Origin of the sequence: Paenibacillus sp. G2S3 (assembly GCF_030123105.1) — a bacterium.
Lineage (GTDB): Bacteria > Bacillota > Bacilli > Paenibacillales > Paenibacillaceae > Paenibacillus_AQ.
In genome coordinates, this window is sequence record NZ_CP126095.1 from 5,075,088 (window position 1) to 5,190,430 (window position 115,343).

Annotated in this window: 99 protein-coding genes and 1 other RNA gene (2 of these 100 cut by a window edge); 12 read left to right on the top strand and 88 right to left on the bottom strand. The window is 45.0% G+C overall.

Annotation, left to right across the window (positions count from 1 at the left end; all coding sequences use genetic code 11):
* The 25 genes from ftsZ to QNH28_RS22480 form a co-directional block, all read right to left on the bottom strand.
* Positions 1 to 1,108, bottom strand: the 5' portion of a protein-coding gene (gene ftsZ, locus QNH28_RS22360; protein ID WP_283908602.1) for a cell division protein FtsZ. Its footprint begins 14 nt before the window's first position; the window shows 1,108 of its 1,122 coding nt (coding positions 1–1,108); its start codon is at positions 1,106 to 1,108; the stop codon falls past the left edge of the window.
* Positions 1,109 to 1,169: 61 nt separating this feature from the next.
* On the bottom strand, positions 1,170 to 2,432 hold the full coding sequence (ftsA, locus tag QNH28_RS22365) for a cell division protein FtsA (RefSeq protein WP_283908603.1): 1,263 nt from the start codon (positions 2,430 to 2,432) through the stop codon (positions 1,170 to 1,172).
* A gap of 345 nt (positions 2,433 to 2,777) precedes the next feature.
* Positions 2,778 to 3,548, bottom strand: a complete 771-nt coding sequence (locus QNH28_RS22370) for a cell division protein FtsQ/DivIB (protein ID WP_283908604.1) — start codon at positions 3,546 to 3,548, stop codon at positions 2,778 to 2,780.
* Positions 3,549 to 3,611: 63 nt separating this feature from the next.
* Positions 3,612 to 4,895: a UDP-N-acetylglucosamine 1-carboxyvinyltransferase gene (gene murA / locus QNH28_RS22375; protein ID WP_283908605.1), complete on the bottom strand. Its 1,284-nt coding sequence runs from the start codon at positions 4,893 to 4,895 to the stop codon at positions 3,612 to 3,614.
* 208 nt (positions 4,896 to 5,103) lie between these two features.
* On the bottom strand, positions 5,104 to 6,216 hold the full coding sequence (murG, locus tag QNH28_RS22380; protein ID WP_283908606.1) for an undecaprenyldiphospho-muramoylpentapeptide beta-N-acetylglucosaminyltransferase: 1,113 nt from the start codon (positions 6,214 to 6,216) through the stop codon (positions 5,104 to 5,106).
* A 5-nt stretch (positions 6,217 to 6,221) separates the two neighbouring features.
* A complete protein-coding gene (spoVE, locus tag QNH28_RS22385; RefSeq protein ID WP_042130238.1) occupies positions 6,222 to 7,319 on the bottom strand; it encodes a stage V sporulation protein E in 1,098 nt (365 codons plus the stop codon).
* A gap of 54 nt (positions 7,320 to 7,373) precedes the next feature.
* Positions 7,374 to 8,795 (bottom strand): UDP-N-acetylmuramoyl-L-alanine--D-glutamate ligase, encoded by a 1,422-nt coding sequence (gene murD, locus QNH28_RS22390; RefSeq protein WP_283908607.1) that lies wholly within the window; start codon positions 8,793 to 8,795, stop codon positions 7,374 to 7,376.
* A 3-nt stretch (positions 8,796 to 8,798) separates the two neighbouring features.
* Positions 8,799 to 9,764 (bottom strand): phospho-N-acetylmuramoyl-pentapeptide-transferase, encoded by a 966-nt coding sequence (mraY, locus tag QNH28_RS22395; RefSeq protein ID WP_042130241.1) that lies wholly within the window; start codon positions 9,762 to 9,764, stop codon positions 8,799 to 8,801.
* A 21-nt stretch (positions 9,765 to 9,785) separates the two neighbouring features.
* On the bottom strand, positions 9,786 to 11,192 hold the full coding sequence (locus QNH28_RS22400) for a UDP-N-acetylmuramoyl-tripeptide--D-alanyl-D-alanine ligase (RefSeq protein WP_283908608.1): 1,407 nt from the start codon (positions 11,190 to 11,192) through the stop codon (positions 9,786 to 9,788).
* Complete coding sequence (locus tag QNH28_RS22405; RefSeq protein WP_283908609.1) at positions 11,189 to 12,676, bottom strand: UDP-N-acetylmuramoyl-L-alanyl-D-glutamate--2,6-diaminopimelate ligase; 1,488 nt, start codon at positions 12,674 to 12,676, stop codon at positions 11,189 to 11,191. Before QNH28_RS22405 ends, QNH28_RS22400 begins: the two co-directional genes overlap by 4 nt.
* Before the next feature lie 55 nt (positions 12,677 to 12,731).
* Entirely contained in the window at positions 12,732 to 14,657 is a 1,926-nt protein-coding gene (locus tag QNH28_RS22410; RefSeq protein ID WP_283908610.1) for a stage V sporulation protein D, read from the bottom strand.
* A gap of 80 nt (positions 14,658 to 14,737) precedes the next feature.
* A complete protein-coding gene (locus QNH28_RS22415; protein WP_283908611.1) occupies positions 14,738 to 16,903 on the bottom strand; it encodes a penicillin-binding transpeptidase domain-containing protein in 2,166 nt (721 codons plus the stop codon).
* Positions 16,904 to 17,014: 111 nt separating this feature from the next.
* The gene (locus QNH28_RS22420; RefSeq protein ID WP_283908612.1) at positions 17,015 to 17,407 is read right to left on the bottom strand and encodes a septum formation initiator family protein; all 393 of its coding nucleotides are present in this window, start codon (positions 17,405 to 17,407) and stop codon (positions 17,015 to 17,017) included.
* Between the two features lie 23 nt (positions 17,408 to 17,430).
* Positions 17,431 to 18,384 carry a 16S rRNA (cytosine(1402)-N(4))-methyltransferase RsmH gene (gene rsmH, locus QNH28_RS22425; RefSeq protein WP_042190866.1) on the bottom strand — a complete coding sequence of 318 codons (954 nt, stop codon included), beginning with the start codon at positions 18,382 to 18,384 and terminating at the stop codon, positions 17,431 to 17,433.
* A 36-nt stretch (positions 18,385 to 18,420) separates the two neighbouring features.
* The gene (mraZ, locus tag QNH28_RS22430) at positions 18,421 to 18,858 is read right to left on the bottom strand and encodes a division/cell wall cluster transcriptional repressor MraZ (RefSeq protein ID WP_036683674.1); all 438 of its coding nucleotides are present in this window, start codon (positions 18,856 to 18,858) and stop codon (positions 18,421 to 18,423) included.
* A 362-nt stretch (positions 18,859 to 19,220) separates the two neighbouring features.
* On the bottom strand, positions 19,221 to 20,492 hold the full coding sequence (locus QNH28_RS22435) for an adenosylhomocysteinase (RefSeq protein ID WP_188114736.1): 1,272 nt from the start codon (positions 20,490 to 20,492) through the stop codon (positions 19,221 to 19,223).
* A gap of 122 nt (positions 20,493 to 20,614) precedes the next feature.
* Positions 20,615 to 22,246 (bottom strand): bacillithiol biosynthesis cysteine-adding enzyme BshC, encoded by a 1,632-nt coding sequence (gene bshC / locus QNH28_RS22440; RefSeq protein WP_283908613.1) that lies wholly within the window; start codon positions 22,244 to 22,246, stop codon positions 20,615 to 20,617.
* A gap of 231 nt (positions 22,247 to 22,477) precedes the next feature.
* Entirely contained in the window at positions 22,478 to 23,398 is a 921-nt protein-coding gene (locus QNH28_RS22445) for an ABC transporter ATP-binding protein (protein WP_283908614.1), read from the bottom strand.
* Positions 23,395 to 24,390, bottom strand: a complete 996-nt coding sequence (locus QNH28_RS22450) for an ABC transporter ATP-binding protein (RefSeq protein ID WP_042130263.1) — start codon at positions 24,388 to 24,390, stop codon at positions 23,395 to 23,397. Before QNH28_RS22450 ends, QNH28_RS22445 begins: the two co-directional genes overlap by 4 nt.
* A gap of 12 nt (positions 24,391 to 24,402) precedes the next feature.
* Positions 24,403 to 25,341, bottom strand: coding sequence for an ABC transporter permease (locus QNH28_RS22455; protein WP_283908615.1), 939 nt, complete (start codon positions 25,339 to 25,341; stop codon positions 24,403 to 24,405).
* Between the two features lie 3 nt (positions 25,342 to 25,344).
* Positions 25,345 to 26,277 carry an ABC transporter permease gene (locus QNH28_RS22460; RefSeq protein WP_042130265.1) on the bottom strand — a complete coding sequence of 311 codons (933 nt, stop codon included), beginning with the start codon at positions 26,275 to 26,277 and terminating at the stop codon, positions 25,345 to 25,347.
* A gap of 222 nt (positions 26,278 to 26,499) precedes the next feature.
* Positions 26,500 to 28,209 carry a peptide ABC transporter substrate-binding protein gene (locus QNH28_RS22465; RefSeq protein ID WP_283908616.1) on the bottom strand — a complete coding sequence of 570 codons (1,710 nt, stop codon included), beginning with the start codon at positions 28,207 to 28,209 and terminating at the stop codon, positions 26,500 to 26,502.
* A 151-nt stretch (positions 28,210 to 28,360) separates the two neighbouring features.
* Complete coding sequence (locus QNH28_RS22470; protein ID WP_283908617.1) at positions 28,361 to 28,747, bottom strand: DUF3397 domain-containing protein; 387 nt, start codon at positions 28,745 to 28,747, stop codon at positions 28,361 to 28,363.
* A gap of 21 nt (positions 28,748 to 28,768) precedes the next feature.
* The gene (locus QNH28_RS22475; RefSeq protein ID WP_283908618.1) at positions 28,769 to 29,731 is read right to left on the bottom strand and encodes a ketopantoate reductase family protein; all 963 of its coding nucleotides are present in this window, start codon (positions 29,729 to 29,731) and stop codon (positions 28,769 to 28,771) included.
* A 162-nt stretch (positions 29,732 to 29,893) separates the two neighbouring features.
* On the bottom strand, positions 29,894 to 30,544 hold the full coding sequence (locus QNH28_RS22480; protein WP_042130271.1) for an RsfA family transcriptional regulator: 651 nt from the start codon (positions 30,542 to 30,544) through the stop codon (positions 29,894 to 29,896).
* A 345-nt stretch (positions 30,545 to 30,889) separates the two neighbouring features.
* Here QNH28_RS22480 and QNH28_RS22485 point away from each other — a divergent pair, with 345 nt between their 5' ends.
* Entirely contained in the window at positions 30,890 to 31,126 is a 237-nt protein-coding gene (locus QNH28_RS22485; protein ID WP_042130273.1) for a DUF2626 family protein, read from the top strand.
* Positions 31,127 to 31,449: 323 nt separating this feature from the next.
* Positions 31,450 to 32,577 carry a coiled-coil domain-containing protein gene (locus QNH28_RS22490; RefSeq protein WP_283908619.1) on the top strand — a complete coding sequence of 376 codons (1,128 nt, stop codon included), beginning with the start codon at positions 31,450 to 31,452 and terminating at the stop codon, positions 32,575 to 32,577.
* Here QNH28_RS22490 and QNH28_RS22495 read toward each other — a convergent pair.
* Positions 32,569 to 33,795 (bottom strand): extracellular solute-binding protein, encoded by a 1,227-nt coding sequence (locus QNH28_RS22495; protein WP_283908620.1) that lies wholly within the window; start codon positions 33,793 to 33,795, stop codon positions 32,569 to 32,571. The two genes, QNH28_RS22490 and QNH28_RS22495, sit on opposite strands and share 9 nt — an antisense overlap.
* Before the next feature lie 576 nt (positions 33,796 to 34,371).
* Positions 34,372 to 35,703, bottom strand: coding sequence for a PhoH family protein (locus QNH28_RS22500; RefSeq protein WP_283908621.1), 1,332 nt, complete (start codon positions 35,701 to 35,703; stop codon positions 34,372 to 34,374).
* Positions 35,704 to 35,808: 105 nt separating this feature from the next.
* Between QNH28_RS22500 and QNH28_RS22505 the strand changes: the two genes are divergently transcribed.
* Entirely contained in the window at positions 35,809 to 36,381 is a 573-nt protein-coding gene (locus QNH28_RS22505; protein ID WP_283908622.1) for a YhcN/YlaJ family sporulation lipoprotein, read from the top strand.
* 127 nt (positions 36,382 to 36,508) lie between these two features.
* Here QNH28_RS22505 and QNH28_RS22510 read toward each other — a convergent pair whose 3' ends face one another.
* The 6 genes from QNH28_RS22510 to QNH28_RS22535 all read right to left on the bottom strand — a co-directional run bounded on the left by QNH28_RS22510 (position 36,509) and on the right by QNH28_RS22535 (position 42,071).
* Complete coding sequence (locus QNH28_RS22510) at positions 36,509 to 36,961, bottom strand: PNPOx family protein (RefSeq protein ID WP_283908623.1); 453 nt, start codon at positions 36,959 to 36,961, stop codon at positions 36,509 to 36,511.
* 101 nt (positions 36,962 to 37,062) lie between these two features.
* Positions 37,063 to 38,163 (bottom strand): LCP family protein, encoded by a 1,101-nt coding sequence (locus QNH28_RS22515; protein WP_283908624.1) that lies wholly within the window; start codon positions 38,161 to 38,163, stop codon positions 37,063 to 37,065.
* 83 nt (positions 38,164 to 38,246) lie between these two features.
* Positions 38,247 to 38,543 (bottom strand): YlaH-like family protein, encoded by a 297-nt coding sequence (locus QNH28_RS22520; RefSeq protein ID WP_042190898.1) that lies wholly within the window; start codon positions 38,541 to 38,543, stop codon positions 38,247 to 38,249.
* Between the two features lie 125 nt (positions 38,544 to 38,668).
* Positions 38,669 to 40,510 (bottom strand): translational GTPase TypA, encoded by a 1,842-nt coding sequence (typA, locus tag QNH28_RS22525; protein ID WP_042190900.1) that lies wholly within the window; start codon positions 40,508 to 40,510, stop codon positions 38,669 to 38,671.
* 206 nt (positions 40,511 to 40,716) lie between these two features.
* Complete coding sequence (locus QNH28_RS22530) at positions 40,717 to 41,226, bottom strand: hypothetical protein (RefSeq protein WP_283908625.1); 510 nt, start codon at positions 41,224 to 41,226, stop codon at positions 40,717 to 40,719.
* Positions 41,227 to 41,411: 185 nt separating this feature from the next.
* Positions 41,412 to 42,071 (bottom strand): TerC family protein, encoded by a 660-nt coding sequence (locus tag QNH28_RS22535; RefSeq protein ID WP_283908626.1) that lies wholly within the window; start codon positions 42,069 to 42,071, stop codon positions 41,412 to 41,414.
* 173 nt (positions 42,072 to 42,244) lie between these two features.
* Here QNH28_RS22535 and QNH28_RS22540 point away from each other — a divergent pair, with 173 nt between their 5' ends.
* Positions 42,245 to 42,937 (top strand): TerC family protein, encoded by a 693-nt coding sequence (locus tag QNH28_RS22540; RefSeq protein WP_283908627.1) that lies wholly within the window; start codon positions 42,245 to 42,247, stop codon positions 42,935 to 42,937.
* Positions 42,938 to 42,972: 35 nt separating this feature from the next.
* Here QNH28_RS22540 and thiI read toward each other — a convergent pair whose 3' ends face one another.
* From thiI to QNH28_RS22570, 6 genes are all read right to left on the bottom strand, one after another.
* On the bottom strand, positions 42,973 to 44,259 hold the full coding sequence (gene thiI, locus QNH28_RS22545) for a tRNA uracil 4-sulfurtransferase ThiI (RefSeq protein ID WP_283908628.1): 1,287 nt from the start codon (positions 44,257 to 44,259) through the stop codon (positions 42,973 to 42,975).
* 3 nt (positions 44,260 to 44,262) lie between these two features.
* On the bottom strand, positions 44,263 to 45,414 hold the full coding sequence (locus QNH28_RS22550) for a cysteine desulfurase family protein (RefSeq protein WP_283908629.1): 1,152 nt from the start codon (positions 45,412 to 45,414) through the stop codon (positions 44,263 to 44,265).
* A gap of 135 nt (positions 45,415 to 45,549) precedes the next feature.
* Positions 45,550 to 46,260, bottom strand: coding sequence for a lytic transglycosylase domain-containing protein (locus QNH28_RS22555; protein WP_283908630.1), 711 nt, complete (start codon positions 46,258 to 46,260; stop codon positions 45,550 to 45,552).
* Between the two features lie 184 nt (positions 46,261 to 46,444).
* Positions 46,445 to 46,858 (bottom strand): hypothetical protein, encoded by a 414-nt coding sequence (locus tag QNH28_RS22560; RefSeq protein ID WP_283908631.1) that lies wholly within the window; start codon positions 46,856 to 46,858, stop codon positions 46,445 to 46,447.
* A gap of 12 nt (positions 46,859 to 46,870) precedes the next feature.
* Entirely contained in the window at positions 46,871 to 47,092 is a 222-nt protein-coding gene (locus QNH28_RS22565; protein ID WP_076117472.1) for a DUF1540 domain-containing protein, read from the bottom strand.
* Positions 47,093 to 47,236: 144 nt separating this feature from the next.
* Entirely contained in the window at positions 47,237 to 47,734 is a 498-nt protein-coding gene (locus QNH28_RS22570; protein ID WP_042190914.1) for a YpuI family protein, read from the bottom strand.
* 309 nt (positions 47,735 to 48,043) lie between these two features.
* Here QNH28_RS22570 and QNH28_RS22575 point away from each other — a divergent pair, with 309 nt between their 5' ends.
* On the top strand, positions 48,044 to 49,981 hold the full coding sequence (locus tag QNH28_RS22575) for a S8 family peptidase (protein ID WP_283908632.1): 1,938 nt from the start codon (positions 48,044 to 48,046) through the stop codon (positions 49,979 to 49,981).
* A gap of 5 nt (positions 49,982 to 49,986) precedes the next feature.
* Here QNH28_RS22575 and pdxR read toward each other — a convergent pair whose 3' ends face one another.
* On the bottom strand, positions 49,987 to 51,426 hold the full coding sequence (gene pdxR / locus QNH28_RS22580) for a MocR-like pyridoxine biosynthesis transcription factor PdxR (RefSeq protein ID WP_283908633.1): 1,440 nt from the start codon (positions 51,424 to 51,426) through the stop codon (positions 49,987 to 49,989).
* 93 nt (positions 51,427 to 51,519) lie between these two features.
* On the opposite strand from pdxR, the gene QNH28_RS22585 reads away from it, so the two are divergent.
* On the top strand, positions 51,520 to 52,740 hold the full coding sequence (locus tag QNH28_RS22585; RefSeq protein WP_283908634.1) for an aminotransferase-like domain-containing protein: 1,221 nt from the start codon (positions 51,520 to 51,522) through the stop codon (positions 52,738 to 52,740).
* A gap of 523 nt (positions 52,741 to 53,263) precedes the next feature.
* Here the strand turns inward: QNH28_RS22585 and rnpB are convergent.
* The 32 genes from rnpB to QNH28_RS22745 form a co-directional block, all read right to left on the bottom strand.
* An RNA gene (gene rnpB / locus QNH28_RS22590) (RNase P RNA component class A) lies at positions 53,264 to 53,679 on the bottom strand.
* 64 nt (positions 53,680 to 53,743) lie between these two features.
* Positions 53,744 to 54,859: a Nif3-like dinuclear metal center hexameric protein gene (locus QNH28_RS22595; protein WP_283908635.1), complete on the bottom strand. Its 1,116-nt coding sequence runs from the start codon at positions 54,857 to 54,859 to the stop codon at positions 53,744 to 53,746.
* Positions 54,835 to 55,605 (bottom strand): tRNA (adenine(22)-N(1))-methyltransferase, encoded by a 771-nt coding sequence (locus QNH28_RS22600; RefSeq protein WP_283912240.1) that lies wholly within the window; start codon positions 55,603 to 55,605, stop codon positions 54,835 to 54,837. The genes QNH28_RS22595 and QNH28_RS22600 overlap by 25 nt, the downstream gene beginning before the upstream one ends.
* A gap of 5 nt (positions 55,606 to 55,610) precedes the next feature.
* Positions 55,611 to 56,435 (bottom strand): hypothetical protein, encoded by an 825-nt coding sequence (locus QNH28_RS22605; protein ID WP_283908636.1) that lies wholly within the window; start codon positions 56,433 to 56,435, stop codon positions 55,611 to 55,613.
* Positions 56,436 to 56,542: 107 nt separating this feature from the next.
* Positions 56,543 to 57,676, bottom strand: a complete 1,134-nt coding sequence (gene rpoD, locus QNH28_RS22610; RefSeq protein WP_042130309.1) for an RNA polymerase sigma factor RpoD — start codon at positions 57,674 to 57,676, stop codon at positions 56,543 to 56,545.
* A 40-nt stretch (positions 57,677 to 57,716) separates the two neighbouring features.
* Positions 57,717 to 59,537 (bottom strand): DNA primase, encoded by a 1,821-nt coding sequence (dnaG, locus tag QNH28_RS22615; protein WP_283908637.1) that lies wholly within the window; start codon positions 59,535 to 59,537, stop codon positions 57,717 to 57,719.
* A 39-nt stretch (positions 59,538 to 59,576) separates the two neighbouring features.
* The gene (locus tag QNH28_RS22620) at positions 59,577 to 60,053 is read right to left on the bottom strand and encodes a YaiI/YqxD family protein (protein WP_283908638.1); all 477 of its coding nucleotides are present in this window, start codon (positions 60,051 to 60,053) and stop codon (positions 59,577 to 59,579) included.
* 197 nt (positions 60,054 to 60,250) lie between these two features.
* Complete coding sequence (glyS, locus tag QNH28_RS22625; protein WP_283908639.1) at positions 60,251 to 62,326, bottom strand: glycine--tRNA ligase subunit beta; 2,076 nt, start codon at positions 62,324 to 62,326, stop codon at positions 60,251 to 60,253.
* Positions 62,319 to 63,206: a glycine--tRNA ligase subunit alpha gene (glyQ, locus tag QNH28_RS22630; RefSeq protein WP_283908640.1), complete on the bottom strand. Its 888-nt coding sequence runs from the start codon at positions 63,204 to 63,206 to the stop codon at positions 62,319 to 62,321. Before glyQ ends, glyS begins: the two co-directional genes overlap by 8 nt.
* Before the next feature lie 425 nt (positions 63,207 to 63,631).
* The gene (gene recO / locus QNH28_RS22635) at positions 63,632 to 64,387 is read right to left on the bottom strand and encodes a DNA repair protein RecO (RefSeq protein WP_094870321.1); all 756 of its coding nucleotides are present in this window, start codon (positions 64,385 to 64,387) and stop codon (positions 63,632 to 63,634) included.
* 36 nt (positions 64,388 to 64,423) lie between these two features.
* Positions 64,424 to 64,567: a YqzL family protein gene (locus QNH28_RS22640; RefSeq protein WP_283908641.1), complete on the bottom strand. Its 144-nt coding sequence runs from the start codon at positions 64,565 to 64,567 to the stop codon at positions 64,424 to 64,426.
* 112 nt (positions 64,568 to 64,679) lie between these two features.
* A complete protein-coding gene (gene era, locus QNH28_RS22645) occupies positions 64,680 to 65,573 on the bottom strand; it encodes a GTPase Era (RefSeq protein ID WP_283908642.1) in 894 nt (297 codons plus the stop codon).
* A gap of 633 nt (positions 65,574 to 66,206) precedes the next feature.
* On the bottom strand, positions 66,207 to 66,626 hold the full coding sequence (locus QNH28_RS22650) for a cytidine deaminase (RefSeq protein ID WP_042130321.1): 420 nt from the start codon (positions 66,624 to 66,626) through the stop codon (positions 66,207 to 66,209).
* Between the two features lie 205 nt (positions 66,627 to 66,831).
* Positions 66,832 to 67,227, bottom strand: a complete 396-nt coding sequence (locus QNH28_RS22655) for a diacylglycerol kinase family protein (RefSeq protein WP_283908643.1) — start codon at positions 67,225 to 67,227, stop codon at positions 66,832 to 66,834.
* A complete protein-coding gene (ybeY, locus tag QNH28_RS22660) occupies positions 67,227 to 67,724 on the bottom strand; it encodes an rRNA maturation RNase YbeY (RefSeq protein ID WP_283908644.1) in 498 nt (165 codons plus the stop codon). The genes QNH28_RS22655 and ybeY overlap by 1 nt, the downstream gene beginning before the upstream one ends.
* A complete protein-coding gene (locus QNH28_RS22665) occupies positions 67,721 to 69,976 on the bottom strand; it encodes an HD family phosphohydrolase (RefSeq protein WP_283908645.1) in 2,256 nt (751 codons plus the stop codon). Before QNH28_RS22665 ends, ybeY begins: the two co-directional genes overlap by 4 nt.
* 14 nt (positions 69,977 to 69,990) lie before the next feature.
* Positions 69,991 to 70,962, bottom strand: coding sequence for a PhoH family protein (locus QNH28_RS22670; RefSeq protein WP_042190944.1), 972 nt, complete (start codon positions 70,960 to 70,962; stop codon positions 69,991 to 69,993).
* Between the two features lie 15 nt (positions 70,963 to 70,977).
* The gene (gene yqfD / locus QNH28_RS22675; protein ID WP_283908646.1) at positions 70,978 to 72,159 is read right to left on the bottom strand and encodes a sporulation protein YqfD; all 1,182 of its coding nucleotides are present in this window, start codon (positions 72,157 to 72,159) and stop codon (positions 70,978 to 70,980) included.
* Positions 72,156 to 72,449 (bottom strand): sporulation protein YqfC, encoded by a 294-nt coding sequence (gene yqfC / locus QNH28_RS22680; protein ID WP_283908647.1) that lies wholly within the window; start codon positions 72,447 to 72,449, stop codon positions 72,156 to 72,158. The genes yqfD and yqfC overlap by 4 nt, the downstream gene beginning before the upstream one ends.
* 174 nt (positions 72,450 to 72,623) lie before the next feature.
* Complete coding sequence (locus tag QNH28_RS22685) at positions 72,624 to 73,175, bottom strand: YqfB family membrane protein (protein WP_283908648.1); 552 nt, start codon at positions 73,173 to 73,175, stop codon at positions 72,624 to 72,626.
* Between the two features lie 18 nt (positions 73,176 to 73,193).
* Complete coding sequence (gene floA / locus QNH28_RS22690) at positions 73,194 to 74,195, bottom strand: flotillin-like protein FloA (RefSeq protein ID WP_283908649.1); 1,002 nt, start codon at positions 74,193 to 74,195, stop codon at positions 73,194 to 73,196.
* Between the two features lie 63 nt (positions 74,196 to 74,258).
* Positions 74,259 to 75,623, bottom strand: coding sequence for an NfeD family protein (locus QNH28_RS22695; protein WP_481858402.1), 1,365 nt, complete (start codon positions 75,621 to 75,623; stop codon positions 74,259 to 74,261).
* 139 nt (positions 75,624 to 75,762) lie between these two features.
* On the bottom strand, positions 75,763 to 76,206 hold the full coding sequence (locus QNH28_RS22700) for a GatB/YqeY domain-containing protein (protein WP_042190953.1): 444 nt from the start codon (positions 76,204 to 76,206) through the stop codon (positions 75,763 to 75,765).
* 15 nt (positions 76,207 to 76,221) lie between these two features.
* Complete coding sequence (gene rpsU / locus QNH28_RS22705) at positions 76,222 to 76,395, bottom strand: 30S ribosomal protein S21 (RefSeq protein WP_036657994.1); 174 nt, start codon at positions 76,393 to 76,395, stop codon at positions 76,222 to 76,224.
* 139 nt (positions 76,396 to 76,534) lie between these two features.
* Positions 76,535 to 76,894, bottom strand: a complete 360-nt coding sequence (locus QNH28_RS22710) for a histidine triad nucleotide-binding protein (RefSeq protein WP_042130338.1) — start codon at positions 76,892 to 76,894, stop codon at positions 76,535 to 76,537.
* 368 nt (positions 76,895 to 77,262) lie between these two features.
* A complete protein-coding gene (locus tag QNH28_RS22715) occupies positions 77,263 to 79,485 on the bottom strand; it encodes an SbcC/MukB-like Walker B domain-containing protein (protein WP_283908651.1) in 2,223 nt (740 codons plus the stop codon).
* 37 nt (positions 79,486 to 79,522) lie between these two features.
* On the bottom strand, positions 79,523 to 80,677 hold the full coding sequence (locus QNH28_RS22720; RefSeq protein WP_481858336.1) for an AAA family ATPase: 1,155 nt from the start codon (positions 80,675 to 80,677) through the stop codon (positions 79,523 to 79,525).
* Position 80,678: 1 nt separating this feature from the next.
* Positions 80,679 to 81,860, bottom strand: coding sequence for an exonuclease SbcCD subunit D (locus tag QNH28_RS22725; RefSeq protein ID WP_283908652.1), 1,182 nt, complete (start codon positions 81,858 to 81,860; stop codon positions 80,679 to 80,681).
* Between the two features lie 41 nt (positions 81,861 to 81,901).
* Positions 81,902 to 86,029: a UvrD-helicase domain-containing protein gene (locus tag QNH28_RS22730; protein WP_283912241.1), complete on the bottom strand. Its 4,128-nt coding sequence runs from the start codon at positions 86,027 to 86,029 to the stop codon at positions 81,902 to 81,904.
* Between the two features lie 2 nt (positions 86,030 to 86,031).
* The gene (gene addB, locus QNH28_RS22735; protein ID WP_283908653.1) at positions 86,032 to 89,544 is read right to left on the bottom strand and encodes a helicase-exonuclease AddAB subunit AddB; all 3,513 of its coding nucleotides are present in this window, start codon (positions 89,542 to 89,544) and stop codon (positions 86,032 to 86,034) included.
* A gap of 1,081 nt (positions 89,545 to 90,625) precedes the next feature.
* Positions 90,626 to 91,030, bottom strand: coding sequence for a GNAT family N-acetyltransferase (locus QNH28_RS22740; protein WP_283908654.1), 405 nt, complete (start codon positions 91,028 to 91,030; stop codon positions 90,626 to 90,628).
* Positions 91,031 to 91,399: 369 nt separating this feature from the next.
* A complete protein-coding gene (locus QNH28_RS22745) occupies positions 91,400 to 92,194 on the bottom strand; it encodes a MerR family transcriptional regulator (protein WP_283908655.1) in 795 nt (264 codons plus the stop codon).
* Between the two features lie 555 nt (positions 92,195 to 92,749).
* On the opposite strand from QNH28_RS22745, the gene QNH28_RS22750 reads away from it, so the two are divergent.
* Together QNH28_RS22750 and QNH28_RS22755 are read left to right on the top strand one after the other, a co-directional pair.
* Positions 92,750 to 93,424, top strand: a complete 675-nt coding sequence (locus tag QNH28_RS22750; RefSeq protein ID WP_283908656.1) for a DUF4097 family beta strand repeat-containing protein — start codon at positions 92,750 to 92,752, stop codon at positions 93,422 to 93,424.
* Positions 93,425 to 93,796: 372 nt separating this feature from the next.
* Positions 93,797 to 94,153 carry a hypothetical protein gene (locus QNH28_RS22755; RefSeq protein WP_283908657.1) on the top strand — a complete coding sequence of 119 codons (357 nt, stop codon included), beginning with the start codon at positions 93,797 to 93,799 and terminating at the stop codon, positions 94,151 to 94,153.
* Between the two features lie 743 nt (positions 94,154 to 94,896).
* Here the strand turns inward: QNH28_RS22755 and QNH28_RS22760 are convergent.
* Complete coding sequence (locus tag QNH28_RS22760; RefSeq protein ID WP_283908658.1) at positions 94,897 to 96,321, bottom strand: class I SAM-dependent rRNA methyltransferase; 1,425 nt, start codon at positions 96,319 to 96,321, stop codon at positions 94,897 to 94,899.
* Positions 96,322 to 96,420: 99 nt separating this feature from the next.
* Between QNH28_RS22760 and QNH28_RS22765 the strand changes: the two genes are divergently transcribed.
* Positions 96,421 to 97,410, top strand: coding sequence for a Na/Pi cotransporter family protein (locus tag QNH28_RS22765; RefSeq protein ID WP_283908659.1), 990 nt, complete (start codon positions 96,421 to 96,423; stop codon positions 97,408 to 97,410).
* A 52-nt stretch (positions 97,411 to 97,462) separates the two neighbouring features.
* Here the strand turns inward: QNH28_RS22765 and QNH28_RS22770 are convergent, their stop codons facing one another.
* From QNH28_RS22770 to QNH28_RS22785, 4 genes are all read right to left on the bottom strand, one after another.
* The gene (locus QNH28_RS22770) at positions 97,463 to 98,293 is read right to left on the bottom strand and encodes an energy-coupling factor transporter transmembrane component T family protein (RefSeq protein ID WP_283908660.1); all 831 of its coding nucleotides are present in this window, start codon (positions 98,291 to 98,293) and stop codon (positions 97,463 to 97,465) included.
* Positions 98,290 to 99,996 carry an ABC transporter ATP-binding protein gene (locus tag QNH28_RS22775; protein ID WP_283908661.1) on the bottom strand — a complete coding sequence of 569 codons (1,707 nt, stop codon included), beginning with the start codon at positions 99,994 to 99,996 and terminating at the stop codon, positions 98,290 to 98,292. The genes QNH28_RS22770 and QNH28_RS22775 overlap by 4 nt, the downstream gene beginning before the upstream one ends.
* Positions 99,997 to 100,106: 110 nt before the next feature.
* Positions 100,107 to 100,667 carry an ECF-type riboflavin transporter substrate-binding protein gene (locus QNH28_RS22780; protein WP_042190972.1) on the bottom strand — a complete coding sequence of 187 codons (561 nt, stop codon included), beginning with the start codon at positions 100,665 to 100,667 and terminating at the stop codon, positions 100,107 to 100,109.
* Between the two features lie 161 nt (positions 100,668 to 100,828).
* On the bottom strand, positions 100,829 to 103,039 hold the full coding sequence (locus tag QNH28_RS22785; RefSeq protein ID WP_283908662.1) for an Ig-like domain-containing protein: 2,211 nt from the start codon (positions 103,037 to 103,039) through the stop codon (positions 100,829 to 100,831).
* Between the two features lie 227 nt (positions 103,040 to 103,266).
* Here QNH28_RS22785 and QNH28_RS22790 point away from each other — a divergent pair, with 227 nt between their 5' ends.
* Positions 103,267 to 104,001, top strand: a complete 735-nt coding sequence (locus tag QNH28_RS22790; protein WP_283908663.1) for an AzlC family ABC transporter permease — start codon at positions 103,267 to 103,269, stop codon at positions 103,999 to 104,001.
* Positions 103,992 to 104,318, top strand: coding sequence for an AzlD domain-containing protein (locus QNH28_RS22795; protein ID WP_283908664.1), 327 nt, complete (start codon positions 103,992 to 103,994; stop codon positions 104,316 to 104,318). Before QNH28_RS22790 ends, QNH28_RS22795 begins: the two co-directional genes overlap by 10 nt.
* Before the next feature lie 415 nt (positions 104,319 to 104,733).
* On the opposite strand, the gene mtaB is transcribed toward QNH28_RS22795, so the two are convergent.
* From mtaB to QNH28_RS22850, 11 genes are all read right to left on the bottom strand, one after another.
* Complete coding sequence (gene mtaB, locus QNH28_RS22800; RefSeq protein ID WP_283908665.1) at positions 104,734 to 106,077, bottom strand: tRNA (N(6)-L-threonylcarbamoyladenosine(37)-C(2))-methylthiotransferase MtaB; 1,344 nt, start codon at positions 106,075 to 106,077, stop codon at positions 104,734 to 104,736.
* A 3-nt stretch (positions 106,078 to 106,080) separates the two neighbouring features.
* Positions 106,081 to 106,845, bottom strand: coding sequence for an RsmE family RNA methyltransferase (locus QNH28_RS22805; protein WP_283908666.1), 765 nt, complete (start codon positions 106,843 to 106,845; stop codon positions 106,081 to 106,083).
* A 277-nt stretch (positions 106,846 to 107,122) separates the two neighbouring features.
* Positions 107,123 to 107,806: a site-2 protease family protein gene (locus tag QNH28_RS22810; protein WP_283908667.1), complete on the bottom strand. Its 684-nt coding sequence runs from the start codon at positions 107,804 to 107,806 to the stop codon at positions 107,123 to 107,125.
* A gap of 2 nt (positions 107,807 to 107,808) precedes the next feature.
* Entirely contained in the window at positions 107,809 to 108,864 is a 1,056-nt protein-coding gene (prmA, locus tag QNH28_RS22815; protein WP_283908668.1) for a 50S ribosomal protein L11 methyltransferase, read from the bottom strand.
* A 183-nt stretch (positions 108,865 to 109,047) separates the two neighbouring features.
* Complete coding sequence (locus QNH28_RS22820) at positions 109,048 to 109,632, bottom strand: DNA-3-methyladenine glycosylase I (RefSeq protein WP_283908669.1); 585 nt, start codon at positions 109,630 to 109,632, stop codon at positions 109,048 to 109,050.
* A 136-nt stretch (positions 109,633 to 109,768) separates the two neighbouring features.
* Positions 109,769 to 111,451: a DUF4179 domain-containing protein gene (locus tag QNH28_RS22825; protein WP_283908670.1), complete on the bottom strand. Its 1,683-nt coding sequence runs from the start codon at positions 111,449 to 111,451 to the stop codon at positions 109,769 to 109,771.
* Positions 111,411 to 111,971 carry an RNA polymerase sigma factor gene (locus QNH28_RS22830; protein ID WP_283908671.1) on the bottom strand — a complete coding sequence of 187 codons (561 nt, stop codon included), beginning with the start codon at positions 111,969 to 111,971 and terminating at the stop codon, positions 111,411 to 111,413. Before QNH28_RS22830 ends, QNH28_RS22825 begins: the two co-directional genes overlap by 41 nt.
* Before the next feature lie 201 nt (positions 111,972 to 112,172).
* Positions 112,173 to 113,084 (bottom strand): methyl-accepting chemotaxis protein, encoded by a 912-nt coding sequence (locus QNH28_RS22835; protein WP_283908672.1) that lies wholly within the window; start codon positions 113,082 to 113,084, stop codon positions 112,173 to 112,175.
* A 159-nt stretch (positions 113,085 to 113,243) separates the two neighbouring features.
* Positions 113,244 to 113,618: a hypothetical protein gene (locus QNH28_RS22840; RefSeq protein ID WP_283908673.1), complete on the bottom strand. Its 375-nt coding sequence runs from the start codon at positions 113,616 to 113,618 to the stop codon at positions 113,244 to 113,246.
* A 93-nt stretch (positions 113,619 to 113,711) separates the two neighbouring features.
* Entirely contained in the window at positions 113,712 to 113,927 is a 216-nt protein-coding gene (locus QNH28_RS29665) for a YfhD family protein (RefSeq protein ID WP_279306845.1), read from the bottom strand.
* A gap of 3 nt (positions 113,928 to 113,930) precedes the next feature.
* Positions 113,931 to 114,290 (bottom strand): hypothetical protein, encoded by a 360-nt coding sequence (locus QNH28_RS22850; protein ID WP_283908674.1) that lies wholly within the window; start codon positions 114,288 to 114,290, stop codon positions 113,931 to 113,933.
* Between the two features lie 284 nt (positions 114,291 to 114,574).
* Between QNH28_RS22850 and QNH28_RS22855 the strand changes: the two genes are divergently transcribed.
* Positions 114,575 to 115,343, top strand: the beginning of a protein-coding gene (locus tag QNH28_RS22855; RefSeq protein ID WP_283908675.1) for a S8 family serine peptidase. The gene runs 3,809 nt beyond the window's last position; 769 of the gene's 4,578 nt are visible here — the first part of the coding sequence; its start codon is at positions 114,575 to 114,577; its stop codon lies beyond the right edge, outside the window.

A 115,343-nucleotide genomic window follows, 5' to 3' on the forward strand; every position in this document is an offset into this window, starting at 1 on the left:
CCCGATTACGATTACGCAGGAACGTCGGAATATCGAGCTGGTCAGAAGTATTCTGATTGCCGAATGGACGTAAATTAGCTGAACTCTTATCCGGTGCTGCCGCAGGCTCGTTATTCGTCGAGACCGGACGACGTCCTGGAGTTTCAGGCGATGGTTTATGTTCAAAGCCAGTAGCAATTACTGTTACTTTGATATCATCCTTCAGGCCTTCATCAATAATCGCACCAAAGATCATATTCACTTCAGGATCAGAGGCGGATGTAACGATCTCAGCCGCTTCATTGACTTCGTATAGGGAGAGGTTAGATCCTCCCGTAATGTTCATGATTACGCCGCGGGCGCCTTCAATAGACGTTTCCAAGAGTGGGCTCATGATGGCTTTACGTGCTGCTTCAGATGCACGGTTCTCACCATTTGCAATACCAATACCCATAAGCGCTGAACCGCGCTCTGTCATGATCGTCTTTACATCCGCAAAGTCAAGGTTAATCAGACCAGGAACCTTAATTAGGTCAGAGATACCTTGAACAGCCTGCCGGAGAACATTATCTGCTTCACGGAAAGCTTCCAACATCGGTGTTTTCTTATCAACGATCTCAAGCAAACGGTCATTTGGAATGACGATTAGCGTGTCGACTTTTTCTTTCAAAGCTTCGATTCCAAGCATTGCCTGGTTATAACGTTTTCTTCCTTCAAAAGTGAACGGGCGAGTAACTACACCCACAGTCAAGGCTCCACACTCTCTAGCAATTTCAGCTATAACTGGTGCTGCACCTGTTCCTGTACCGCCACCCATCCCTGCAGTAACAAACACCATATCTGCGCCCTTAAGGGTATTAGAGATCAAGTCACGGGATTCTTCCGCTGCCTTCTTACCGACTTCAGGATTAGCTCCTGCACCCAACCCGCGGGTAAGCTTGTCCCCGATTTGCAGCTTGTGCTCCGATTTGGCCATATGCAACGCTTGGGCGTCTGTATTAACCGTAATAAATTCTACACCCTGAACGCCATTTTCAATCATTCGGTTGACAGCATTACTACCTCCGCCGCCCACGCCGATGACTTTTATTTGCGCCAAGCTCTCCATTTCAAAATCAAATTCTAACATATTGTTCCATCTCCCCCTCAATGTGCTTGGATGGCCGGTCCAAGTATATCTGGACTTACACTTATATAAACTCGCTGAACATGTTCTTTAGACGCTCGACAAATCCGGTCTTCTGAACCGTTTCCTGATTTGGAGAAGCGTTCTGCTTACTCCGGTTGACCGTCTTTTTGTTGCTGCTTCCACCACTGCTTCTTCCACGGAAGCTACGGACAACATTATGCAGGATACCAACGCCTCCGGTAAACCCAGGGTCCCGTACACCGATATAATCTGGTACAGCGATGCGTACAGATGCGGCCAGCTCAGTCTGAGCCGCTTTTAATACGCCAGGCATCGAGACAGTTCCACCCGTTAGTATATAACCTCCAGGTAGTTCACTGTAACCAAGCCGTTTCACTTCCTGCTTAATCAGATGGAATATTTCTTGTACCCGTGGTTCGATAATTGCCGCTAAATCCTCTTGGTTAAATTCCTTCTCCACGTTACTGCCAATACGCAGTACTTTGAAGACAACGTCAGAGGCTGCATCATCAATCCACGCACAACCATACTTCAGCTTCACTTTCTCCGCTTGATCAGTAAGTGTACGTAGTCCGTATGCAATGTCATTAGTTACAAATTCTCCTCCGATCGGAATCGTGGAGGTTGCACAAAGGGAACTTTCTTCGTATATGGCTATCGTTGTCGACCCGGCACCGATATCAACCAGAACAGATCCCATCGATTTCTCGTCCTTGGATAGCGCCAATCCACCAGCACCAAGAGACATCAGCACAAGATCCTTCACTTTCAGCCCTGATTTCTCAACACAGCGTAGTAGATTATGTATTGGCGTCTTAGCACCCGTAACGATGGTTGCGTCCACTTCTAGACGAACACCAATCATCCCGCGCGGGTCCTGAATACCTTCGAGACCATCGACGATAAATTGTTTAGGTACAACATCAATCACTTCACGCTCCGGAGGCATAGCAATGACTTCCGCAGCTTTAATAACGCGATCGATATCATCCTCACCGATTTCACGATCCTCATTCTGAACGGCCACGACACCGTGGCTGGATTGCAGGCCAATATGATTACCGGAAATGCCTACATAAACCTCTGATATTTGAATACCCACCATCTGCTCTGCATGATCTATAGCACTTTTGATCGATTGCACAGTTTGGTCGATATCTACAATCGCGCCTTTACGTATTCCTTCCGAATCAGCAGATCCAACGCCAATAATATTAAAGGTTCCATTGGTAACTTCCCCAATTATTGCCCGAACTTTGGATGTACCGATGTCCAAACTAACAATGATGTCATTGTTGCTCAAGTCCTATGGCACCTCCTGTTATAATCGAAATAATTTGCATAATCTTATCCCGGTCCCGGGAAACTTCTCTGTACATATTCAACATACCTAACCCTTTCCCTCTTTTTTCTACAAATTTTTTGAACGGAATAATATTCCAACATCCCCAAATGTGAATAGTTAATCATAATTTTTTATAAGAATGATGATTATCACAAGAAATATAAGCCTTTTCTGGTTATAACTAACCATATATAGGATTATATTTCAAAAAAATCGAAGAAAAAAGAGGGATATAGCTTCTTGCCCGTAAATCCGATTGTAGCATTTTTTCAACTCTATTAGTAGGGACTATTGACCTCTACTCTACTCTTGCACATCTTTTTGCTCTTCGCTCTTTTGCTCATCACTTTCGACCTGAAAAGGAACATACGAATCGGCTTCGAGCATCGTGATAAGTCCAGGCTCCTTAGTCTCTGTTACCTGATTCAAATAGGCAACCTTGCTCTTCAATAATGAGATGGATGTAACCACCTCGAAACGAGATCTAGTATAGAGCTTGATACGGTCTGGAAATGACAAGGTTGGTGAGGGAACAATCTCAGAGATATCACTTGTCAATTCATTAGAAATACTTCCAAGCGTTTGACATAGGATAGCCTTATTAGGATCAGCTGGATCCCAATTGGTTAATATAGGTTTCTCTACAGCAATACCAGTCTCATTAACAGACACCGCTGCTCCACTCGACAGAATCGCCTTCAAGGCACCACCCTGTTCCAGTTCATAAGCCACCGCAGGGAATTCTTCAATTTTCACTGTGATTACCCCGGGAAAATCCTTCTTCACGGTCACGCTCTTAACCGTCTTAAGCTCCAACAGAGATTGTTCCACAGACTTCGTAGAAACGGCAAAGAATTGTCCGCCTATATGAATTCCACTTTGCGAGAGTAATTCTTCACTAGTAGAATACTTGCTTCCCTGAAAATCTATCACTGTAATGTGACTAACAGACGATCTGAAAAAAATCACAGCAAGAAGCGCAGTGAACAATAACAGCAAGATCGCCGTAATTTTACGGCTCATTTTTTTCTTAGGCTTGTCCTCTTTAAGAAGAGGTAATCGGGTTGTTGTCATTCTCTTATCTCCGTAATAAGGCCCTGTCTCCTTCTTTGGTAGAGCTGAAGGAGACAGGGAGCTTTAATTGGCCAAATCAAGTGGATCCGGTACGGGTACCTTGCGGCTTATACGCGCGCCAAGCTTCTGAAACAGCATCTCTATTCCATCATACCCACGGTCAATGTGGTGTGCTTGCTCAACGACTGTAGTCCCTTGTGCAGCGAGTCCAGCAATAACCAGTGCCGCACCAGCCCGCAAGTCAGTAGCTTCCACAGTAGCACCATACAATCTCTGAACGCCGCGAATAAACGCACGATTCAAATCGATAGAAATATCAGCGCCCATCCGGGCCATTTCTTCAACATGCTTGAATCGTCCCTCAAACACCGTCTCCTTGATTACACTGAAGCCATCAGCGAGAGACAACAGCACCATGACCTGAGATTGCAGATCCGTTGGGAAAGAAGGATAAGGAGAAGTCACAATTCTCTCAACAGCACGAGGACGCCCCATACAACTGATATTAATTATATCATTGCACACTGTGATTTGAACACCAGCCCGCTTGAGCACATGAATAAGCGAAGTCAGATGCCCCGCGTTAGCATGTGTCAAAGTCACATTCCCTCGTGTAGCTGCCGCAGCAATCATTACGGTTCCAGCTACAATCCGATCAGGTATCACCTCGTACGTACAGGGATGTAGGTTTTTCACCCCTTGAATCGTGATGGTGTCCGTACCTGCACCGATAATCTGAGCACCCATACTATTCAAAAATTGCTGAAGGTCCTGTATCTCCGGCTCTCTCGCTGCCCCCGATATCGTTGTTGTTCCCTCTGCCTTTGCGGCAGCCATCATAATATTCTCCGTTGCTCCTACACTTGGATAGTCGAGATGAATATCACTCCCGATAAGTTTAGAACCCCGACAGAATATTCTTCCGTTGCTCTCCTCGATCTCCGCCCCTAACGCCTTAAGTCCCTGTAGATGAAGATCGATTTTACGCTCTCCGATCGCACAGCCCCCAGGCTGATAGATCGTTACCTCTCCAAATCTGGATAACAGCGGTCCCATTAGAAAAATGGAAGATCTCATTTGCCGCATTAAATCCTCAGGAATATGAGATGTTTCCACGGCAGACGTATCTATCGTCACCGTATCCTCTTGATGCACGCACCTGCAGCCCAGCCGATCTAGGATGTCTAGCATAGTCTCGATGTCCAGCAGCTTCGGCACATTATGCAGTGAGTGAACTCCTTCGGCCAGCAGGCTTGCCGCTAGAATCGGCAGCGCCGCATTTTTTGCTCCATGGATACGAATGGTGCCTGACAGGGGACTTCCACCCTCAATCACCAATTTGTCCAATGTATCACCTCCGAGATTACCGCTCACCCACCACAAACACTTCCGTTACAAGCTCATATGAAATGTACAAGAATATCCTGCACTACATCTCAGGTTAGGAAGTGTCCTGGGTGATTGTCACGATTATAGGATTATCCTATGTTCGTTCCTCCAAGTGTGTGACAGAGAGCTGCCAATAAGGAAAACCCATATAGAAAACGATGATATCTTAAGACTTCTTAGCCGCAAGTCTTCGGAGCTCGCTTGTAATTACTGCGGCAGAATCTCTTTTGCCGAGTCGCTTGGAAGCCTCAGACATCTGCTGACGTACTGCTTCAGTTCCGATGATTTTTTGAACCGCCTCATAAAGAGCCGTGCCGTTTAAATCTTTCTCAAGCAGTACCACAGCAGCGCCTTCACGTTCCAACTGTCTTGCATTCGCCTCCTGATGGTTATTCGTCACATTAGGAGATGGAATGAGTACAGAGGGAATACCCAGCGCTGTAATCTCAGCGAGAAAGGATGCTCCCGCCCGGTTTACGATCAAGGAGGTACAAGCCAACACCTCTGGCATATTATGAACATAAGGAAGGACATGCAACCAGTTTGGTAAGCTACCCAGCTTTTGACGCAATTCCGCCCGAGTCTCTTCGAAATAGGGTTCACCTGTAACATATACATAATGAACACCATTACCCTTACCCACTTTTGGAGCCATTTCAATCATGGCTCTATTAATAGCCTTAGCTCCCTGGCTGCCGCCAACCACCAAAACAACAGTACTGCCATCCGAAATACCCAGCGATGCGAATCCACGTTGTGGACTTGCTGTAGTAACTGTTGTAGCTCGTGGATTACCAGTATAGATCACATTTTTGCTACCCGGAAAAGAGGATTCTGTACCTTCAAAGCTTACGGCAACTGTACTCGCATAACGACTCAGAAAGCGATTCGTTAGACCTGGTATAGCATTTTGTTCATGGATCAAAGTAGGAATGCCCAAACGGGATGCAGCATAAACGACTGGACCACACACATAACCGCCTGTTCCAATCACAACATCTGGCTTGAATTCTCTTAACATTTCTTTGGAAGCCTTAACACCCTTCAAGAAACGCATTACGGTCTTGACGTTGTCTATGGATAGCTTGCGCCGAAAACCAGTGATGTCGATAGATTTGAAAGGGATATTTTCTTGGGGAACAAGCTTGCTCTCTAAGCCGCGCGTTCCACCAATATACAGGAAGGTAGATTTGCTATCTTCCAACTCCATTTGCCTAGCGACAGCGACCGCAGGATAAATATGTCCACCCGTGCCTCCGCCGCTTAATACGATACGCATCTCTTTCACCTCGCAAAACGGGATAAGTTCAATAGAATGCCAAGGGATGTCAGCATCAGTGTAAGTGAAGATCCGCCATAGCTAATCAGAGGAAGCGTGATGCCCGTTACAGGCATTAGACCGATAACAACACCAATATTAATAATGACTTGTACAGCCACCATACAGACGATGCCAACGGCCAGATAGCTTCCAAAACGGTCAGGCAGACTCATCGCCACCTTCATCCCGCGCCAGATTAATATAAGAAATAGGATCAACACAGCCAAACCACCGATAAACCCCAGCTCCTCGGCCAATATAGAAAAAATAAAATCTGTTTGTGGCTCAGGTACATAACTGTACTTCTGCCGACTCATACCTAATCCAAGACCACCGAGCCCCCCAGGACCGATCGCATATAGCGACTGAATAATCTGGTAGCCTGCACCAAGGGGATCGGACCAAGGATCAAGAAAAGCGGTAATCCGCTGCAACCGGTAAGGCGCTGCTGCAATCAAAGCAACAAACCCTGCCGCTCCAGCTACTCCAAGTGAAAGTAAATGCTTCATTCTTGCCCCTGCTGTGAAGACCATCATCAAGGCTGCACCAAACATGACGGTGCCTGTACCCAAATCCGGCTGAAGCATGATCAGCGCGAAGGCTGACCCAATGAGCGCAAGTGGTGGGAGCAAGCCGCGTGTGAAGGAAGTGATGTCGTATTCCTCTTTTCCTAGCCAATTGGCTAAGAATAGAATCATCCCCATCTTCATGAATTCGGAAGGCTGAATCCCGAAGGAGCTAATTCCTAGCCAGCTGCGCGCTCCCCCGCGTACTACACCAATACCAGGGATAAGCACAATAACAAGTAAGAAAAAGCAGATCAGAAGCGCAGGCTTAGCCAGCTTTTTCAGCACCCTGTAATCGGTATTCGCCGTAACGAACATTGCGACTAGTCCTAGTCCTGCAAACAAAAGCTGTCTTTTTACAAAGTAAAACGAATCTCCATAATTGCGGAAGCCCAATACGGACCCGGCGCTGTATACCATCACCATGCCGATCACCAGCAAAGATAGAATAGGAATCAGCAACCAAATATCGGGAGCATGACGAGTTTTGTTCATCAGGAGCACACCTCTTGCATCCGTAGTAGGGATGGGGCTTATCCACCCCCCTACTTAAAGGTTATGCACCGCCTCTTTAAAAATACGCCCGCGCTCTTCATAGGATGTAAACATATCCCAACTTGCACAGGCAGGAGACAAGAGAACGATATCTCCTTCTTCCGCCAGAGCGGAGGCTTCCTGCACAGCTTGTTCAAGCACGGCGGCGGCACTCTCCCCATTATCGACGGAGATAATCTGCTTTAATCCTGCCAGCTGCGCTACATTCATTAGCTTGTCCTTAGTTTCCCCTAACGCCACTAGCGCTTTAACACGACCGCTCAGGATAGGCAACAGCTCCAAATAATCGGAGCCACGGTCTAATCCGCCAGCGATCAGCACTACGGGGCGCTGGAAGGACGTTAATGCCATAATCGTCGCTTTGGAGTTGGTTGCTTTGGAGTTATTATAATATGTGGCTCCAGCCTTATCAGCTACATACTCCAGCCGGTGCTCCACACCGCGAAACGAAGCAAGCACTTCACCCAATAAAGAAGGGTCTGCTCCGGCAGCAATGGCAATTCCACATGCAGCCATTGCATTTTCCAGATTGAAACGTCCCGGAAGGCCAATGGAATCTACATCAGCAATGATGGTTTCTTGGACTGCAGATTCACGATAGATAATGTGGCGCTTCAGATCGTCGTCTTGACCCGTAATATAGGATGGGCTAACAAACACACCATAAGTGAGCTCCTCAGACATAGAAAACGGAAGAATAGAAGCCTTCATATACGGCACAAGTTCCCGGCAGAAAGGATCGTCCCAGTTCAGCACAGCCGTATCCGTGGCTACTTGATTGGCGAACAGCTTTGCTTTGGAATCGACATAATCCTTCATGCTCCCATGATAATCTAGATGGGTCTCCGCAATATTCAACAAACAACCTACTTTAGGGCGGAAAGTCTCCGTACCTTTGAGTTGGAAGCTGCTGAGTTCGACCACCATCCAGTTATCCTTTGTAGCTTCTTGCGCAGCCTCACAAAGAGGCGTGCCAATATTACCTGCAACAATCGGATTCATGCCTGCAGCATCTAGCATTCGGCCTACCCAGGTCGTCGTTGTCGTCTTGCCGTTAGACCCCGTGATACCAATCATCGGCGCTGCACAAAGACGGTAAGCAACTTCTACCTCTGTAACTACTTCAATGCCAAGCTCAAGAGCCTTTTGCACAGGAGGCGCGGAATAAGGAATACCAGGGTTCTTAATGACCAGACTTACACCTTCATGAATCAGTCCATCCGGATGTCCACCGCATATAACACAAATTCCCAAAGATTCCAATTCGGAAGCTTCGGGACTTTGATCTCTTTCCTTTTTATCGTTGACCGTAACTACTGCGCCTCGATCATGCATCACTTTAGCAACCTGGACACCGCTTTTTGCGAGCCCAAGAACCACAACTTCTTCACCACGGTACATATCTGGATGTTTCATTTGCTACAACCCCTTGCTAATAAATAGTCCAACAGCGGCTAATACCAAGCTTACCGCCCAGAACGAAATTACCACTCGCCATTCCGACCAGCCACCAAGTTCAAAATGATGGTGAATCGGGCTCATTCTGAATACACGTTTGCCACGGGTTTTGAAAGAAACCACCTGTATCACGACAGATAACATCTCCACCACAAACACACCGCCAATGATAAGAAACAGCAGTTCGCTCTTTGTGACAATAGCAATTGCACCTATCGCACCGCCAATACCAAATGAACCGGTATCTCCCATGAACACCTTAGCAGGATGGGCATTAAAGACCAGAAATCCAAGAACGGCCCCGATCATTGCCGCTGCACACACTCCAGCTGCAATTGAGGTTGCCTGCATCGCTACAACAGCATAAGCCGCCAAAGCAATCGCACTTACACCAGACAGCAAACCATCTACTCCATCGGTAAAGTTAACGGCATTCGTTACTGCCATCATCATAATAATAATGAATGGATAGTAGAAAAAGCCGCCCCAGTCGAAGCTAAAATCAGTACCTGGAACGCTGATACTTGTGCTATGTCCAGCAGAAATCAGCAGACCGCACATCACAGCTCCTACCAACAGCTGCCCGAACAATTTTTGACGCGCTGTAAGGCCCAAAGAACGCTTGAATACGATTTTGATATAATCATCCAAAAATCCGATCAGTCCAAAACCAAGCGTAGCCACTAGTAGTACGTAAAAATCGTTATTCACTACGGAAAATTTCAGATAAGCCAATGTAAAAGCCACGATGATCACGATACCGCCCATTGTCGGCGTTCCCGCTTTCTTCAAATGGGATTGCGGTCCGTCATCTCGCACCTGCTGTCCGAATTTCATCCTGCGCAGTAGCGGAATGAAGAGCGGAGCGGCAATGACCGCAAGGATAAAGGAAACAGCAATAGTCAATAACAATAGTTGATAATCCATGGGTGCACCCCCTCCATTTATTTAGGTCTCTTTAATCTCTTTATTAAGGCTCTGAAGCACTTCTTCAAGCCTCATCCCTCTAGATCCTTTGAACAGTACAATATCCTTGGAACTGCATTGCTCGATAAGGACGGCTGTTAATTCTGACTTATCCGTAAAAGCCAGCACACGCTCGTTTCCGAATCTTTCTTTTGCGGCCTCTGCAATATGGACTGACAATGGACCATAGGTATATACAAAATCAGTCACTGCGGGATCTAGGTAGTAGCCTATTTCTTTATGAAACTCTATTTCATCCGGCCCAAGTTCCAGCATGTCCCCCAGTACTGCGATTTTTTTGCCACTGCATTTCATAGTTTGAAGCACATCAATGGCCGCCTTCATAGAAGTCGGACTGGCATTATAAGCATCATTCAAAAGAGTAAGCCCAGAAGAAGTCCGAATCACTTCAATCCGCATGCCCGTCAACTTAAGCTTACTTAACCCATTCTCAACATTTTGTTCTGTAATCCCAAAATGGCGAGCAACCGCTAGTGCAGCCAACGCGTTAACAACGTTATGCTGGCCTGGCAGCGGTAATGTAAAAGCATGTTCCTTATGAAGGTTAGACGTAAACGTCATACCACCACTATGGGACATCATCCCTGTCGGATAATCATCATTATCCCCGTTCAGACCAAAACGGAAGGATACCATCCCCTCCGGAGCCTCAAAAGCGGACTCTTGCATTACCTCAGTCAGCAGCGGTTCATCACCGTTAAAAATTAGCAGTCCACCTGGCTTCAGCCCTTCGACTATTTCCAGCTTGGCACGAGCGATTTCTTTGCGGGATCCCAGTTGCAGTAAATGCGACTCTCCTACATTTGTAATGACTGCAACATCTGGTGCAGCCAAAGAAGCCAGCAGAGCAATTTCTCCCCGCGAGCTCATTCCCATTTCAAGAACAGCGATCTCTGTATCTTCGGTCATGGATAGAATCGTGAGCGGAAGACCAATATGATTATTGAAGTTTCCCTCTGTCTTATGCACCCTGTACTGCATTTCAAGCAAGGCCATAATGATATCCTTTGTCGTTGTTTTTCCGTTGCTGCCCGTAACAGCGACAACCTTCGGAGCAACCTCATTCAAATACGCAGCGGACAGCTTCTGAAGCGCCTCTAGCGTATCTTCAACAATAATCACTCCGCCACCCTCAGGCGCTGGACCTTTATCACGCTGCCATAAGGTCCCAGCAGCACCTGCTTCAAGAGAGGCAGCAGCATAATGATGACCATCAAATTTGTCTCCACATAGAGGAACAAACAAACAGTCAGGCGTTATCTTACGGGAGTCGGTAACGACTCCCGTAATGGTTGTATTCACAGCTTCAGCAGCAGTAAGTTCTCCTGCACACATCACAGCAATTTGTCCCAGTGTTCTTGTAATCAATAGCTTCGACCCCTTATAACTTCTTTAGCGACGATGCGGTCATCGAAATCGTGAACCACTCCGCCAATCAGTTGATAGGTCTCATGACCTTTCCCCGCAATCAATACTACATCGCCAGAGCTTGCCATTTCAATAGCCTTCCCAATCGCTTCTCGGCGATCAACAATCATATGATACCGGTCAGAGGTAACTCCATCCTCTACTAGTCCTGCTTCTATATCCTTCAGAATTAGCTCAGGGTCCTCCGTCCGAGGGTTGTCAGAGGTTACGAATACCATGTCGCAATATTTTGCAGCTATCTTACCCATTAAAGGACGTTTCGTACGGTCTCTGTCTCCTCCGCAGCCAAACACAGTAAGCACTTTACCTGTAGCAAATTCGCAGACCGTTCTTAATACATTTTCCAGCCCGTCTGGTGTGTGAGCATAGTCAACGATAACGGCATATTCTTGCCCCTCATCCACGGATTCCACTCTTCCAGCTACCCCATCAATTGCCTCAAGACTAGTCTTGATATCTGACAATGACACATCTTCCAACAGCGCAGCCGTAATCGCCGCAAGTGCATTATAAACGTTAAACTTACCAACCATGCGAAGCGAAATGTCTGTCTCACCCTTAAACGTATCCACATGGAAAAAAGTTCCTTTTGCAGTGATCGATATTTGCGAAGCTCGGACATTAGCGTTGTTATCAATGCCATATGTAATCACTTCCGCCGCAGTTTGGGCTGCAAAATAATGGCTGGCTTCATCATCGGCATTAAGCACCGCATATTTACGTTCTTCTTTCCAAGGAGAAATCACATTTCCTAGTCTAGAGAAGAAAAGACCTTTAACCGCCCGATACTCCTCCATTGTATGATGATAATCCAGATGATCCTGGGTTAAGTTCGTAAATATTGCCGTACGGAAGTCCGCACCCTTCACACGTCCTTGCTGAAGCGCGTGGGAGGAGACTTCCATTACGCAACATTCCACACCTTTGGAGGCCATATCATGAAGCGAGCGCTGCAGATCTAGCGATTCTGGAGTGGTCCCTGACATAGGGTAGCTTTTGCCGTCATAGCGCATTTGAATGGTCCCAATCAAACCCGTCTTCATATTCTGGTCTTGCATAATCCTTTCAATCAGATAAGTTGTTGTTGTCTTGCCATTGGTACCCGTAACCCCGATCATTCTCATTCGGCTACTAGGTGAGCCAAAGAATGCATTCGACATGACAGACATCGCAAACCGGCAGTCATCCACAACGATCTGTGGGATATCAAGCTCTAGTTTACGCTCACATACGATAGCCGCTGCTCCAGAGGCTACGGCTTGCGGCGCAAATTTGTGTCCGTCTACGGTGTGACCCGGTAAACAGATAAACAGATCACCCGGACTTACACGGCGGGAATCCGTCTGAAGATCAGTAATCTCCACCTCCCCATCCCCATATAGACGCGAAGTAGCAAGACAAGCAGATAATTCATTAACTTTCATAGTAATCCCTCACTCTACATTTTCGGATACGAACTTAAACCTTATACCTTACTCATTATTCACTAGAAGCTCCCATATAAATCCTGATGGTCGAACCTTGCGCTACCCTGGACCCAGCTTTCGGAGCTTGGTTGATAACTGTAGTGCCAGTTCCTGAACGGGCAAGATTAAAATTCATATTTAAATCCTCATAAATATCCTGTACCGTTGCTCCCGTAAGATCTGGAACCGTCACAATCGGTGTTTCGCCATACTTATAGGTTTTAGGAAGTTGGTCACTTCGCTCCGGCACTTTCAAATAGTGCAAGGAGTCCTCCATAATATTTTTCACGATTGGAGCTGCTACTACACCCCCAAACTGAATGCCCTTCGGATTGTCGACCGCTACATAAACTACAATTTGCGGATCATCTGCAGGGGCAAAAGCAACAAAGGATACAATATGCTCCGTCGGGGAATAACGTCCGTTGATGACTTTCTGTGCAGTACCTGTCTTACCACCTACACGGTAGCCGTCTATAAAAGCAGGACGACCTGTGCCTTTGGCAACTACGCTCTCAAGTGCTGCCCGCACCTTCTTGGATGTTTCCTCCGAGATGACCTCCCGAACAAGTTCAGGCTTTACCTCTGATACAGTCTCTCCCGTGTCCGGATTCACCCATGCCTTAGATACATGCGGTTTATAAAGCTTACCGCCATTGATAGCGGCAGACACCGCAGCAATTTGTTGAATAGGTGTAACAGAGACACCTTGACCGAAGGCCGTAGTTGCTAACTCTACCGGACCCACCTGTGATAGTTTGAAAAGGATACCGTTAGATTCTCCATTCAAATCAATCCCTGTCTTTGTACCGAAACCAAAATTACGAATATATTCAAATAAAGTTTCCTTACCTAGCCGCTGTCCAAGAGCTACAAAGCCAGGATTACAAGAATTCTCTACAACCTGCAAAAAAGTCTGACTGCCATGTCCGCCCTTTTTCCAGCAGCGCAGTCTTGCACCACCTACCTCGGTGTAACCCGGATCAAAAAAATGATCGTTCTGCAGATCGACTTTTCCTTCCTGCAGGGCAGCAGCCAATGTAATGATTTTGAACGTAGAACCTGGCTCATAGGTCATCCAGATTGGCAAGTTCCGGTTATAAATCTGCGGATCATATTCCTTGTACTGCCCCGGTTCATAGCCCGGTCTGCTAGCCATAGCCAGTATCTCACCATTCTTCGGATTCATGGCTACGGCCCAGCTTCCTTGCGCCTGATATTTCACCATCGCCTGATCTAGCTCACGTTCCATAATAGACTGTATCTGTTTATCAATGGTCAATCGTAGATTAAGTCCATCCTGAGGGGCAGAATACTTCTCCGATGATCCAGGCATGAGTCTTCCACCTGCGTCAGACAAATACGAAATATTGCCTGCTATACCTTTAAGCAAATTATCGTATATGTTCTCGACTCCGGTAATTCCTTGGTTATCAATACCTGTAAAGCCTAGTATATGCGCGGCAAGATCGCCGTAAGGATAATATCTTTTGCTATCCTCAGCGACAACGATGCCCGGCAACTGCAAATCACGGATGCTCGCGGCAAGTTCCATCGTAATTTTGCGGCCGCCGGGCTGTAGTTTCACCGACATAGATTTTTTAGTCAGCAAGCTCATCAGCTTCTCCTCGGTCATCCCAAGTAAAGGCGCCAATTGCTGCGCTGTCTTTTGCTTCTCCTTCACCTGCACAGGCACCGCATAGACCGTAGGCGTGCTGATATTATAGGCCAGCGGTATTCCTTCACGATCCAAAATTTCACCGCGCTTGGCGGTAAAAGGAATATTGCGGCGCAAGGAATCTTCTACCTTGTCACTTAATTCCTCGCCTTGGGATAATTGCACATAGCCAAGACGCACGACCAGCGAACCGAATAACACTGCTAGTCCCAGCAGCGTCCACAGCATTCTCCGCCGTGTTACAACCTTCGAAACCTTCATTCCGTTCTCCCCCGCTTTCACCAATAGACATGACCTCTTATCTTCATGACTATTCGGGACAAACAGGGGTTAGAACAAGCCTATGGCCCACTCTCCGATTCTGAACCCTCATCAGCAGGCGAAGTTTCAGGAACATCTTCACTATTATCATTTAATGGTTTCAGCTTCAAAGTAACCAATGTCTTGCCATTCTTTGTTCCTTCAATCTGCTCGGAGACATATCCTTCGCCTTCTACCGCAATCTCCACTTTTAGAAGTGTTAGAACCTCAAGGGAATCACGCAGCGACTCTCCCTTTAAATTTGGAATGGTAGGCTTGTCCCCTTGCTTGCTTAATAGGTATATACGCTGTCCTTGAGTAAGCTTCGTTCCAGCCTCTGGATATTGGGTTTCCACAGATGCTTCTGCACCGACCACTTCAAAATCAAAACCTTGATCCAGAAGCGTCTCTCTTGCTTCCTTCATCGTTTTGCCCGTCAGATCAGGTGTGGTTCGGAGCACAGGCGCTTCAGATTCAACTGTTTTTTTACTATCCTTATCGCTAGTTTCAGTCGCTAACTTTGGAACTCCCATGTATTGCAGAGACTGAGATACGATTTCTTTAAATACTGGAGCTGCGGCTTTACCGCCGCCAACCTCAACGTTCGGTTCATCAATAATAACAATAACAGCGATCTTTGGATCATTCACAGGCGCATAACCAATAAAGGAGACCAGAACTTTGGACTTCACGTAGTCCTTACCTTCAACCTTGATAGCCGTTCCTGTCTTACCTGCCACACGGTAACCTTCAATGTGAGCGTTGCGTCCTGTCCCTTTGACTTGGTCAGCAACTACCTGCTCCAAATATTCCCCGGTTTTCTTGGCACTTGCCTCATCAATCACCTGACGCACTACACTAGGCTGAGTAACCTTAGTGTCTCCGGTGTTTGGGTCTGTAACCTCTTTTACCACATATGGAGTCATCAGTTTCCCACCATTGGCGATAGCAGATACAGCAACCAATTGTTGAAGTGGGGTAACTAGCACTTTACCATGCCCATATGCGAGTGTAGCAATTTCGATAGGACGTCCAAGGTTAGGGTTAACGACCCCACTGGCTTCCCCTGGCAAATCGATTCCTGTCTTCCCATTAAAACCAAAATCATCAATATACTGTAAAAGTCTATCTTGTCCGAGCATTTCATAAAGCTTTACAAAGAGAACGTTACTAGACCGCTTCACACCTTCCAGGAAGCTGATTTGCCCCCAACCGGCACGATTAATATCATGTAATGCCTTACTGTAACCCTTAATTCTGATCGATCCTGACAGAAATGTAGCTACGGGATCAAAAAGCTTCTCTTCTACAGCTGCAGCAAGCGTAACAATTTTGAAGGTCGAACCAGGCTCATAAGTTGATTTGATAGCATGATTGTAGAAACCTGCTGCATCAGCACCTGTATCCATATATTTATTAGGATCAAAGGTAGGCATATTCGCCATCCCCAAAATCTCCATCGTATTCGGATCAGCGGCAATGACACTCATACTTTTCGGCTTATATTGCGCATATGCCTTTTCCATGGCAGCTTGTATATATTGCTGGATCGTACTGTCGATTGTAAGCTTGAAATTACTGCCATTTACTACAGGTTTATAAGTATCTTGAGAATCAGGCAGCTTAACCCCTTGACCGTCACTTTGATAAAGCAGCTTGCCATCAGCACCCTTAAGCTGTTCATCTAGGGACTTTTCCAGACCCATAATCGCCTTGCCGTCTCGATCTGTATAGCCTAATATGTGCGCAGCAAGCGAACCCTTAGGATAATATCGTTTCTGCTCCCTAACAAGACCAATCCCGGTCTCTTGAATTTTATGTTCTTTACCTAGTGCTACATAAAATTCTTTCACCTTGTCGGCAAGGTCCTGATCGATCTTCCAGCCTTCGTTACGAATTTCACGATTTTTGAGGTATTTTCCATCCTCGCCTTTAGCTTCAACCAGCTTCCGCAGCTCATCTTCCGGCTTGCCTAGTAGCTCATGCAATCCCTTGACAACCTCATCACCAATACCCTTTTCAGCAATGACTGCCGGGTTTACAACCACAGTATAAGCAGGGACATCACTAGCGAGCACACTCCCATTACGGTCAGAAATCGTTCCTCGCTCTGCTTTGATAGTCGAAGTGTGCGCCCAAAGTGTAGCAGCCTTTTCTTGCCATTCTGAGCCCTCCATCACTTGAATCCAGAACACTCTAGCTAACAAAACAAGAAAAAAGAGGGTAATACACCCTCCTATAAACAGCGTGCGAAGTTTTATTCTCTTTACCATAAGCGAACCTCACAATTTTTTTATTGCGATCTTGCCAATCGCTCACTAATTATCGCCTTCTGTTGATACCGGATTCGCCGGAATAAAGATGGTAGCATTTTCATCCGGTGCTACGTAACCAAGATCCTTTGCCTTTTGGGCAACCTTCTGCTCCAAATTCTGCTTCTCCATCTCATACGTGGAAATTTGCTTTTTAGCAGTCGCTATATCCTTATCTAATTTCTGGGCCTGCAAGTTCAAATCATAAATATGAACGTAACGTGAAATCAGGGTGATAGCCACCAAAACGCATACTCCTAGCGTCAGCATATACAAAAGTTTCTCTTGCAGCGGAAGTACTCTTCGTTTGGTAACTACTTTTGTCTTCTCGCGGTAAAGGGGGTTTACCTCTTCTTTTCTTTTGGGCTGAACTGCTAAATTGCCGCGGGTATAGGCCATCTCTGACTCTCCTTTATCGTCAATTACAATTTTTCTGCAATGCGCAGCTTAGCTGAACGCGCTCGAGTATTGAGCTCAAGCTCTTCTTCAGAAGGCACAAGCGGTTTGCGGTTGATTAACTTAAGCGTGCCTTTCGCGCCGCATACGCAAAACGGAAAGTCAGGCGGGCATGTACATCTGCTTAAATAGCTGCTTAGAATTTGCTTGCAAATTCGGTCCTCGAGTGAATGAAAAGTGATAACGGATACTCTACCTTCTGGTGCAAGGCAACGTACTGCGCTATGTAATCCTTCTTCAAAAGCACCCAACTCGTCGTTTACAGCAATCCGTAAACCTTGAAAGCTACGTTTAGCGGGATGTCCTCCCGTTCGTCGTGCAGCCGCCGGAATACCTTCCTTGATTAGCTCAGCTAATTCTCCTGTGGTCTCCACAGGACTTTCTTCTCTTCTGTCTACAATTTTCTTAGCGATTCTCCGCGAGAACTTCTCTTCTCCATATTGGAAAAGCACACGGGCAATCTCCTGCTCGGACCACGTATTCACAATATCAGCAGCCGTTAAAAGCGCTGTTTGATCCATCCGCATGTCCAGCGGAGCATCATGATTGTAACTAAATCCGCGCTCTCCCTCATCAAACTGGGGAGAGGATACGCCAAGATCAAAGAGGACTCCATCCACTTGGGGAATGCCATCTTTTTGTGGTACAAAGGGCACATCCTTAAGTACACTCTCCAGATCACGGAAATTGGTCTTAATGAGTACAACCTTGTCTCCGTATTCGGCTAGTCTTTCTTTTGCGTTCTCCAAAGCCCAATCATCTTGATCCAAACAGATTAATCGGCCTTCGCCGCTAAGCTTGGAAGCAATTAGTGCGCTGTGGCCTGCTCCACCGAGAGTGCAATCTACATAGATTCCGTCTTTTTTGATGTGCAGCCCTTCTGTCGCTTCTTCTTTAAGCACCGTGATGTGGTGAAACAAGCTGCATCCCTCCAGGACAGTATTCGATATTATGTTTTATAAATCAAAATTGAAATCCACCAATTTTTCGGCAATTTCGTTGAACGATTCCTCGGACTGTTCGAAGTACTGCTCCCATAGCTCTTTGTTCCAGATTTCCACCCGGTTCGAAACGCCCAGAATAACACAGTCTTTGTCCAGTTTGGCATACTGCCTTAAATTAGCCGGCAGATTTACCCTTCCCTGCTTATCCCATACACATTCTGTTGCGCCTGAGAAAAAAAAGCGACTGAATGCGCGGGCATCTGATTTCATCAGTGAAAGGCTTTTTAGCTTTTGTTCCATGATTGCCCATTCTTCCATGGGATAAACAAATAAACAGGAGTCTAGACCACGGGTCGTCACAAAGGAGGTTCCAAGCAATTCACGGAGTTTAGCCGGAATAATAATTCGGCCTTTATCGTCAATGCTGTGTTGATACTCTCCCATGAACATCCTTTTTCCCACCCCTAATCCCCGAATCCCCACTTTACCCCACTTTTCACCACTTAAGCATAATAGATTCGCCATTAAAAATCAAAAACCTTTTTCTGGTCAAAGGAAATTTTTGCTAAATCAATGGATCGTTACCCAAAAACCACTTTTCCACAGAAAAAAGCCATACAATCGGAATCTTGTCCGCTGCATGGCTTTTCAAGCATAAACGCCTTCGGCGTCTTTGTAAGTACGCTAAGCGTTTATGCGAGAAATATAAGGATAATGTATAGCGTGAAACTTATACTCTCTTATATTTTACAAAAGGTGCTTCAGTTCAAGGTACACTTGGTTAATATAATTTATTGTTGTGTGTTCCGTAATTAATCGTTCAGATTCCAGCTGTCCAAATAATCCACTTGTGCTGGAGTCAGACTATCGATGTTAATGCCCAGACTTTGCAGCTTGTAGCGTGCTACCTGCTCATCCAGCTCATAGGGAACATTCTCAACTTTTACGCCAATGCTCTTATAATTATCATTTACATATTTCAACGACAACGCTTGTAGCGCAAAGGTAGTATCCATAATTTCGGCAGGGTGTCCATCCGCAGCACCTAGATTTACAAGTCTGCCTTCTGCAAGCAGATATAGCTTACGGCCGTCGCGAAGCTGGTACTCTTCAATATTTTTGCGAACAGTACGCTGGGATACGGATCTTTCAGACAATTCAGGCTTATTCACTTCAACGTCGAAATGGCCTGCGTTGCACATGATTGCTCCATCTTTCATTACATCATAATGTTCCCCACGAATGACATAACGGTTACCCGTTACTGTAACGAAGAAATCGCCGACCTTAGCAGCTTCCAGCATAGGCATAACTTCGAAACCGTCCATATGAGCTTCAACGGCTTTAATAGCATCCACTTCTGTGACAACCACTTTTGCGCCCAACCCTTTGGCCCGCATAGCAACACCTTTACCGCACCAGCCGTATCCGACAACAACTACGGTTTTGCCCGCAACGATCAGGTTAGTTGTACGAATAATGCCATCCCATGCAGATTGGCCTGTGCCATAACGGTTATCAAACAAATATTTGCAATATGCATCATTTACTGCGACCATTGGGAACTTCAGTACACCTTGCTTTTGAAGAGCTTTTAGACGAATGATGCCGGTTGTTGTTTCTTCAGCACCTCCACGAATATTCTCCATCAGATCAGGACGCTCCGAATGCAGCAATGTAGCAAAATCCCCACCATCATCAATGATCAAATCCGGTTTACTTTCCAGCGCCTTGATGTTAAGGGCTTTGAACTCTTCAGGTGACGGGTTGTATTTAGCGAAGACGGTGATTCCATCCTCCACAAGCGCCGCACATACATCATCCTGTGTTGAAAGTGGATTCGATCCAGTAATGGTTACTTCTGCACCGCCTGCTTTGACAACCTTCGCCAGATAAGCGGTTTTAGCTTCCAAATGAAGCGTAATTGAAACTTTTAGACCTTTGAAAGGCTGTTCAGCTTCGAACTGCTCACGAATGCGGTTCAATACCGGCATATGTTGACGAACCCAGTCGATTTTCAAATGTCCTTCTGGTGCGAGTGACATGTCAGCCACGATACTATTTTGTTTAGATGAACTCATAATGAAACCTCCTAAAAGTTTTATGGAGCAATACTTCTATGTTTTACTTCGCAATAAAACTAGCTTCGTAAGCATAATCCAAGTTTTGTGAGCGTTACTACATTGTTTTATGGAGCAATACTTCTCTACATATAAATGATGCGATGCGTTCCACTATAATCCGGTTCAATAGCCATCAGCTCATCTAACCATGGAAGTCCGTAGCGGTTCAAGTAATACATGATATTGTACACTCTTTCTTGCAGTTTACCCAGTGGCATTAACGACAGCTCGATTCGCTCCCATTGACGAATTGCAGCTTCATTCTGTTTTGCCATTGCGTCTTGGGCTTTCGCTTGTAAAAAAGTGATCTGATCTAAAATCTTATCTTTATTGTTATTCCCCAGTTTAAGCAGACCTGCCTGAATGGTTCCAAGCTGCTCAATCAGCGGCTCGTACATGGCGGAGAAAGTAGCTTTGGTTTCTTCAAAACGTTGTTCAATCCCCAGCTCATCCTGTGCAGCCAACCAATCATGTCTTTTACGATCTAGTCCCTGTCTTACATCCTCAAAGCTTAATTGATATTTATCCATATGCTTATGAAGCGTACCTTCTACCACTGTGAAAGACATTCTTGGGATGATCAAAGGCATTTGTCCCCCGACCACCTCAAACGCACGATGCGGAATAGCCCAATAAGCAATCTCACCTTGACCTAGCACCGTTGCTAGAACCGGCAACATATAATCCTGCATAAGCGGGCGTGTCAGCACGTTGTTGCTGAATCGTTCCGGATGTGCCTTCACTTCCTCTAGTAATTCATCATGGGTGAACGATACCTGGCCCTTGCGATCGGCAAAAATTCCATCTTTCTTATGAAGCAATAACCGTACACCTTCATGTATATAAAAGAGGTTGGCATTTCCTGCCGTAACGTCAGCTTGAAGCTCATACCCAGCGTTCACGATATCAGAAGCAGAATTCATATACGCTGTTTCCAGTGCATCATTCTGCATAATTAGCGAAGTAAAAAATGGCTCTTCTAATTTACGTAGGTTAGGATCCGCAGAATCAAGGAGGATCAGACCGAATTTACCAAATAAAGAACCCATCAGCTTAGCAAAAGCATCCGTCATACTATCTGCTCTAAACGAAGAAGATCGAATAAATTCCATGATTTGCGGTTTGAAGTCACTATCTTGAAGCAGTCCATCCAGCTGTTCCACCACTTGCTGCCAGCTTTCTTCTTCTACACGAATATTACTCACCGAGGAGCGCTTCTCCTCTGATTTCTCTATCTTAATCTTTGTAATCTCCTGCGTACGATTTAATACATACGTATGATTCACTTCATCCCAGTCATGATCCTCACCAGCGATCCAGAATAATGGGACTACTGGCCGGCCGAGCTGTTCAGCTGCTTCTTTTGCCGCCATAATGGTTGTCATTGCTTTATATACTACAAGTAGTGGTCCTGTAAATAATCCGCTTTGCTGTCCACCAGTAACCACTAACGTTCCCGGCTGTTCTAAAAGGGCCAGTGAAGACATCACCGCATCATGTGAATTATGCTTTTCATTATATTGTCGTAGACATGCAGCAACTTGTGTCCGGTCGGCACGGAGACCCTCACTACGATCCAGCCATTCTGCCCGAATGCTTCTACACTCTATACTTCGGAAATCCCCACCGTACAAATGACTAACCTTCTCAAAATTTTCTATATAGTCGCGCGCGAGTGCAGATCCACCCGGCAGCGGTTCCTTAACAATATTCATTTGCTAGTGCCTCCAGTTCTACTGAGCAGTTATATGTAAATCCAAGTTCGTAAACTCTCTATGATTGTATCCAAAGTCAGGGGCCGCGTCAAAAGAATTACATCCCTGCAAAAAAGCAATGCAAGAGCAGCCGTATTATCTTCTTATCCTATAAAATGATTATTAAATATCCCCACTACATACAAGAGGCGAGAGCATAACGCTCCCGCCTGTCTAATTCTCGCTATGGATTTAAGCAAATTTTTTGCTTACCCAGTGGCCTTTTGATACTTCAACTAATTCAAAGTCACTATCATTGCTCTTTTCGTTAGCAGAATAAATAGGGCTACCAAGCTCATCATGCAAGTGAATACGTTTCTTGTTCACTTCAATTTCCGGATCCGGAATTGGAATAGCTGACAAGAGAGATTTGGTATACGGGTGGATAGGATTTGCATAAAGCTCTTCACTTTCCGCCAATTCTACCATTTTACCCAAGTACATAACTGCTACGCGATCACTGATATGTTTAACCATGGACAGATCATGCGCGATGAAAAGATAAGTCAAGCCCAGACGATCTTGCAATTCTTTAAGCAAGTTAACAACCTGTGCCTGAATGGATACGTCAAGCGCGGAAATCGGCTCATCACAAACGATGAACTTAGGATTTACCGCTAACGAACGGGCAATCCCAATACGTTGGCGTTGTCCACCAGAGAATTCATGCGGATAACGAGTAGCGTGATCATGGTTAAGACCAACCATATCAAGCAGCTCTTCGATCCGTTTTTTACGCTCTGCACGGCTACCAGCCATTCCGTGAATGTCCAGCGCCTCGCCGATAATATCAGAAACCGTAAAACGCGGGTTAAGCGATGCGTACGGATCTTGGAAAATCATCTGCATGTCACGACGCATAGCTTTCATTTTGTTAGAAGACAATTTATAAATATCTGTACCATTATATTTCACACTTCCGGCAGTTGGCTCATACAAGCGAAGAATTGTACGTCCAGCAGTAGTCTTACCACAACCGGATTCTCCTACCATTCCAAGCGTCTCGCCCTCACGGATCGTGAAGTTAATATTATCAACAGCCTTAAGAACCTTGCCTTTACCTACATTAAAATATTTCTTAAGACCTTCTACCTCTATTAGGTTCTTACTCAAGAGTACTGCACCTCCTTGGCCATCGAATGCAGATTCCAGCAACGCGCCATATGCGTTTCGCTGAATTCTGTGGCGCCGGGATCGATTTGTTCGCAAACATGCATTGCTTCATTGCAACGCGCGGTGAACGGACAGCCGATCGGCGGCTTGATCAGATCTGGCGGTGTGCCGATGATCGGGATAAGCGGCTCGCCCTTCTTTTGGTCCAGACGCGGCATCGAGCGCAGCAGACCTTTGGTATATGGATGCTGTGGATTCTTAAAGATTTCCCATCTTGTTCCGGTCTCCACAACTTCACCTGCATACATTACGATAACCCGATCACACATACCGGCAACTACACCAAGATCATGGGTAATCAGAATGATGGAGGTACCTAGTTTTTGCTGCATCTCTCTCATAACTTCCATGATCTGCGCCTGAATGGTTACGTCAAGAGCCGTAGTAGGCTCGTCCGCTATGAGCAAAGCCGGACGGCAGGCTAGCGCGATTGCAATCATTACACGCTGGCGCATACCGCCTGAAAATTCGTGGGGATATTGGTTAAAGCGAGCCTCAGCATTTTTGATACCAACTAAATTGAGCATCTCAATACCTTGCTTTTTCGCTTCGGCCGCTGACATTTTCTGATGTTTAATCAAAACTTCAGTGATCTGTTTGCCCACTTTGATGGTTGGGTTCAAAGATGTCATCGGGTCTTGAAAAATCATGCCAATATCTTTACCGCGAATGGATTCCATTTCTTTCATGCTTTTGTCTAGCAGATTTTGTCCTTGAAAAATAATTTCTCCCTTTTTCACTTTAGAGGGTGGAGAAGGGATCAAACGCATAATTGATTGAGCAGTTACACTCTTACCGCTGCCGGACTCGCCGACGATGGCAACCGTTTCACCTTTGCCAATTTCAAAATTCATACCACGGACAGCTTGTACCTCTCCGCCTTTAACAAAAAATGAAACATGCAAATCTTTGACTTGTAAAATAGGCTCCATCCTTAATCCCTCCTATTTCTTCAGCTTAGGATCAAGCGCGTCACGAAGACCATCACCGAAAATATTGAAAGAAAGCATGGTTAAACTGATCAGAATGGCAGGGAACAGGAAGCGCCATGGATAGTACAACCAACCGGTGAGTGAATCGTTAATCATAGATCCAAGTGAAGCGATAGGAGCTTGTACACCAAGACCCAAGAAGCTTAGGAAAGCCTCAGCGAAAATTGCATTTGGTACAGAAAGTGTAATGGTTACGATAATCGGGCCAACTGCGTTCGGCAGAAGATGCTTGAACAACAGTCTTGCAGAACCTGCACCCATGGAACGGGAAGCCAATACAAACTCGCGATTTTTGAGCTGCATAATTTCTCCGCGTACAATCCATGACATCGTAATCCAGCCCGTTATGGTTAAGGCCAGGATGATTGTGCCAAGACTTGGTTCAAGCACAACCAAAAGCAAAATTACAACTAGCAAATAAGGAATGGAATACAAAATTTCAGAGAATTTATTCATGATATTATCTACACGGCCGCCGAAAAAGCCCATAATACCTCCGTAGATAACACCGATGAACAAGTCGATGGCTGCCGCAGCTAAACCAACGATCAAGGAGATCCGTGCGCCGTACCAAGTACGAACGAAAATATCACGTCCAAGATCATCCGTTCCAAACCAGTGATCGGAGGAAGGGGGCTTATTGGTGCTCATCAAGTCATTGGAATAATAGTTATATTTCGAGAAAAAAGGAGCGAAGATCGCTGCAAGCACGATCAAACCTAGAATACCAAGCGCAGTCATCGCCATTTTATTTTGACGCAACCGTTGCCAAGAATCTTTCCAAGCAGAGAGACTCTCACGCTGGATAACCTCAGCTTCTTTTTCATCTACACCGACTTTTTGAAAGTCTTCCGGTTTTAGATTCTTTAGCAAGTTATTATCAGTAGCCACTCATTAGCCCTCCTTTCCTCCGCTTAATTTCATACGTGGGTCAATCAATACATAAGCAATATCAGTAATGAAACGGGCTACCATGAGTAGTACACCATAGAAAATGGTGATCCCCATTATGACGGTATAGTCACGGACACCAATCGCTTCCACGAACTGTTTACCAATACCCCCAACACCAAAGATCTGCTCGATAACAACCGAACCAGTTACGATGTTAGCTGTCATAGGTCCCATGTAAGTAACAACAGGCAGGATACCATTACGAAGTACATGGCGGCTCAGAATAGCCATCCAGCTTAATCCCTTAGCCTTAGCCGTTTTGATGTAATCTGCATTCAGAACCTCAAGCATACTTGAACGGGTCAAGCGAGCTATAAATGCTATTGGCTGTGCCGAGAGCGCTGCTACAGGTAGGAAATAATAGATTGGTCCTTTAAAGCCTGAAACCGGTACCCAACCCAATTTGAAAGCGAACACATACTGTAATAATGACGCGACTACAAAGCTCGGAACCGCAATCCCCAGAACTGCCAACACCATCGCGGCGCTGTCAAGAAACTTTCTGTGATAGAGTGCCGCTAACATGCCGAGAAGAACCCCAACAATAACCGCCACAACAATTGCGACGAGTCCCAGCTTCAGCGACGCTGAAAAGGTTTGACTGATCAAATGCGATACGTCTTGATTCAGGCGTTTCATCGATACACCCAAATCACCTTGGACAATATCACCTAAATACTTAAAATACTGATGAGAGAGCGGCTTGTCCAGACCATATTGCTCCATCAAACGTGCTTTAATTTCTGGCGGTACTTTTTTCTCAGAAGTAAACGGATCCCCTGGAATAGCTTTCATCAAGAAAAAAGTTGCTGAAATCAGTACAAATAATGAAACCAACATATAGAAGAATTTATTTGCGACATAACGAACCATCCCCATCACACCTCCTCCGACAAATTTTTTGAGAGCATTATATTGATTTTATGAAAAAAACGGATTTTTGTCCATTTTCTAAATATGTTATAAATAACAATAAATAACAAATAGACTGGAATACAAAAAAAAGGGATATATATGGAGTTCCACATATATATCCCGAAGTATTGTGTTACTTCAGTCAACTAACTATTCTGTTTAAATTACATGAGCTAAATCTTAGTGCTCAAGCAAGTATCCACGAGTCAAGTCAATTGCACCACTGAAGTCAAGAGTAACACCTTTGAGGTACTCTTTAGTCAGGGAGTTGTTAGTGTAGTAGTACAATGGAATCAAAACTTGATCTTGCTCGATGAGCAATTTCTCAGCTGCTGCAAAATTGTCTTGACGTACTTTCAAGTCAGAAGTTGCTTTAGCTTCGGAGATCAATTTGTCGTACTCAGGGTTAGCGTAACCCGTATCATTGTTACCGCCACCTGTTACCCACATATCAAGGAAAGTCATTGGATCATTGTAATCCGCAGTCCAACCAGCACGTGCAACTTGGTAGTTCAGGTTTTGACGGTTTTCAATAAATACAGCCCACTCTTGGTTAACGGTTTGTACGTCGATACCAAGATTGTTTTTCCACATATCAGCAATCGCCAAAGCGATTTTCTTGTGACCTTCACTTGTGTTGTAAGTCAAAGAGAATGTAGGCAGTTTATCCATACCTTCTTCTTTCAGACCTTCAGCAAGCAAAGTTTTAGCTTGTTCTAGATCTTCAGTGAAGTAACTATCTTTAACTGCTGTACGGTATTCACCATCAGCACCAGCGATACCCGGAGGTACATAACCGAATGCTGGGAATTGTCCACCTTGTACTACATTGTCAATCAAAGCTTGACGGTTAATGGACATTGCAAGAGCTTTACGGATTTTAGCGTTTGTGAAAGGTTTTTCAGTAATATTGAATTCGTAGTAGTATACGGAAGCAATACCTTTACGGTTGAATTCTTTAGGAAGTTCTTTTTGCACGATTGGAATTTGTTCTGATGGAATTTCACCAGTTGGTCCGCCTGCACGATCGTATTCACCGTTTTTGTAACTCAACAGTTCAGTTGCACCACTGTTTACAAGGGAGAAGTCGATTTTGCTAAGTTTAATGGAATCTTTATCCCAATATTTATCATTTTTAGTTACAACAAGAGTTTGTCCAGTAGTCCACTCAGTAAGAGTGAAAGCACCGTTAACGATCATAGTATCTTTGTTTGTAGCCCATTTAGGATTACCCTCAATAGATTTGTGTACAGGGTAATAAGTATAGAAGGAAAGCAATCCAAGGAAGTAAGGAGTTGGCGCTTCAAGAGTAACTTCTAGAGTTTTCTCATCAACCGCTTTGATTCCAACTTGACTGAAATCGGTAATTTCCTTGTTGAAAAACTTTTCAGCATTTTTGATGTAATACAATTGATAAGCGTAAGGCGCTGCAGATGCAGCAGCAGGATCGAGCACGCGTTTCCAAGCGCGAACGAAGTCTTCTGATGTTACAGGATCGCCGTTGCTCCATTGAGAGTCACGCAGTTTGAAGGTATATACCAGACCGTCAGCGGAAATATCCCAGCTTTCAGCAACACCTGGTTCAGCCTGACCTGATTCTGCATTCATGCGAGTCAAACCTTCGTACATTGTTGTCAGGACAGTGTGTGCTTGGCTATCTTGTGCCAATCCTGGGTCAAATGTTGGAGGCTCAGCACTTAGATTGATTCTCAACGTTTGGTCTGCAGCCAATTTCTCTTCTGTAGCCGCATTACCAGTTGCCGTGTTACCAGTGTTACCAGCGTTACCTTTATTGCCGCTGTTCGCGTTGTTTCCGCCGCAGCCAGCAAGCACTGTGCCGATAACAAGTACTAATGCAAGCATTAGCAATAGACTTTTACTCTTCTTCATCTAGCAGTTCCCCCTAAATAGAATGTGGTATATGGTTTATGATTATACAACCAGTGGTCAAAAAAATCTAGTGGTATGTTTTCAGAAAATTCTTTTTTTATTAAAACTTTAAACTTTTGTGACGTTGCCGCTTCACCGGAGCAGTGGAACATTACATCGCTTGTGATATGTACTTAATTAGCCCTACAAACATAAATAATAAATATCCGACGCTCATAAAAAAGAATGAAAGTCTCCAAACTGCCCGAAATAACCGCTTTCCATCTACTTTTCCTTTCAGACGATTCTGAGCGCCACCAATCAATCCAGTGGATATTAATACAATAAGTAGTATAAGATAAAACCCAAAACCGTTATCAAATAAGTTGTTAAACAATGCCGAGACCGATAATAATAAAAAAAATGTAGTTACGTCCATAGCGAGCATAAAAGTTTTCTTTTTATCTTTTTTTAAGCCTCTTCCAATGAAATAAACAATTAAAAACGGTATTATTGGAATCAAGCTTAAAGTAATGACCGAATTCAACAGCAATCCCATAGCTTCACCTCTCCTCCGAGATCATACCTTTATTCCCTCAACTAATTGACAGATCAAGCGATGTAAAGGAACCAATGTTCCACTTCTTTCTGCCATTTCTACAAGACTTCCATTGATCCAGTGAATTTCTGTACTTCTTGAAGCTAGAACATCTGCCAGCATGGATGAAGTATTGCCAGCCGTTGTCCTGCACACTTTAAGAATGTTATCCCACGCATCATGATCATAAGTTACTCCGCAGGCATCATATACCATAATTGCTTCTCTAAAAAGTTCTCTCATTAACTGCAGTCGCCCTTCTGATGCCAGCAGTTCACCATTTGGAATACGCCAAATCGCCGTAAGCGGATTAATAACGGCATTGATTAGGAGCTTCCGGTAAATCATGGTATCCACTTCATTCGACAAAAAGGCGGAGAATCCTGCCATAATGAGGACTTCTATTAAATAATTCGCATGTAAATCAGTATGTATACTATGAGCTTGTCCATTCTTTAAGCTCCATTGCCCTATCCACACCTCCCCCGCACCTGCATGAATGACCTCAGTTAAAGACTTTCGCTTCGCAGCTTCTGTTGTTACTGCAGTATATAAATTAGCTTTCGGCAGCAAGTCTCTGAGCATCTCCATATGTCCTATGCCATTTTGAAAACAAATGATGCGTACCTGTTCTTCTCTAAGAGGGGATAGAAATTCAGGTAAAACATTATGTAGTATGTTCTGTTTAACCGTCACTATAATCCAATCACTGGGCTCACGAAGATAGGCATCTGCAAACCCCTCTATTGGTGCGGGCACAAATCGATCGCCCGAAATTGAAATCGGATCACGACCATCCTCATAGCTCACAGTTAAGCCCTCAGCTTCTAATTTCCGGCACTGCTCTATCCCTCGACACCACAATCTCACTTCATTCCCGGACTGGGTCAGTCTCCCTGCCAAAAGCAGCCCAAGTGAACCCGCACCGATTATATCGATTTTCATCTGATCCTCCTGTTGATCTCAAGCGCAATTTTTCTAAGTATAGCCTTAATATACCAAGAAGAAACGCCGTTGTCGTCCTCCATGAATGACAATACAAAACCAAAACGCCCGCAAATGGCGCTAAAAAAGCGAACCACTTACGGGTGTTTAGTTGCCTATCTTTTATTCAATGCGTTCTAAATTTCCATTCCCATCCATTTTAAAGCGAGTCTTCATTTCTTCTTCTTCTTCGTTTAAGAACGCGAGCCTACGTGCACGATCCATAATCTGAATTAAAGCTTTGTAATCATCGTTGACTACCCGGTAGTCACTTTGAGCAAGATTAACCTCTTTTGACAACCGCTCATTCTCAGATCTTAATTCTGTTAATTCATCTTCCTTCTCACGCAAATCTCTCTCCAGCATTTTCAGCTGGCGTCCTGCCTCCTGGATCGTACCTTTCCATTGTCTCAGGAAACGTATAACCGCATCAATGGATAATGTGTTCTCACTTAATCCTTCGCCTCGTCCGAATTCTTCATCGGTATCCCCGAGAATCAGACCCGCTACCTGCGCTCCTCTTACCGACGGTTGCTTTTTCAGGTAACTTCTCTTTTGACGTTGGCCTTTAGCAATTCCAATTGCGCCTTCATAGCTTTTTCGAACACAGCTGTTCCAGCGGAATCCGCAAGCAGCTGACGTTCTGCCGATTTTCTCGCCCACTTCTTCAAAAGCAGCAAGTTGTGTACTGCCCTCCCGAATGTGACGCAAGGTTACTTCTGCCAGTATTAGATCATCTTCTGCACTCCAAGCATCCTGTCTAACGGCTGTCATCCAACCAAACCTCCTAACAACATCTTGAAATAACCATCTCCATAACCGGCAGCTCTGCCGGGTAGTGAATAGGGATAAAAGCTGCTTACTCCATTTCTATGCTTCTCATAGAGTTCATAGAATCTATTTGATACTAAATTGTATTTCCATTATCTGCCCACATCATACGCTTCAAGTTATAAATTCTCTTTTTTCAAGCACTAATCAGTCAAGTCAATTACAAAAATCACTTTTTTTGAAGATTAGTACATTTTTTTCAATGAATTCGTTTACACATTTTTACTGAACGGGTATAATAAGTCGAAGGAATATTCGTGAGATACATACTGGAAGGGGGACTCTCTCTTGGACCGCATGTTTCGGGTATTAGGTTTTTTTACACTGGCTATTGGATTGATGGCTTTTGCCGGAGGTCTGACAGAAATGGCCTTGCTTTTCTTTTTGCAAACCGCTTTTTTCGTAATTCTCGGTTATTTGAAGTTTACTGAAAAAACTTATGTCCTACTTTTCTGGGCATACATGATTTTGACTTTCACCGGTTTTAGCTATTGGACGATCTTTCAAATGGGTCTTCCACTATAAATTGCAATACTCTCATGAAGCGGATGAGGTCCTTATCTTATAAGGATCACTTCCGTTTTTTTATTTTTCAGTTAGTATAAAGATGTGGCCCCCAAAAAGTAGCTGTGTACGTATCGAAGGATAGCCTCACTTTGTGGGGATATTTTTGTATGTATGCTATTTTAGGAGGGTTAAACATATTATTAGTACATACATATATCCATTCAAGAAGAACCGGCTTTGCCGTCCTTTTATTGACGGTTTCCGTTTCTACGAGAAATAGAACGATGATTTATGGAGTGAAACAGATAAATTCTTATATTTCAAAAAAAGGTGGTGGTGTGGTGCGCTCCCGCAATGCCCAAAGCCGCATGATGGCAACCATACTAATTCTCTTCTGCTGTACATTGTTTCCGTTACAATCTACGATGTACCTGTCTGCCGATCCTAGCGGTTCTTTTTTCAATTCCTCTATACCAGATAATGAAGAAGCCCGTAAACTTCTGGAGCAGACTTTGTCTTCCGCAGAAATCGAACGAGAGATCATCAAGATTACAGCCGAACAAAAAGCACTTGAAGAAAAGGTAGACTACCTCGAAGAGCAGGCTACCGAGAAAAAATCTGCCATCGCAAACCAGCAAGAGCGTGCAGGTGCAGTCCTGCGTTCTTATTATATGGGGGATAGAGACGGTCTCTTGGCCGCATTTCTATCTGCGAAAAGTATTAGCAGATTTCTGGCTCTATTCGATTATTATGAAATTATTATCGGAAATGACCGCAACATTCTCACACAATACGAAGAACAGTATAAGGATCTAAAGAAAACCCTCCAGAATGCACAGCGTAGCTCGAAGGATCTTGCACAGCTACGAACCGCTCTGGAGGAACAGAAAATCCGGGTAGCCGCGCTCAATAAAGAAATTGAAGGTGGGATTAAAGACAGTAGTGATCCCGATAATATGAGCGCTCTGCTTCAAGAATTCACATTATATTGGGAGAATATTGGTTTGCGCGAAGTAAAGACCTACTTCAAAGCATTATCTTCCGCAATGAATAAACTACCGCAGTTTGTTCAGAATCGAGAGGGAGTTCTTACTCGTAAGGGGATGACTTATGTTCTGAATCTGAAGGAAGAGGATTTAAACGAATTCCTTCAGTCCCAGAATAAGCTATTTAATGATTTCGCATTTCATTTCAATGAGGGAACGATTACTGCCACTGGAAAAAGCGGAGCTTTAGCTCTTTCCTTAACCGGTCACTACATCATACAGGAAGAACCCATCAACGGACTTATATTCCAAGTAGATCATGTTGTATTTAATGGTCTCGAATTACCTGACACCACTAGAAGGACACTTGAGGAGGAATTTGATTTAGGCTTTTACCCTGGAAAAATCGTTTCTTTCCTACGTGCCACAGAAGTAGATAGTAAAGAGGGCATTCTGCAAGTTAAACTTTCTATCTCATTCTAGACCTTCCTTGATGAAGTCTTTGTACCCTGCCGCATCAATCTTTCCGGTAAGCAGTAAGGATACTGCTTCAACAATCTTACTCCAACCGCCTTGGGATTCGACCTCTGGGGCGGTTTCTTCTGTCAGCAATAGTTCGACTCCGAAAGGAAGCTTATAGTTGAAATCATGCTCCGAACGATAAAGAACATCCAGTGCAGGCAAGCTCCCTGTGTTCTCCAACCAATCCATCTGAGAATCCTCAGAGGTGATAAACGTTAGCCAATTCACGGCTTCCTTTGGACTTTGAGATTGTGCTGGAATTGCAAAAGAACGGCTGTAATAGGATTCAAGTCCTTTCCCGTTACTTTCGGTCAGCGGCGCTTCAGCAACTAAAGATGAATTCCCATGTTTTTGCCACTCTGATAGTGGTAGAGCCGCAACAGCAACGCTTCCGCTCTGAATCATATCCCAAACATCCTTGTTATATCGACTGGTAAGGTAAAAATAACTGCGTGCATTCTGCGTCCAATTTATTACTTCTTGGTTATCCGATAGCAAGCTGCTGTTCATACTCTCCATAACCGCCGACAATCCATATGGATTACGTGTATCCATCGCCAACAAATATTTCCCTTGCTCTTTAAGTACATTCTGAAGCAATGTGTTCCACTGTTCCAGACTTCTTGGTAAGGTCGTAAATCCCAGTTCTGCAAGTCGTTGTGGTGAATAAACAAGTATATAAGGGTCGATATCCAGCGGCACTCCCCAATTATATCCGTTCCATTGCATCCATGGGATCAACTGAGTTAACGGTGCAGTTCCTGGAATGCTCTGATACACATCCACCGGCAATAAATATCCACGTGTAGCCCAGTCAAGAATACTTCGTCCATCCGCCATGACGATATCCGGGCTGTCCCCGATGGTTAGATCATGTCTCAAAACTTCGTCTGCATCCTCGCTATCAATATTTCTTAATATTACCTTTACTCCATTTTCTAAAGTATACCGATTGCTTAGAAGCTCCAGTTCACTAAATTCCTCGCTATTTAGCGATACTGTTATGCGCAGGCTATCTATAGTTCCCTTTTCCCCTGAAGAAGGCTTTTTGGACTGACTTTGCGGTTTTTTCATAGGATGTGGGTCGTTATTGGTACTCAATTCCATACTGGGTGACAAGCTTGTCAGCGATAGTAGTAAAATTGCAAAAAGCAGCCAATAATTTTTGCGTTTCAGCACGATTCCCCACCTTCCCCATGATTCCTCACCCCTATTTTACCAAACCCGCCGCTGCTTGTCTTTAGAATGTGAAAACGTTCTCTTTCTATTATAAGGGGGAAACGAACGGAGACAATTAAAAGGCTGGGTAATCTTTAGCGCTAAGGACGCTCAATCTGAGGCACCACAACCACTAAATTTCTCCGCCGTTTCTGGGGTGGGCTGTGTTTTGCATAGCTAAGAGCCATACAGTCCGAACCCATAAGTGATAGTTTGTTTTCGGACCGTAATGTAGCTATTACGGCTATTCGGCGCGTTTTCCCCGAGTTACGGACTGGATAGCGCTTATTGATCGAAAACTATGCCTTAATGGTGTGTTTTTGAACCAATAGCTGCATCTGAGTCCGATAATGAGCCGAAAACCCGATATTAGCTCAAATAAGGGCCATACAGTCCAAACCCATAGGCAGTAGTTTGTTTGTGGATCATAATACAGCAATGCAATTATGGCTATATCGCGTTTTCTTTGCAAAGTTTCTGGGGCGGGCAGGAAAAAGCCGGGAGTTTATGCTTCTCCCGGCTGAGATTGAAGATAGGTTAGAGTAGGTCCGCTGCCAGTTGGGCCAGGCGGGAACGCTCACCTTTTTCCAAAGTAATATGTCCGCTAATCCCTTGCTGCTTAAACTTCTCAACGATATAACTTAGTCCGTTGCTCGCAGCATCCAGATACGGATGATCGATTTGCTCCGGATCACCCATTAGAATCACTTTACTTCCTTCACCCGCTCTGGAGACGATTGTCTTCACTTCATGACGGGAAAGGTTCTGAGCCTCATCAATAATAATGAACTGTGAAGGGATTGAGCGGCCACGAATATAAGTTAAGGCTTCTACCTGTATGCTGCCTAAACCCATTAAGATTTTATCGATATCGCCAGCTTTTTTGGTATCGAACAGGAACTCCAGATTATCATAAATAGGCTGCATCCAGGGTCTGAGCTTCTCATCCTTCTCTCCGGGCAAATAACCAATGTCTTTCCCCATAGGAACTACTGGACGGGCAATGAGCAATTTTTTGTATTTATGTTCATCCTCAACTTTGAATAGTCCGGCAGCAAGCGCCAATAACGTCTTCCCTGTACCAGCCTTACCTGTAATGGTTACAAGCGGGATTTCATCGTTTAGCAGTAGCTCCAATGCCATTCGTTGTTGAGCATTTCGCGCGCTGATCCCCCAAACCGAATCATTGCCCAGATAAAGCGGCTCCAGACGGGTCGCATCACTATTCACTTTGAGAAGAGCTGATTTGCCTGTGCCTATCTCATCCTTGAGGATCACAAATTCATGAGGGTACAAGGGATACGACAATGCGAGCTGTTTAACCGTTAAAGAACGGTGACTGTAATATTCATCAATCAATGCCGGATGAACCTGCAGAGATTGGTAACCAGTGTAAAGTTCATTTAAATCTCCAGTCCGATCTGACAAATAATCCTCTGGTGTAATTCCTAGCACATCCGCTTTAATACGAACCAGCACATCCTTACTCACAAGCACTACGGGACGCGGATCAGGCTTCTCATTCTCTTCAATTAAATAATTAAGAGCTACAGCCAAAATCCGATTGTCGTTAGATACCTCACCAAACATCTCCTGTACCTTCACAAAACTGCGATGGTTAAGTTCTACCTTCAGCTTGCCTCCATGCTCTAGCTCCACACCACTATGCAGATGACCTAGTTCACGAAGTCCATCAAGCAATCGGGAAACCGTGCGAGCATTTCGACCGATTTCGTCAGCGTTGCGCTTTTTGGAGTCGATTTCTTCCAGCACTACTGCCGGAATAACCACCTCATGCTCCTTGAAAGAGAAAATCGAATTGGGGTCGTGCAAAAGCACGTTGGTATCTAACACAAATATCTTGTTCATATTATCCCCTCCACAGCGCCTGGTTTGATTGATCATACATAACTCTTTCCGCCAAGGGAAAAGATAAGGTACAGAAACGATCTTGGCTGAAAGGAGTAATCACATATGAGAAAATCAATGTGTCTGTTGCTGGTACTGCTGCTATTGACAAGCTGCGGTATCGCTAATAAAAAGACATCACCCTCTCCTCAGAATAAACAATCTGCGAATGCTGTAAAGGGTACGGGAAACCATGAGGTTCGGCAATTGGCTAATGATGGTGCGACTAATCCTATGGCCACCTCAGCTGGTCACACCGTCAGTGTTAAGGGCGAAAGTGAAGTTGCACTTAAGGACCATTTTGAACAGTTGGCCAAAAGGGTTCCTGGTGTGAATGGTGCACACTGTGTAGTCATGAACAAGGTCGCCATTGTAGGTCTTGACGTGGAAGGATCTCTAGACCGATCACGTGTAGGAAGCATTAAATATTCTGTAGCGGAAGCTATCCGCAAAGACCCGAGAAGTGTACGGGCACTTGTCACAGCCGATATGGATCTCTCCAGCCGCTTAGCGGACATGAGCCGCCATGTCTCTCAGGGACATCCAATTTCTGGATTCTCATCCGAATTGGCTGATATCATCGGTCGAATTATGCCGCAGCTGCCAGAGGACACTAAGCCGATTAAAAATGCACAGTAGAGGTTAAGAAGAAAAGATGTTGTCGTCCTTTATGGATGGCAACCTTTTCTCGTAAAATTATAAGGATAATGTATAGCGTGCAACCTATACATTCTTATAAGTCAAAAAAAGCCCAGTGATATTCTCACTAGGCTTTTTTCATGGCAGCAAATACTTGTCCGTCCAGCTTCTCAGCGGCACGTCCATCATAAACCTTTGCATATCTTGGGGCGGATTCAAGCTGCGCTCCATAAAAAAGCGCGTTACGCACCGCCATAATTTCAACATCAAAGCAGCACATCTTGAAAGGTACATCCTGAAGTGGATCCTGCTTTACAACGGCACTGCCGTTAATCGCATAGACAGTACCCTCACCGAACACAGTGACGGTTACTAACGGGTTGATCTTCATGTTGTTCACGAGTCTGGAACGATGATCTACAGCCAGACGCACAGTACTTGGACTAACTGCATAAATCCACGAAATGGCTGTGGACGTTGGACCTCCTGATTCCGCATCAACTGTGTTGAGAAGAACAAAAGTTTCCGATTGCAGCATCGATAACAAGGTTTCGTTCAGCTGAGCAACGGCTTCGGACATAAGTACTGGCCCCCTATGCGGCGTAAATTCATTCGATTTATTATATTATAGCACAGGCTGAAACTTGCATTCAATTTTAGAGCGAAGTGTTATTAAGGTCTCTAAGGCGCCTCAGTGGATTCCGAAGTAGAACTAGCTGAAACTCCTGCTAACCGATCCTGAAGGCTTTTCTTGGCAGCCTCAAGCTCTTCATCATTAATATATACATACGGACTTCGCCACGTTCCAGTCACAGGCTTGAATTCGATATCATCTTTGGAAATCTTCCAATAAGTCGCAATCATATCTTTAATCTGCGAATTTTCGATATCAGTCTTCATGTTACTGTCCACTGCATCAAGAACCTTGCCTATTTTTAATACACCACCAAGCGATTGCATCTGATCCACCAGTGAATGAAGGACCTCATTCTGACGTTTGTTCCGATCAAAATCATCTGAAGCCTTAGTCTTAGGCTTACAATTAGATTTACGATATCGCACATAATCTAGCGCTTTATCTCCATCTAGCTCTGCCGGACCTTTTTTCAGATTGATATTCGTACCATCTACGCTGTCTGTATAACACATATTATCACTAATGTTGACTTTGACTCCGCCAAGCTCGTCCACCACATCACGGAAGCCTTGAAAATCCAGAATCGTTGTATAATCTACGTCAATATCTAGATATTTCCCCATCATTGTCTTCATCTCATCTTCTGCCAAAATGCCAGAAGAATCTTCTTTTCCCTTAAAGCGAGCATAGAATTCGTTAATCTTCGTTTGCTTGTATCCATTGAGCTCAACTAAGGTATCGCGTGGAAGAGAGACAATGGTAGCTGATTTTGTCTTAGGATTAAGCGCTGCAACCATAATAACATCTGTCAATCTAGATTGATGTTTTGGTCTATTGTCCGTACCCAGGATAAGCATCGTCAGTGGTTTTTCTGTAGCCGAATGTCCTGGAGCAACCGTTCCTTTATTACCTGCATTAAAGACCCCATTTTCAAGCTTCCAATACAGATAGCCCCCGTAGCCCAATACGCCAAGAATCGCAATAATGAGTAAGGTTAACAGGATTCTAACTAATCTGCCAAAAAAGCCTCTCTTTTGCGGTTTCTTCTTTTTTTTCTTAGGAGCACCCTTCACAGGCTGTTTTCTATTATTATTCGGTTGTTGACCACTTGCTCTTGGAGGTAAACTGCTGTTTCGTGTACTCATAGTAGAATAAAGTCCTCTTCATTTCATTTGGAATAAAAATTGCTACACTTAAATAGACGTTCCATAAGCAGTAAAAGTTTCGATTATTGTCTTTTTGCTGCAGCTGCAGCCTTTCTCTTCTGTCGAGCTTCTACGATATAACGTATCCGTACCATTAGCATTAATCCGACAGCAACCAGCAGACACTGGATGATCGGTAGCTTATCATGTTGAAAAATGAGGAGCATGCCGGAGCCGATTGCCATCATTATGTACAGCATAATCTCTTTGCCAATCGATAACTTTTGATTCACACGAAATACCTGATTATACACAAATGTAAGCAATATAAAAATAACAATATAAGCGACGATTGGATGCTCAGCGAACCACACCTGCATAGATAACCGCACTCCTCCCAAATTTAAGATACGTTTACATTATATCATCAGTAGGGGGATTTTTTGTTATAAAAAAACCGTCGAAAGTTAAACCTCCGACGGCTCTTTACTATGCTAAGTTGATCTTACGCGTTTGCTTGTGCCATTTTACGTTGCTTCTCTACACGTTCGCGTTCGCCTTTGTTCAAAATCTTTTTGCGCAAACGAATGGATTTAGGTGTGATTTCACAATATTCATCATCATTCAAATATTCAAGTGCGCCTTCCAAAGAGAAGGTACGTGGTGTCTTCATTTTTACAGTATCATCCTTACCTGAGGTACGCATGTTGGTAAGTGCTTTTTCTCTACAGATGTTAACGATAATATCGTTATCACGGGTATGCTCGCCTACGATCATACCTTCATAGATTTCTGTACCTGCATCCAAGAAGAGAATACCACGATCCTCAACGCCCACTATTCCATATTGTGTAGTTGATCCAGTCTCACTGGCTACAAGCACACCTTGATGACGTCCGCCAACTTGACCAGCAACCAGTGGAGCGTAGCTGTCAAAAGCATGGTTCATAACGCCGTAACCGCGTGTCAAAGTCAAGAAGTAAGTGTTGTAACCAATCAAACCACGTGCAGGAATCAGGAACTCCAGACGTACTTGACCCGTACCGTTGTTAATCATGTTGACCATTTCGGCTTTGCGAGTGCCCAGACTTTCCATAACAGAGCCCATGCTTTCTTCAGGAATGTCAATCATAAGACGCTCAAGTGGCTCCGATTTAACACCATCGATTTCTTTAATGATTACTTGTGGTTTAGAAACTTGCATTTCATAACCTTCACGACGCATATTCTCGATCAGAATACCAAGGTGAAGCTCACCGCGTCCAGAAACGATAAATGCATCAGGACTATCCGTTTCATCCACACGCAAACTCACATCTGTCTCAAGTTCTTTAAAGAGACGCTCACGAAGCTTACGGGAAGTTACCCATTTACCTTCTTTACCAGCAAAAGGACTGTTATTCACAAGGAAAGTCATTTGCATAGTTGGCTCGTCGATCTTAAGAACAGGCAGTGCTTCTGGATTCGCTGGATCAGCAATGGTCTCACCAATGTTAATGTCCTTGATCCCTGCGATAGCAACGATATCCCCTGCGCCCGCTTCTTCTGTTTCAATACGTTTTAAACCTTGGAACCCGAACAATTTCTCAATACGTGCGGTTTTACTCTTACCGTCACGCATAATTACAGTTACAGATTGACCTTGTTTGATCACACCGCGGTTTACACGGCCAATAGCAATACGACCCAAGTATTCGTTATAATCCATCAACGTTACGAGGAATTGAAGCGGGTCTTCTACACTTTCAGTTGGAGCTGGGATATGCTCAACGATTGTTTCGTAAAGCGAAAGCATTGTCTCATCTTGTTTCTCAGGAACCATGCTTGATGTACCATTAAGAGCAGATGCATAGACAACCGGGAATTCCAATTGTTCGTCATTTGCTTCAAGCTCGATGAACAAATCGAGCACTTCATCAATAACTTCCTTAGGACGAGCAGCTGGACGGTCAATCTTGTTCACGACAACGATCGGTGTAAGTTTTTGTTCCAATGCTTTACGCAGAACGAATTTCGTTTGCGGCATGCAGCCTTCATAAGCATCAACAACCAGCAATACACCGTCAACCATTTTCATAATCCGTTCTACTTCGCCACCGAAGTCAGCGTGTCCAGGTGTATCCACAATATTGATCAAAAACTCTTTATAAGTAATTGCTGTATTTTTAGCTAGGATTGTAATTCCGCGTTCCCGCTCGATATCGTTAGAGTCCATAGCGCGTTCTTGTACGTGTTCGTGTGCGCTGAAGATCCCCGATTGCTGAAGAAGCTGATCGACGAGTGTTGTTTTGCCATGGTCAACGTGGGCAATGATCGCAATGTTGCGAATATCTTTTCTTGAATGCATGATTTGTATCCAAATCCTCTCATTTATCAAATTAAAACTGTTAAAATTCGTAGCATGTCACGGCAGTCTCACAAAAGAAGCGCCAGGCAGAAAGCCGACGCTTCAACATAACATTAATATTATAGTGAAAGCACTATGAAAAGCAAGTCTTTTTATGAAAAAAACAGTTGGCAAATTCCGTTTTTTTTCACAAGATCCAACATTAATTAACTTCGATACCATCTATTTCGGCCACGAGTTCTACCCCGACCTGTAATCAGCCAAATTCCTGCAGCGATGAATACAATACCAATTAGATAGATCACACCCGTACCCATAAGACTGAAAATACAAAGCGCTATGCTTAACACACCTAATATAACAGCAATTGCAGATAGTCCGCCTGTCCGTTTTGGAGAATTGATGGAATATTCATACAGACCTATGGCAATACCGAGCAGCAGCACAGGCCATAAATATTTCATAAGCCCCCATCCCCATATATTGCAAAGTCCAAACAATAAACCATACACCGTTAATATCCCTGCGGGAATCAACACCGTTGCCGAAGCGCGGCGGCTAAAAAATAACATATGTAGAACCAATCCTGGAAGTAAAATCACTAGCGGCCAAAGGGCTCGTCCCAAAAATCCGAAGACCCCCAGCTTACCGAATAAAATCAAAACGCCCGCAGCTACAATGAATATACCTAGTCTCATGTCATTCTTGGAAGACATCCTTCACCCATCCCTTCAAATTCACGTCTACCTTATTACCTTGCCATCTCATACCCAGAAAACGACAGGATTCTTATTCATATATTATCTGAAATATACACAAAATGCCATCAAAGAGCACGCAAAAAACGGACGATTCCAATTTATGGAGATGTCCGTTTAGTATTGCCTTTTATTGCAATTTATTAACCTACTGATGTCGTTCTTCGTTTAACTGCTCCTGTAACAACTACTAATATTCCTAAAGCGATCGGCAGTATGGAATGCGTGGATGGGAGCAGAAAGGAGAGCATTGTCCCTAATTTTGCATCCTGAAGCATCATATCACCTGCTGTAAAGGCTAAAATATAAGCGCCGATAAATATGAGTATCGGAAATCTATGCAGCCACCCCACAATGAGGCCACTTCCCCATACTACAATTGGAATGCTGAGTGCAATCCCGATCACAATTAAAGCCAAATCCCCTTTGGCTAGACCGGCAATCGCCAGGACATTATCAAGACTCATAATAAAATCAGCCACGAGAATCGTTCGGATGGACTTCCATACGGAGGATGTTTCCGCGACTCTAAGATCCTCCTCTTCTTCCAGCAGCAGCTTAAACGCAATCCATAGCAGCAGAATTCCTCCTCCAGCCTGGATATAAGGGATTTTCAACAGTAATACCGCGACAAAAGTAAGCAAGCAGCGCAGAATAACAGCTCCCGCAGCTCCCCACCATACCGCAATCTTCCGGTGCTTCTCCGGTAGGTCCTTACTAGCCATCGCGATGACCATAGCATTATCTCCACTCAGCACAAGATTGATCATCAATATTTCACCAAGGAGCAATAATGATTCCATTTCCTTTTACCTCCCCGAATCACATGTAACTACATGTATGTTCGGAAGTGACAAGCTATGCTTCCTGTCCAACTTTTTTTTGAGGATGAAAGCATGTATGCCCCTTTTTTTGCGTATACAAAACTAAGCATATCTTCGTGCTCATCTTAACTAATTTTAGGGGTGACTATGCCTTGAATACATCCATATGGGAGTTTGTATTATCGCTGCTCAATATTATTTTTCTAGATCTCATTCTGGCGGGAGACAATGCCATAGTCATCGGACTTGCTGCGCGTAATTTGCCGAACAGCACTCAAAAAAAAGCAATTGTGCTTGGAACAGCAGGTGCCGTAGTATTACGTATTTTCGCAACGATTCTGGTCGTATGGTTATTGAAAATCCCCTGGTTACTGCTAGCAGGCGGGATATTACTTATTCTGATTGCCTACAAGCTGTTAACAGATGTGAACAATTCAGCGAATATCAAGGCTGGTCAAAGCTTATGGTCTGCTGTGGGTACGATCATTCTAGCCGATGCTGCGATGGGACTGGATAATGTCATCGCGATTGCGGGGGTTGCTAAGCACAATATCTCTCTAGTTGTCATAGGACTGTTAATCAGCGTTCCAATCGTCGTCTGGGGAAGTACTCTTTTCATTAAATTAATCAACAAATATCCATGGATTATTTATGTTGGCTCTGGAGTCTTAGGGTTCACAGCGTCAAGCATGATTACAGATGAACAGCAGCTATCCCCATTTTTTGAGCAGCATCCATTATTGAGAGCTCTGTTTATATTTGTGATCATTGTTGGCATCTTAATTGGAGGACACTGGAGACGCCAATCAAACCATAATAATTCAAAAAAACTGCCTCAACCGTAGATGTTGCTACGAATGAGACAGCCTTCTTTATAATATTAGAACCATTCTTCCTGTAATCCAGCCTGAGCACTTACTACATCTTTAGGCTTCTCATCTCCATAAGGAGTGATCAGCACAGTCTCCGTGGCTTCAATCGCTGCGTCCAGCAATGCAGAGTAACCTGGGAGCGTAGCTTCAATCTTATCTACAATCCGTAAATTCGGGTTCGTTGTAGGTGATTTAGGTACAAATAAAGTACAGCAATCCTCATAAGGAAGAATTGACAGGTCATAGGTGCCGATATTCTTAGACAGCTCCACAATATCACTTTTGTCCATCATTACCAGCGGACGTAAAAGAGGAAGTTCTGTCGCACGACCGATCACGTTCATACTTGGTAACGTCTGGCTAGCGACCTGTCCAAGACTTTCACCGGTTACGATCGCGAGGGCACCCTCACGTTCAGCAAGCTGTGAAGTAATCCTCAGCATAGCTCGACGCATCAACGTAATAATCAAATTATCCTGACCTATTCCAGTAAAAGATGTCTGCACCTCTGTAAAAGGTACTAAATGTAGCTTGATAACTCCCGCATATCGTGACAATACCCGCGTAAGATCAACCACTTTTTGCCGAGCAAGCTCACTCGTATAAGGATAACTATAGAAATGTACGCACTCCACCTCGAGTCCACGACGCATGGATGACCAACCGGCTACAGGACTATCGATACCTCCGGACAGCAATAACATCGCTTTTCCATTCGTACCAAGCGGAAATCCACCCACACCAGCAATATTTTCGCAAAATATATAAGTATGACCTTGACGAATTTCGACCTTCAGCTCCAGTTGAGGTGACTTTACATCCACAGTAAGTCCGGAATAGCCTTGCAGCAATGGTGTCGAAACTAGCTTGTTCATCTCCATGGAGCCATATGGAAATTCTTTCCATACTCGGCGTGCATTAACCTTAAACGTAGTTCCCGGTACAGGAGCGATGATCTCCAAAAAATGACGACTGACAGCTACAATATCCTCGAGTTCTGACTTGGCCACCTTTACCGGACTGACAGAAGCAATTCCGAATACATTCTTCAGCGCTTCTACCAATGGGGCAGCAGGTTCTCCGTTCAGGTCCACGTAAATTCTTCCAAATTCTTTGGTTAGAACTACCTTTGGATAAGGCTTAATCATTTCCTTCACATGACGTAATACCGTTTTCTCAAATCTGGCACGGTTCTTGCCCTTTAATGTAAACTCCCCGAAACGTAAAAGCAGCATATCGGCATAATCAATACTATTGGCACTGCCTTTAGCAGATTCCTGATTCATCACACTCATTAGTTACTTCATACCTCCTTCAGCAATCTTTAAAGCTCGTACCGCAGTAATTAGTGCATTCTCAAGCGCAGCGACATCTTCTTCAGTGTGACTATCACCGAAACTGATGCGGATGCCTCCTGAAGCTACAGAAACATCTTTACCCATAGACAATAGAACACGACTAGGTTCTGCCAGCCGGGAGGAGCAAGCCGATCGAGTAGAAACAGCCATTCCTAGTTCCTCCAGCTTACGGGCGAACACTTCCCCTTTCATGCCAGGGTATGAGAAATGCACAATATGAGGCGCTCCATCCTCTCTGCTGTTTATAACAAATTCAGGAACGCTGTGCAAGAAGCGTAACAGTCGATCTCGAAGTGGAAGCAATCGGGCATAGAAGGTTTCGCGTTGCTCACCACCCATCCGAACGGCTTTGGAAGATGCAACAATCGCAGGTACATTCTCAGTTCCAGCACGTTGACCCTCTTCATGAGAACCTCCTGAAAGTAAGGGGAACAGTTCGATACCTTCTTTAATATAGAGAAGCCCCGCTCCGCGTGGGCCTCGAATTTTGTGAGGAGACAAGCTGTAAAGATCCGCCTTCCATCCTTTAAGGTCAACAGCAAGCTTACCATATCCCTGAACGCCATCGACATGAAATAAGGTTCTTGGATTTACGGATTTAATCAGCTTGCCAATCTCCATCAGCGGCTGTACTGTTCCAATCTCATTATTTACATGCATCACACTTACGAGCACGGTATCACGCCGTACTGCAGCAGCTACTCGCTCTGGATCAATCATTCCAGTGCTGTCGGGCGCTACAAAAGTAATCTCCCAGCCATTCCGCTGCAGTTGCAGACAACTTTCATACACAGAAGGATGCTCTAATTCCGTAGTTATAATATGACGCCCTCTTGACTGATACTGCAAAGCAGCACCTTTAATGGCTAAATTGTTACTCTCCGTAGCCCCAGATGTAAATAGGATCTCCTTTGGTTGTACAGATAACGCAGCCGCGCATACTTCTCGTGAACGCCTGATCAGCTTGGCCGCTTCACTGCCAGCACGATGTAAGGAGGACGGGTTAGCATAGTGCAGCTTCATAATTTGTTCCATCGTCTTCACCACTTCTTCATAAGGTGGTGTAGCGGCGGCATAATCCCAGTAAAGCATATATCGATTGTCTCCTTTACTTCTTTAAAGTACAGAATCATTAAATCATTGGTTCTTAAATTTCGAAAAAGGATCAAACGGTGATCCCAAATACCAGCATGTGGTTTAAGGAAAATAGCCGTTTGATCCTTTATATTATACAGCGTATTCTGCGCGAGCGCGTTCTATTTTAGTAAGGTAGGACTGCGTCTCTTTGGGAAGCAGTGAAAGTTTCTCCAACAATTCCTGATCATTGCCGACACCAAGGTCAATTACTCTTCCAGGTCCTGCATTGTAAGCCGCTAATGCCATCTTTTCCTGTCCGTCAAACCGCTTTAATTGATAAGACAGGTAACGAACGCCACCATCAATATTTTGGGCCGGGTCAAAAGAATTTGAAACCCCTAACCCGCGCGCTGTTCCATCCATTAATTGCATTAATCCTTTAGCACCAGCCGATGAAACCACATTCGGATTAAAGGAAGATTCCGTATCAATTACAGCTTTTATTAAATCGACCGGCACCCCGTATTTGGCACTCGCCGTTTGAATTAGATCATCATAGCTTGTTGGTTTAGTATCCGTTATTTCCCCGGAAATTACACTATTGATACTTTCCGCTGTCCCGCCAATCTGTTGCCATAACAGGCTCGTAACAGATGACGTATCAGGAAGTGACGTCAAGAAGCCTGTGTCCCCGCTACTAGAGGAGTTAGATGACAAAGCTTGAAGCATTTCTGCAAATTGAGAGGCTGACGCGCCCGACCTTTCTGTTTCATTCGTTGAGCTATTCTTGTCGGTTGCACTCTTTAAGCTTATCCATTTAAGCTGCCCTAACCCATTGGTTACAGCGGGATTAATCTCCATATCGGCGCACTCCTTTGATCCTGTTGTATCATATCTATTGGACTAACCTTAGATTTCGATGATTTACGGCTTAATATTACATTTTATCCGAGATTATTGCTATATGCTGGAATGAAAAAACAGACTTCAGACCCTGATATTTAGGTCTAAAAGCCTGTTATAGTTCAAACTTTACCATTCATTTTTAGCGAGCAAAGGGGATCATCACAAAGTAACTAAGTGTAGATACAATCCCTAATCCCATTGCCCATGCTCCAAGCGTTTTTTGCTCTTTGGCATATGCGTAATACCCAACTACAACGGATATAGGTCCAAGAATGATGGACCAGAGAAACAAGGAGGCAATACCCATAGCAAGCCCAGTATATCCCATCACTTTGCTACCGCTATGTTCCACTTCGTTCTCCTTAGTTTCACTCGCCGCACGTGGTGTTGTATCCCGGACCTGCATCGATACCGGATTCACCTCTGCGGCATACTCCTCTTGATGTTCTCTGTCCCGACGGGGATAGTCCACTCTACGCGGACGCAAAATGACTTTTCTCGGACCGGATGGTCCATTGGATGAACTTGATTCATTTTCCTTTTCTCTGTCCATTAGGGCGGCCTCCTAGGAGTTCGGCTTAAATGTTAAACAGCATGTTGCGGACGATGTTGCGACATGATCGTGGTGACCTTCATTCGTCATTTCTTCAGCATATTCTTCTTTAAATCCACTACCCGCATGCTTGTCGATCTCAATAATAATTTCTTCAGCCCGGCATAAATTATGCTCGCCCCAATAATGACAATTGCTCACACTACATTTGACTAATGGCTTTACACTCGACATATTTATCACCTCGGCTTCATTATGTCCGCTCGATTTACCCCCTATTCGACAGACAAGTTTCCAGTTGATGTAACGAAAAAAAGGACCAGCTCTTGTCAATGTAGATTGACAATGTGCTGATCCTTTAGACGAACAAGTTAACTGTTAAACCTGATTTTGCATACGTTTCTCAGTCAAATAGTCGTTCTCATAATAAGTAAGATCATCGCGTAGCTCTTCATAGGTCTTGGTAATTTCTAGAATAATATCACGTGCTGGACGAACTGGTTTTTTACGGAAACGAATGGCATCCTGTCCAGTATAAGCATAACGTCCATCTTCAGAATAGCTTTCATTCTTTGGATAGAAGAAATTATTCACGCCATAGTGATATACATTATAAAGCGCCTTTTGCGCAAAAGATTCATCGAATGTAGCACGACGCAGCGCAACTCCCAGCTTCTCATAAGACATTTCCGAGAACACTAACAGATGACGAACATCGGACAGAAATCCTTGATAGAATTGTACAGTTTCTTCATCATCTTCTGTTACAAGCTGAGGCAATGCATGCTCGTTCAGAAAAATTTCCATCTTATCAATTACATCTTTAAGTTTGTCTCTCGTCGATTCACATAATTTCTGCACATTGGCTGCTGACATGGCGGTTGCTCCCCCTTATTATTCCCTGCTCTTGTAGTCAATAAAGTTAATCTTATGAAGAAATAGTCTTTAGACATATCTCTTTATTCTTGCAATATCAGGATGCAAACACAGAGAAGCCTAACCTTCTGAAAATTAAAAGAACATCCATCGACGTATCTCCTGCAATATCAGGATGCGAACTCGAGATGCTTATTCTCTCTGATATTATCATAAAAAACGTTAGGAAGGTATCCTTTTCTAAGATGCATAAAACATACGCTCTCTTCTAAACCTATAGACATTACAATGCGTAGAGGAGCGGAAATCATGTCACGAAAAAATCTAACGGTTGCAGGTCTGATAACAGCTGCGTTCACAGTTGTATTACTTACCTTTGCGCTGCGTCCTGCCACGAATGGGACCACCAGAGAAGTCGCTAATGTCGCTGTACCCAATCCTGCTCCAACTTCAACCCTACATTCAGCACCAAATCCCTCACAAGAAAAATCATTGAAGAAAAGCTCCTTATCTCAAGATGTTGACGCGACGGATCACCTGAATCGAGTAGATGTTAGCAGACATTTGACTAAACTCCTCTCTGAAACGTATGGAATTTCTTCGCTTCATGATAAATCAGTGTATGCGAAACGTTTGCAGCAGAACCACGGATTTATCACCATGCTTATGTGGATCGATTTTCGCAAACATAAAACGGAAACCTTTAAATCCTCCTCCTTTCCTCAAGGGACCGAACAGGAGAATCAAGAGCTGCAAAAATATCTTAAGACGGCAAAATCAGCGATCCATGGTCATCAATCCTATGAATCTCCAACGTTTACAATCGGTAAAGAAAAATATTACTTTATCGCTCAGCGGAACAAAGAAAAAAATGTAGGTATCATCGCACTTATTAACCAAAAGGTGCTTGGGCGTGTGGCAGACCATCAGCTGAAGAACCTGCGTCTCATTCCTTATCCGAAGGAAGGCAAGTATCGTGTAGAATCCGTTCATACCGACAATTTAAAGGATATCACCGTCAAGACCGGTCATGATAACGAAAACGCCAGCCATTTTTATGAGAATGAAATTGTCGTCCGTTTCCGCAATAACTCACCTACTCCGGGGCAGCTTCAAACGATAACCGCTGATATCAACGGTAAGAAGCCACGTAAGCTTGGGTATGCCTATATTTTCCGTTCGGAGAAGATGACTTATTATGAGCTCAAAGACTATTTCACCAATAAATGGCATCCTGAATATACAGAGCCTCACTATATGTATTTAACCAATGATACGATAACTAAAAACGCAGAGGGAACAGTTACTCCAAATGACATGTTATTCTCCACTTATCAATGGAACCTGCCGGCGATCGAAACGGAGCTGGGCTGGAACCTCTCCAAGGGAAGTAAAGAAGTGATCGTAGCCGTAGTGGATACCGGAGTCCAGATCAATCATCCAGATTTAAAGGGAAAGCTTTTGACAGGGTATAACGCGATCACCAATGGTTCTACCCCAGAAGATGATGTCGGACATGGTACACATGTATCTGGAATTATTGGTGCCCTGGTCAATAACGGAGAAGGAGTAGCTGGAATCAGCTGGTACAACAAGATCCTTCCTGTAAAAGCACTCGATAATTCAGGAGCAGGGACCACTTACTCCGTAGCAGAAGGAATCATTTGGGCAGCAGATAACGGTGCGAAGGTCATAAACTTAAGTCTAGGTAACTATGCGGATTCCCAGTTTCTTCATGACGCGATCAAATATGCCTACGACCGAGATATCGTCCTCGTATCTGCTGCAGGCAACGATAATACAGAACGACCAGGATTCCCTGCTGCCTATCCTGAAGTGATTGCAGTAGCTGCAACGAATGCTTCAGGGGAAAAAGCTTCCTTCTCCAACTACGGCGATTATATTGATGTCGCAGCACCCGGAGAAAGCATAGCAAGCACTTACCCTGATAGCCAGTATGCCGCTTTATCCGGTACCTCGATGGCCAGTCCTCATGTCGCTGCGCTGGCGGGTCTGGTGCGTTCACTGAATCCGAATCTAACGAATACGGAAGTTATGGATCTCATGACCAAAAATGCTGTTGATTTAGGTACTCCCGGCCATGACAAATATTTTGGCTGGGGTCAGGTCGATATCTATAAAACACTGCAAGCTGCTAGCGGCAATCAGGTTCCACTACAGCTATGGCCACAGCATGTGCAACAACAAATGAATCAATTGAAACAAAGATTAAGTAACTCTAAGTAACACCCTTAACCACCCATCTTCAAAAATCTACCAAGCAAACGGAGAAATAACCGTAAACCTTCCTCCATATCCGTTTCATTCATTTGTGAATAACACAAACGGATATGCCGGGAAGGGGTCTCCGTAGAGTAACAGACATCACCAGGTAAAAAAGAAATGCTCTCCTGTTCGGCCAGCTCATGCAGTCTTGCGATATCAGGAGAACCTGGCAACTCCAACCAGAGATTAAGTCCTCCCTCAGGGAGAATATATTTCACTCCAGGCGGCGCGTAAAGCTTCAGAAGCTTCGCCGCCTTTTCCATGCGACCACGGAGTGTGAATCGTAACTGAGCAGCATAGGATTCATACTTGCCTGCTATGAACGGCAATACCGCCCGTTGCGTGAGCAGCGGACTCCCTAGATCACTTGCGGACTTGGCGGCAATAAGCCGAGACAGAATATTCCCTTCAGCAGCTACACAGGCAATTCTGCAGCCGGGGGCTATCACTTTACTGAAGCTCTTCATATAAACTACATGCCCTTCGGCATCCATCGATTTGATCGTAGGCGGTGCAGGTGCATGGAAGTATAAATCACTAAATGGATCATCCTCAACAATAAGGCAACGGTAACTGCGAGCTAATTCCAGCAGACGTTGTCTTCTTGCTATGCTCAGGGTTACTCCACTTGGATTCTGAAAAGTGGGGATGGTATAAATCAGTTTAGGTGGTCTTTGATCACACATTTTTGTAAGAATGTCTACCCGCATCCCTTCACTGTCCGTAGGCACAAAAATCATCTCTGCACCTCGTCCTGCAAAAACATCAATAGCTCCAGTATAACTAGGAGCCTCAAGATACACTGCGTCCCCTGGTCCAACAAAAGTACGAGCCACCAGATCAATGCCTTGCTGAGTTCCGCTTGTGATCATCAAATCAGAGGAACTGAGTGCCATTCCACGTGCGTTCAGATGATCTCTCATAATTCCTCGCAGCTCCAGATCCCCTTGGAAGTTCCCGTAGGTTGCCATAAGCTCCGGCTGCTGAGTGACTAATGCTGCGTAGGAGTCACCGATATTTTTTAGAGGAAGTAACTCACTATGAATTGCAGCTATATGAAAGGGATACTTTACTTCAGAGTAATCAAAATTGCGCCATAGCTGTGCTCGCGGCAAATAATCATCATATCCATCCTGCCAGCGACCATCTTCCTGACTTCTATTATGCTCAGGGTCGGTTACAAAGCAGCCTTTCCCTTGTCTGCAATAAATAAGCCCCCGCTTCTCAAGCACATCGTACGCCTTGCTTACCGTTACCTGACTTACTCTCAATGTTGTAGCCAAACTTCTTACGGAGGGTAGCCGGACACCTTGCTGGAGCAGTCCTGATGAGATCCGCTGACTTAGGGTTTCGCTGATTTGATGAGGCAAAGATTTACTGCCGCTGCGAATCAAATCGATATGCATGAACCCCTCACCTCCACTGTTATATTCAACGCTTTACTGTTATACAGTACTGCTATTATGATAGCACCAAATCGAAAGGTGGAGAACTCATTTATGGATATCAAATACTCGGCCGCAGCCAATCACCTAGGATCATCAGCCGTTCGTGAGATTCTAAAAGTTACACAGGGCAATGACATTATTTCACTTGCGGGCGGGCTGCCTGGGGAGGATTTGTTTCCCTTGGAGGCAGTACGGGACGCTTACAACCGCGTACTCTTCAGCGATACCTCAGCGCTTCAATACGGACTAACCGAGGGCTTTACTCCACTACGTGACAAAATCGCTGAAAGACTTACTCGGCAAGGAATCCCTGTAACAGCGTCTGAGATGATTCTGACTACAGGTTCCCAGCAAGCCATAGATCTACTATGTAAAATACTGCTTGATCCCGGTGATGCTGTCCTTGTTGAAGCTCCTACTTATCTGGCAGCCTTACAGGTACTTGGCTCTTACCGAGCTGATATTCATACGATAAATAACGACGAGCAAGGCATTTTGCCTGATCACCTGGAAGATCAAATTCAGAAACTACGGCCCAAACTCCTATACGCAGTTCCAACCTTCAACAACCCTTCAGGAGCAACCTGGAGTAAGGAACGTCGTGAGAAAATAGTTGAAATTTGCCGCCGCTACAATGTTCTTATCTTGGAGGACAATCCCTACGGTGAAATAACCTTTGAGGAAAATAAAGATCTTTATCCACCCTCACTAGCGTCCATCGACAGAAGCTATGGCGGCGATTATTGTGTCGCTTACACTGGAACCTTCTCCAAAATCGTAGCCCCTGCCCTGCGTACCGGCTGGATTATCGGCGATTCCAATCTAATCAAGACCATCGCCAAAGCAAAGCAAGCAGCTGATCTGCATTCGAGTACCATTGACCAGCGTGCTTTAGATGAACTGCTGCTTCATTTCGATATTGAGCAGCATATCCGTGTCATCTCACGAGAATATTATTCTCGAATGAAGCTCTTATCCGCGGAACTCCGATCGCAGAGCTGGGAAGGAGCTCATTTTCTAGAGCCACGAGGCGGTATGTTCCTATGGCTAACGCTTTCCCAAGAGATCAACACGAAGGAATTACTTCCTCTCGCAGTAGAGAACGGTGTTGCTTTTGTTCCAGGTGAAGTGTTCTATTCATCACAGCCCCATAAGAATAAGATGCGTCTGAATTTCACACATACGCCACCTGAGCTTGTACCCGTTGCTGTTCAGCGTCTGGAGAAGGCATTGGTGCAATGGCGTGAGCGTCAATCCACCGTTCGATCGTAATCATGCTAAAATAACCCGTCTTCTTCATCTTTTATGGGATGGGGAAGACGGGTTATTTTTAATTCTCAGAATGCTACTTCTTAGACACTTCTATACTATCTTTATTGAGCCTAAAATATCCATTTTCAACGAAAGACATGATTCGACTGACACTTACCCCTGTTTGAAGGGATATATTTAATACCATCGTGTCGGGTGAAGTCTCTACGATACGCCTGATTCTCTGATACATCTCATCACAACTATTGCACATTCTCTTATTGTTTCGTTCATATAAATGTCCGCAAAACCCGCAAATCTGATAATTACCCATGCTATACATTTCCCACTTTCTACATATCTTCTTGCCACGAGCATAAACACCTTCGGCGTCCTTATAAGGATGGTAAGCGTTGCGAGAAATATAAGGATAATGTATAAAGTGAAACTTATACTTTCTTATATTTTAAAAAAGCGACGTGATCCGGTTTCCCGAGATACGCCGCCGCTTGTATGGTTGTTGTTGTTATCATAACGTTGCAGTTAGGAAAGTTTGCCGTAAGCCGGGTTCTGTGCTCGTCGTGGTTCAATCGGGAACTACCCTCCCACCATAAGCGACAATCATCTATCTAGGCCGTACATTACTGCACAGCTCCAGCGACCAACCTAGACGCGCCTCAGGCTAAGGCTGCCTATTCCAATAAAGGAATTTGCTGCGTCTCATTAGGTCTTGCTCCAGATGGGGTTTACCAGGAACGAAGTCACCAGCGTTCCTCGGGGTCTCTTACACCTCGGTTCCATCCTTGCCTGTGCCGCCCTAAGGCGGCCATCGGCGGTCCATTTCTGTGGCACTATCCTTCGACTCGCGCCGACTGGACGTTATCCAGCATCCTGCCTTATGGAGCCCGGACTTTCCTCCCGTGACGTCTTCACGTCACCGGCGATTGTCTGTCAAACTTTCCGAACAACATTATATATTATACAGACATCACATGTCTGACACAAGCATTATTAAATGGAAATTTTATAGGAACTTAAATGGCTCTGTATTCACTTGCGAAGCATGTACAGCTGTATCGTACTTATGCTCCACCAGTTTCCCAGTCATCCACTCCGCAACTTTCTCTTTCATGATCTTCTCCGCATTATGTCCCGGATCAATCAAAGTGATCCCAGCAAGCGCAGCATCCTGTGCAGTATGGTAATCAAGATCACCCGTAACCAGCACATCCGCACTGCGGAAAATAGCACTATTATAATACTTTCCACCCGAACCGCCGAGAACAGCGGCTTTGCGAATCGGACGATCCAAATCACCCACAACACGTACATGGTCTACCTTCAGACCTTTTTTTACCGTCTCAACAAATTGCCCAAGTGTGGTAGGCTCTTTGAGCTTACCTACTCGCCCAAGTCCTAAACTACGACCTTTAAGATCCATCGTGTATAAATCATAGGCAACCTCTTCATAAGGATGAGCCTTGAGCATAGCCTGTACCACTTTATTGCGGATACTTTGTGGCACGATCGTCTCAATACGAATCTCCTCAGCACGCTCCATCTTCCCTTTTTCCCCGATATAAGGATCTGTACCTTCTCCTGGAATAAAAGTCCCGAATCCCTCGATATTGAAGCTGCAATGACTATAGTTACCGATTGCCCCTGCTCCTGCATTCAGGATGGCATCCAGTACCTTCTGATGATGGTCCTTCGGCACAAACACAACCAGCTTTGACAATTGCTCGGAATGAATGTCTTTAATAGGCACTCCGTTCTCTATACCAAGAGCTTCCGCCATCCAATCGTTCATTCCACCTTCGGTAACATCCAGATTAGTATGACTGATGTATACCGCGATGTCATTTTTAATCAATTTTTCATACATTCGGCCCATTGGAGTGTCTGTTTGAATCCCTTGCAGCGGACGAAAAATAATCGCATGGTGGGCAATGATTAGATTACAGCCGAGACTAATCGCCTCTTCAACGACTTCATCGTTCACATCCAGTGCAACCAGTACATTGGTTATTTCTTTCTGTAAGGAACCTAGTTGCAGACCGACTTTGTCCCAATCTTCAGCTAAATGCTTTGGAGCCAGCTGCTCCATATATTGAATTACTGTTTGTCCTTTGGCAAGCATTGCAGCACCTCCGTAATCTCCTTGATCTGTTCTCGAATTAATTTCCGTTTATTCTCCGCAGATTCGAGTTCTGAACGTGACAATGATGTCAGAATGCCTTCCAATTTCTGAATCTCTCCCTGCCACTTGGCAAAAAACACTTCATTCGGTGCTTGGATCAGAAAAGGCCCCATCTGCAGCAAGGTATCCTGACCACGATTCATATCAGAATTACCTAGCGTTACCTCACGATATACATTGGCATTCGTAATTCCAGCATTAGTATCCTCTGGAACAGCTGTTAACACCTCATATAGCTTGCCGTCTTCTTCCAGAATACTTTCAGCAATAAGAACCCAATTATTATTTAGCAGCCAGCGACGCAAAATATCCTCGCCCACATTCGGCTGAAGTACCAGTGTTGTAACATCCTTTAGCTTACCTTGACTCTGACCACGGTCTAAAATCGAGGCAATTAAAGCCCCTCCCATGCCAGCGATCGTGATACAATTAACTTCACCAGGTTCCAGTACCTCAAGGCCATCCCCTCGCCGCACTGAGATCACCTTCCCTAGTCCAGCCACTGCAACGCCCTTACAAGCAGCATCAAAGGGACCCGGGTTAACCTCACCTGCTACTGCAAATACAGCCTTACCGCTTTCTACAGCAGCTATAGGAAGCAGAGCATGATCAGAGCCGATGTCTGCCAACCTGCTTCCTTGCGGAATTTGCTCCAGCAATTGCTGAAGTCGATCTGATAATTTCACATTGTTCATGTTGCCACCCACGTTATCCATTTTTTTCGAAACAAGAACAGCAGGACCAAGCCTACCGCAATTTTTAAAATTAGTAAAAACGAAATCCACTGTGGATAATCCTGCCTCAATAAAAGAGCATCCAGCTCGGGCATCATCCATAACGTTACTCCCACTGCAAAAAAAACACTGGCCACGCCTTTAACTCTGTGATGTAAAAGCCAGCTCAGCCACACCATCATTACACAGAGTGGGAGCCATAAGAGCTCAAGCTCTAGCATCGAAGCCTCAGGGCGTCTTCCACCGAAGAATCCCGCATATAGTAATGCCCAAAAAGCATAACCGCAGTACTGCAGCAAGCCGATCCGGAGCACAAATCCCAGAATACACCATAATAAGCCACAGGCTCCAATCAGAATCGGTCTCCAGAGCTGAGGATCAAGATGATGCAAAGCAATCAGCCATAGTCCAAAACCAAGCGTCAACACACTGCCTAGCCCCGCTAGGATAAGACTAATAACATGATTTCGGTCCCTGTAAACTGCTGAGTATCCATAACAAATAATTAATACGGATAGTGCTGTTGCAAGTTGCAAAGGCCAGGGAAAAACGCTAAAATAAAGACTAATCAAGAAAATCAAGGAAATAATTCCAAAACCAAACAGCCAAATTTTGATGTTTCCCTGCTGTAGATTCTTCAGCGAAATCGGATTTCTATCCTTCGCCGCAGCTTCATCATCATACAGGTTAGTTAAGAAGTCGCAATATTGCTCTGGCAGCAATCTGTTATTTCTCCAATACTGAATCTCTTTTATAATAATTTCGCGTTTTTCCAAATTCACCGGCTCATCCTTCTTTCCAGATGCAAAAGGTCAGCACTTTTAAGGTCGTAAATTCAAATAAAAGAACCTCCTGCTACTGAGCAGCAGAAGGTCCAGTTCATGAAATACTATTCAAGGAAATCCTTAAGCCGTTTGCTGCGGCTAGGGTGACGAAGCTTACGCAATGCTTTAGCTTCAATCTGGCGAATCCGTTCGCGGGTAACACCGAACACTTTGCCCACTTCTTCAAGTGTTCTCGTCCGGCCATCATCTAGGCCAAAACGCAGACGAAGTACATTCTCTTCACGCTCCGTGAGCGTGTCCAGTACATCCTCCAGCTGTTCCTTCAGCAGTTCATAAGCTGCTGCATCCGCAGGAGCCAAGGCTTCCTGATCCTCAATGAAATCTCCCAGATGTGAATCGTCTTCTTCACCGATCGGTGTTTCGAGCGATACTGGCTCTTGGGCAATTTTCATGATTTCTCTAACTTTCTCAACCGTCAGCTCCATCTCAGCCGCAATTTCCTCTGGCGAAGGTTCACGTCCCAGTTCTTGCAGCAATTGACGAGAGACACGAATCAGCTTGTTGATCGTCTCAACCATGTGTACAGGAATACGAATCGTACGTGCCTGATCCGCAATCGCGCGGGTAATGGCCTGACGAATCCACCAAGTTGCATACGTACTAAATTTGAACCCTTTATTATGGTCAAATTTCTCTACTGCTTTGATCAGACCCATATTACCTTCCTGAATCAAATCAAGGAACAGCATACCGCGTCCAACATAACGTTTAGCAATACTTACTACAAGACGTAGGTTCGCTTCAGCGAGACGACGTTTGGCTTCCTCGTCACCATTCTTAATACGCATAGCAAGCTCTACTTCATCGTCAGCCGACAACAGCGGAACACGTCCAATTTCTTTTAGATACATACGGACAGGGTCATTAATCTTAATCCCTGGCGGCAGTGACAAATCATCATCAAAGCTGAACTCATCGCCCTCTTTGTCTTCATTGTCCTCATTTGGCCGGAGGCTGTTAACCTCCTCATCGTTCTCGTTTACAACTTCAATCCCCAAATCACTGAGTTGTTCATAGAACTCCTCCATTTGCTCGGGGTCTTGATCAAACGGCGATAATTTCTCCATAATATCTTTGTATAGCAATGATGATCTTTTCTTGCCTTGCTCAATAAGCTGGTCCTTAACCTGATCCAAAGTAAATTCTGCTTCCAATTCAGTATGCTGATCGTTCGCCATAATTCGACTCCCTCCTCCCTAGGTACATCCTGTCAACATTTCATTGTCTCTCTAGGGCTATAATCTCACTTGCTATTTGTGCCGCACGCAAAAAGTCACCTGACTTTTCCGCCTGAATCATCTCTTCACGCTTCTGATCCATCTTGCGCTGCAGTGGGTATTTCCGTACTTCACGGATACAATCATCCAGCACCTGCATATTCCAGTCTGGAGGTGTATCCATCATGGAAATTGATGTAGCAGTTTTCTCTAGACGATCATCCTGAAGCGATGATAGAAACCGACTAATGCCGGGTGGTTTGCCTTGCGCGTAATAGGCATATAGATAAGCGGCAATTGCCGCATGATCATCGATGTTGAAATCTTCTCCGAGGCGTTCGCCCACATACGTGGCGGCTTCCGGGTCCTGAATCATAAAGGACAGTAGACGCCGTTCCGCAACATGATAAGCGGGCAGCAAAGTTGGTGTCTGCACTTGCCCTTTTTTATGCCTACCATTATTCCACCTTTTGTCGTTATTATCCCCTTCGGGGATGTTTTTTTGCATCGATGCCCTAAGTAAATTACAATCCTGCTTCAAACTATCATATGAAAGTTCCAGCTCAGAAGCGATTTCCCTTAGGTAAACCTCTCTCTCAGTCGAGGAATGTAACGAAGCAATGACCTCCAAAGCTTCTTTGACGTAGGCAATTTTGCCATCTTCCTCTAGGAGTATATGGTTTTTTTTCAGATATATAAGCTTAAATTTTATGGATGAAACTGCAGAATCAATAACCTGATCCATAAATCTTTCTCCACCATGCTTGGAGATGAACTCATCTGGATCGAGCCCGCTTGGCAGTAAGGCAATCTTTACACGCAGGCCACTGCCTTCAAGCATTGGAATGGACTTCATAGCAGCTGCTTGTCCTGCCCGGTCACCGTCATAAGACAGTACAATTTCATCAGCCAGACTCTTCATCAGTGCTACATGACTTTCAGTTAAAGATGTTCCCATTGTTGCTACACCGTTATGCACACCTGCTTCCCAGGCCGAAATGACATCTCCGTATCCTTCAAAGAGGACGATTTGCCGCATTTTGCGGATGGATGCTTTGGACTGGTGCAAATTGTATAAAATCCGGCTTTTGTTAAACAATCTACTCTCTGGAGAATTTAAATACTTGGGTTGTCCTTCTCCAAGAATTCTTCCGGCAAATGCAATCACCTTGCCTGTACGATTCGCAATCGGAAAAATAATCCGGCCACGGAAACGGTCTATATAGCCTTTTCCCTCACCTCGGGCAGACAGGAGTCCGCCTTTCTCCATCTCAGCAAGGTCAAAATTCCGTTTCTCCAAAAATTGTAGCAAAGTATCCCAGCGGTCCGGAGCATATCCGATCTGAAACTGGTCAATCATTTTATCGCTGAAGTTCCGGGCTCTTAAATACTCCATAGCGGCTTTGCCGTGTTCCGTATTCTTCAGCAAGTAATGATAAAACTTTGCCGACCATTCATAAGCTTGAATCAACCGATCGCGTTCCGGATCAGGAGGAGACATCAGGCCTCCCTTACCTTCAGGAACGGGAATATCACTTTCTTCAGCCATTATTTTGACGGCTTCGGGGAAGGTTAATCCTTCGATTTCCATCCTAAATTTGATGGCATTTCCACCCATGCCGCAGCCAAAGCAATGAAATACTCCCCGGTCGGGGGTAACTGTAAAGGAAGGGGTTTTCTCCGAATGGAACGGGCAGAGGCCCCATAAATATTTCCCCTGCTTGGACAAATGGACAACCTTACCGACTGTATCGACAATATCATGACGTGCAAGCACGCTTTCGATAACTTCTTCCGGAATATTCCCGTGTCCGCTAGCCACTTCAACCACCTTCAATTCTCAACAAATAAATATAATTCGCTATTGCTCTACATTCTCCTGCAAAAGTATTAAATGTTTTGTCATTTTATGTTGAAAATATATTTTTTCTTCTGCCGTTATAGGTTTTGGACCCTTAGAATAGTGTCCCCGTCTTCGTTCCACAGCCCTGGCATGCCTGCCTTCCAACATAAAATCCATTTTGGAATCGTCATATTCCTGGCCACGAAAAGAAAGCACACTGCAACGTTTGCCGAGCGCAAGTGCTGCGAGACCATAGTCCCCAGTCAATACCACATCTCCTGCAGAAATATGATTGGCAATATATAGATCGGCACTCTGATCTCCCCGGTCCACCTGCACAACCGTTACACCCTCTTCAGCTTTCAGTGCATGGTCATAAGAAGATACCATCAGTACCGGCACACCAAAGGCGCGACCTACTTCAGCTATCTCTTTTTTAACCGGACAAGCATCCCCATCCACGACTATAGTTCTAGACCGGGACTTCTTCTCCATGATCATCACCAATTTCCCGTGTAATATATATACGCCCTTACCGCAAGAAATCCTTCTTTCTATGCATAAATACGGAACGGATGTCAAATGACGCATTGGCACCGTTCCGTATATTTATACCCCAAACCAACATTCTATACCATAAGACACAAACTTTTCTTATAGATGCTGTTCAAAAAGCTGTCCTTTGATCACGACTACCAAACGAGCTTGCCAAAATCAGCAAACGCCTTAGAGTCAGCATCAATAGCAGCAAGCAGAGCTAAACGATTAGCGCGTACCTGCTCATCCTCCGCCATAACCATAACGGAATCGAAAAATGCTGTAACAGCATCTTTTAGACCCGAGAGAATACGGAGTGCTTCTTCGGCATTATTCGCCGACATCGCTTCAAGATATGGTGTGTGTAACTCCTGCCATGTATTGTACAGCTGCAGCTCAGCATCTTCTTTAAGTAAAGAAGGATCAATCACTTCGCTGGTTGCTTTAGCTGCCAAATTACTGACACGAGTGAGTGAATCTACGGTGATTTTAAAGTCTGCTTGGTCTAAGACAGCACTCATAAGAGCACGGCTTCTTCCTACAACATCTACTACGTTATCAAAGCCAGCTGCTGTAACAGCATCCACAACATCATAGCGTACATTGTCGGATAAAAGACGTTTAACACGCAGACCGAAGAACTCGTACAGGTTTATACGTAGTTCATCGTCAGAATGTTTCGAATTCCCTGAATTTTTATGAATTTCAAGCGCTGCTTCAAAAATTTCGCGCAGCGTAATCGGCAATTTATGCTCAAGTACGATTTGAACGATCCCCGCAGCCTGGCGACGTAATGCATAAGGATCCTGAGATCCCGTTGGGATAATACCGATGGAGAAGCATCCTACAATCGTGTCGATCTTATCCGCAATGCTGACAACGGAACCGGCATCCGTTGAAGGTACTGCATCTCCCGCGAACCGTGGCTGATAATGTTCAAAGATTGCTTTTGCCACAGTTTCAGGCTCTCCTGCTTTACGTGCATAATCTTCACCCATGGTCCCTTGAAGTTCTGGGAATTCATAAACCATTTGAGTTACCAGGTCGAATTTGCAAATATCAGCAGTCCGACTTACTTCAGATAGGGTTGCATCAGACAATCCCAGCTTTACAGCAAGACGATCGGAGATTTGGCGAATTCGACGCACTTTATCTCCAACACTTCCAAGCTCTTCATGGTAGACGATATTCTCCAGTTTGGCTAGTGCATCGTCAATCTTCATCTTTTGATCTTCTTGATAGAAGAATTTGGCATCTGATAGACGAGCACGGAGTACTTTCTCATTCCCCTTAGCAATAACATCCAAAGATACTGCATTCCCGTTACGCACCGTTACGAAGAAAGGTAAAAGTTTGCCCGCCGCATCAAATACTGGGAAATACCGCTGATGCTCACGCATCGAGGTAATCAGCACATCCTGCGGAATGTTCAAGAACGATGGATCGAAGGTTCCAAACAACACGGTTGGTGTTTCAACTAGGAACAGTACTTCCTCCAAAAGATCCTCTTTGATCGCAATCGTCCAGCTTTTTTCTTCAGCCAATTGATTGATTTGTTTCAGGATCAGTTCTTCACGTTCCTTCACATCTACAAGCACATGCTGCGCACGCAAGCTCTCTACATATTGTGCAGGCTCCGAAATTACAGTCTCTGTTCCCAGAAAACGATGTCCACGGCTCACATTGCCTGCTTTTACATCCGTAATTTCTAAATCAATAATATCTTTCCCAAAAAGAGCAACTAACCAGCGAATCGGACGCACGAATTTAAAATCATAAGCTCCCCAACGCATGTTTTTCGGAAAAGTCATCGCATTTACAATCCCTAAAAGACCTTCAGAAAGCAAAGAAGCAGTCTCTACCCCAGCACTATTTCTAGTAGCATAAATATACTCTACTCCAGCTAGCTCTTTGAACGTAAATTGCTCCGGAGATACACCCTGACTACGGGCAAATCCTAAAGCAGCCTTGCTCCAGTCTCCGTTTGCATCCAGTGCGATTTTGCGTGATGGTCCTTTGACCTCTTCGCTAATATCCTCTTGCTTCTCAGCCGCATCCTTAACCAATACAGCGAGACGACGTGGCGTTGCATAGGCAATAACTCCAGCATGGGTAATCCGTGCAGAATCCAACCACTTTGATGTTCTATCTTGTAGCTGTTCCATCGCAGCGCGGATAAAACGTGCAGGAATCTCCTCCAGACCGATCTCAAACAGGATATCTTTAGACACGGTCAGCACCTTCTTTCTTCAGCAGCGGGAAGCCAAGCTTCTCGCGTTCCTCAAGATATGTTGCCGCTACAGAGCGGGCAAGATTACGCACTCGGGTAATAAATCCAGTCCGTTCAGTAACACTGATGGCTCCACGTGCATCCAGCAGATTAAAGCTATGTGAGCATTTCAACACGTAATCATAGGCTGGGAACACAAGATGTTGCTCCATCGCTCTACGCGCTTCTTCTTCGTACATGTTGAATAGTGAAAATAGCATTTTTACATCAGATACTTCAAAGGTGTAAGTAGAATGCTCAAACTCCGGTTGATGAAAAACATCACCATAAGACATGCCACTAACCCATTCAAGATCGAATACATTTTCTTTATCTTGAATGTAGGATGCTAGGCGCTCCATTCCGTAAGTAATTTCTACGGCAACTGGATTGGCTTCAATCCCACCCACCTGTTGAAAGTAAGTAAACTGAGTGATTTCCATACCATCCAGCCATACTTCCCATCCTAGACCTGCACAACCCAGTGAAGGGTTCTCCCAGTTATCCTCAACAAAACGGATATCATGCAAGAGTGGATCAATGCCGAGTGCTTTCAAACTATCCAAGTAAATCTCTTGAATGTTATCAGGCGATGGTTTGATAATTACCTGAAATTGATGATGCTGATACAGACGGTTCGGATTCTCTCCATAACGTCCATCGGATGGGCGACGTGAAGGCTCTACGTACGCAACTCTCCATGGCTCAGGACCTAGTGAGCGTAAAAATGTCATAGGGTTCATCGTGCCGGCGCCTTTTTCAGTGTCATAAGGCTGTACGATAATACAGTTCTGTTCAGCCCAGAACTGCTGCAGCGTCAAAATCATCTGCTGAAAGTTCATAATACCGTCTCCTTCGCTTTACAAGTTTTTTTAGATCAGCTTGCTTAAAACTTCTTACCATGGAGGCGGCATTTTTCGCTCCTGACAGCAACAAAAAACCCCCGCCCCCATGCCTGATTAACAGACATAGGGACGAGAGCTTAACTTATTCTCCCGCGGTTCCACCCTACTTGATTCCAATCCTTGATTCAGCAAAATCAGTGCCAAAGACAAGAACGAAATCCACTTTCATTCGCCATATCCGTACTCCCGGGTGCCATGTTCATGAACATTGTCCCGCCAGGCTCTCACTGCCCCCAGCTCGCTGAATCGCGACAATATCGCTCACTACTTTCCCGATCGATGCACGTTCTCCCAAAATGGAGCAAAACGGCGATAATCTTAGAATTAAACTGTTCCTATAGTAACGGAAAAATCAGATTTCGTCAAATCTTGTACTTGTCGAGCTGATCCAGGAAATTCTGTGATTTCAGCTTTAATCCAAGCTGCATATCCATAAAGGCTCGCATAATTTTTTTGAGCTCATCTCGGCTGCTTTCTTTGACATCCACATTCCCTAATCTAGTTAGATCAAGTCTGGCGAATAAGCGTAGCAACTTCAACGCACGAGCAGAGACCTCCATTGCTGGAGGATCATTATGTTTACAGCTGCGGCAGAGTGCTCCTCCAAGGCGAGGGCTTATCAGCAGTTGTTCATCAGGCTTTTCAGCTCCACATATCACACAGGTGTCGAACTCTGGACCATAACCGGCTGCTTGCAAAATCTTCATTTCATAAACATTTATGATAACTCCAGGTTCCTTATCTTCTTCAAGTGCGTTCAAGCAGGCCGTAAGCTGGCGAAACCAGAAGCTTCCCGTCTCCTCATCATGCAGGACTTTATCAAGCAGTTCACAAGCGTAAGATGCATAAGCAGCTTTGATCAAATCCTCACGCAGAGGGTGGTGAGACTTCGTGATTTCGCCGGAATTCAGCGTCCCAAGTCCTCCGTTATTTCTAAAAAAAACAAATTCCCCAACGGTGAACAATTGGATCAGTGCAGCATGGCGGCTTTTGACCTTCTTTGCGCCACGCACCAGAACTCCTACTTTTCCCGCGTTCTCGGTGCAAAGCGTAATGATTGCGTTCCCCTCGCCGTAGTCCATGCTGCGAATGACGATCCCTTCCACCCTGTGTAGCATGCCTCTTCCCCCAGCCATTCGGCAAGCAACCAGTCCTTATTGCGCTTCTTCATCACAGACCTTCTCTTCTTCCACTAGCTGTAATCCACTATCTTCAAGTGGATGGCCAGCTTCCTTGTATAGCAGGTAAGCATCGACGTCTCCTGTCATTGCAAAATACTTCCACGAAAAGTTTCGCATTCGTATTCATCCTTTCTTGGGAAAGACGATGTCTCTTCAAGAATTAGGATGTGCGATGAGCCAGGTTCTATCCTTGCAATTCCTGCCAAACGAGGAAGAACGGATATAGATCTTAAAGGTCTTTATGGAAGCCCAAATCCCGCAAAACGCGATCCTGATTGCGCCAATCTTTTTTCACTTTTACCCATAGCTCCAGAAAAATCTTCGAACCCAAAAGGTTCTCAATGTCAGTCCGAGCACGTCTGCCAACCTCTTTCAGCAGCGCACCTTGCTTACCGATAATGATCCCCTTCTGAGAATCACGTTCAACAAAAATAATGGCAGACACATGCACCACACCATTCGGCTCAACCCTCATATCTTCGATAGCCACAGCAATGGAATGCGGTACTTCTTCGCGCGTCAAATGCAGAATCTTCTCACGAATTAGTTCTGCGCACACAAATTGCTCAGGGTGATCGGTAATTTGATCTTCCGGGTAGTATTGCGGACCTTCTGGTAAATACTTAGCGACTTGTTCTAACAGCGTGTTAACATTGCTACCCATCTTGGCAGAAATTGGAATGATTTCAGCAAAGTTATGCAGCTTGTTATACTGAGCCATAAGTGGGAGCAATGCTTCCGGCTCTATTTTATCGATCTTGTTGAGTACAAGAATAACTGGCGTCTTAAGTCCGTTTAATTGCTCAGCAATGTATCGGTCTCCACCGCCCAAACCATCTGCAGCATCCACAAGGAACAGCACAGCCTCAACTTCACCCAGCGTGCTCATTGCAGTTTGGTTCATGTAGTCGCCTAGCTTGGACTGTCTTTTATGAATACCTGGTGTGTCCAGGAACACGATTTGCGAATTATTCGTTGTATAGACCCCATGGATTTTGTTTCTAGTGGTCTGTGGCTTATCCGACATGATTGCAATCTTCTGTCCAATAACCTGGTTCATGAGTGTCGATTTGCCTACGTTCGGTCTGCCGATAATTGCGACAAAGCCTGATTTGAATTTCATATTATCTTCCTTCCATACTTTCCTTCTAGTTCAGTCTTTTTCAATCATTCAATCTTTTTTTAAAGCTTTTTCGATCCCCCTAAATCCCCCTTAGCCAAGGGGGACCCCAAGGGCCCCGGCCCTCTGGACACCAGGAAATGGCGTACCTGCAACGTTCGGCGGGATTAGATGGTTGATCGCGCATGAGCGCTTTCGTCCCCTGTTGGGGACACGCTTCACTGTCGATTATTAATACGGTTCGCATTAAGCTCACCATGGATAAAGATTACTGAGATGATTGGCTTTAGGCTGTGTTACAAGTAACCTTACGTAATTAGAATCGCTGGCGGCGTTGCCGCGGCGCTTACCTCGTAATGTTACTCTAACAACACATAATTTGCACGATTTTAGCCTAACTTGATGGTTAGCGCACACTTTTAATTGTATTTTGTACAACTAATTTGAATTTGAGTTATGCTTTTGGTGTTTTAATTGCATTCTGTGCAACTAAATTCTACCTCAAAAGCCAAATGTGGATTAAAGCGTAAATTTAATTGTATATTCTGCAACTAAATTAGGCTTGGACCCAAATAGTGGCAGTTTGATTGTACATAATGCAACTAAAGCGCTTAATCATTCAACAATGAGCTGAATTCACTCTGGAGCTTGTCCTTGCTTCAGATCTACGGGACCAAAAGCGCCGGGAAGTAATTCTCCCACAGTGGTTTCAACGATATCGCCCTTCATGTTTCCAAGGATAACCTTCATGTCAGGTGAACACAACTCAATCATAACTTGGCGGCATACGCCGCAAGGTGATACGGGGCCATCAGAATCGGCGACAACGGCGATTGCCTTGAACGAACCGATAGCATGACCGTCAGCAATGGCACGGAATAAAGCGGTTCGCTCCGCACAATTGGTTGGGCCAAAAGCAGCATTTTCTACATTACATCCGTGATGAATATGACCATCCTGATCGAGGAGGGCAGCTCCGACTCCGAATCGGGAGTAGGGAATATATGCCTTAGCACGTGCTTTAATCGCTTCTTGCATAAGAAGAGCGGAATCCATATTGGGTCCTCCTAAAGTTTTGTTAGCATTACTTCTCTGAATTTTCTTCGTACAAAACTTACTTCGAAAGCATCCACTTAGTTTTGTTAGCATTACTTCTCTGAATTTTCTTCGTACAAAACTCGCTTTCTAAACATCCAGTAACCAAAGAGGCGGAATCGCAAAACGCGGGTCCGCCTCTCCCCTGAATTGAATTGTAACCTGATTATGACATAAGTCCGCTAATCCAGTCCATCACCGGGTGGTAAAAAACATAAACCCCAACTAAGACAGCAAACACCGCCGTAAGAAGCACAGCTCCTGCGGCGGTATCTTTTGCTCTCTTAGCCAAGGGATGAACCTCCGGCGAGATCAGGTCTACCGTCGCTTCAATTGCCGTATTGAGCAGCTCGGCGCTTAAGACAAGCGTGATGGAGAAGAGCAGCAACATCCAACTGACCAGCGGAAGTCTAAACACGGCGGCGGCAACAAGTACAACCACAGCCAAACAGCAATGCACCTTCATGTTAAGCTCGGATTTGAATGCCGACAAGATGCCTTGCGATGCAAACCGAAATGAGTGCCAGAACTTCTTGTGTCCTACTGCCGTGTTCTTCACCATTAGCGAGTCAACCCAACCTGAGCTAGTACTTTCTCTTGCTTAGACATCATCTCTGCCTCTGAAGCTTCATCCTGATGATCGTATCCTAATAAGTGCAGAAATCCGTGCACAAAGAGGAAACCTAGCTCACGCTCCAGCGAATGACCATATTCCTGGGCTTGCTCCTGAGCACGAGTTACGGAAATGATGATATCTCCCAGTACGTCCGGAACATCTTCCAGCGATTCGCCTTCTCGTACTTCGTATATAATGTCCAGCTCGTCCTCTCCGCTTTCATTCATCGCAAAAGAGAGGACGTCCGTCGGACGGTCAATTCCCCGGTATTCCAAGTTCAACTCATGAATACGAGCGTTATCGACAAAAGTAAGCGCAACTTCTCCCTGATCGATCCCTTCCGCTTCACCTGCTTTTTGCAAAATGCTCTCCAGCAGTGCTATGAGATCGTCCTTTATCTCGTATTCTTCTTGCTCGTTATCCCAAACGATCTCCAAACTCATGGGTTAGCTGCCCCTTCCTCTTTTTTCGGCTTACGCACATCTTCTGGGTATTCGATCCGAGAATGGAAAATTCCCATGACCGTTTCTTTCAGCGTCCGTGCAATAATATCCAATTCTTTAATCGTTAAATCACATTCGTCAAACTGATGATCATCCAGTCGACTTTTAATAATCTTCTCAATCATTGTCTCCACCTGCAGTACAGTCGGTTTGCGCAATGATCTCACCGCAGCTTCAACACTGTCGGCGATTCCTACAACAGCCGCTTCCTTCGACTGGGCTTTCGGGCCAGGATAACGGAAATCTTCCTCGGTAAAATCAGGCTCGACACCTTTTTCTTCCGCAAGCTTCAGGGCCTTATGGTAAAAATAATGCAGGAACGTAGTTCCATGATGCTGCTCAGCAATATCACGAATCGGTTTGGGCAGCTTATATTCACGTTGCATTTCCACCCCATCGCGGGCATGGGCCACAATGATAGATTTACTAAGCTTCGGTTCAATAGAGTCATGCGGGTTTTCCATATTATTCTGGTTCTCAATAAAATAAAACGGACGTTTTGTTTTACCAATATCATGATAATACGATCCTACCCGGCATAATAGACCGTCTGCTCCAATCGCTTCTGCGGCAGCCTCTGACAGGTTACCTACCATTACACTATGATGATAGGTTCCTGGTGTTTCCGTAAGAAGCTTGCGCAATAATGGATGGTTTGGATTAGACAACTCTACCAGCTTCAGGGCAGATAGAATACCAAAGGTTGCTTCGAAGAAAGGCATCAGACCAATCACAAGCACTGCAGTCAAAAGTCCACTTGCAAAAGCAAAACCAACGGCATAAAGCGTGCTAACATCTTTCCATTCCCCACCAGCTAACAGAGTCAGCATAAAGACGGTCACACAGCCAAAAAGGGAAACCATAATTCCACCTTTTAACAATGTGGAGCGCTGGCCCGCACGATGAGTGGCAAAAATCGCCACATAACAAACAACAATTGAAAAGAACCCAAAGGTAAAATCAAATACTGAATTCTGTTGAACATTCAAAATGATACTGGCGAGTATACTAATCAGAATTGAACAGAAATACGCTAATGTCATATCCAGAAGCATCGTGATCAGCATAGCGCCGATAGCTACCGGTGCCAGATACCCGAGATAGGAATGGACATCCGTCTGCAAAATTGCGGTCAACCGCATGGAGATAATCGTAATAACAAAAACAAGCACCAGCATTAATAACTGGGAATTATTGTACTTAAATCCGGCGGTTCCGCCCGAGTAACGGATAAACACCATCAGACCCGCAGATAGCATGGTAGCAAGTAACAGCAATCCAACCTGAGGCCAATAGTTGACCTCATTACTTAACAGGCCATTCTCATCCAAAAGAGCGTACAGCTCAGGGGTAATTTTTTGCCCTTTAGCGACAAGGACTTCACCTTGCTCAATGAACACATCCGGTGTGTTCTCACGAGCCTGTACCTTCGCTTCCTTCGTTGCATCTTCGTCATAGAACTTATTGCTTGTAATAACGAGTCGGACTAACTCTTGCACAACCTCACGAGCCGTACGCTGACTCAGAGAACTGATACTGACCTGCTCCGCCACTTTGGCGCGCGCAGTCTGGGCATCTGTGATCTGATCGTTCATCAGCCTAGTCACAATATCACGAGCAACAGGCTTCATTTCGATAATGTCTTGAGAGGTCAGTCGCGGAATCTTAATGTAAGTTTCATCTGGAATGACATAGGTTTGCTCTTTTATGACAGATTGCATTTCCTCCAAAAGATGATCGGAATAAGTGCCTCCACCCCGATTTGAGGCTATGAAATTCAAAATAAAATCATTGGCTCTCTGCGGAATCTCATCACGATAAATCTCAGTCTTATCGCTTTGCGAAATCAAATCATCCTGATTCAGGCGATCAATCCGGTCCAGCAGCGATGTTACAAGATTATCGGCCCTCATCGGGATAATTTTATACTTAGGAGATACACCTTCGGCAGCTTCTTCTGCCGCCTTTAGTGTTGCCTTCTTGTCCAAAATTTGCTTAGGCGCTGTAATCTCCTTCGCGCTGAGCGTATTTTCTTTAATATCATACCGCTTAGGTAGCAGATCAGGCGATAGACTAAAGTAGAACACAAGCCCGAGTAACAGGAAAAGAGCATAGCGTGTCGCCGCGCTATACTTCCATCCGTTGTTCGTATATACAAATCCGCTTAATTTAGATGGTTGCTTTGAAGCCATGAAGACAATCCCCTTTATTGGAGGTTTTCGGCAGAGCGGTCATAGGCAACGATTATTTTCTGCACCAGGGAATGCCGTACAACATCCTGTTCCGCGAAGTAGACAAAGCCAAGTTCTTCTATGCCAGATAAAATCGCTTTAGCCTCAATCAAACCGGATTTCTTGCCGCGTGGCAGGTCAATCTGGGTAACGTCACCCGTAATCACCATTTTGGACCCGAAGCCGAGTCGAGTCAAAAACATTTTCATTTGCTCAGGTGTTGTATTCTGGGCTTCATCCAAAATAATAAATGAATCATCCAGCGTACGACCACGCATATAAGCGAGCGGAGCAATTTCAATCAATCCCCGTTCAAGTGCCTTAGCCACCTGATCGGGCCCCATAACGTCGTATAAGGCATCATATAACGGACGGAGGTATGGATCTACTTTTTCTTGCAAATCCCCTGGGAGGAACCCTAGACTCTCTCCTGCTTCTACTGCTGGGCGCGTAAGAATGATACGCTTAACAGAACCTTCTTTTAGTGCCGTAACTGCAAGCACTACCGCCAAGTAGGTCTTACCCGTTCCTGCAGGACCGATTCCGAATACAATATCACGCTTCTTGATGGTTGTCACATAATGCTTCTGGCCAATCGTTTTAACACGGATAGGCTTTCCACGAAAAGTTGTTGTAATTTCTCCCTTGAACAAATCGAGCAATTGATCGACTCGAAAGTCTTTCGCCAGCTCCACAGCGTACTGCACATCACGTTCAGTAAGTATGTAACCGCTCCGAATGAGGGACAGCAGCACATTAAACAATTGTCCCAGCATGTCTACTTCCCGCTCCGCACCACGTATCGTTAACTCTGCTTCACGGGAATCAATAATAGCAGGAATTTCACTCTCGATGATTTTTAGGAATCCATCTTGCGGGCCGAACAACGATTGCGCTTCTCCCGCATTTTGCAAAGTAATACGAATGCTTGCAGTCTGTTCTGACAAGTAGCCTCATTCTCCTCAATTGTTTACTATTGGCAGTTCTTCGGAAATTTTCTCTTCTACTTCAAAGATCACTTTCATATAAACTTTACCATTCTCTTTCTTCTCATGCAAAACTTTTTGACTTTTGATGACGCTATCAACGCCATAACGCGCCAAAATATCATTCTTCGCTCGCTCTATTCCCTTTTCAAATCCAGCCTCTGGAGTTAATGTCTCACTTGTTTCACTAATCTCCATTTCTTTCTCAGTCATTAGGCCCAGCGGCAGCTTAATAGACCGCCAGGACAGCGGATCGTGCTCAGTAAGTGTTCGGGATTTCTCAAAAGGAGAATCGCCATACCCCCATAGCTGGATAGCCCATTTACCAAGCACCAGATAGGTTCGATCCTTACGCTCCCCTGTATATGAGCTGTTCGTTGTTGTAAGTGGCACCTCTATATTGTATTCATGCCACACTAAACCCTTAACCTCACCTTTAGCTACCACGTACTGTACATTCTCTTCGTCACCTAAAGCACCCGAGATCAAGATATCCCCTTTTTTAACCCGTGAGTTACGCGCTACAACCGGTCTACCCTGCTCCGCATATATTTCAGTTACCACCGCATCTGTTCTGCTAATCAAATGTCGCTGACTAAGTAGAGGTTTGATATCCGGCTGTTTAGATTCAACCACCTGAATTTTAATGCTCGTCCCCGTCCGCTGCACCCCTATCCATGAAACGCCGGGTAATTGGGCTAGGAGCCCCTTAGAGAGCTTGTCCGGCTCATCCAGACGCCATATCCATTGAAAAGGATACACCCCCTCCTGGCGAGCAGCTGCCAATATATCCTCAGAGGCAATTTTTTCATTTCCCTCGACTCTAATGCTCCATACCATCGTAGATAACATAAAGAGCATAATCCCGAATACCAATATTCCCATGCCAAAAAATTTACGTTTCCAAAGCCGCGCCATCACAAAAGGCAGTCCGCTTCTTCCTGTAACGTGCATCCGACAGCCTGTCTTCTTTAAAATCGGACGGAGGACATAAAAATCATTAAGAAGCAGCTTAAGGGAAGCGCCGCCCTCAGCGGGCCTCACATCCCAAATCACTATACCTGCTTCAGAAATGACATTAATGAATCTCTCCACCTGAGGCCCCGTCACATGCAGTGTAACGGATCCCCGCAGTGATGAAAGAGGTGGTTCCTTCATGATTTCCCCTCGCTTTCTTTATATTTGATCTCTCCGATAATGCCTTCTACCGCCAGCTCCTGGCCAAGAATATTGCGAATGACAAGATCCTCGCCTGTGATTTCAAGCGATCCTTTAGCTAACGCGAGCTTAAGCTGGCCTGAGGAAAAATGCAGCACGCCGCGATGATTCTCGATATACAGTTCCTTATTGCCGATCAGGGTGATCCGGGGCATTTCCTGTAGTAAGTCCTGTGGTAAATCCAACACCCCGTTTGTCCATCCCCGCAGCCTGCGGCCAATACGGGTCATAAGTAGACGCTCCCCCTTCCTGCCTTCTGTACACCTTATGCGGCAACGCTTTTGTTTATGAGAAGAACTCATAAAGGAGCACCTTTCAGGTATAAAAAAACAAAAAAAAAAAGCCTCAGCTTTCCTATCGTTAAGATAAGAAAGCTAAGGCTTAATTGTTACTTTGACCTAAAATTACGATCTTCGGGTAGAATGCGGCTGGCGCGCGCGCGGAGGTCCTAGAATCTCCGCCCAAACCACACCATTGCGAAGCTCATCCCTATTCCCTATTCTATTTGACTGAACATCTGAATCAGAGGATAAACTCTTCGTCTTCTTCGAAATGGGATCTGCTCCCGCTATTCCATCAAAAGCAGATTGAAGACGCCGCACCTCTTCCTGCATTCTTTGCGTGCGCAATTCAACTCCGTCATCGGCGTGCTCCAAGGATATACCTTCTCCAGTAGAATAATCCGGTGTCGGGATGTACGCAGGCTCTGGAAAGGCAGGTGATGCGTCATACTCACGGGAGGATGTAGTAACAGGAGTAGGAAACCCACTACCAGACTGCTCTGGTTGATCTCTGTTCCCGTCTACATCCTTATTACGGTGGAGAGGATTCCCGTCTCCTCCACCAAAGGTCGGCATCCCTCCGCGTGTAGTACCTTTGGGTTTGTTCTTCGTGGCTTTGTTCACATTGGATACAATCGCGAAGATAATAACCGCAACAATATAGATCCAGCTCATGGAGATTCACATCCCCTTTTATTTATTATTGTTAGGACGGTTATTGTCGTCCTGATCATTCATTTTGCCGAGGGAGCCGCGCATTTGGGTATCCGCCTCGATATTTTTGATGTTCATGTAGTCCATCACACCGATTTGACCATTTCTGAGTGCCTCAGCCATCGCCATAGGCACCTGAGATTCAGCTTCCACAACAAGCGCCTTCATCTCAACTACACGTGCCTTCATCTCTTGCTCATGAGCGACAGCCATTGCTCTGCGTTCTTCCGCCTTAGCTTGTGCAATACGTTTATCCGCTTCTGCTTGTTCGGTTTGAAGATACGCACCGATGTTCTTGCCTACATCGATATCCGCAATATCAATGGAGAGGATCTCAAAAGCTGTACCAGAATCCAAACCTTTGGCCAAAACCGTACGTGAGATCGAATCCGGATTCTCCAAAACATCTTTATGCGAATCACTCGAACCTACCGTAGTTACAATCCCTTCACCAACCCGGGCAATAATCGTTTCTTCACCTGCACCACCAACGAGGCGATCAATATTAGCACGAACAGTAACCCGCGCTTTTACTTTAACTTCAATACCATTCTTAGCTACAGCCGCTACAATAGGTGTTTCGATCACTCGTGGATTTACACTCATCTGAACGGCCAGAAGCACGTCACGTCCTGCGAGGTCAATTGCTGCTGCGCGAGTGAATTCCAAAGGAATATCTGCACGTTGTGCTGCAATAAGCGCATTAACCACTCGGTCTACGTTACCACCTGCGAGATAGTGGCTCTCCAGTTGATTAATATTTAGTCCAAGACCTGCCTTAGTTGCTTTAATCATTGGATTAACGATTCGACTTGGCGTTACACGGCGCAGTCTCATTGCTACTAACGTTATAATACTGATTCTAACGCCCGACGCCAATGCTGAAATCCAGAGCATGACCGGGAAGAAGCTTAAAAATACACTCAACACAATGATTACGACTACCGCAATCAACAAAAAAGTAATTAAAGATGCTTCCATAACTTTATAACCTCCGTTAAATTATTGTGGAGCTACTATTCGTCATACCCATTATCTTTTACCTTATTCCTTAATTTCCTTCACCACAATCCGTCCGCCCTCAACTTTTACAACTGAGACCGGTGCATTAACGTTAATGAAACTGCCTTCAGTAACGACATCTACCCGCTCGCCGCCTATCATAGCCGTTCCGGATGGACGAAGTGGAGTAATGCTGATTCCTATAGCTCCAACTAAGCTTAACTTCTCTTCAACAGGTACAAATCCCTGATCTTTGGAGAGCGTATCCTTCAAAATAAACCTATTCCAAATTCCACGTTCTTTAAATGCTACAGCCACAATTACAATGACTACAATCGCTGCCGCGAAAGCAATACCCAGACTAAACAATGCATGTGTAAAGCTGTATGCTGCGCGTACGACACCCGCCACAAGGCTCACGGAACCGAGTAACCCCAATATCCCAAAGCTCGGCACGAACAGCTCCAGCACAAGCATGACAAGTCCGATTATGAACAAAAGCCAAGTCTCAGATCCAGCAAACCCTGCTACAGAGTTTCCGAAAAAATATAAAACAAAGGCTAATGTCCCAATAATCCCAGGTGCACCAAAGCCCGGAACGATTAACTCAATCACAATGCCTGTAATCCCGATGAACAACAGAATCGTCATAATAATCGGATTCGTCAGAAATTGCGACATTTTCTCGGCACCCGTATGCTCCACACGAAAAATGTCATCTGTAGTATACCCTAGCCAAGTAATTGCCTCTTCAGGCGTAGTGGTGATTTGATCAGCATAGCCAGCTTTTAAAGCTTCGTCACTAGACAAAGCAATAATTTCGCCCTGCGCTTTAGATACGCCTAGATCCGGCTTATCCACAATCAAATTACTATCAACCATTCCCGCAGCAATATCAGGATCACGCTCATTTAGAGCAGCGGCTCCAATCATTTTTGATTTCCAGTAGGACACCATCTTCGCGTCATCTACTTTCTGGCCGCTACTATCTACTAGAGATGCAGAACCGATCATGCTGCCCGGCTTCATGATGATTGCACCTGCGTTAAGTGCTATGTAACTGCCTGCGGAAGCGGCATCACCTTTAATAAAAGCAGCCGTTGGTATGTCACTATCTCTTACCATCGTCCCAATCTGCTCTGCTGAACTCACCAGTCCACCCGGTGTATCCACCTCCAGTACAATTAGAACCGCTCCATAATTAGAAGCTTCTGCAAAGCCTCTTTCCAAAAAGCTTTGCAGACCTCTTTCAATTTTCTGATCAACCGGAATAATAAACACAGGGCCTTTCTTCATCTCGCCATTCGCAGCTTTCGGTGCTTTTGGTGCTGTTACATCAGCGCTTACATTCGGGATAAACGGTGTTAAGAGCAGTAACAGTAAAACAACGGGAATGCTGGCTAACATAATTTTCCGTAATCTTTTCAATGTTTTTACCTCCCTTCTTCAACTTGACCCGGGACACATAATCGTTATTACGCTGAAAGCGGATTTACGTTTCAAAACAAAGAAAAGCACCCCTTTTGCAAGGGGTGCTGGCGCTATATTATTGCAGAAATTGCTGAACCGCTTGGTTCACGAGTTTACCATCGGCGCGACCTTTGACCTTAGGCATCAGTGCGCTCATGACCTTACCCATTTCACTTTTCGAAGAAGCACCGGTTTCCTGGATGGTCTGCTGTACAATTGCTTTAATTTCTTCTTCGGAAAGTTGCTCGGGAAGATACTTAATAATAATCTCGATTTCTGCCTTCGTACTCGCGGCAAGCTCATCGCGACCCGCTGATTCAAATTCTTGGAGGGCATCTTTGCGCTGTTTGATTTCACGACTAAGGATATCAAGCACTTCGTTGTCGTCCAATGTTCTCTTCAAATCTATTTCAAGATACTTTATTGTAGAACGAACCATTCGAATCGTGGAGAGCGTGAACTTGTCCTTACTCTTCATCGCTTGCTTCATATCTTCGTTCAATCTCTCGCTAAGATTCATGCGTGGGTAATCCTCCTAAAACTTTCTCTTACGAGCAGCCTCAGACTTCAGCTTTTTCTTAACGCTTGGCTTTTCGTAATGTTTGCGTTTCTTCACCTCAGCCAAGACACCATCTTTTGCGATGGAACGTTTAAAGCGACGAAGTGCAGCATCAATTGTCTCGTTTTTGCGAACTTTCGTTTCAGACACAGTTTCCCCTCCCTCCGACCATACCGTCCAAGAGCATAACACGGTTTATCAAATTCCATTATAGGTCAAACGGAAATAGGGTGTCAACCTTCGTGTTATTCTTTTTTTCTGGCAAGTTCTTCAACATTAAATGATTGTACTATGCGTGAGAAGCTGAGTTTCCTGTGAGGGCTCCCAGCTTGGCCCCACCAAGCAAGTGATAATGAAGATGAGGCACAGCTTGTCCACTATCAGGACCACAATTATTGATCAGACGATAACCAGACTCGGCAATCCCAAGGTCGATAGCGATCTGTTGCGCTACACTGTGAATTTCTGCGATCAGCGGAAGATCCTCAGGTGTGACATCATTCATGGAAGCAATGAACTTCTTTGGAATGATCAACACATGTACCGGTGCAGCCGGCTCGATGTCGTAGAATGCAAGAATACGTTCGTTCTCAAATACCTTTTTGGAAGGAATAGTACCCTCAATAATTTTGCTAAACACGGTCTCCATAGAGTGCTTGCCCCCTAAAAATTGGTGAAATTTCGCTTCATCATAAGATAATCATACAGGATAATCACCAATTACGAAAGACGCTAGGAGATTCAACATCTACATCCTAAAACTGTATCTATTACAGAATGAAATCCGTTAACAAATGAAGTAAAGCTATATTTACATCCATCAGGTCTAAAAAAGGCAAAAAAAAAGAGAAACACCCTTCACAGCTTATATAGCTGATTCGGCGGCGGACGTATGAAAAGGATAATATTCCCGGTCATACGTCCGCCGAGGTGTTTCTAAAGTAATGTCGGCTTAGCTGTATTATAACAGCGCGTTGATACTGTATCTGTGATATCAATCACACGCCTTAATTTTCTTCACATTTTTTCCAAAAGGATACGAGATCCTCCTCCACCCTGTTCAGCAGGAACTACTACCAGCTTGCGCGGCAACCTCGCACGAAGCTCTGGAACGTGGCTTATAATGCCGACAGACAGCTGGTCGTTGTGCAGCCTTTCAAGTGAAGTAATCACTGTATCCAGCAGCTCTGGGTCAAGCGTCCCAAACCCTTCATCCAGGAAGAAAAACTGCAACGGGTATTGTCCCCGAAGCTGGATTTGGGCTGAAAGAGCAAGCGCCAGTGAAAGCGATGTGAGGAAGGTCTCTCCACCAGACAGCGTTGAGACAGGTCTTCTCACCCCACCGTTCCCATCATCTCGGATTACAAAGCCGCCGCCCGAATCAACCTCCAACGCATAACGCTGCTTGCTCAGGAAACGGAGTCGCTGAGATGCGGACTGACACACCTGCATCAATTGTTCCTCCGCAATGTACTCAACAAAGGCATTCCCACGTAAGACCGTCTGCAGTTTGGAAAGCTGATCTTGCAAAGAGGCGTGGTCAGTCCGCTGGGCTTCGAGCTCCATCCAGCGAATATGCCGATGCCGCAAATCCTCCAGATCACGCTCTGCACGTGCTCGTGCTTGGAGAGAGCCTTCATCTTCAGCCTTGCTTTCTCTTAAGGTCCCCTGGCTTACTTGCCATTCCTCTTCACTTAAGCTAGCCCCGTCAAGCTTCTCTTCAATGTTACGCAGCTGCAATGAGACCTCAGCTTCTTCGGCACGATGAGCACGTACGCGGGAAGAAGCTATCTCCCGATCTTCGGGATTAAGCGCTGCTGCTTCAACCTCAGCGGCTGAACTAAACGGTGAAGAAGCCAAGCTTTGTTCCCAATGACTGGTAGCTGCAACGTAATGTTCACGCGCAGATTCCGCAGCCTGGCGAGTAATCGCCGCTTCCTTAATCTCATGCTGAGCCTTCTCCGCCGCCGCGAGATGTGACTGCTTGCTAGTCTCCAGAGCAGTTAACAACTCGTGAAGACGCCCTTCACATTCCACTAGAAGAGGAGCAGCAGCACGACCATTCGTCCACTCCAGTAGACGCTGATCTTTTTCACGCTGCAATTCTTCCTTGCCTTCGATCTGTGTGATCCATTGAGCCAGCTCTTTATCCAGCCCCGTTATGGTCTCCTGAAGGTTCTGAACTGAAGCACTCTTCTCCTCCAGAAACTTAACGCTGATATCAAGACGAGATCTAATTTCTTCAGCTTGTGCATCCTTCGCTACCAGCTCACGGTATGCTTGTTCTACTTCTCCAGGTGCCAGATCGGGGAACTGCTGTGTCCAGTTCTGCCGCAGAGCCGTTAGCTGGGCGCTTAACTCCTCAGCTTTGGCAGTAATTCCTTCTACCCAGCTCCTTTCACCAGCGACACCTGCCGCTTCTTTGAGACACAGCTGCTGAACCTCCTGCATCGATTGCTGCCACTGTACCGCAGTTCGGCGTAGTTCGCCTGACTGCCCTTTTAATGCCAAAAGTGCAGCTTCAAGTTCTGCCAAGGCTTTTTCATCTGGAACGGACACATCGGTTGAGGAAACCTCAGTAGTGCTGACTTCTGAACCAGCAGCTGCAGGGTGATTTGCCGCTTCGATGACTTCATTTCCAAATACCTGCTCCAGCCATATTTGATCCTGTTCACGAAGACCGCGGAACAGATGACGAGCTTCTAAAGCCCGTCTGGACAATGCCCGAACTTGCTGAAGCTTCATTTCCAGTTCCTGTTGCTCTAAGCTATCCTGCAATAATGCAGGCGTAGGATGATGCTCGCTGCCGCATACAGGGCAAGGTTGGCCTTCTTCCAGCTCCTTAGCCAGTGCAAGCGACAGTCTGTGAAGCTCTTGATCCTTCAGAGCCGCTTCCAAAGCACTGACATGCTGCTCCAGACGCTCCGCTGCTGCGCGTGCTGCCTCTTCTGTCGCCAGCAGCTTCTCTTGATGCAGTGCCGCCTCGCGGATCAGTTGCCCGCGAGCAGCTTCCTGCAGCTCGCGACGGCCCTCGGCCTCCGCGAGTCGTGCCTGCGCAGCCGCGAGGGCAGCGGCACGCTCGCGGCGCTCCTTCTCCGCCTTATCCCACTGGGATTCGGCGGAGTGCAGCCCCTGCAGTCTCTGCATCGCTTCTTGCAGAGACTGCCGCTCCTGGGAGCGGACACCGAGCGGCTGCAAGCTTTGCTGCAGCTCTTGCTGGCGCTTTTGGCCCTTGGCCAAAGCTCACGCTCCCGGGCCATGCCCTCCCGCAGCTCCGCTAGCTTGCGGGAGGCCTCTTCGCGGCGCTCGCGCAGAGCCGCGAGTTCGCGCCGCAGGCCGCCGAGCTCGGACTCGAGCTCGAGCGCGCGGCGGTAGGTGCCGGCCCCTCCCGGAGGGCCGGCTCTTCCGCCGCAAGTGCGGCCTGCGCAGCAGCCGCGACGGCAGCGGCACGCGCCGCCTCCTGCTCGGCGGCGGCGGCCAGCACCTCTTGGCCCTCCGCGCGGGCCAATCGGCTCTTAAAGGCTTCTTCCGCGCTGCGCCATGCTTTCAGCGCGGGAAGCCTTGCCTCGGCCTCGTCAGCTTGGCCGAGCTTCTGTTCAAGGAGGAGGATCTCCTCCTCCTTGGCGAGCAGCCCCTGCCGCTGCAACTCGCGGCGGGTCCGTTCCTCTTGGAGCTCGCGTATACGCGCGAAACGCTCCGAGACCTGCAGCGCCGCTTCCAGCTTTCGGCGGCATTCCGCAGCATAAAGGGTTGCCTGCTCGAGGCGCTCAGCTGCTGCCTCTACATCCCCTTTTCCTGCGCTGCCAAGACCCTGCTGCTCAGCGATGAGCGCGCGGAGCGCAGCCTCATTCTCCTTCACCCGGCGGCTAAGCTTAATTGCCAGCTGATCGCCATACTGTTCCAGATGGAACAGGCGCTGCAGCATTTGCCGGCGATCTACGCCACGAAGTGATAAGAATTCGGCAAATTTCCCCTGCGGCAATACAACCGCTCGCGTGAAGTCATCCATTTTTAGACCGATATGCTCCTCCACACAGCGTGTAACATCTGCGAGCTTATCCGCCATAACATTATCACCGTCAGGTGTGATTTCAATGAAACGGCTAATCGTGTTGCTGACAGTTTGTTCACCAGTCCGCTTGAACTTCCTTTCAACACGATAACGATGTGCCCCCGCGGAAGAAGTGAGCTCAAAGGTAAACGCCACGCTAAGTGTATCCTCAGAGTGATTCATAATCCCCTGTGTTCCGTTAACGGCACGTTCCACTTTTCCGTACATTGCCAAAGTAATAGCATCCAGCAAGCTAGACTTGCCGCTGCCCGTAGGTCCAAAAATCCCAAACAGACCCGTCTCACACAGACTTTCAAAATCTATTTCTTGCATTTCTCTATAACTCTGTAAACCTGCTACTTTTAATAGAATAGGCTTCACCTTAGTTCTCCTCTCCTTCCTCCGGCTGACGCCGTTCTTCTTCGGTTAGCTGTAAGAACAGCTCTATTAGCTTATCTTCCGGTTCCGCTCCACCTGTCTGACGCTGATAGAATTTACGGAACAATTCTTGCACCGGCATTCGTGAACGGGCAGTTTGTTCGAGCTCCATCTCCATTTGCGGGTAGATGGGACGAATATGAATGATCCCCTCGCGTGATTTGCGCAGGCGCTGAATATCATTCATCGACATGGCTTCACTAAGCCGAATCTCCAAATCTATAAAAGCAGAGGCATCTCTACCTTCATCCAGCCAGTTATATACCTCCTGCAATCCACCTGTGGAGCTCCATCTTACAAGCGGACGCCCACAGCGAAGATAGATTTCTTCAAAGGTTGGCTCACCACCCGGCGCAACATCAATCAGCGTCACCGATTTAGCCTGTCCTGCTTCAGAAAAACTGTATGCCAGCGGAGATCCGCTGTAACGGATCATTCCTTCCCCTTTGACACGTTGTGCGCGATGAAGATGACCTAGTGCAGTATATTGCGCTCCACAAGCCAAAGCAGAAGGATCAACGGTATACGCTCCGCCCACTTGAATTGGACGTTCCGAATCACTTTCCACACCACCAAGCACATAAATATGGCTCATCGCCAAATTTACAGTCTGCGGCGTGAATTCCCGTCCCAACAGCTGCATGAGCTTGCCTACCCGTGCGCTATAAGCCAGTCGAAGCTCCTCTTCTCCGCTATCTCCTGCAAGCAGTTCACCGAGACGCGCCTCGGAGGGATAAGGAAGAGCTGCGATTTTGGCGATCTCACCCGTGCGTACAGCATGAACAGTCACTGGCTCTGAGGTAGGAAGCCCCACTAATGTAATCCCCTGCCTTAATACAAGCGGTGAGACTGAAGATACGCGCTCCGGTTGATCATGATTTCCGGCGATTACAACAAGGGGCCTGCCCCCTGAAGTCAGCCTTGCAGCAGCCTCATAGAATAGTTGTTCTGAAGCCGCTGGTGGATTAACGGAATCGTACACATCTCCCGCCATCATTATCAAATCCACTTTATGAAAATCGGCGATCTCCACCAGTTCATCTATGAACTGCTCTTGCTCCTTCTGCCGGCTTCTTCCTTCCAGCGTTCGGCCGAGGTGCCAATCTCCCGTATGCAATATCCGCATCTTCGTCCTCTTTCTCCGCTCCTATGCGGTAATGAATAGATTTATAATTTCACAGCATGTCCGCCGTCAAAAAAGTACAGCCAAATCTCGCTGATCGGTTCTCCCAAAATATCATGTAATGCCTTGCTGTATAACTCTAGCTGAAAACGATATTTTTCCTTAAGCGCTTCTAACCCACCCTGATGTTCTAAAACAGAGTCCGTCTTATAGTCTAACAGAATAATCCGGTCCTCTTCGCGGAACAGGCAGTCAATGACCCCTTGGATCAGAACTCCTTCACTAAAGCCTTCATTATTATTTCCATGGCTTAGCTCTGTGACGGCTTTATTCATATAATCGAGCCCTCCATAAGCCTCGCCTGCGGGAAGCATATAACTGAACGGCATTTCTCTAAGCTTCCAAGAAGAATCTATTAATCTACGACCAAGTTCATTCGTATAAAAAGTCTCTATCTGATCGGGGGATACCGCCTCCACCTGCTCAGCAGTTAGAATAGCTAATCTCTGCAAACGGGCTAATGTTTCTTCCACAACCTTAGGATCAACTGAACCCTCCAGTGGAATATGCTGCATAACCGTATGGTAGGCTGTGCCGCGCTCCGCTGGGGTTAGGCTGCGCTTTTCCATAAATTTCGGACGCCGCAAATGAAGACTGTCTGCTCCTGCCACATTTGTACGTTTAATGTTTTCTGTTGAGGTGACAGAGTAGTCACCTTCCTCTAGGAGATCATAAGAAGGCTGGTCCTGCATCGATAACAAAGCTTTTAACTCCGTAACAGAGGTTTTAGCCGGAATACCAGAGGCAGCCGCAAACGGATAAGGCCATTCTAGTCTTCTAGCAATCTCATCGCTATTCACTGATCCATAGACACTTACAGATTCACCTTTTTGCAGCGCCTTGAGTACAGATTGACGCTCTTCTGCTTTTTCCTCTGAGTTATCCGATGGAAGGAACGCCCCCGAATTCAGTTCCGAAGCATTCTGCACACTGATGCTCCAGTTCGAAACATCGCTGTGCAGCACTGTCGAGACAGTACCTTCTGAACCGCCTAGCTTCCGAAGAATAGCCGCCGCCGGATGCCGGATCAATGCTGGTCCAACCCAGTCCAAATAGCTGCGTCCCCGGGCTAGTAAATGATCAGCAAGCAGTAGCTCATCCCGATTCTGCACACTGCTCCAGCTAGCGATTTTCCGCGGTAGATCTCTAACAGTACCTACTAGAATCATCTTATCTCTCGGACGAGTTAAAGCTACATATAATACCCGCATTTCCTCAGCCAATAATTCAAGTCGTGTACGACGATTAATAGCCAAATAAGGTAGAGTTGGGTAGCTGACCCGTGTTTCCCGCTCCACAAAACGTGGCCCGAAGCCGAGCTCTTTGTGCATCAGGAAAGGAGAATGCAAATCCTGCCGATTGAACTGCTTCGCCATACCGGCTATAAAAACAACAGGGAACTCCAAACCTTTGGATTTATGGATGGTCATTATTCTGACCCCATTGCCCTCTTCACCGCCACCACCAGCTACGCCTAGATCTCCACCATTCTCACGAAGCCGTGAAATGAACACTAAGAAACGGAACAACCCACGCGCCGCAGTATCATTCTCAAATTGAACAGCCCGATCATACAAAGCCTTAAGATTGTTCTGGCGCTGCGAGCCTCCAGGTAGTCCTCCAACCCATTCCAGATAACCACTCTCTCCATAAATACGCCAGATCAGTTCACTGAGGCTTCCTTGTCTAGCCGCATCTCTCCAACTTTCAAGCTGTTCTAGGAAATTCTTAAGCTTACGCTTCAACTCTGGGTTGATTTGCGGTACAGCTCCACGTTCTGTCCCCACATCATGAATGCTGCCATCAAAAGAGGCTTCATTAGAAAAGGCATTTATATCAGCGGTGCTAGCGGATTCCATTTCATGAGCCGAGAAAAGATCGTACTCATCTTCAGCTTCTTTTACATCTTGCATGTTCGCTGCCACTTGTACAGCACGATAGAAAGAACCGTGGCTGCACATCCGAACTGTAGCCAGCTCCTCTTCAGATAAACCAACAACAGGTGACCGAAGCACACCAGCGAGCGGAATATCCTGCTGAGGATTATCAACTATTTTTAAGAGTGAGAGTGCAATTTCTACTTCTGTGGCTTCAAAATATCCTTTATTCAGATCTCCGTAAGCAGGAATTCCCTCCATCCGAAGCTCTTCAATGATTAAAGGGGTCCATATTCTCGCCGAACGAAGCAAAATCACGATATCACCATAAATCACTGGGCGCATAATCTTAAGTCCTTTATCATAAATGAGCAACGGAGACCCGCCATTCAAGCCAGTCATCTGTGATATACGCCGAGCAATCGCTCGTGCTTCCAGCTGCGCGGTCTCACTCTCAATAGCTTCGCTTTCCTGAAGTGGCGTCTCACCGTCCTCAGCAGTCTCTTCTACTTTCCCTGCCGCAGCTCCGCGATCGATCAATAGTAGCTCTGGTGCAAAAAAAGTATCTGGCCCCTTTTCTGCTGCACCTGGGAAATTCGCGCCATACACAAGCTCAGCGCGATCGTCATAATTAATCTCCGCCACCGTTTCGTTCATAATCTGCCGAAAAATCATATTTACGGCATTTACAACCTCCATACGACTACGGAAATTACGGGCTAGATCGATAACCGAGCCGCCAGACGGTTCATTAGGCTTTTCAGATAACTCACCTAAGTCGGATTCGCCTACTACATTCCCGTCACCTCCGGCATGGTTCGCGCCAAAGCTACGGTATTTATCCAGGAACAGCCCCGGCTCTGCCAGACGGAACCGATAAATACTTTGCTTCATATCTCCGACCATAAATCGGTTACCAGGTGCTTCACGGGAGATTAACCGTACTATCTCTTCTTGCACACTATTCGTATCCTGATATTCATCTAGCAGCACCTCATCGAATTGAGCACGGTACTCCATCGCTGCGTCTGAAGGCAGGGAATGGCCTGGTAGAGAATCTGGATGGCGTAAAATTTGCAGGCAATAATGCTCCAAATCACTGAAGTCGACTAGACCACGTCCTGCTTTTTCGATTCGATAACGTTCACCGAACGCTATCACCGTCTCAGCAAGTTCTGCCATAAGTGGAGCCGCCTCGTTCAGTTCTCTCAAAAAGACGTCTGCAGGACGGCCAAACAATGCCTTCTGAAGATCTAAAATACTCTTCTTCACACTGTCGCGCAGCTCTTTAACCATCTCCTGCAATCCAGGATCTGTCGAATCCTTCTTACAAGCCTTTAATTTTCCAAAGTATACTTCCATGAAAATATCATATAGTTCTGCCCAGGGCCGTTCGTTTACGGCCTCCTGCAATGTATTTACCATCTCAAGATCAGCCGTCAAATTCTCGGCATAAGGTGCCGGACCGCCCGGCTGTAACGCTATCTCTCGGCCTTGAATAAGCTGACTGGCTGCACCCGCAAGGGTCAGCTTTGCTTCTTCAAGAATACTAAGCACCCATGGTGTTCGACCCAAGCTATCGGTGTCTGGTAATGAGAAATCCGCTGCGGTATCACGAAGCCACTGCTCTGGCCAAGGATGGCTACGGGCATAATCATGCAATCGCTGTATGAGCGCATGCACCGCATCATCACTGCGTTCACCACTAAACCAATCGGCGAGCTGTACAAACACGCTATCCTCGCCATCCACACCGACTTCACCGTATTTTTCCTCTAGCAGCTCTTCCAGCAGCTCCTGCCGCATCATCTCTGCTTCATGTTCGTTCAGGATACGGAAACCGGGATCTATCGGAATAATCTGATAATAACGCCGGATTACTTCCAAACAGAAAGAGTGTAGTGTTGTAATCGAGGCTTTACCTAGCAGAGACAGCTGACGACGCAAATGGTCGTTCTCTCCATTCTCCTCTAGCTCCCGATCAAGTGCTTCCCTGATTCGCTGGCGCATTTCGGCAGCAGCAGCTTTGGTAAACGTAGCTACCAGCAATCTATCTACGCTAAAGCCGTTCTCTTCCTTGCTGATTTTGCGAATAATCCGTTCTACCAGCACAGCCGTCTTACCAGAGCCTGCTGCCGCGGCTACGAGAATATCATCACCGCTCTCAGCGATGGCGCGCCACTGGTCATCACTCCATATGCTCCCTTCCGGTTTCGCTTCTATTTCAGGCTTCATACTCACGGTGTAGTTCCTCCTTTGCGGGACAGCAGATCCCAAATGACGTCCTTCCCTGGCTTACCCAGATTGTTGTAGCCATTGCCTTCCACGGCTTCATCGAACTGGCAGACAGGTCTAAAGGAACAGAAGGTGCAGGCTGTCTCTTGTTGAATTCTGTATGGCTCAATCGCGACATCACCTTCCGTAATGCGTGTCCCGATATCCGAAATTGTTCCTCGAACGGAAGACAGCAAATGGCTCCATTGCTCTGGTGTAGCAACAGAAGCACTGCTATAGAAGCTGCCATCAGCTTTTACTGCTACAGGCACGATAGAAGAATATCCTTTATCTAAAGTTGTATCCATCAGGGATACAACCTCACGATCTGCCGTAAGCAATCCTTTCATCTTGAAGCGTTTCAGCAATTCTTGCTCTGCCTGATCTTTGTTCATCCCGTTAGACGAGGTCAACAATGGGTCATGCACATGGAAATACAGTGTCCCTGCTGGAAGCGCCGGTTGCCCGAGCCATTGCTCCGAGTACGTAAGCAGCACATCCAGATAGGTCAGCATCTGTAGCGATAATCCATAGTACACCTCGTGCAGCTTGAGGTCTTTTTGACTTGATTTATAATCAATTACCCGCAGAAGAATTCCATTCTCTCCACGGGCCATGTCTACACGGTCGATCCGTCCAACAACTTCCATCACACAGCCATTCGGCAGTGTAATTCTTAAAGGAGGCAACTCCTTATCCGGTCCAAAATCCAGCTCCAGCCCTACGGGCTCAAAGCTGCCTCGGCGGGCATGCTCGCCCAGAATCACAGAAGCACGTCCAACAATGTTCTTTAGCTTGCGTGAGATGTATCCGTAACGTTTAGAGCTCATCAGAATTTCACCCTGCAGCATCGGCGATAAACGTTCTACCGTCTCACTTGCCTCACGCCGACACTCCTCTGGAGATAAGCTTCCCCAGCCCCGGCCCTCTTGTTTCAGTCTGACCGCCATATCACTTAACGCAGCATGAAATAGTTGTCCAATATCAGGTGCTTGTAGCTTATATAGCTGCCGTTCCTTCAGTCTAAGTCCATAGGATGCAAAATGAGAGAAGGAGCAAGCAACAAACTTCTCCATCCGGGACACACTGCCTCGCAGTGTCGATCCACCGTACAATCGGAGGCTTGTTCCACGCTTCAGCTTCGTTCCCACGTTACGATAGAACAACGAACTGAGCAGACGTTTCAATTCGAGACTACGAATATCATCAGCAGCGAACCAGTTATACACATCCCACCATAATTCAGGTATCTCCGTCCCCTGACGCCACTGGCGTAGCTGCATAATCAATGCACGAAGACTCTGTTCTGGATGACCAATGTAACCGAGGTGAATGAAATCTCTGACTTCTCCTGGTAGTCCTGCAGGGGGAAGTGCTGCCAAGCTGTGCTCTTGAACACTTGGGAACATTCTATGCAAATGGCGGATTACCTCAGAGGGAAGAAGCGCCTTGCCCTCATCATCAGCAGTGGCGTAGCTAATCCAGAGCTTTCGACTTCCTGTCGTTAGCGCATTATAGATTAAAAACCGCTCGTCCAGCAGTTTACGAGAAGCACCAGGAGCAAGCTCCATACCAGCGTTCTCAAGCACGGAGCGTTCGCCTTCCGAGAGAATTCCATCCTCCTTAAACTGCGCAGGCACAACACCTTCATTAAATCCAAGCAAAAAAGCGTATTTCACTCCCGTTGGTCGAGTCCGATCCATGTTACCAACCAGTACTTGGTCGAGCGCGGGAGGAACAAGTCCCATCTTAAGCTCAGCAAGTCCTGTCTCTAGGACGCCGGTGAACACATCAAATTCCAGTCTTTCGTTGCCCATCATTTCGACGATCTGATCCAGCAGATCAAGCACTGCACCCCACAGCTGACTATGTTCTCTAGCTTTCTCGGGTTGCCCCTTCTCCATAGAACCAACACTAAGTTTCTCCAGCTTTCGAGCAACATCCGTCTCATCAAGCAGCTTGTACACTGCGGTACATAGTTCAAGGCCGCTTCTACTCTTCTGTATTCGTTTCTCAAAAGCAAATAGAGGACCTGTTATACTAGCACGGCATCGCTCCATCGTAGCAAGCAGTTCTTCATCCATCTGTCTGCCGCCTTCCAGCGACAAGCTAGGAATCCCTTTCCATGAACGACCATCCGTCCAGCGATATCCTTGAATCCCACAAGCCAGCACATAGTTCTCTAAAGCATCCATATCCTCACGCGTAATACTACTGTCCATCGGTAGCAAAAGCTCTGTCTTTACACAGCGGAATACATCCTCGAAGCGCCAGCGTCGACGTACCACATCCAATGCGGAACGTACAAACTCTACCAATGGATGGTGCAGCTCATTTACCTTCTGGTCCAGAAAAAATGGCACTCCGTAATCTTGGAACAACGGTTTAATCAGCTGCTCATAATCTCCAATATTACGCATCAATACGGCCATTTCGCCATATTTTGCACCTTCATCTCGCGCCAGTCTGATCATTTCGCGCAGTGCTCCCTCAACCTCTGCTCTGTGAGAAACTGCTGCGCCTATAGATATCGCTTCATTTGCCAGTTCATCCGCACCCATCCAGACCTTCCGGCGGTCATATCCCCGTTCGAGATGAGCAAGAACAGGACTTTCTTCAAAACGTGGAAGAACCGCCGGCTCCAGAAGCTCGTCCCACACATCAATGCCTAGCTCTTCAGCTATTCCACGCAGTTTAATGTAAGTAACCGCAGTTGGGTGAAACAATTCAAGCTCATTCAACTGATCTCCATAGGGATACGAACGATCAAGTGTAAGTGACACGGTCAGCTTCGATGCTTGCTGCATCAATTCACGAAGCACTACGAATTCTTGCGGGGTAAACCCATGGAACCCATCTACCCAAATCTCCGCCCCGCGAATGTAGGAGGATTCAGGAATATGCTCAGCTAGTTCCGCTAAACGATCCTCTTCATCGATGTAGAGACGTGACATCTCCTTCTCTAGATCGCTGAATACCAGCTGTAAATCATCCAGCTTGCCTTCAAGAATAGGACTTCTTGCAATAGCGCCTCGCATTGCGGACAACTGCTCCTCTAAATCGGAGGAAGCCAAACAGCAACGCTTCATCTCCGTATGCAGTTGATTTAGCCGTTCCACAAAACCCGGTCTGTCAGCAGAGGCACCGAACAATTTCAGTTCCTCTTTGCGTCGACTGATGATTTTGTAAATTAGCATCTTTTTACCTTCTTCACTGATCGGCAGACTAGCGCTACCCCCAGTTTCCTGTTTCACTCGATAAGCAAGCCGAGAAAAGCTCAGTGTCTGCGCCCGAATGCTTCCCTTCACATTGCCTACGGTCAGAAGCCCCCGTTCTGCACCAAAGGAACCTTGTTCCGGTACAAGAATAATGATTGGCGCGCCAAGAGGCTCCTTCTCTAATGAAGAGGAGATAGACTCCCATATTTTTGTTGTCTTGCCACTGCCCGATCGGCCTAGTAAAAAGGTTACCGACATAAATGATAGACTCCTTCCGTAGCGGAGAAAATGTATATGAAACAAGGTGAAATACTCACCGTTTGATAATGTTCAAATGAAAAAGTTCAGTCGTTCCTCGTCCCCTCAGTATAGCATAACTGTACAAATCAGAACATGCGTTTGCTAGTATTTTCTAATGATTTACATTAAAAACAGCTACGAAGTGAACCGCATCCAACGTATTTTGGTGACTTGCTGTTTAGTATTTCTAGTTTGTTAATATCCGGTGCGTAACGTTCGATGCTTTCTGTTTGGAGCGTAGAGTTAGGGGTCGGAGGTCGGCGTTCACCATCAACATTCCGCATTCAACACTCAACATTTTTGCTTCTGCTAGCTACACTAATTACTTATGGACTCAGGAGTCACTATTCTTAAATTTTGTGCTGTTTTGGCAACTTTTCGGACTCCAGTGAAGTTATTCTTCACGAAATTGCCCCATCTCAGCTAGTTTGAGATCAATAGCGCCTGTGGAGTCCGCAACGGTCAAAATATTGGCTTTTTTCTCTGTTTAGTGCCATCTGAGTCCTATAGCAACTTCTTCCCTATGAACACCCTAAAGACCAGCCTCGTTACCGCTTATTGTCTAGCTCCCCTACAATTAATCTTTCTGCTGGAATACATTCGGACTCAGGAGTCACTATTCTTGAATTTTGTGCTGTTTTGGCAACTTTTCGGACTCCAGTGAAGCTATTCGTCGCGAAAGTGTCCGATTTCGGCTGGTTGGGGGTCAATAGCGCCTGTGGAGTCCGCAACGGTCAAAATATTGGCTTTTTTCTCTGTTTAGTGCCATCTGAGTCCTATAGCAACTTCTTCCCTATGAACACCCTAAAGACCAGCCTCGTTACCACTTATTCTCTAGCTCTCCCTACTGTTTGGTAAAAATAAAGTGTTAGACTGGAGTCGTTGATTTAACGCGGTTTTTGAATTGAAAAATCGTCAGCTTTTGAAAAATAAGTTTTAGACTGATCCATTAAAAAAAAGCAGCGGCGGACCAAGACTTGATAAATAAAGTCTTAGACTGCCGCTGTTGTCGTTGAACTAACGTTCCCCGTTAGTTCAATCATATCAACTCTGAGATAAACATTGGTGTAGCTCCATCCTCTGTATTAAAGCCAAATTTATTATAGAAATCCTTTGCATGAGGATAAGAAATTAATACTTTTGTTTTACACCCTTTATATCTATCAAGCATTATATTCATCATTTCCTTACCTATACCTATACTCTGATAACTCGGATTAATAAGCATATAATGAAAATATACCGTTAAAACACCATCTGACAAAGCATTTATTAAACCGACAAGCTTTCCTCCTTCCCAAGCGGTAACAATTGAATGAGATCCTCCGATGGCTTGTAAAAGCTCGTTTGGATACTTGCCAGACTCCCATTCTACCGAAAGAAATAACTCTTGAAGTGCATCCTTAGTGATATCCTCTTTGCTTGAAGCGTAATAAATACTCACCCTTATACCTTCCTTTCATAAAACTAACTACGGCACAACATCTGTTTTAAACTCCCATATTTCGATGGTTTTGCAATCCTTACGAAGCCATAAAATAATACCGACAAAGCAATTTCGGATTTATCAAAGTGAATAATCACTTTATTTACCTCAATATACTATTAAAAATATGTATAGAAAATGGATTAACTGAAGTGGAATTTGTATTTATTCACATTAGAGAATTCATGAGAATAATCGGCGAAGTATAACATTCTTGTCCTCAGCCAGGGGTAAGAAACGTGATTCCTTAATCAAAAAAAAGCCGCTAAATTAGCGACTTTCAATCGAACAATTTTCTTTTCCTAAGCCTTTTCCTTTGTATTTATTCTAACATGTGCGTTTCTTAATGAACAGTTGTATCTGATAATCCCACTGCAATATTCCAGTCACAATAATGTTATGAAGAACAAAATCTGGACACACATCGTATTCCGTCTTTGCCCTTTCAAGTAAATTTTTTAATACAGCATTCTTATTCTCTTCGGTACAATTTGCACACAGATAGTCCCCTTCTGGTAGCACAGTCAGCCCCTCTAAAGACGGATATTTCAAGCAAACAGCAAATAATCGTGTTATTCCTTCAGTCGTGAACATTCCCGCCATATCTTCAAACAGAAATTGTGAATGCAGAGACGTTTCAATTTGTTGATAGAAATGTCTGTGATAGTCCCATAAATTCTTAAGTGTGGGGCTGTCCATTTTATTCGAAAGCATAATTACCCTTTCCTCTATGTGTCTGACAAAGTAATTTTCACTTTGACTATAACCATTGTGGAACTTATTTTCATAATGTAGATAGGCACGTTTAATTTTTGATTTTGCATACTGCAGACGAGCAATTTTATCGTCTGCTCTTTTTTCTGCCTGTTTTAGAAATGCAATTACTTTAGAGAGATCATTCTGCTGCAAAATATCTTTAATATCCATTAAAGTAAGATCCATTGCTTTAAGCAGTTCAATGGTTTGCAGCTTTACGAGCTCCTGCTCGGAATAGTATCGATATCCCGACAATTCATCTTTATGGCATGGCTTGACTAATCCAATACGATCATAGTGCCGCAAGGTCTCACTGGTCATCTCTACGATCTCTGCTGCTTGCTTAATTGTAAAATAGTTGTTCATATCTACCCTCTTGACCTTTTTGTAACACAAAAGTTTATGATGATTAAAACATATGCGACTGATAAACGCAACGAAATACAAAAATGAATTTATTACCAGAGAGGAAGGCAAAAATGATAGAACTAAATCATGTATCAAAGGATTATCAAAAAGCATTTTTCCTTAAGGACTTTACGTTAAAGATTGAGACCTGTGGTATTTACTCCTAGCTATTACCGCAGTATTGGTATCTATGGTGAATACATTTATCCATCTGGTAGTTGACCCCATCAATAAGACACAAATCATAGTCAATCTGCTTGAACTTTGCGGCTGGTGGGAAAATGGTGTAATCCTTGCATTTCCTCAGTAGTTTGCCTTTTTGCTATTGACGGCTATATTCCTGCATGTATTGCTGTCTAGGCAGTCATATTTGGGTAGACTTTTTCAAGATCATTATGTTCAACTCTAATGCTTTGTTGCATATCGGAATTTGTCTGCGTAGCAGCTTAAGATTGGCATTCATAGGACTGGCTATATTAAAAAGAAAATGATTTAACGAAGGAGCATTTTATAATGAAAAGTACTGCAAAAAAATTACTAACTACTATAGGCATATTGGTGACACTATTGATATCATTGGCAGGATGTTCCTCCGACTCCACTTCCATGGAGGAAAAAAATTACGTCATCCCTGCCCAAAAGATTGATACCTTAACAATTGATGTAAAGGACAAAAAAATAAATATCCTCCAATCTAAAGATGAACAAATTCATATTGTTTACTATGAAAGTGAGAAAGATTTTTACAAGATTGATCTATCTGACGATAAAGAACTGTCAATGGTAAGTGATAGTAATAAGGAATGGAACGACTATATCGGAGGAAAAAGCTCGCAAGTAACCAGAACTATTCAGGTATGGATACCTGATGCAACTTTAAAAAATTTGACTTTAAAAACATCAAATGAAAGTATTGTATTACCAACAATCGTGTTTTTAGGGACAGTGGAAGTAAACATAAATAACGGAAATATCCAGCTGGACAAATTGAATGTAGGGACTGCTATAACCCTTAAAACAAAAAACGGAAATATTAGCGGTTCAATTCTAGGGTCATATGATGATTTCGCGATCTTAAGCAAGGTAAAGAAAGGAGATAGCAATTTGCCTGCCAATAAAGAGAATGGTTCGAAAAAATTATCTGCTTATACAAATAACGGCGATATTACCTTACAATTTTCTGAGTAGCCAGTAGTTAAATATTAGCTCGTATGAAGTCAGATACAATATTGAAAGGGATAACCCCTGTTTCACTTTTGAAACCTCTGGTCCTACCTCTTCGACTATTCCACCGGCCTATGACCGATAAAATATCCCTCTTGTATGGAAAATCACCTTGATAAAGTTGTTGATCCGACCCGTAAATCAATTATCTTATGATGTACCCGAGGGCCAAAATTAAGCTTGATCGTGACTTCCATCAAAATAAAGTATAAGTCGCATTACAGCGGCTTATACCTTCATGTTTTTGTTTGACTGTCTTGAACCATCCTTTGGACTGAATGTATCCGATGCATATAAAAAGTACTACTATCGATATAATTAAAATAATACCGTATATTGGATATTCAAACGATCCTGCCAGTTAGCTTAATGAAGCATCGTCAGTCTAATACTTTATTAAGTCTAAAACTTTATTTTCTTTTGACACCTACAATTAACCTTACTGCTGAATTACATTCGGACTCAGGAGTCGCTATTCATGAATTTAGTGTTGTTTTGGCAACTTTTCGGACTCCAGTGAAGCTATTCGTCGCGAAAATCCCCCATCTCGGCCAGTTTGGGGCCAATAGCGCCTGTGGAGTCCGTAACGGTTCAAATATTGGCTTTTTTCGCCGTTTAGTGTCTTCTGAGTCCAATAACAGCTTCTTCCCTATGAACACCCTAAAGAGCACCTCGTTACCGCTTAATGTCTAGCTCCCCTAAATTTAATCTTACTGCTGAATTACATTCGGACTCAGGAGTCGCTATTCATGAATTTAGTGTTGTTTTGGCAACTTTTCGGACTCCAGTGAAGCTATTCGTCGCGAAAGTCCCCCATCTCGGCTAGTTTGGGGTCAATAGCGCCTGTGGAGTCCGCAACGATCAAAATCCAAGCTTTTTTCGCTGTTTAGTATCATCTGAGTCCTATAGCAACTGCTTCCCTTATGAACACCCTAAAGAGCACCTCGTTACCGCTTAATGTCCAGCTCCCCTAAATTTAATCTTACTGCTGAATTACATTCGGACTCAGGAGTCGCTATTCATGAATTTCGTGCTGTTTTGGCAACTTTTCGGACTCCAGTGAAGCTATTCATCGCGAAAGTCCCCCATCTCGGCTAGTTTGGGGTCAATAGCGCCTGTGGAGTCCGCAACAATCAAAATCCAGGCTTTTTTCGCTGTTTAGTATCATCTGAGTCCTATAGCAACTTCGTCCCTTATGAACACCCTAAAGACCAGCCTCGTTACCGCCTATCATCTAGCTCCTCCTACAATAAACCAGCCTCGTTCCCATTTGTCGACCAGCCACTCACCTCATCTCAACAGCTCCACAGTAGCGGACCTACCTTGTTAATCCCGAATCCTACTCTTCTTAGAACATAGCAAAAAATCCGTAAAAGGAATCCTTGTTAAGGACTCCTTTTACGGATCAACATTCATTGTCTATATGAACAGCCAGCTTATTTCTTACTACGCACTTCAAAAATCGCAAACTTCAGATAATGTCCTTCGTTAACGCCTAGAATCTGTGGATGGTCTTTGCCTGCGGCACGCCATTCCACAAGTCTCAATACTTTACCAGCATCTTTAGCTGCATCTGCAATCGTTTCAAGGAACAGATCCGGCTGCATGTGGTAGGAACAACTTGCGGTAACCAAATACCCACCTTCGTTCACCAGCTTCATGCCATGCAGATTAATATCTTTGTAACCACGACAAGCACCTGCTACTGCGCTTTTAGTTTTCGCAAACGCTGGAGGGTCTAGGATAACTACATCCCAAGTTCTACCTCCACCTGCTGTCATCGGCTTGGAGGTATCCGTTTTAGTTGCTTTGCCTCCGGATTTAGCATTTGTAGTCGCTACTGTTGATTCCGTTCCGCTTGCAATCGTCGCCCGCTCCGAACGTTCCTCCAGTCCTTTAACCTGATTACGCAGGTAGGCAAAAGCATCATCCACTACAAACTCCACTCGGTCACTAAAGCCATTCAGCTCTACATTGACCTTGGCACTCTCTATAGCATGAGCGGAAACGTCAAGGCAGGTTACTTTTTTGGCGCCATATTTGCATGCATGCAGAGTGAAGCTGCCTGTGTGTGAGAAGCATTCCAGCACTGTAGCACCATCCCAATAAGGGAAGGTTACGTGTTTACCACTCTTATTTACTGGCAAAGTCTGTAGCGAGCCATCTTCTGCTTCGATTTCTTGCAGTGTAATGCCGCTTCGTCCACCCCAGCCCTTCATGAGTGGCGCAATGGATGCTCTATTTTCACGCTGATCAAAGAAATATCCTGTCTTCTGGCCCTCTTCGATATCTACTACCAGCTTCAGGTCATTCTCACTTACGGTAACATGCCGTGGGCATTCCCCGTATAGCACACCTGTAGTCTGCTCCAACCCTTCCAGTTCGCGCACGCTAACATCACTGCGTTCATAAATACCACGCGGTGCCATAACCTGTACAAGTGCTTCAACAATCTCTGTACGGCACTTGTCCATTCCGAGTGTAAGGAGCTGCACAACCAGAATATCCCCGAACCGATCTACAATAAGCCCAGGTAAAAAGTCCGCCTCACCATAAACCAATCGATATGCGTCTGCCCCAGGAAGGAAACGTTCTCTATGTTGCAGACAATTTGTAAACCGTTCTACGAAAAAGGCAGTGTCCATGATAGACAAAGGTCCCTGTGATACAATTCTCACCCGAATCTGTGACGCTGGATTGTAATATCCTACAGCCAGAAAGCGACCTTGATGATTAAGTACATCCACTAATCCCCCTGCTTCTGGGTTTCCTTCTACTGATGCAACTTCACCTGCAAAGACCCATGGATGGCCCTGTTCCAGTCTTTTTTTGCGATTGCGTTCTAAAATAACCGATGCCAATGACTTCAACTCCCTGTTTTTCTAAAAATGATTTTATACATGTCCTACACGTTACTTTCATATATTGGTGTACAACCCTCGTCCAAAGGAGTATGCCCTATGTTCCGTGATCTGCTGTTCCCTATTATATATGGTCTTGTTATCTTTCTGGCTGGCATGAAGCTAATGGAAACAGCGTTGTCCAAGCTTGCGGGCCCTCTGTTAACTACAAGCCTGAATAAGGCTACCTCTACACCTATCAAAGGCTTGATCGCAAGCAGTGTACTGTCAGCCTTGCTTCAGAGCAGCACGGCAGTAACTGTACTCACGATCGGCATGGTGAATGCCGGCCTGCTTACCTATGCTCGTACTCTCGGTATTATCTTAGGTAGCAACATCGGTACCACTTTGACCACCGAACTGATCGGGCTTCAGATCAATTCCATGGCCTCACCACTGCTGGCTGCCTCGCTGAGTCTGTGGGCAGCGGCTGTCATTGCTGGTGAGCTACCGCCGTATACATCACGGATTGCTGCACTCTCCCGAAAAATAGCAGAGCCGCTGCAATTCATCAGCCTGGCTGTATCAGGATTCGCCCTAGTCTTATGGGGAATCGCAGTCATGCAGTCCATCGGCGGGACACTTCAGGAGAGTGGCCTATTCCTCTGGTTCCTGAATCATGCTGCCACAAGTGTCCTGTGGGGACTCGCGGCTGGCGCCTGCCTAACAGCCCTGCTACATAGTAGCGCTGCGGTCATTGCCATGGCTATGAGCATTGCCGCGTCGGGTGCCATGCCCCCAGAGCTCGGCATAGCCATCGTGCTCGGTGCCAACGTCGGCACCTGCTTCACAGCAGTCATCGCTTCCATCGGTGGCTCGTCTTCCGGCGTCTTCGTCGCTTGGTCGCATGTAGCTCTTAACATTGGCGGTGCGCTGCTCTTCCTGCCACTTATCGGACCTTTGCAAGCAGCAGTTATCTGGATCGGCGGGGGCCCCGCTTCACAAATTGCCCATGCCCAGACTATTTTTAATATCATCTGCTCGCTAATTGCACTCCCATTATGTTACCTGCCTGTATGGTCAAGACTGGAGAAACGTCTTCAATCGTAACGATATACTGTAACGCCTGATCCCAAACTTTCCACAACTGTACTATTATACTTCAATCGAAAATATTATAAAACCGCGATCCATCGTAAAAAGTGATTACCGTCGAAGATATTGCGATCAGAGCGAATAAGATCAAAGCAATATAGTCGTTTCTTGAGAAAGGACGACTACTGTACCAAGTCCGTTTACTCTTAGTTCCGAAGCCACGTAACTCCATAGCCGTACTAATATTCTCAATTCGCTCAATGCTAGTCAGAATTAAGGGCATAAGAATCGAAATGATATTTTTAAGCCGCTTAGGCAGCTTTTCTTTTCGAGAGATGTCTATTCCACGTGCCTGAGCAGAGAAAGATATATTCTCATAATCTCTTTGGATATCCGGAATGTACCGCAGCGCAAGCGATACAGAATATGCAACTTTATAATTCACACCAATCCGGTTTAAGGAGGCTGCGAATTCACTAGGATGTGTCGTTAGAAGGAACAACAGTGCCATTGGAATGACTACCGCATACTTAAGGGCAATATTGAATTGATAGAATAGCTGCTCCCCTGTAACGGTATACCGACCTACAAGATGAACAATATCATGACGTGAACCGTAGACCTTTACACCTTCCAATGGAGAAAAAATAAAGATGGCTATATGATTAAGCACAAAGAAAATCAAAATAAAATATAGTACGAAGGCATAATCCTGAAATTGAACTTTAGAGACTCTAAAGGCAATCAAACTAAATAATAGCATCACTATTAGACATCTTGTATCATATGTAATCATCCCTGTCACAGACCACACTATAAATAAAATCAGCTTAGTGGCGCCTGTAAGACGGTGAATGGGTGAATCCTGCTTCGTAAAAGTTAACATTGTGGCCTTCATCCGCCCCGGCTCCTCCTATCGTATGCAATAAATCTTCTTACGAACTCTTCTGGCTGACCCAATTGGGCTTTCATTGCCAGTGTAAAAAGTGAAGTTTCCTTCAAGTTTGCATTCCTCACAACTTCTATATTGGTTAATACTCGCTCAGGGCTGTCATCCGCAAGCTTCACCCCATCAGACAACACCACAGCTCTATCGGCATATTCCAGCATGAGATGCATATCATGCGTGATCATAATGACCGTCATCCCCTGCTCCCTTAACGTAAGAAGGAATTCCATCATATCGTTATAATGTCTGTAATCCTGAGCTGCAGTCGGCTCATCCAATATGATAACTTCCGGCTCCAGAATCATAATAGACGCAATAGTAACACGTTTCTTCTGACCATAGCTAAGTGCTGAGATGGGCCAGCTACGAAAAGCATATAGACCGCATATCTTCAAAACATGATGCACTCGCTCACGAATAAGCTCCTCAGACACCCCTCGTAATTTAAGGCCTAGCGCAACCTCATCATATAAAAGCGTCTTAGAAATCATATGATTAGGATTCTGCATCACGAAACCAATCCGCTCTGCCCGCTCCTTAATCGTATCCTTGGCAATATCCCTTCCGTTCATCAGTATTGATCCGGAGGTAGGCTTATAAAATCCACAGATAAGCTTAGATACCGTGGATTTCCCTGCCCCATTTCGCCCGGCTATACAGATCATTTCTCCTTTATTAACAAGAAGGTTAAGCTTATGAAGCACTGGCCGATTCTTCTCATAACTGAATGAAACATCTCGTAGCTCAAGGATTGGTAGACTCTCATGTTTATCCTGCTGCGAATTATGGTTATCATTCCAGTACTCAAGCTTGCTGGAGCAAGAATCCAGCCGAATTTCATCTATATGCTGTGGATTCATATCTGATGTAATCGTACATCCTGCATACTTTAAAGCCGTTAAATAGAGAGGTTCCCGAATACCTACTTCTGAAAGCAGATCAGTGCTTAACAGCTCAGCAGCTGACATATCCGCCGCAACACGTCCGTCATGAATCACAATAATGCGGTCCACCGCACGGTGAAGTACTTCCTCGAGTCTGTGCTCGATAATAATAACCGTTTTACCAGTCTCTTTTTGCACTCGATCAATGAGCTCTATCGCTTTTGTGCCTGTATAAGGATCTAAGTTTGCCAAAGGCTCATCAAACAGCAGGATGTCCACATCACCAACTAGAACGCCAGCTAAGGTCGTTTTCTGCTTCTGACCGCCTGATAATTCCTGAGGTGAAGATCCCAAATATTCGTGGATATCCACCGCAGTTGCCGCAGCCAATACCTTTTCTATCATCTCGATCTGCTGAACCGCGTGATTCTCCAAACTGAAGGCGATATCCTCTCCAACCGTTAATCCAACAAACTGTCCGTCTGGGTCCTGCAATACTGTTCCTACCTGATCAGACAACGCTGCAATACTTAGTTCTGTCTGCTCCACACCCATAATTCGCAATGACCCAGACATTTCACCTTTATATGCAAAAGGGATGAGTCCGTTTATACAATGAGCTAGTGTACTTTTTCCAGATCCAGAGGGTCCCACGATAAGTACCTTCTCTCCTTCGGCAATCGTTAAGTTGATACCTGTGAGTGTAGGTTCCTGCTGGGCTCGATATTGAAAACTGAAATCCTTAAATTCAATCACTGCTTTTCTCATCCTTGACCTTCCTCTTGGCTTCGTTTGAAGATATTTACATTCATTATATGTTTTATAGCCATGAAAAAGCCGGTGATCTCCACCGGCTTTTGGTTTGGATTATATGCTACTCAGGCTTCTCTGGTCAAGCTACCTTGCTTCGTTCTTGTCTTAGCATATGCAATTGCAAGTAGAGAACCAATCACTGCCACAGTGACTATATTAGATGCTCCGGCGATAAGTCCTTGTGTGAATACTTTATTCGCTGGTTCCGCATAGATTAGAATATCCAGTACAGGTGCTACCAAGAACCAGGCGATTGCGTTCGCTACAATCTGGGCCAAATTAAAACGAATCAGTTCCTTTCGTCCGAACTCCCCATCATGAATCCCGATTCTAGCCACTAGCAGACCAACGACGAGCCCAACGATTCCAGATGCGATCACCCAACTGAACCAAGGGGATCCATAAAAAATCGCATCCTTCAGTGTATGTCCAATTAAACCAATGAGCAATCCGGCAAACGGACCGTACAACAGTGCGAACAATGCCAGTAAAGCGTATGTAGTCTCAATGTTAGTGTTTGGAATTCCGGATGGAATTGAACCGAACCTGCCCAATATAACGAATAAAGCAGAACCGATGCCAATCGCAACAATGGTCTTGATCGATAACACCTTTTGTTTTGCCATTTTTTCATCTCCCCCAACGCGTCTTCTTTATTTTATGTGATTATACATCGGAATAGTCGGAATTACTATAGAATAAAATAAAAAAATCTGCAAAGCAACATAATGTTGGCTTTGCAGACCCAAACCACCTATAGATTCATTATTCAAAAGATTTGCTCTATCTATTTCACAGTAACCGTTACCGTCACTGTCTTGGTACCAATCTTTCCTTTAATGGATGCCGTTCCTTTGCTCACAGCTACAATCTGACCACTAGCTGATACTCTAGCTACAGAAGGCTTAGAGCTGGTCCACGCTGCACTTCCAGTAACAACTTCTGTCTTCCCCGTGTCATACTGCGCAATCACAATTGCATTCTGAACAGCTCCTGGAGCCATCTTCAGTCTATTCTCATTAACAGTTAACTTCATTAGCTTAGGAACAACATTAATTTTGACACTAGCTGCGAGCCCCTGGTAAGAACCTGATAACGTCGCAGTTCCTTCTGTTATAGCTTTAACAGATGTACTTTTAACCGTGGCAACTGCTTCATTCGAGGACTCCCAATTCATGCTGCTGGAGATATTCCCCGTCTTACCATTAGAGTAATAAGCCGTTACCTTTATGGATTTAGAGCCTTTAATATTCAACTCAATCGCATTTGGTTCTACAACAATCTTAGTAACCTTTTGTTCAATGGTAACCGGGATACTAATGCTCTTATTAGCATAGGTTCCCTTTAAAGTGGCAGAACCCTTCACCAGTCCTTTGATTACCTTACCGGAAGATGTTGTCTTGATAATTGCATTCGTACCGGTAATCTCCCATTCCATAGTACCTGTAGCATCGAGTTCGTTCCCATTTTCCATCACAGCTTTTACTTCAGGAACAGCCTTCTCTTCACCAGTAACAATCACAAAGTTTTCCTCTGGTCCGAGCAAAATATGAACCTTATCTTTAACTGTAACACTCACTACAACACTTTTTTCCCGTATAGCCGCTTTGGAGGAGGTAGGGTTCTCCGATTTTATCTTGCCGACAATATTAACAGTACCAGCCTTTTCAGCAACGAGCTTGCCATCTTTGATGGTGGCGATCTCATCATTGGCAGATGTCCACTCGATTTCTTGACTGAGATCCAGCTTCGTTCCGTCCAGTTTGGTCCCGTTTACCTTTGGCAAACTAACGGAATCTTCAGTGTAGAGATCCAGTTCTGTTTTATCAGCTTCCAGCTCTGTAATCGTAGGATACACAGTTACCTTAAAGCTCTTACTAACGCCCATATGTTCTGCTTTAACATTCGAAGTTCCCACTGCTTTTGCAGTGATTGCTGCAGCATCACTTCCCGCAATAGCCGTTACCGCGAGCTGATTGTCCGAACTCCATACTGCAATACCCGATACATTCGGAGTGGAATTCGCAGCATCTCGAACCTCTGCTTTAACGCTCAAGCTCTCACCCATAAACAAGAATTGATCACCTGATGGAGTTAGCAATAACGCCTCATAAGGAGCACGTACATATACATCCAAAGTTTGTGTAATTCCCAAATAAGCTACTGTAATTACAGCTTTTCCCGCGGCTAATACTTTGACTTCTCCCTTGTCTACCGTAGCAACACTTGTATTGGAAGAAGACCATTCCGCTTTCGCGGAAATATCATTTGCGGTCGATTTTGTAGTCTCTTTGGTAAACGCAGCGATTTTCACCGGATTATCGCCAACGAGCATTTCGATTTCCTTAACAACGATATCCTTATCATTTTTAAGTTCAATCCCAGAATAAGGCAATTTAACTACTGCTTTAAAGGTTGCTGTTAAGTCTTTATATTTGGCAGTAATGGTTGAAGTACCTTCACCTGCCAGGGTAATCTTACCTTCTGCAATCGTCAATACGCTTGTATTGGAGCTGCTCCAAGTGGTATCAGCCGTTACATCCTTGGCAGAAGTCGCTGTATCGCCACCAATCGCATTGGCTTTGACCAACAGTTTATCCTCTTCATCACCCAATTTATAGTTCCCTTCGGAGCTATATTCGAGCTTCAATTCTTTGACCGGATGTGTTACCTCTACTTCAATAGTAGCAAGCGCATGATTGTAAGTAGCAGTAATAATAGCCTTTCCGCTATCTATCGGAGTCAATAAGCCATTTACTACTTTCACAGCGTTAGTGTTAGAAGAATTCCATACCACTGCACCCGTCACATCTCTTTTGGAGGAGGATCCTTCCACATTCGCATATACCTTCAGTTGCTTTGGCGTTTGTCCAACCGTAAGTTGTACTTTGGCTGAGCTTTCGAATTCGATCGAGTTAATGTCGCCGGTAGCTGCAAAGACACTTACCGGAAAAACCGCAGTAGCTAACAATATCATGATGAGGAGCATTTTCGTCATTTTCCTGTACACAGTCATTTGTTCTCTCCCTTAGGCTATAATGTCGTTTGGTGGTTTATCCCCACACTCTTTTACTTATATCGACAATTGTACACCAAGTGTTTACCCTATAACTCCATAAAGCCAAATTCAGGACTTTCAGACTAGATGAATAGGTAAAGGTTGATCAAAATAACTGGACGTAATATGCTAACTATTAAACTCTTTCTTGTAACAAGGAGGCTACAATGAGCGCAGAGAACGTACATCTAGAAGCCAATCTGTCTTCTAAAGAGGAAGATAGCTTCCTTAAAGGGGTAAAAGATTGCATTCCCACACTACTAGGTTATTTAAGCATTGGACTTGCAGCAGGTGTTGTTCAAAAGACTGCCGGGCTTAGCATTGCTGAGATTGCCTTAATCAGTCTGATTCTTTACGCAGGATCAGCTCAGTTTATAGCTGCTGGAATGATAGCGGTAAGCAGCTCGCCTGCAGCCATTATCATTACGATTTTTATCGTTAATCTTCGTCATATTTTGCTTAGTGCAGCTCTTTCACCGTATTTCCGACATCTTTCCCCACTGAGAAATATGCTCGTTGGCTCATTATTAACCGATGAGACCTTCGGGGTCGCCATTAATCAAACCTTGAACAAGGAGCGAATCAGTGAAAAATGGATGCACGGACTTAACATCACCGCTTATTTAAACTGGTTTCTTGCGAATATAGCCGGTGCTTTTTTAGCTCAGTGGATATCAGACCCCGATCAATTCGGTTTGCAGTTTGCCTTGCCTGCCATGTTTATTGGCATCCTTGTAATTTCCATGATTGACCGAAAGAAAATTAAACTTGATTTGGTTGTCGCAATCCTTGCCGTGATCATTGCTATAGGAAGCTCCTTCGTATTTTCCGGTAGTGTAGGTGTCATTATTGCAACGGTCATTGCGTCAACAGTAGGGATGGTGTTTGAAAAATGGAAGTGAGATGGGATGTTTTTCTGATCATACTGGGGGCGGCATTGGTAACCTTCATTCCAAGAGTGGTTCCATTAATGATTCTAAGCCGATTTGAATTGCCTGAATGGGGAATGCGCTGGTTAAATTATGTCCCTATCTCTGTCATGGCCGCATTAATAGGTCAGGAGATCTTCTTGAATGATGGGAAATTCTCGCCTATAGCTAATAATATTGAGCTTTTTGCGGCAATTCCTACTTTTTGGATCGCGATAAAGACCCGGAGTTTGCTAGGTACTGTACTGGCGGGTGTAATTTCAGTTATGATCCTGCGGATGTTTTTTTAACCAAAAAAAGGTCACTACAGCAATGAAAATGGCTGCTAGGTACCCAACTCTTTTCTAACCTTTTTGCGCCTTTATCTTCGCCTACGAAGCCGCAAACGGACTCAGCTGATCTTATTCGCAGCATAATCGCCCATTTGGAATACTAACGGACTCCATAGTCGCTATCGCCATGAAAAACAGCAAATATAGACTTCTTTCTAAGGAATAGCGACACTGGAGTCCGAAACTATGCCCAAAAAGCAAAAAAATTGCAAATAACGTCATCCGGGTCCTCCAGCACATGGAAAGGTTATGAATTAGCGAGGGAAGATTATAACTCTGCGATTTAGGTAGCCGGCAACTAAAACCAAAGAGCAGCCATTCTCCACTAACGGGAAAATCGCTGCTCTATTATCTACTTACTTCTATCTATTGCTTAAAGGACAGCCTGCTTAAGACCGCTCTGACTAACCCCGACCAATTCGCCTCGGCATTCGTTCACACCAGCTTCAGTGATCTTCACGTCACAAAGTTCTCCTTGAAGTGAATCATCTCCATCAAAGAAGACCTGCAAATAGTTGTCGCTGAATCCATGCTGGATATTGCGGCCCGGAGCACCTTTAGCGGATCTTTCCGGAATCACACTAAGCGTCTGGCCTACAAACTTACGGGCATATGCTAATTGCATTTCTTCGGATAGATCAATCAGCTCCTGCACGCGTACATTCTTGATGTCCTCGTCGATCTGATTCTCCATCCGCGCTGCAGGCGTACCTGTCCGCTTGGAATAAGGGAATACATGCATCTCGGAGTAATTTACAGCCTTCATAAAATCGTATCCGGCACGGAACATCTCATCGGTCTCACCCGGGAATCCTACGATAACGTCAGTAGTAATCCCGACATCTGGCATCGCCTGACGGATCAATTGCATTTTGGCGTAATACTCTTCTGTCGTATATTTACGGCGCATCACTTTCAGCACATCATTATGTCCGGCTTGTAGCGGGATATGCAGATGACGGCACATTTTGGAGGAACGGTTCAGCACCTCAAGCAGCTTCTCATCGATCTGACTAGCTTCGATAGAACTGATACGCACTCGCTCCAAACCATCTACCTTATCTAGATCCCACAGCAAATCGGAAAGACGGTAATTATCAAGATCATCACCGTAACCTCCGGTATGAATACCCGTAAGTACAAATTCCTTGTACCCTGCTTCTACCAATTGATGCGCTTGGGCTACGATGCTTTTTGGATCACGGCTGCGCGAAAGTCCACGCGACCAAGGAATGATACAGAAAGTGCAAAAGTTGTTGCAGCCATCCTGAATCTTCATAAAAGCACGCGTCCGATCCGCAAAGCCTGGCACATCCATCTCTTCGAACTCACGTGTCTTCATAATATTACGCACAGCATTGACCGGCTGACGTGAGGATTCAATGTTCTTCACATGCGTCATAATCTGATCACGGTCCTGGTTACCAATGACAAGGTCAACTCCAGGAATATCCAGAATCTCACCAGGAGAGGTCTGCGCGTAGCAGCCTGTTACGGCTACTATGGCCTCTGGATTACGGCGCACGGCACGTCGGATCATTTGACGGCTTTTTTTGTCACCTGTGTTAGTTACTGTACAAGTATTAATCAGATATACATCGGCGGGACCCTCGAAATCAACCTGCTCGTAACCTTCATTTTTAAATAGCTGCCAAATGGCTTCGGTATCATAGAAATTCACTTTACAACCTAAAGTATAAAACGCTACGGATGGCATCTCTTAAGCTCCTCCCATTTCTCCAGATTCATATAATATACAAGCAGCGGCAACCATGCCCGCTGTCTCACAGCGCAGAATTCGCCGTCCTAGTCCTACGGATACAGCCCCGGCTTCTTCTGCCTTGAGGCATTCCTCAGGAGTAAAACCTCCTTCAGGACCCACCACAACTATAACTTTCCCGCCAGACTGCGGTGAAAGCGATGCTAACCATGGAGCGACACTGCTTCGGAGCTGTAAGCCTTCCTCTTTTTCATAACAGAAATACACAGCATCATACTCACTAAAAGTCTGCAACAGCTGTTTCCACGAAAGAGGTGAGGCTACAGCTGGAACGATGTTCCGATGAGCCTGTTCGGCAGCTTCCTTGCAAATTTTACGCCAGCGATCCAGTCGTTTGCTTTCCTTACGCTCGTCGTATTGCACTATTGTGCGTTCTGACAGAAAAGGAACAAAGCTTACAGCACCAATCTCAGTGCACTTCTGAATGACAGTTTCCATCTTATCGGCCTTAGGCAAGCTTTGAGCTACTGTAATCTTAATTCGAGGTTCATGCGTCATCTCCAGGGACTCTAGGATGTTCACAGTGACTTCCCCAATTTCAATCTGCGCAATCTCTACTAAAGCCTCACGGGAAACACCATCGCTAACAATAAGCTTGTCCCCTGCCTTACCACGCATCACTTTAGCGATATGACGGGCGTCTTCCCCATCAATTCTCACGGTATCCGCACCAAATTGCTCCGGTGTAACGAAATATCGCTGCATCTCATCATCATCCTGTTCATAAATTCAGTAACAAATATAAACGCCTTCGCCATCCTTATAAGGACGGTAAGCGTTTAATCGAGAAATAAGTCATAAAGTATAGAGTGAAACTTATACTTTCTTATATTTGAAGAAACGGCTTAGTCGCCCTTAGAAGGACGTCACCCGTTTCTTCAAGAAATATAAGGTTTGGTCGGGCGAAAAAATAACTATAAAATTTTGATCAAATTACATAATACAATGTTTGACAGAGGTTGAAAAGGCTTCATTCCTTGCCTTAGCTGCCAAAAATACTTAGAGACAGCTGTACAAATGTTCTCGACATTTCACTAGCCCAGACTGCGAGCGGATCAATCGTATAAGTCCGTAGCCCAGGAATAAACAGAATCAATAAAAAGAGAAATACAGCCCATTGTTCAAATTGCTGTAATTTGCCGCGGATCGAACGTGGGGCGATATCTTCCACAATCCGATAGCCATCCAGTGGTGGCAGCGGAATAAGATTGAACAGAAACAGAAAGAAGTTCCATTGTATGAAGGTGCCAAAGAATAAATATACAGCCTCAAGCACGCGGTCATTCGAGATATTATCTAGAACTCCAGTTGCCGCAAGTGCACCGTAGATTATAGCACCTATAATCCCTAAGAGCAGGTTACTAATTGGTCCCACAGCCGACACGATGACTCCCATGAGACGAGGACGACTAAAGTTATCGCGGTTTACCGGAACCGGACGTGCCCAACCGAAGCCGGCAACAAGCAGCAGCAAAATACCAAAGAAATCGAAATGAACAGCAGGGTTAAGCGTCATACGGCCTAGTAATCTTGCTGTTGGGTCACCGAACTTATTGGCGAAATAAGCATGACTGAATTCATGTACTGTAAAAGCAATTAAAATCGTAATGAGCAGGAAAGGAAGCTGATCTAAATCTACTCGAATTAAGCTTTGCAATATATCCATCTTTACCTCTTTCCGGCTGTAAACGCCACCCAATCTTCCTCACGGGATATTTCAATAATCTCAAAGCCAGACGCTTTCAGCGCGTTCGCCACAAGTCCTTCTTTATCTTTATATATACCTGAGGTAATGTAGAGGCCTCCAGGCTGAAGCGCGCGGTATACATCATCCGTAAACAATACGATGATTTCCGCCAAAATATTCGCAACTACAATTTGTACAGGCAGTGTCACGCCAAGGCTGCCTTCTTGCTCTTGCTTAGCAGGAACGGCTCCTTCTAGTGAGTGACCAGGTCTAGCGGATGGCCACATCTCTCCAGCCGCTGTGTCAGCTACGCCTTCTCCGCCCAGCAGCGATAGAAGATCGCTTTCTTTTACCGTTATAGACGATTCAAGCTTGTTAAGCACCACATTCTCCCGCGCACTTTCCACAGCCACCGGATCTAAGTCTAGAGCCAATACGGATTTTGCACCGAGCAGCATCGCGCCTACAGCCAGAATTCCTGAACCGGTGCCGACATCAATAACTTCTTCACCGCCGCTAATATTCTTTTCAAGTGCACGGAGGCACAAAGCTGTTGTAGGGTGAGTCCCAGTACCAAATGCCATGCCAGGGTCGATCTCAATGATGGCTTCATCTGGACTCTCAGGCGTATATTCCTCCCAGGTTGGCTTAATGGTGAGACGTTTCGATACTCGTAGGGGTTTAAAATATTGCTTCCATGCATGAGCCCATTCGTCTTCATCCACAGTCTTCCAAGAAATCAACGCTTTCCCCGGATCAATCCCGTACTCACTCAATTCGGATACCCGAGGAGTCAATTCTTCTATAACAGCATCCATATCCGTGGAATCGGCATAATAACCTTTTATGACCGCTTCCCCTTCTGGAATATCATTCAAAGGTTGGTCGTACAATTCACCATAACGTGTATCCCGTGCTTTGTTCAGTGTGCCGGATTCCTCGATAGAAACCCCACCCGCACCAGCTTCATATAGAAAATTCGAAATCATTTCTTGTGCTTCTTCTGTTGTATGTATCGTTACTTCATGCCATAACATCTTTATGTGATCCTCCTAAAGTTTTGTGAGCATACGCTTCACTGATTTACTTCGTGCAAAACTCACTTCGAAAGCATAGGCTTAGTTTTGTGAGCGTTCCACTACTTGAATTTACTTCGTGCAAAACTGTCTTCGAAAGCATTCGCTTCATAGTATAACATTTCTTATTGGTGTAACGCCAAACTACAGATCAACGGCCTGCCGCCCCTCTTCACTCCTACAAAAGCAGTTAAGCGAATGATCATCCACCATCCCCGATGCCTGCATAAAAGCATAACAGATTGTAGTACCCACAAACTTCATGCCATTCTTCTTTAATGCCTTACTCATCACATCAGACTGAGACGTCGAAGCAGGTACATCTGCACGAGTCTGCCAATGGTTGATAGTAGGCACACCTCCGACAAAGCTCCAGAGATAATCTGCAAAGCTGCCATGTTCCTCGCAAATTCGCAAGTATACACCTGCATTACGAATAATAGCATCAATTTTCAATCGATTTCTAATAATCCCTGGATCACTCATTAGCTCCGCAATTTTGACTTCATCATAATGGACAATCTTATTCGGATCAAATCCGTCAAATACCTCTCTGAAATGCGCCCGTTTTTTTAGTACTGTGTACCAGCTTAACCCTGCCTGCATCCCTTCCAGCATAAGTAATTCAAACAGCTTTTGGTCATCATACAGAGGCTTGCCCCACTCCTCATCATGATAGGCAATATATAGAGGATCATCATTGACCCAAGCACAGCGAGTGACTTCCATCCTTCTTCTCTCCTTTAATTATGCATAGCTGAATCTTTACAACGTCTACTCACTGTAAACGAAAAAAAGGGAAGAACACAAGGTTCATTCCCTAAAAAAGTTATTCTATTTTCTTGAATTATGATTCTACTAACTCTTATGGCTGGATCTTCACTCTCGTTTCTTTATCCGGATCATCAGTCGTGTAGTAGAACATATATATAGTAGCTTCTGTACCTTTAAAATCCTTATACACATCAATAGCCTTATTGTTTCCATCCCCCGCGAAATTGACAGTTACCGGTTTACCTAGTATGCGATCTTTACCCAGCCCGATATGGGTCTGATTAATTCCACCGAAGCGAGCATCTTCACTTTCAGTCTCTACATAAAGATCGGCACCCTGCATGTAGTACGTCCACTTCACCGGATATCCGCTAAGCTGCTGGATAATTGTCTGTTTCTTTTGAGAGATGTTTGTTAAAAGAAGTGGTATTTTATCATCATTATTTTTGGTAATTTTATAGCTACCATGCTGAGTTATCTTATACTTAGCTACAAAGGTAATCGGAGTCTCTTTCGTAATTTCAAGGTCAACGGGCCGCTCGAAACGAAGCACTGTCAGCTCCGGCTCACCTTCTGGAGATCTCCAGAAACTGCCCTCCAGCGTCTTTCCTGCTACTTCAAGAGTAGACTTTTGATACGGGAAATTGTTGCCTTTCTCTTTACTTCTAATTGCGATTCGAATTTGAGTAGGCGTCACTACCATTTTCTCCAGCGTGTAATTAGGTCCGCCCTCTTCTAGTGGCAGATTCAATGAGGTATTTATGGTGCCGCTCTCCATCTGCTTTTTGCTTAATTGAAGATCGAAAGCTAATGGCCCCTCAACATTTTTCTCTTGTTTCATATACTTCAGCTTATAATTCACTTCTCCACCGGTAATATCAGCCGCCTTAAAATATTGCTGAGACGTATACTCCCCTTTTTCTCCCGGTGTACCGAAAGTACCTCCAGGCAGCGAATTTATGAGCGTTCCGTTTTTGTACCCAACAATATTAGGAAAGGCCCATTCTTTTGCTTCCGGTTGATCAAAAATAATCGCTGAAGAGAATAACATTTTTTCTTGTCCTTGGGTAAAAGGTTTCACCTCTATGCTGCGCATTCCTTCCTGCCCAATAGGAAACTTTTGAGTCTCCTGAGATTGGATATCCAACGGTAAATCTAACTCCTGTGTGCTATAGGACTGCAGATTATCCGCAACTAGTTGGACATTCACAGTGTCCTTCTTCGGCGTCCAATCACTTTCGAAATATCCGTTGTAAAGTTGATTTTTCTCATCCCATAACACATAACTGAACTCACTAGGACTATTCGCCCCATCTGCGCCCTTCAAAGTCATTCCTTTAATATTCCAATCTTCATTATCCATACGTTTTCCTACATCCAATGTGAATAAGATAATCGTTCGATTCTCATCCACAATGGCTGTATGTAGCTTTAGAGTTACTCCGTCCTTCGTCACCGATTGATCCAGCTGTTGTCCAAGGTTTTGTGCCAGTGCAGCTTGAACGCCACCTCTCCCATGGAGCAAATTATCCCAATCATAATGCACTGCCGCATATACAGGCGCCGCTGCAATAAGCACGGAAAATGAAGCAACAACCGCTATTTTACTCCAGTTTCTCCCTCTGCTTCCGCTACCATTAGGCATCCGAAATTGTATAGGTGTCATTGTACTCCCTTCCTGCTCCAAGCGTCCCCACATACTTTCAAAATCTGGATATGGCACACCTTTATCCTCATTTAAACGATGCTCCAGCATATTTTCTAACTTTTTCAAAAGATTCGCCCTCCTTTAATTCAATTTGAACCCCAGCCTCCTGCAGGATGTTCCTCATTACCGTTAGGCCTTTATGCAGCCTGGATTTGGTCGTTCCAAGTGGGATGGACAGCAGATCCGAAATTTCAGCCAGACTGAAATCATGCATATACCGAAGCGCGATCACCATCCTAAGTTTGATAGGGAGCCGGCTCATATACTGTGCCCACTCACCTTCCGTCTCTCGCTGCTCAATCTGCTGCTCCACAGGTGTTTCCACCGTTTTATGAAAGAAGTGTAGGTTGTCCGTAATCTTTTGCTGTAAAGTACGCTTCCGTTTCAAATGATTCAGGCAATGGTTGACTGTTATTTTCATAATCCAAGCCTTCATATGCTCCACGTTCTCACGATTCGTGCGAAATACGGTAATGAACACATCCTGCGTCAAGTCCTCCGCATCCGCCGAGTCATGCACCATGTAGTAGCAGGTCCGGTATACATCCTTGTTGTAGGCTTCGAATAACTCGCGGTTAGTCTCCAATTCTTGCACCCTCCTTTCTTCTCTGTGATATCTATATGACAACCAATCTCTGGAAAAGGTTCGTTTTTCTGAGCATAAGCTATAGATGCTAGTAATAACAGATGGAGGTTAATATCAACTGTACTCACAACACAAAAAGCCACTCCCCATAAATCTGAGAACTGGCTTTCCTTTATATTCACCGCTAACAGCCTATAAAAATCAAATAATATTCATAACCTCTCGTGCTTGTGTATCTAAATCGTGGGCTGAGGAAGAAATATTCTTGAAATCATCTAATGCTATATGAATCTGCTGTTGACTATCTTCTATATTTTCTTGCACCTGGTTTGTTCCTTTGGAGATTTTATCGATTTCCAGCGTAATAGCATCGACACTATTTTTCACTTGAATGATCGAATCCTGCACCATGATGGATAGCTTCCTAACTTCTTTAGCAACCACGTCAAAACCTCGCCCAAACTCCCCGGCATGTGCCGCTTCAATTGCTGCGTTAAGCGCTAACAGTTGCGTTTGCGAAGCAATATTACGAATAGTTTGTACAATTCCCTGAATCGATACCGCTTGTGTCTCCAGATTGGCTAGAGTCTGTGTATTTTCAATTGATACTTCGGCAATTTTGTCGACGCTCAGTAATAGTTCTTGACTACGTTCAATGCCTTTCTCGGCTCTTTGATTTAAGCTCTCGGACATCTCTTGCATCCGCTGTACCACGACACTCATGTTATTTTGTCGATCCGTAATATTGGCCGCTATTTTGGAAACGCCTATGACTTGTTCATTATTTTCATCAAAGACAGGCATATAGGTAGCTTCTAGCCATACCACATTTCCTTTTGCATCCATTCGTTCGATTTTATCCTGAAAACTTTTTCCTGAAAAAAGGTCCTGCCAGAACAACTCATACCCCGGGCTATTTACAAAATGAGAAAAGCAAAACTCTTTATGGTGCATCCCAATCATATCTTCTTTGTTATACTCCATCGAACTAGCAAAAACTTCATTCACATAAGCCACTCGTCGATCAAGATCAAACCTTATAATCGCTAAATTTCTTTCTAAAGATCGGACAACTAGCTCATCGGTAACTCCTTGAGAGTGTACCATTGCCATATAATAATTCCCCCTGGATATCTATAAATTATTCGCGTCATCTTGAAGTATATCTGAACAATTATACGCTCTTATTACGCAGAGAGAAATACATCATTTTTATTAAAATGATTAAAATTCGTTATTAAAAAAGGCCAATGGCGTTATATGTACATTTCCTTATTTCTTGGATCCGTAATCTCCGATCTTAATTCCCCATACCGAATCCTTCTGATAGGACGCAGCCTCCTTTAAACTTGGAAGTCTTACATCCAGAGGACAATGTCTTTCCAAATACAACACAAATGCGTGGCGAACCCCAATCTCAGCATCCAGTTTATTAAGTTCGTTCGGGTGTTTCTCCATCTCCGCTAATTCTACTTCCCAACGGTATAAATCGCTTGCCTCAGATCGTTCCATCCGAACTTTTTCAGTCAGCTCCCGCAGCTCACGGAAGGCCTGTTTTACTTTTGAAGAGTACAGTTGTTTCTGATTCATAAAAGTTAAGAGTGCGATAAGCAGCGCTAAACCTATCCATAAAATAACGTTATCCATGTTCTCCCTCCAGCTTGGGTTATTCTCCTAATTATACACATCAGAACGCAAAAATACCCCACAATGTGAGGTATCTGCCCTAGCATTTAGCATCTATTCTTTTTTCATAATTTCATGCAGCTGACGTTTGTCTGCTTCTAAAGCTCGAGCCTGTGCTTCGACATCCTCCAGATCTGCCTCCGCTGCTGAAAACTCTACATCCTCTGCTTTCGCCTCGTACAGCATTTTCATCTTCTCGGTCTTTGAGAATATTTGCGAGTTCTCTCTATCCATAGTATCGATCGTCTCCCTTCTTATTAATGAAATCATTATTCAAATCATCCCGCCTGCTTCTTCAATTAAGCGTAATGCCTGATCATAGGACTCTGAATGCAAGATCACCGTAAGTAAAATATCTCTACCCGTCGGTCCTCCATCTCCACCATGACTCATCCCACTCGCGCTGGTGTCAGCAGCAGCTAGTATGCCTGTGTGTGCACGCTCAGCAGTCATGGAGTCCATTCTGGCAACATTGCCTGTCACTGGGTTTACCCCTGAGCTAAAGCTCGTGCCTCCATATCTACTGAAGCGATCAATGGAGATTTCAATGGCCCGAAGTGCACGGAGCTTACGAGCAACACCTTCCGCTTCCTCAGGACTTTTAAAATAAGCCAAAATAGATCTTTCCGACATCTTATCCCCGCTCTCGCTTGAAATTCAGATATCTGTTGCATTCCTTTATATTGTCTTCCTTGCGCTTGTTTTATGCCCTTTTTTTCTCATATTCCACTAATCTACTAGGAATTCGACATTTTCTTCAATTCTTCCCTGCAATATAGTACTAAAGTTGTATATTCGATTTGAAGTTATAGCTGTAGAATAAATTTAATTTTCATAATTTTTTACATTTTACGTTGAGGAGGAGAACTACAGATACACACTGCAATATAAAAATTCATTTGGGAGGATGAACTTATTTGAAACGTACCTTTAAACACTCTATTCAAAGATTTGGTATTGGGGCGGCGAGCTTCGGACTGGCTGTTTCTGTCCTTTTTCCATCCGCTGCATTTGCGAACTCATCCATTGAATCATCCACTAACCTAGCTAATAATGTACAGTCTCAAAGTGTGACCCCTCATAACTACGCGGGTGTGCTCAAAGGTTCAGCACCAGTGTCCGTAATTGTGGAATTAACTAATAAACCAGTCAGTGTGTATGAAAATGAGGCTAAAACTTCTTCTTTACGATCCTCAGTCTCCTTACAACGCAGTAAAATTATCTCAGAGCATAAAAGCTTTATTTCCTCAGCGCAGAAAATCGATGCCGATATCGGTTTTGAATACAGTGAAATTTTTAACGGGTATTCCATTACGTTGCCCGCCAATCAAGTAAATAAGCTGCTAGAGCTTCCGGGCGTTGCGGCTGTTTATCCAAATGATGAAGTACATGCGTTAGCAGACAGTGTTGAGGTAGCAACTTTGCCTGTTACGCGTTCCTATTCAGATAGTGGCAATCTTATAGGCGCGGATAAACTACATGCATTAGGTTACACAGGAGAAGGGGTACAGGTAGCGGTTGTCGACACCGGCATCGATAAAAGTCACCCTTTATTAAAGGATAATTATAAGGGCGGTTACGATGCCTATGATCAGGATGATGATCCGTCAGAAACACCTCCTGATGCTAACTTTCCTCCAAAAGCAGGAAACCCTTACGAAACCTCACATGGCACACACGTAGCCG

Coding starts and splice junctions, on each gene's coding strand:
- QNH28_RS22370 (WP_283908604.1), bottom strand. CDS start 3,548: ATGACAACAACCCGATTACCTCTTCTTAAAGAGGACAAGCCTAAGAAA.
- murG (WP_283908606.1), bottom strand. CDS start 6,216: ATGCGTATCGTATTAAGCGGCGGAGGCACGGGTGGACATATTTATCCT.
- spoVE (WP_042130238.1), bottom strand. CDS start 7,319: ATGAACAAAACTCGTCATGCTCCCGATATTTGGTTGCTGATTCCTATT.
- murD (WP_283908607.1), bottom strand. CDS start 8,795: ATGAAACATCCAGATATGTACCGTGGTGAAGAAGTTGTGGTTCTTGGG.
- mraY (WP_042130241.1), bottom strand. CDS start 9,764: ATGGATTATCAACTATTGTTATTGACTATTGCTGTTTCCTTTATCCTT.
- QNH28_RS22405 (WP_283908609.1), bottom strand. CDS start 12,676: ATGAAAGTTAATGAATTATCTGCTTGTCTTGCTACTTCGCGTCTATAT.
- QNH28_RS22410 (WP_283908610.1), bottom strand. CDS start 14,657: ATGAAGGTTTCGAAGGTTGTAACACGGCGGAGAATGCTGTGGACGCTG.
- QNH28_RS22420 (WP_283908612.1), bottom strand. CDS start 17,407: ATGGCCTATACCCGCGGCAATTTAGCAGTTCAGCCCAAAAGAAAAGAA.
- mraZ (WP_036683674.1), bottom strand. CDS start 18,858: ATGTTCATGGGAGAGTATCAACACAGCATTGACGATAAAGGCCGAATT.
- bshC (WP_283908613.1), bottom strand. CDS start 22,246: ATGAATATTGTTAAGGAACCGCTGCCGGGTGGATCTGCACTCGCGCGC.
- QNH28_RS22450 (WP_042130263.1), bottom strand. CDS start 24,390: ATGGAGCCTATTTTACAAGTCAAAGATTTGCATGTTTCATTTTTTGTT.
- QNH28_RS22460 (WP_042130265.1), bottom strand. CDS start 26,277: ATGGTTCGTTATGTCGCAAATAAATTCTTCTATATGTTGGTTTCATTA.
- QNH28_RS22465 (WP_283908616.1), bottom strand. CDS start 28,209: ATGAAGAAGAGTAAAAGTCTATTGCTAATGCTTGCATTAGTACTTGTT.
- QNH28_RS22470 (WP_283908617.1), bottom strand. CDS start 28,747: ATGGGATTGCTGTTGAATTCGGTCATTACTTTAAGCTTGATTCCAATA.
- QNH28_RS22475 (WP_283908618.1), bottom strand. CDS start 29,731: ATGAAAATCGATATAATCGGTGCGGGTTCACTTGGGCTGCTTTTGGCA.
- QNH28_RS22480 (WP_042130271.1), bottom strand. CDS start 30,544: ATGACAGCCGTTAGACAGGATGCTTGGAGTGCAGAAGATGATCTAATA.
- QNH28_RS22500 (WP_283908621.1), bottom strand. CDS start 35,703: ATGAACAAGATATTTGTGTTAGATACCAACGTGCTTTTGCACGACCCC.
- QNH28_RS22505 (WP_283908622.1), top strand. CDS start 35,809: ATGAGAAAATCAATGTGTCTGTTGCTGGTACTGCTGCTATTGACAAGC.
- QNH28_RS22510 (WP_283908623.1), bottom strand. CDS start 36,961: ATGTCCGAAGCCGTTGCTCAGCTGAACGAAACCTTGTTATCGATGCTG.
- QNH28_RS22515 (WP_283908624.1), bottom strand. CDS start 38,163: ATGAGTACACGAAACAGCAGTTTACCTCCAAGAGCAAGTGGTCAACAA.
- QNH28_RS22520 (WP_042190898.1), bottom strand. CDS start 38,543: ATGCAGGTGTGGTTCGCTGAGCATCCAATCGTCGCTTATATTGTTATT.
- typA (WP_042190900.1), bottom strand. CDS start 40,510: ATGCATTCAAGAAAAGATATTCGCAACATTGCGATCATTGCCCACGTT.
- QNH28_RS22530 (WP_283908625.1), bottom strand. CDS start 41,226: ATGTCTTCCAAGAATGACATGAGACTAGGTATATTCATTGTAGCTGCG.
- QNH28_RS22535 (WP_283908626.1), bottom strand. CDS start 42,071: ATGGAATCATTATTGCTCCTTGGTGAAATATTGATGATCAATCTTGTG.
- thiI (WP_283908628.1), bottom strand. CDS start 44,259: ATGAGTGTGATGAATCAGGAATCTGCTAAAGGCAGTGCCAATAGTATT.
- QNH28_RS22550 (WP_283908629.1), bottom strand. CDS start 45,414: ATGCTTTACTGGGATTATGCCGCCGCTACACCACCTTATGAAGAAGTG.
- QNH28_RS22555 (WP_283908630.1), bottom strand. CDS start 46,260: ATGGAGATTAATCCCGCTGTAACCAATGGGTTAGGGCAGCTTAAATGG.
- QNH28_RS22560 (WP_283908631.1), bottom strand. CDS start 46,858: ATGGACAGAGAAAAGGAAAATGAATCAAGTTCATCCAATGGACCATCC.
- QNH28_RS22565 (WP_076117472.1), bottom strand. CDS start 47,092: ATGTCGAGTGTAAAGCCATTAGTCAAATGTAGTGTGAGCAATTGTCAT.
- QNH28_RS22570 (WP_042190914.1), bottom strand. CDS start 47,734: ATGTCAGCAGCCAATGTGCAGAAATTATGTGAATCGACGAGAGACAAA.
- QNH28_RS22575 (WP_283908632.1), top strand. CDS start 48,044: ATGTCACGAAAAAATCTAACGGTTGCAGGTCTGATAACAGCTGCGTTC.
- pdxR (WP_283908633.1), bottom strand. CDS start 51,426: ATGCATATCGATTTGATTCGCAGCGGCAGTAAATCTTTGCCTCATCAA.
- QNH28_RS22585 (WP_283908634.1), top strand. CDS start 51,520: ATGGATATCAAATACTCGGCCGCAGCCAATCACCTAGGATCATCAGCC.
- QNH28_RS22595 (WP_283908635.1), bottom strand. CDS start 54,859: ATGCTTGCCAAAGGACAAACAGTAATTCAATATATGGAGCAGCTGGCT.
- rpoD (WP_042130309.1), bottom strand. CDS start 57,676: ATGGCGAACGATCAGCATACTGAATTGGAAGCAGAATTTACTTTGGAT.
- QNH28_RS22620 (WP_283908638.1), bottom strand. CDS start 60,053: ATGGAGAAGAAGTCCCGGTCTAGAACTATAGTCGTGGATGGGGATGCT.
- glyQ (WP_283908640.1), bottom strand. CDS start 63,206: ATGAACTTTCAGCAGATGATTTTGACGCTGCAGCAGTTCTGGGCTGAA.
- recO (WP_094870321.1), bottom strand. CDS start 64,387: ATGCTACACAGGGTGGAAGGGATCGTCATTCGCAGCATGGACTACGGC.
- QNH28_RS22640 (WP_283908641.1), bottom strand. CDS start 64,567: ATGCGAAACTTTTCGTGGAAGTATTTTGCAATGACAGGAGACGTCGAT.
- era (WP_283908642.1), bottom strand. CDS start 65,573: ATGAAATTCAAATCAGGCTTTGTCGCAATTATCGGCAGACCGAACGTA.
- QNH28_RS22650 (WP_042130321.1), bottom strand. CDS start 66,626: ATGGATTCCGCTCTTCTTATGCAAGAAGCGATTAAAGCACGTGCTAAG.
- QNH28_RS22655 (WP_283908643.1), bottom strand. CDS start 67,227: ATGGTGAAGAACACGGCAGTAGGACACAAGAAGTTCTGGCACTCATTT.
- ybeY (WP_283908644.1), bottom strand. CDS start 67,724: ATGAGTTTGGAGATCGTTTGGGATAACGAGCAAGAAGAATACGAGATA.
- QNH28_RS22665 (WP_283908645.1), bottom strand. CDS start 69,976: ATGGCTTCAAAGCAACCATCTAAATTAAGCGGATTTGTATATACGAAC.
- yqfD (WP_283908646.1), bottom strand. CDS start 72,159: ATGAAGGAACCACCTCTTTCATCACTGCGGGGATCCGTTACACTGCAT.
- yqfC (WP_283908647.1), bottom strand. CDS start 72,449: ATGACCCGTATTGGCCGCAGGCTGCGGGGATGGACAAACGGGGTGTTG.
- QNH28_RS22685 (WP_283908648.1), bottom strand. CDS start 73,175: ATGAGCTGGATCTATATTGTTGCGGTTATTATCTTCGCGATTGTATCC.
- floA (WP_283908649.1), bottom strand. CDS start 74,195: ATGGAAGCATCTTTAATTACTTTTTTGTTGATTGCGGTAGTCGTAATC.
- QNH28_RS22695 (WP_481858402.1), bottom strand. CDS start 75,623: ATGTTAGCCAGCATTCCCGTTGTTTTACTGTTACTGCTCTTAACACCG.
- QNH28_RS22700 (WP_042190953.1), bottom strand. CDS start 76,206: ATGAATCTTAGCGAGAGATTGAACGAAGATATGAAGCAAGCGATGAAG.
- QNH28_RS22710 (WP_042130338.1), bottom strand. CDS start 76,894: ATGGAGACCGTGTTTAGCAAAATTATTGAGGGTACTATTCCTTCCAAA.
- QNH28_RS22725 (WP_283908652.1), bottom strand. CDS start 81,860: ATGCGGATATTGCATACGGGAGATTGGCACCTCGGCCGAACGCTGGAA.
- QNH28_RS22730 (WP_283912241.1), bottom strand. CDS start 86,029: ATGAAGCCTGAAATAGAAGCGAAACCGGAAGGGAGCATATGGAGTGAT.
- addB (WP_283908653.1), bottom strand. CDS start 89,544: ATGTCGGTAACCTTTTTACTAGGCCGATCGGGCAGTGGCAAGACAACA.
- QNH28_RS22745 (WP_283908655.1), bottom strand. CDS start 92,194: ATGAACAACTATTTTACAATTAAGCAAGCAGCAGAGATCGTAGAGATG.
- QNH28_RS22750 (WP_283908656.1), top strand. CDS start 92,750: ATGAAAAGTACTGCAAAAAAATTACTAACTACTATAGGCATATTGGTG.
- QNH28_RS22765 (WP_283908659.1), top strand. CDS start 96,421: ATGTTCCGTGATCTGCTGTTCCCTATTATATATGGTCTTGTTATCTTT.
- QNH28_RS22770 (WP_283908660.1), bottom strand. CDS start 98,293: ATGAAGGCCACAATGTTAACTTTTACGAAGCAGGATTCACCCATTCAC.
- QNH28_RS22775 (WP_283908661.1), bottom strand. CDS start 99,996: ATGAGAAAAGCAGTGATTGAATTTAAGGATTTCAGTTTTCAATATCGA.
- QNH28_RS22780 (WP_042190972.1), bottom strand. CDS start 100,667: ATGGCAAAACAAAAGGTGTTATCGATCAAGACCATTGTTGCGATTGGC.
- QNH28_RS22785 (WP_283908662.1), bottom strand. CDS start 103,039: ATGACGAAAATGCTCCTCATCATGATATTGTTAGCTACTGCGGTTTTT.
- QNH28_RS22790 (WP_283908663.1), top strand. CDS start 103,267: ATGAGCGCAGAGAACGTACATCTAGAAGCCAATCTGTCTTCTAAAGAG.
- QNH28_RS22795 (WP_283908664.1), top strand. CDS start 103,992: ATGGAAGTGAGATGGGATGTTTTTCTGATCATACTGGGGGCGGCATTG.
- mtaB (WP_283908665.1), bottom strand. CDS start 106,077: ATGCCATCCGTAGCGTTTTATACTTTAGGTTGTAAAGTGAATTTCTAT.
- QNH28_RS22805 (WP_283908666.1), bottom strand. CDS start 106,845: ATGCAGCGATATTTCGTTACACCGGAGCAATTTGGTGCGGATACCGTG.
- QNH28_RS22810 (WP_283908667.1), bottom strand. CDS start 107,806: ATGGATATATTGCAAAGCTTAATTCGAGTAGATTTAGATCAGCTTCCT.
- prmA (WP_283908668.1), bottom strand. CDS start 108,864: ATGTTATGGCATGAAGTAACGATACATACAACAGAAGAAGCACAAGAA.
- QNH28_RS22820 (WP_283908669.1), bottom strand. CDS start 109,632: ATGGAAGTCACTCGCTGTGCTTGGGTCAATGATGATCCTCTATATATT.
- QNH28_RS22835 (WP_283908672.1), bottom strand. CDS start 113,084: ATGGCAATGGTACACTCTCAAGGAGTTACCGATGAGCTAGTTGTCCGA.
- QNH28_RS22840 (WP_283908673.1), bottom strand. CDS start 113,618: ATGGATAACGTTATTTTATGGATAGGTTTAGCGCTGCTTATCGCACTC.
- QNH28_RS29665 (WP_279306845.1), bottom strand. CDS start 113,927: ATGATTTCATTAATAAGAAGGGAGACGATCGATACTATGGATAGAGAG.
- QNH28_RS22850 (WP_283908674.1), bottom strand. CDS start 114,290: ATGTCGGAAAGATCTATTTTGGCTTATTTTAAAAGTCCTGAGGAAGCG.